The 113,702-nt window shown below is 73.9% G+C and carries 97 protein-coding genes, 4 pseudogenes and 1 riboswitch (2 of these 102 cut by a window edge); of the genes and pseudogenes, 57 read left to right on the plus strand and 44 right to left on the minus strand.

The window, feature by feature from the left end; translation table 11 throughout:
- Positions 1–124, minus strand: the start of a protein-coding gene (locus ACFYOV_RS09095; protein WP_389084760.1) for a S8 family peptidase. Its footprint begins 3,149 nt before the window's first position; the window shows 124 of its 3,273 coding nt (coding positions 1–124); the start codon lies at positions 122–124; its stop codon lies off the left edge, out of view.
- A 667-nt stretch (positions 125–791) separates the two neighbouring features.
- Between ACFYOV_RS09095 and ACFYOV_RS09100 the strand changes: the two genes are divergently transcribed.
- From ACFYOV_RS09100 to ACFYOV_RS09115, 4 genes are all read left to right on the plus strand, one after another.
- Positions 792–1,916 carry an ABC transporter ATP-binding protein gene (locus ACFYOV_RS09100; RefSeq protein WP_389084763.1) on the plus strand — a complete coding sequence of 375 codons (1,125 nt, stop codon included), beginning with the start codon at positions 792–794 and terminating at the stop codon, positions 1,914–1,916.
- A complete protein-coding gene (locus ACFYOV_RS09105; protein ID WP_389084765.1) occupies positions 1,913–2,620 on the plus strand; it encodes an ABC transporter permease in 708 nt (235 codons plus the stop codon). The genes ACFYOV_RS09100 and ACFYOV_RS09105 overlap by 4 nt, the downstream gene beginning before the upstream one ends.
- On the plus strand, positions 2,617–3,282 hold the full coding sequence (locus ACFYOV_RS09110) for an ABC transporter permease (RefSeq protein ID WP_389084768.1): 666 nt from the start codon (positions 2,617–2,619) through the stop codon (positions 3,280–3,282). The genes ACFYOV_RS09105 and ACFYOV_RS09110 overlap by 4 nt, the downstream gene beginning before the upstream one ends.
- A gap of 86 nt (positions 3,283–3,368) precedes the next feature.
- On the plus strand, positions 3,369–4,325 hold the full coding sequence (locus ACFYOV_RS09115) for an ABC transporter substrate-binding protein (protein ID WP_389084770.1): 957 nt from the start codon (positions 3,369–3,371) through the stop codon (positions 4,323–4,325).
- A 34-nt stretch (positions 4,326–4,359) separates the two neighbouring features.
- On the opposite strand, the gene ACFYOV_RS09120 is transcribed toward ACFYOV_RS09115, so the two are convergent.
- From ACFYOV_RS09120 to ACFYOV_RS09145, 6 genes are all read right to left on the minus strand, one after another.
- A complete protein-coding gene (locus tag ACFYOV_RS09120) occupies positions 4,360–4,956 on the minus strand; it encodes an ATP/GTP-binding protein (RefSeq protein ID WP_389084773.1) in 597 nt (198 codons plus the stop codon).
- On the minus strand, positions 4,943–5,302 hold the full coding sequence (locus ACFYOV_RS09125; RefSeq protein WP_389084776.1) for a DUF742 domain-containing protein: 360 nt from the start codon (positions 5,300–5,302) through the stop codon (positions 4,943–4,945). The genes ACFYOV_RS09120 and ACFYOV_RS09125 overlap by 14 nt, the downstream gene beginning before the upstream one ends.
- 1 nt (position 5,303) lies before the next feature.
- A complete protein-coding gene (locus ACFYOV_RS09130; protein ID WP_389084778.1) occupies positions 5,304–5,732 on the minus strand; it encodes a roadblock/LC7 domain-containing protein in 429 nt (142 codons plus the stop codon).
- Positions 5,733–5,805: 73 nt separating this feature from the next.
- A complete protein-coding gene (locus ACFYOV_RS09135) occupies positions 5,806–8,313 on the minus strand; it encodes a nitrate- and nitrite sensing domain-containing protein (protein ID WP_389084781.1) in 2,508 nt (835 codons plus the stop codon).
- A 184-nt stretch (positions 8,314–8,497) separates the two neighbouring features.
- Positions 8,498–9,499 (minus strand): substrate-binding domain-containing protein, encoded by a 1,002-nt coding sequence (locus tag ACFYOV_RS09140; RefSeq protein WP_389084783.1) that lies wholly within the window; start codon positions 9,497–9,499, stop codon positions 8,498–8,500.
- A 203-nt stretch (positions 9,500–9,702) separates the two neighbouring features.
- Complete coding sequence (locus ACFYOV_RS09145; protein ID WP_389084786.1) at positions 9,703–10,563, minus strand: lytic polysaccharide monooxygenase; 861 nt, start codon at positions 10,561–10,563, stop codon at positions 9,703–9,705.
- A gap of 358 nt (positions 10,564–10,921) precedes the next feature.
- On the opposite strand from ACFYOV_RS09145, the gene ACFYOV_RS09150 reads away from it, so the two are divergent.
- The 7 genes from ACFYOV_RS09150 to ACFYOV_RS09180 all read left to right on the plus strand — a co-directional run bounded on the left by ACFYOV_RS09150 (position 10,922) and on the right by ACFYOV_RS09180 (position 20,655).
- Positions 10,922–12,739 (plus strand): S8 family serine peptidase, encoded by a 1,818-nt coding sequence (locus ACFYOV_RS09150; protein ID WP_389084788.1) that lies wholly within the window; start codon positions 10,922–10,924, stop codon positions 12,737–12,739.
- Between the two features lie 285 nt (positions 12,740–13,024).
- Positions 13,025–13,672 (plus strand): ScbR family autoregulator-binding transcription factor, encoded by a 648-nt coding sequence (locus ACFYOV_RS09155; RefSeq protein ID WP_389084791.1) that lies wholly within the window; start codon positions 13,025–13,027, stop codon positions 13,670–13,672.
- Positions 13,673–13,735: 63 nt separating this feature from the next.
- Positions 13,736–14,914 (plus strand): damage-control phosphatase ARMT1 family protein, encoded by a 1,179-nt coding sequence (locus ACFYOV_RS09160; RefSeq protein ID WP_389084793.1) that lies wholly within the window; start codon positions 13,736–13,738, stop codon positions 14,912–14,914.
- A 95-nt stretch (positions 14,915–15,009) separates the two neighbouring features.
- Positions 15,010–17,199: a germacradienol/geosmin synthase Cyc2 gene (gene cyc2, locus ACFYOV_RS09165; protein ID WP_389084796.1), complete on the plus strand. Its 2,190-nt coding sequence runs from the start codon at positions 15,010–15,012 to the stop codon at positions 17,197–17,199.
- Between the two features lie 695 nt (positions 17,200–17,894).
- Positions 17,895–18,368 (plus strand): PDZ domain-containing protein, encoded by a 474-nt coding sequence (locus ACFYOV_RS09170; protein WP_389084798.1) that lies wholly within the window; start codon positions 17,895–17,897, stop codon positions 18,366–18,368.
- Positions 18,369–18,492: 124 nt separating this feature from the next.
- Positions 18,493–19,620, plus strand: coding sequence for an aminopeptidase P family protein (locus ACFYOV_RS09175; RefSeq protein WP_389084801.1), 1,128 nt, complete (start codon positions 18,493–18,495; stop codon positions 19,618–19,620).
- A gap of 48 nt (positions 19,621–19,668) precedes the next feature.
- Complete coding sequence (locus ACFYOV_RS09180; protein WP_389084804.1) at positions 19,669–20,655, plus strand: aminoglycoside phosphotransferase family protein; 987 nt, start codon at positions 19,669–19,671, stop codon at positions 20,653–20,655.
- A 50-nt stretch (positions 20,656–20,705) separates the two neighbouring features.
- On the opposite strand, the gene treZ is transcribed toward ACFYOV_RS09180, so the two are convergent.
- Positions 20,706–22,451, minus strand: coding sequence for a malto-oligosyltrehalose trehalohydrolase (treZ, locus tag ACFYOV_RS09185; RefSeq protein WP_389084806.1), 1,746 nt, complete (start codon positions 22,449–22,451; stop codon positions 20,706–20,708).
- Between the two features lie 173 nt (positions 22,452–22,624).
- Between treZ and ACFYOV_RS09190 the strand changes: the two genes are divergently transcribed.
- Genes ACFYOV_RS09190 through ACFYOV_RS09200 form a run of 3 tightly spaced genes read left to right on the plus strand, consistent with a single transcriptional unit; the run spans position 22,625 to position 23,995 of the window.
- Positions 22,625–23,176, plus strand: coding sequence for an FHA domain-containing protein (locus tag ACFYOV_RS09190; RefSeq protein ID WP_389084809.1), 552 nt, complete (start codon positions 22,625–22,627; stop codon positions 23,174–23,176).
- A gap of 25 nt (positions 23,177–23,201) precedes the next feature.
- On the plus strand, positions 23,202–23,573 hold the full coding sequence (locus ACFYOV_RS09195) for a hypothetical protein (RefSeq protein ID WP_389084812.1): 372 nt from the start codon (positions 23,202–23,204) through the stop codon (positions 23,571–23,573).
- Positions 23,570–23,995, plus strand: a complete 426-nt coding sequence (locus ACFYOV_RS09200; RefSeq protein ID WP_389084814.1) for an SSI family serine proteinase inhibitor — start codon at positions 23,570–23,572, stop codon at positions 23,993–23,995. The genes ACFYOV_RS09195 and ACFYOV_RS09200 overlap by 4 nt, the downstream gene beginning before the upstream one ends.
- 27 nt (positions 23,996–24,022) lie before the next feature.
- Here ACFYOV_RS09200 and ACFYOV_RS09205 read toward each other — a convergent pair whose 3' ends face one another.
- From ACFYOV_RS09205 to glgX, 3 genes are all read right to left on the minus strand, one after another.
- The gene (locus ACFYOV_RS09205; RefSeq protein ID WP_389084816.1) at positions 24,023–25,273 is read right to left on the minus strand and encodes a M14 family zinc carboxypeptidase; all 1,251 of its coding nucleotides are present in this window, start codon (positions 25,271–25,273) and stop codon (positions 24,023–24,025) included.
- A 634-nt stretch (positions 25,274–25,907) separates the two neighbouring features.
- On the minus strand, positions 25,908–28,307 hold the full coding sequence (treY, locus tag ACFYOV_RS09210; protein WP_389084818.1) for a malto-oligosyltrehalose synthase: 2,400 nt from the start codon (positions 28,305–28,307) through the stop codon (positions 25,908–25,910).
- A gap of 91 nt (positions 28,308–28,398) precedes the next feature.
- Complete coding sequence (gene glgX, locus ACFYOV_RS09215) at positions 28,399–30,543, minus strand: glycogen debranching protein GlgX (protein ID WP_389084820.1); 2,145 nt, start codon at positions 30,541–30,543, stop codon at positions 28,399–28,401.
- Positions 30,544–30,890: 347 nt separating this feature from the next.
- Between glgX and ACFYOV_RS09220 the strand changes: the two genes are divergently transcribed.
- A complete protein-coding gene (locus ACFYOV_RS09220) occupies positions 30,891–32,159 on the plus strand; it encodes an SAV2148 family HEPN domain-containing protein (RefSeq protein ID WP_389085603.1) in 1,269 nt (422 codons plus the stop codon).
- A gap of 130 nt (positions 32,160–32,289) precedes the next feature.
- On the plus strand, positions 32,290–33,012 hold the full coding sequence (locus tag ACFYOV_RS09225; RefSeq protein ID WP_389084823.1) for a 3'-5' exonuclease: 723 nt from the start codon (positions 32,290–32,292) through the stop codon (positions 33,010–33,012).
- Between the two features lie 199 nt (positions 33,013–33,211).
- Here the strand turns inward: ACFYOV_RS09225 and ACFYOV_RS09230 are convergent, their stop codons facing one another.
- The gene (locus tag ACFYOV_RS09230; RefSeq protein ID WP_389084825.1) at positions 33,212–34,078 is read right to left on the minus strand and encodes a phosphotransferase enzyme family protein; all 867 of its coding nucleotides are present in this window, start codon (positions 34,076–34,078) and stop codon (positions 33,212–33,214) included.
- 475 nt (positions 34,079–34,553) lie between these two features.
- The gene (locus ACFYOV_RS09235) at positions 34,554–36,803 is read right to left on the minus strand and encodes an MMPL family transporter (protein WP_389084827.1); all 2,250 of its coding nucleotides are present in this window, start codon (positions 36,801–36,803) and stop codon (positions 34,554–34,556) included.
- Between the two features lie 361 nt (positions 36,804–37,164).
- Between ACFYOV_RS09235 and ACFYOV_RS09240 the strand changes: the two genes are divergently transcribed.
- The 3 genes from ACFYOV_RS09240 to ACFYOV_RS09250 are packed head-to-tail and all read left to right on the plus strand — an operon-like array spanning position 37,165 to position 38,672.
- Positions 37,165–37,713 (plus strand): DUF1697 domain-containing protein, encoded by a 549-nt coding sequence (locus ACFYOV_RS09240; protein WP_389084830.1) that lies wholly within the window; start codon positions 37,165–37,167, stop codon positions 37,711–37,713.
- A complete protein-coding gene (locus ACFYOV_RS09245; RefSeq protein ID WP_389084832.1) occupies positions 37,706–37,999 on the plus strand; it encodes a hypothetical protein in 294 nt (97 codons plus the stop codon). Before ACFYOV_RS09240 ends, ACFYOV_RS09245 begins: the two co-directional genes overlap by 8 nt.
- Before the next feature lie 55 nt (positions 38,000–38,054).
- Positions 38,055–38,672, plus strand: a complete 618-nt coding sequence (locus tag ACFYOV_RS09250; RefSeq protein ID WP_389084835.1) for a DsbA family protein — start codon at positions 38,055–38,057, stop codon at positions 38,670–38,672.
- Positions 38,673–38,692: 20 nt separating this feature from the next.
- Here the strand turns inward: ACFYOV_RS09250 and ACFYOV_RS09255 are convergent, their stop codons facing one another.
- From ACFYOV_RS09255 to ACFYOV_RS09325, 15 genes are all read right to left on the minus strand, one after another.
- Positions 38,693–39,430, minus strand: a complete 738-nt coding sequence (locus ACFYOV_RS09255) for a sirohydrochlorin chelatase (protein ID WP_389084837.1) — start codon at positions 39,428–39,430, stop codon at positions 38,693–38,695.
- Positions 39,431–39,438: 8 nt separating this feature from the next.
- On the minus strand, positions 39,439–40,329 hold the full coding sequence (locus ACFYOV_RS09260; RefSeq protein ID WP_389084840.1) for an ABC transporter permease: 891 nt from the start codon (positions 40,327–40,329) through the stop codon (positions 39,439–39,441).
- On the minus strand, positions 40,316–41,104 hold the full coding sequence (locus ACFYOV_RS09265; RefSeq protein WP_389084842.1) for an ABC transporter ATP-binding protein: 789 nt from the start codon (positions 41,102–41,104) through the stop codon (positions 40,316–40,318). Before ACFYOV_RS09265 ends, ACFYOV_RS09260 begins: the two co-directional genes overlap by 14 nt.
- A gap of 34 nt (positions 41,105–41,138) precedes the next feature.
- Positions 41,139–42,242 (minus strand): aliphatic sulfonate ABC transporter substrate-binding protein, encoded by a 1,104-nt coding sequence (locus ACFYOV_RS09270; RefSeq protein ID WP_389084844.1) that lies wholly within the window; start codon positions 42,240–42,242, stop codon positions 41,139–41,141.
- 224 nt (positions 42,243–42,466) lie between these two features.
- On the minus strand, positions 42,467–43,798 hold the full coding sequence (locus tag ACFYOV_RS09275) for a sulfate adenylyltransferase subunit 1 (RefSeq protein WP_389084846.1): 1,332 nt from the start codon (positions 43,796–43,798) through the stop codon (positions 42,467–42,469).
- Between the two features lie 2 nt (positions 43,799–43,800).
- The gene (gene cysD / locus ACFYOV_RS09280; RefSeq protein WP_389084848.1) at positions 43,801–44,739 is read right to left on the minus strand and encodes a sulfate adenylyltransferase subunit CysD; all 939 of its coding nucleotides are present in this window, start codon (positions 44,737–44,739) and stop codon (positions 43,801–43,803) included.
- Between the two features lie 118 nt (positions 44,740–44,857).
- A complete protein-coding gene (gene cysC / locus ACFYOV_RS09285) occupies positions 44,858–45,415 on the minus strand; it encodes an adenylyl-sulfate kinase (RefSeq protein ID WP_389084851.1) in 558 nt (185 codons plus the stop codon).
- 2 nt (positions 45,416–45,417) lie between these two features.
- Positions 45,418–46,128, minus strand: a complete 711-nt coding sequence (locus ACFYOV_RS09290; protein WP_389084853.1) for a phosphoadenylyl-sulfate reductase — start codon at positions 46,126–46,128, stop codon at positions 45,418–45,420.
- Positions 46,125–46,304, minus strand: coding sequence for a hypothetical protein (locus ACFYOV_RS09295; protein WP_389084856.1), 180 nt, complete (start codon positions 46,302–46,304; stop codon positions 46,125–46,127). The genes ACFYOV_RS09290 and ACFYOV_RS09295 overlap by 4 nt, the downstream gene beginning before the upstream one ends.
- On the minus strand, positions 46,301–47,998 hold the full coding sequence (locus tag ACFYOV_RS09300) for a nitrite/sulfite reductase (protein ID WP_389084859.1): 1,698 nt from the start codon (positions 47,996–47,998) through the stop codon (positions 46,301–46,303). Before ACFYOV_RS09300 ends, ACFYOV_RS09295 begins: the two co-directional genes overlap by 4 nt.
- A gap of 192 nt (positions 47,999–48,190) precedes the next feature.
- On the minus strand, positions 48,191–48,274 hold the full coding sequence (locus ACFYOV_RS09305) for a putative leader peptide (RefSeq protein ID WP_310887545.1): 84 nt from the start codon (positions 48,272–48,274) through the stop codon (positions 48,191–48,193).
- A gap of 127 nt (positions 48,275–48,401) precedes the next feature.
- Positions 48,402–48,974 carry a GNAT family N-acetyltransferase gene (locus ACFYOV_RS09310; protein ID WP_389084861.1) on the minus strand — a complete coding sequence of 191 codons (573 nt, stop codon included), beginning with the start codon at positions 48,972–48,974 and terminating at the stop codon, positions 48,402–48,404.
- 71 nt (positions 48,975–49,045) lie between these two features.
- Positions 49,046–50,323 carry a hypothetical protein gene (locus ACFYOV_RS09315; RefSeq protein ID WP_389084863.1) on the minus strand — a complete coding sequence of 426 codons (1,278 nt, stop codon included), beginning with the start codon at positions 50,321–50,323 and terminating at the stop codon, positions 49,046–49,048.
- A gap of 544 nt (positions 50,324–50,867) precedes the next feature.
- Positions 50,868–52,160, minus strand: coding sequence for a GAF domain-containing protein (locus ACFYOV_RS09320; RefSeq protein ID WP_389085605.1), 1,293 nt, complete (start codon positions 52,158–52,160; stop codon positions 50,868–50,870).
- Between the two features lie 402 nt (positions 52,161–52,562).
- Complete coding sequence (locus ACFYOV_RS09325) at positions 52,563–54,197, minus strand: acyl-CoA dehydrogenase family protein (protein ID WP_389084866.1); 1,635 nt, start codon at positions 54,195–54,197, stop codon at positions 52,563–52,565.
- A 129-nt stretch (positions 54,198–54,326) separates the two neighbouring features.
- On the opposite strand from ACFYOV_RS09325, the gene ACFYOV_RS09330 reads away from it, so the two are divergent.
- Positions 54,327–55,466 (plus strand): YihY/virulence factor BrkB family protein, encoded by a 1,140-nt coding sequence (locus ACFYOV_RS09330; RefSeq protein WP_389084868.1) that lies wholly within the window; start codon positions 54,327–54,329, stop codon positions 55,464–55,466.
- A 169-nt stretch (positions 55,467–55,635) separates the two neighbouring features.
- Here ACFYOV_RS09330 and ACFYOV_RS09335 read toward each other — a convergent pair whose 3' ends face one another.
- The gene (locus tag ACFYOV_RS09335) at positions 55,636–56,475 is read right to left on the minus strand and encodes an NmrA family transcriptional regulator (RefSeq protein WP_389084870.1); all 840 of its coding nucleotides are present in this window, start codon (positions 56,473–56,475) and stop codon (positions 55,636–55,638) included.
- A gap of 81 nt (positions 56,476–56,556) precedes the next feature.
- Between ACFYOV_RS09335 and ACFYOV_RS09340 the strand changes: the two genes are divergently transcribed.
- Both ACFYOV_RS09340 and ACFYOV_RS09345 read left to right on the plus strand, forming a co-directional pair.
- Positions 56,557–57,507 carry an AraC family transcriptional regulator gene (locus ACFYOV_RS09340; RefSeq protein WP_389084873.1) on the plus strand — a complete coding sequence of 317 codons (951 nt, stop codon included), beginning with the start codon at positions 56,557–56,559 and terminating at the stop codon, positions 57,505–57,507.
- Positions 57,508–57,553: 46 nt separating this feature from the next.
- Positions 57,554–58,240, plus strand: coding sequence for a helix-turn-helix domain-containing protein (locus ACFYOV_RS09345; RefSeq protein WP_389084875.1), 687 nt, complete (start codon positions 57,554–57,556; stop codon positions 58,238–58,240).
- A 12-nt stretch (positions 58,241–58,252) separates the two neighbouring features.
- Here ACFYOV_RS09345 and ACFYOV_RS09350 read toward each other — a convergent pair whose 3' ends face one another.
- Positions 58,253–58,642 (minus strand): VOC family protein, encoded by a 390-nt coding sequence (locus ACFYOV_RS09350; protein ID WP_389084878.1) that lies wholly within the window; start codon positions 58,640–58,642, stop codon positions 58,253–58,255.
- A gap of 111 nt (positions 58,643–58,753) precedes the next feature.
- Here ACFYOV_RS09350 and ACFYOV_RS09355 point away from each other — a divergent pair, with 111 nt between their 5' ends.
- Positions 58,754–59,341 (plus strand): hypothetical protein, encoded by a 588-nt coding sequence (locus tag ACFYOV_RS09355; protein ID WP_389084879.1) that lies wholly within the window; start codon positions 58,754–58,756, stop codon positions 59,339–59,341.
- 141 nt (positions 59,342–59,482) lie between these two features.
- Here ACFYOV_RS09355 and ACFYOV_RS09360 read toward each other — a convergent pair whose 3' ends face one another.
- Both ACFYOV_RS09360 and cobT read right to left on the minus strand, forming a co-directional pair.
- Positions 59,483–59,863, minus strand: coding sequence for a winged helix-turn-helix transcriptional regulator (locus ACFYOV_RS09360; protein WP_389084881.1), 381 nt, complete (start codon positions 59,861–59,863; stop codon positions 59,483–59,485).
- Positions 59,864–60,176: 313 nt separating this feature from the next.
- Positions 60,177–61,325 (minus strand): nicotinate-nucleotide--dimethylbenzimidazole phosphoribosyltransferase, encoded by a 1,149-nt coding sequence (gene cobT, locus ACFYOV_RS09365; RefSeq protein WP_389084884.1) that lies wholly within the window; start codon positions 61,323–61,325, stop codon positions 60,177–60,179.
- Positions 61,326–61,418: 93 nt separating this feature from the next.
- A riboswitch (cobalamin riboswitch) is annotated at positions 61,419–61,605 on the minus strand.
- 244 nt (positions 61,606–61,849) lie between these two features.
- Here cobT and ACFYOV_RS09370 point away from each other — a divergent pair.
- Entirely contained in the window at positions 61,850–62,257 is a 408-nt protein-coding gene (locus ACFYOV_RS09370) for a RidA family protein (protein ID WP_389084886.1), read from the plus strand.
- 145 nt (positions 62,258–62,402) lie between these two features.
- Positions 62,403–63,959 carry a carboxylesterase/lipase family protein gene (locus ACFYOV_RS09375; RefSeq protein WP_389084888.1) on the plus strand — a complete coding sequence of 519 codons (1,557 nt, stop codon included), beginning with the start codon at positions 62,403–62,405 and terminating at the stop codon, positions 63,957–63,959.
- A gap of 324 nt (positions 63,960–64,283) precedes the next feature.
- Here the strand turns inward: ACFYOV_RS09375 and mmuM are convergent, their stop codons facing one another.
- Positions 64,284–65,195, minus strand: coding sequence for a homocysteine S-methyltransferase (mmuM, locus tag ACFYOV_RS09380; RefSeq protein WP_389084891.1), 912 nt, complete (start codon positions 65,193–65,195; stop codon positions 64,284–64,286).
- Between the two features lie 102 nt (positions 65,196–65,297).
- Between mmuM and ACFYOV_RS09385 the strand changes: the two genes are divergently transcribed.
- The 4 genes and pseudogenes from ACFYOV_RS09385 to ACFYOV_RS09400 form a co-directional block, all read left to right on the plus strand.
- Positions 65,298–66,131 carry a class II glutamine amidotransferase gene (locus tag ACFYOV_RS09385; RefSeq protein WP_389084893.1) on the plus strand — a complete coding sequence of 278 codons (834 nt, stop codon included), beginning with the start codon at positions 65,298–65,300 and terminating at the stop codon, positions 66,129–66,131.
- Between the two features lie 505 nt (positions 66,132–66,636).
- A pseudogene (locus tag ACFYOV_RS09390) lies at positions 66,637–67,206 on the plus strand (carbohydrate esterase); the annotation flags it as partial.
- Positions 67,207–67,317: 111 nt separating this feature from the next.
- The gene (locus ACFYOV_RS09395) at positions 67,318–67,779 is read left to right on the plus strand and encodes a hypothetical protein (RefSeq protein ID WP_389084896.1); all 462 of its coding nucleotides are present in this window, start codon (positions 67,318–67,320) and stop codon (positions 67,777–67,779) included.
- Positions 67,776–67,856, plus strand: a pseudogene (locus tag ACFYOV_RS09400) (hypothetical protein); the annotation flags it as partial. The gene ACFYOV_RS09395 and the pseudogene ACFYOV_RS09400, both read left to right, overlap by 4 nt.
- Before the next feature lie 434 nt (positions 67,857–68,290).
- Here ACFYOV_RS09400 and ACFYOV_RS09405 read toward each other — a convergent pair.
- Both ACFYOV_RS09405 and ACFYOV_RS09410 read right to left on the minus strand, forming a co-directional pair.
- Entirely contained in the window at positions 68,291–68,875 is a 585-nt protein-coding gene (locus ACFYOV_RS09405) for a TetR/AcrR family transcriptional regulator (protein WP_389085608.1), read from the minus strand.
- 153 nt (positions 68,876–69,028) lie between these two features.
- Positions 69,029–69,546 (minus strand): annotated as a pseudogene (locus ACFYOV_RS09410) (D-arabinono-1,4-lactone oxidase); the annotation flags it as partial.
- A gap of 132 nt (positions 69,547–69,678) precedes the next feature.
- On the opposite strand from ACFYOV_RS09410, the gene ACFYOV_RS09415 reads away from it, so the two are divergent.
- The 5 genes from ACFYOV_RS09415 to ACFYOV_RS09435 all read left to right on the plus strand — a co-directional run bounded on the left by ACFYOV_RS09415 (position 69,679) and on the right by ACFYOV_RS09435 (position 76,762).
- Entirely contained in the window at positions 69,679–70,998 is a 1,320-nt protein-coding gene (locus tag ACFYOV_RS09415; RefSeq protein ID WP_389084898.1) for a radical SAM protein, read from the plus strand.
- Positions 70,999–71,258: 260 nt separating this feature from the next.
- Positions 71,259–72,740 carry a cellulose binding domain-containing protein gene (locus ACFYOV_RS09420; protein WP_389084900.1) on the plus strand — a complete coding sequence of 494 codons (1,482 nt, stop codon included), beginning with the start codon at positions 71,259–71,261 and terminating at the stop codon, positions 72,738–72,740.
- 362 nt (positions 72,741–73,102) lie between these two features.
- A complete protein-coding gene (gene rsgA / locus ACFYOV_RS09425; protein ID WP_389084903.1) occupies positions 73,103–74,194 on the plus strand; it encodes a ribosome small subunit-dependent GTPase A in 1,092 nt (363 codons plus the stop codon).
- A 628-nt stretch (positions 74,195–74,822) separates the two neighbouring features.
- Positions 74,823–76,226: a DNA-3-methyladenine glycosylase 2 family protein gene (locus ACFYOV_RS09430; RefSeq protein WP_389085610.1), complete on the plus strand. Its 1,404-nt coding sequence runs from the start codon at positions 74,823–74,825 to the stop codon at positions 76,224–76,226.
- On the plus strand, positions 76,223–76,762 hold the full coding sequence (locus ACFYOV_RS09435; RefSeq protein WP_389084905.1) for a methylated-DNA--[protein]-cysteine S-methyltransferase: 540 nt from the start codon (positions 76,223–76,225) through the stop codon (positions 76,760–76,762). Before ACFYOV_RS09430 ends, ACFYOV_RS09435 begins: the two co-directional genes overlap by 4 nt.
- Positions 76,763–76,768: 6 nt before the next feature.
- Here the strand turns inward: ACFYOV_RS09435 and ACFYOV_RS09440 are convergent, their stop codons facing one another.
- Complete coding sequence (locus ACFYOV_RS09440) at positions 76,769–77,251, minus strand: DUF456 domain-containing protein (protein ID WP_389084908.1); 483 nt, start codon at positions 77,249–77,251, stop codon at positions 76,769–76,771.
- A 190-nt stretch (positions 77,252–77,441) separates the two neighbouring features.
- Between ACFYOV_RS09440 and ACFYOV_RS09445 the strand changes: the two genes are divergently transcribed.
- Together ACFYOV_RS09445 and ACFYOV_RS09450 are read left to right on the plus strand one after the other, a co-directional pair.
- Positions 77,442–78,899, plus strand: coding sequence for a protein phosphatase 2C domain-containing protein (locus tag ACFYOV_RS09445; RefSeq protein WP_389084911.1), 1,458 nt, complete (start codon positions 77,442–77,444; stop codon positions 78,897–78,899).
- 84 nt (positions 78,900–78,983) lie between these two features.
- On the plus strand, positions 78,984–80,726 hold the full coding sequence (locus ACFYOV_RS09450) for a pyruvate dehydrogenase (protein ID WP_389084914.1): 1,743 nt from the start codon (positions 78,984–78,986) through the stop codon (positions 80,724–80,726).
- Positions 80,727–80,732: 6 nt separating this feature from the next.
- Here ACFYOV_RS09450 and ACFYOV_RS09455 read toward each other — a convergent pair whose 3' ends face one another.
- On the minus strand, positions 80,733–82,301 hold the full coding sequence (locus ACFYOV_RS09455; protein ID WP_389084916.1) for a helix-turn-helix domain-containing protein: 1,569 nt from the start codon (positions 82,299–82,301) through the stop codon (positions 80,733–80,735).
- Positions 82,302–82,582: 281 nt separating this feature from the next.
- Here ACFYOV_RS09455 and ACFYOV_RS09460 point away from each other — a divergent pair, with 281 nt between their 5' ends.
- Positions 82,583–83,203 (plus strand): hypothetical protein, encoded by a 621-nt coding sequence (locus ACFYOV_RS09460; protein ID WP_389084919.1) that lies wholly within the window; start codon positions 82,583–82,585, stop codon positions 83,201–83,203.
- 285 nt (positions 83,204–83,488) lie between these two features.
- A complete protein-coding gene (locus tag ACFYOV_RS09465; RefSeq protein WP_389084921.1) occupies positions 83,489–83,974 on the plus strand; it encodes an ATP-binding protein in 486 nt (161 codons plus the stop codon).
- Positions 83,975–84,064: 90 nt separating this feature from the next.
- On the opposite strand, the gene ACFYOV_RS09470 is transcribed toward ACFYOV_RS09465, so the two are convergent.
- Together ACFYOV_RS09470 and ACFYOV_RS09475 are read right to left on the minus strand one after the other, a co-directional pair.
- Positions 84,065–85,111, minus strand: a complete 1,047-nt coding sequence (locus ACFYOV_RS09470) for a DUF2637 domain-containing protein (RefSeq protein ID WP_389084924.1) — start codon at positions 85,109–85,111, stop codon at positions 84,065–84,067.
- 340 nt (positions 85,112–85,451) lie between these two features.
- A complete protein-coding gene (locus tag ACFYOV_RS09475) occupies positions 85,452–86,297 on the minus strand; it encodes a (2Fe-2S)-binding protein (RefSeq protein ID WP_389084926.1) in 846 nt (281 codons plus the stop codon).
- 177 nt (positions 86,298–86,474) lie between these two features.
- Here ACFYOV_RS09475 and ACFYOV_RS09480 point away from each other — a divergent pair, with 177 nt between their 5' ends.
- Positions 86,475–87,332 (plus strand): GntR family transcriptional regulator, encoded by an 858-nt coding sequence (locus ACFYOV_RS09480; protein ID WP_389084929.1) that lies wholly within the window; start codon positions 86,475–86,477, stop codon positions 87,330–87,332.
- Between the two features lie 34 nt (positions 87,333–87,366).
- On the opposite strand, the gene ACFYOV_RS09485 is transcribed toward ACFYOV_RS09480, so the two are convergent.
- Positions 87,367–88,134, minus strand: a complete 768-nt coding sequence (locus tag ACFYOV_RS09485) for a hypothetical protein (RefSeq protein ID WP_389084931.1) — start codon at positions 88,132–88,134, stop codon at positions 87,367–87,369.
- Positions 88,135–88,350: 216 nt separating this feature from the next.
- Complete coding sequence (locus ACFYOV_RS09490; RefSeq protein ID WP_389084934.1) at positions 88,351–90,027, minus strand: PucR family transcriptional regulator; 1,677 nt, start codon at positions 90,025–90,027, stop codon at positions 88,351–88,353.
- A 344-nt stretch (positions 90,028–90,371) separates the two neighbouring features.
- Here ACFYOV_RS09490 and ACFYOV_RS09495 point away from each other — a divergent pair, with 344 nt between their 5' ends.
- The 5 genes from ACFYOV_RS09495 (at position 90,372) to ACFYOV_RS09515 (ending at position 97,204) form a co-directional block, all read left to right on the plus strand.
- Positions 90,372–91,262, plus strand: a complete 891-nt coding sequence (locus ACFYOV_RS09495; protein WP_389084936.1) for an FAD binding domain-containing protein — start codon at positions 90,372–90,374, stop codon at positions 91,260–91,262.
- Positions 91,262–91,858, plus strand: coding sequence for a (2Fe-2S)-binding protein (locus ACFYOV_RS09500; protein WP_389084939.1), 597 nt, complete (start codon positions 91,262–91,264; stop codon positions 91,856–91,858). The genes ACFYOV_RS09495 and ACFYOV_RS09500 overlap by 1 nt, the downstream gene beginning before the upstream one ends.
- Positions 91,858–94,245, plus strand: a complete 2,388-nt coding sequence (pucD, locus tag ACFYOV_RS09505) for a xanthine dehydrogenase subunit D (protein ID WP_389085613.1) — start codon at positions 91,858–91,860, stop codon at positions 94,243–94,245. Before ACFYOV_RS09500 ends, pucD begins: the two co-directional genes overlap by 1 nt.
- A 256-nt stretch (positions 94,246–94,501) precedes the next feature.
- Positions 94,502–95,968 (plus strand): NCS2 family permease, encoded by a 1,467-nt coding sequence (locus ACFYOV_RS09510; protein WP_389084941.1) that lies wholly within the window; start codon positions 94,502–94,504, stop codon positions 95,966–95,968.
- 81 nt (positions 95,969–96,049) lie between these two features.
- A complete protein-coding gene (locus ACFYOV_RS09515; protein WP_389084943.1) occupies positions 96,050–97,204 on the plus strand; it encodes an XdhC family protein in 1,155 nt (384 codons plus the stop codon).
- A 7-nt stretch (positions 97,205–97,211) separates the two neighbouring features.
- Here the strand turns inward: ACFYOV_RS09515 and ACFYOV_RS09520 are convergent, their stop codons facing one another.
- Positions 97,212–97,652: an SRPBCC family protein gene (locus ACFYOV_RS09520; protein WP_389084946.1), complete on the minus strand. Its 441-nt coding sequence runs from the start codon at positions 97,650–97,652 to the stop codon at positions 97,212–97,214.
- Between the two features lie 71 nt (positions 97,653–97,723).
- Here ACFYOV_RS09520 and ACFYOV_RS09525 point away from each other — a divergent pair.
- The 12 genes and pseudogenes from ACFYOV_RS09525 to ACFYOV_RS09580 form a co-directional block, all read left to right on the plus strand.
- A pseudogene (locus ACFYOV_RS09525) lies at positions 97,724–98,498 on the plus strand (NAD-dependent epimerase/dehydratase family protein); the annotation flags it as partial.
- Positions 98,499–98,681: 183 nt separating this feature from the next.
- Positions 98,682–100,319 carry a carbamoyltransferase gene (locus ACFYOV_RS09530; protein ID WP_389084948.1) on the plus strand — a complete coding sequence of 546 codons (1,638 nt, stop codon included), beginning with the start codon at positions 98,682–98,684 and terminating at the stop codon, positions 100,317–100,319.
- Positions 100,316–101,314, plus strand: coding sequence for a glycosyltransferase family 2 protein (locus tag ACFYOV_RS09535; RefSeq protein WP_389084950.1), 999 nt, complete (start codon positions 100,316–100,318; stop codon positions 101,312–101,314). The genes ACFYOV_RS09530 and ACFYOV_RS09535 overlap by 4 nt, the downstream gene beginning before the upstream one ends.
- Complete coding sequence (locus ACFYOV_RS09540; protein ID WP_389084952.1) at positions 101,311–101,949, plus strand: D-glycero-alpha-D-manno-heptose-1,7-bisphosphate 7-phosphatase; 639 nt, start codon at positions 101,311–101,313, stop codon at positions 101,947–101,949. The genes ACFYOV_RS09535 and ACFYOV_RS09540 overlap by 4 nt, the downstream gene beginning before the upstream one ends.
- Positions 101,946–102,944: a glycosyltransferase family 9 protein gene (locus tag ACFYOV_RS09545; RefSeq protein ID WP_389084954.1), complete on the plus strand. Its 999-nt coding sequence runs from the start codon at positions 101,946–101,948 to the stop codon at positions 102,942–102,944. Before ACFYOV_RS09540 ends, ACFYOV_RS09545 begins: the two co-directional genes overlap by 4 nt.
- A complete protein-coding gene (locus tag ACFYOV_RS09550; RefSeq protein WP_389084957.1) occupies positions 102,941–103,891 on the plus strand; it encodes a glycosyltransferase in 951 nt (316 codons plus the stop codon). The genes ACFYOV_RS09545 and ACFYOV_RS09550 overlap by 4 nt, the downstream gene beginning before the upstream one ends.
- The gene (locus ACFYOV_RS09555) at positions 103,888–105,174 is read left to right on the plus strand and encodes a glycosyltransferase (protein ID WP_389084960.1); all 1,287 of its coding nucleotides are present in this window, start codon (positions 103,888–103,890) and stop codon (positions 105,172–105,174) included. The genes ACFYOV_RS09550 and ACFYOV_RS09555 overlap by 4 nt, the downstream gene beginning before the upstream one ends.
- Positions 105,174–105,797 (plus strand): SIS domain-containing protein, encoded by a 624-nt coding sequence (locus ACFYOV_RS09560; RefSeq protein ID WP_389084962.1) that lies wholly within the window; start codon positions 105,174–105,176, stop codon positions 105,795–105,797. Before ACFYOV_RS09555 ends, ACFYOV_RS09560 begins: the two co-directional genes overlap by 1 nt.
- A 1-nt stretch (position 105,798) precedes the next feature.
- A complete protein-coding gene (gene rfaE2 / locus ACFYOV_RS09565) occupies positions 105,799–107,193 on the plus strand; it encodes a D-glycero-beta-D-manno-heptose 1-phosphate adenylyltransferase (RefSeq protein WP_389084965.1) in 1,395 nt (464 codons plus the stop codon).
- 623 nt (positions 107,194–107,816) lie between these two features.
- Positions 107,817–108,830, plus strand: a complete 1,014-nt coding sequence (locus ACFYOV_RS09570) for a glycosyltransferase family 9 protein (RefSeq protein ID WP_389085615.1) — start codon at positions 107,817–107,819, stop codon at positions 108,828–108,830.
- 16 nt (positions 108,831–108,846) lie between these two features.
- Positions 108,847–109,710, plus strand: a complete 864-nt coding sequence (locus ACFYOV_RS09575) for a glycosyltransferase family 2 protein (protein ID WP_389084967.1) — start codon at positions 108,847–108,849, stop codon at positions 109,708–109,710.
- Positions 109,707–110,603, plus strand: a complete 897-nt coding sequence (locus ACFYOV_RS09580; protein WP_389084970.1) for a glycosyltransferase family 2 protein — start codon at positions 109,707–109,709, stop codon at positions 110,601–110,603. The genes ACFYOV_RS09575 and ACFYOV_RS09580 overlap by 4 nt, the downstream gene beginning before the upstream one ends.
- Positions 110,604–110,683: 80 nt before the next feature.
- Here ACFYOV_RS09580 and ACFYOV_RS09585 read toward each other — a convergent pair whose 3' ends face one another.
- Positions 110,684–110,887, minus strand: coding sequence for a hypothetical protein (locus ACFYOV_RS09585; RefSeq protein ID WP_389084972.1), 204 nt, complete (start codon positions 110,885–110,887; stop codon positions 110,684–110,686).
- A 754-nt stretch (positions 110,888–111,641) separates the two neighbouring features.
- Positions 111,642–112,613, minus strand: coding sequence for a polysaccharide pyruvyl transferase family protein (locus tag ACFYOV_RS09590; protein WP_389084975.1), 972 nt, complete (start codon positions 112,611–112,613; stop codon positions 111,642–111,644).
- 153 nt (positions 112,614–112,766) lie between these two features.
- Between ACFYOV_RS09590 and ACFYOV_RS09595 the strand changes: the two genes are divergently transcribed.
- On the plus strand, positions 112,767–113,702 hold the 5' portion of the coding sequence (locus tag ACFYOV_RS09595; RefSeq protein ID WP_389084977.1) for a winged helix DNA-binding domain-containing protein. The gene runs 210 nt beyond the window's last position; only the first 936 of its 1,146 coding nucleotides appear in the window; its start codon is at positions 112,767–112,769; its stop codon lies beyond the right edge, outside the window.

A 113,702-nucleotide genomic window follows, 5' to 3' on the forward strand; every position in this document is an offset into this window, starting at 1 on the left:
CCCCGACCCGGTCACCCGTGACCAGGGTGATGGTGCGCGAGGCCGGGCTCGCCGACGGGGCGTCGGCACGTTCGTCTGCGGTGCCCCCCGGCGCCGTCACCAGAGCGGCGCCGAGCGCGGTCACGCAGAGGGCCGATAAACCCGTGTATCGGGCTGTACGCATTTCTCCCCCCTCAGTTGTTGGGGTGATGCGGAATGCCGCCCGGCACCGGGCGGCACGTGCCGTCCGCAGAAAGGGGGCGGAGCATCGCTTCTCACACAAGCAGGGAGGGACGGAAAACACCACAGTGGTTGCCATGGGACAGGCACTGAACAAGCCGGGCAGGGCCGAACGGCAGGGGGGCCAGGGCCGTTGTGCCCTGCTGGGGCTCCGGCCTGGAAATCCAGCACCGTTCCGCTTCCACATGAACCCGGCCGGGGGTGCGGCTTCCTCGAATTCCGGTGTCCTGAACTGCCTTCGCGAAAGCGGAAGTCGAGCCTTTCGGCCCTGAGGTGCAGGCTCCGGACGGCATGGATACGACGTGCAGCCGCCACCCCCTTGTTTTCCGGTCGGGTAATCCGGACGCGGAGGGCATGGGGCGGGGCGGTTCCGGGCGCGCCCGCCGAGGGACTGTGCGATCTCCGGTGGGCCCGCAGCCGTCCGGCGCGAGGGCGCGCCCCGGCACGGCGTGGAGACCGGTGTGTGTGCGTGTCGCGCTCCGGAGGGCCGGTCGGGGTGGCGTCTACACTCGACCGGCGGCAACGCGCGACCTCGGCCAGGAACCTCCGCCCACCGAAGGGTATTCGGCGTCTTGATACGGATCGACTCAGTCACGAAGCGGTACCCGGACGGCACGGTGGCGGTCGACCGGCTGTCGCTGGAGATCCCCGACCGCTCGATCACCGTCCTCGTCGGCCCCTCGGGCTGCGGCAAGACGACCACGCTCCGCCTGATCAACCGGATGGTCGAACCCACCGAGGGCACCGTCCTCCTCGACGGCGAGGACGTCCGGCGCCGCCCGGTGACCACGCTGCGCCGGTCCATGGGGTACGTCATCCAGAACGCCGGGCTCTTCCAGCACCGCACCGTGATCGACAACATCGCCACCGTGCCCCGCATGCTCGGCTGGGGCAGGCGCCGGGCCCGGGAGCGGGCGGCGGAGCTGATGGAACGAGTGGGTCTGGACAACTCGCTGGCCAAGCGCTACCCCTACCAGCTCTCCGGGGGTCAGCAGCAGCGGGTCGGCGTGGCACGGGCGTTGGCCGCGGACCCGCCGGTACTGCTGATGGACGAGCCCTTCTCGGCCGTCGACCCGGTGGTGCGCAAAGGCCTCCAGGAAGAACTGCTTCGTCTCCAGGACGAGTTGGGCAAGACCATCGTCTTCGTCACGCACGACATCGACGAGGCGATCATCCTGGGCACGATGGTCGCCGTGCTGCGCGAGGGCGGCCGGCTCGCCCAGTACGCGCCGCCCGCCGAACTGCTGGCCGACCCGGCGGACGCCTTCGTCGAGGACTTCCTCGGTACCGACCGCGGCATCCGGCGCCTGTCCTTCTTCCCCTCCGCCGGCCTGGAGTTGACCACCGACGCCGTGGTCCGGGCCGGCGCCGGAGCCGAACGCGTCGCCGCGGCCGACGCCCCGCACCTGCTGGTGACCGACGCGGAGGGCCGCCCGCTCGGCTGGGCCGCCCGGGACGAGCCGGGCGCGGCGGACCTCGGGACCGACCGGCTCCTGCCGTACGGGCGGTCGTTCGTGCCCGGCGTCGACTCCCTGAGGGTCGCCCTCGACTGCGCCGTGCTCTCACCCACCGGCTGGGCCGTCGCCGTCGACACGGGCGGCAGGGTGACCGGAGTCGTCTCCCAGCAGACCATCGCCGAGGCGATCCGCGCCGCGCACGCGCGGGGCCGCGCGGACCGGGCGGGAGTCGCCCCGTGAACGGCCTCTTCGACGTCCCCAGCGACCTCCAGCACAGCTACTTCGGCCTGATCGGCCTGCACGTGCGCGAGGCCCTGCTGCCGGTGGCCGCCGGACTGCTGCTCGCCCTGCCGCTCGCCCAGCTCTGCGTGCGGCTGCGCTGGCTCTACCCGCCGGTCATCGGCGTGACCACCGTCCTCTACGCCATCCCCTCGCTGGCCTTCTTCGTCGTCCTCATCGACTACACCGGCCAGACCGAACTCACCGTGATGATCCCGCTGGCCGTGTACAGCCTGGTGGTGCTGGTCCCGGCGATCGTCGACGCGGTGCGCTCGGTCCCCGAGGAGACCCTCGCCGCCGCCACCGCGATGGGCTTCGGCCCCGTACGGCGCTACCTCCAGGTGCAGTTGCCCATCGCCGCGCCCGCCGTCATCGCCGGCCTCAGGGTGGCCACGGCCTCCAGCATCTCCCTGGTCAGCATCGGGGCCCTGATCGGCAACCAGGGCGCCCTCGGCAATCTGCTCGCCGTCGCCCTGAAGTACGACCGGCCCGAACTCGCGGTCAAGTCCGTGATCGCGACGGCCCTGCTGGCGATCCTGTGCGACGCCCTCCTGGTCCTGCTGCGGGTGCTGCTGACCCCCTGGATGCCGCGCGGCGGGCCCGCCCGACGCACACCCGCCCCGCCCCGGGAACGCCCCGAACCGCGACAGGCGGCGGTCCGGTGAACGTCCTGAACTTCGTCAACGCCTTCTTCGGCGACAGCGCCCACTGGCACGGATACGACGGCATCCCCCGGCGCCTCCTCGAGCACGTGCGGTACTCGCTGCTGGCCCTCGTCCTCGCCGCGGCCGTCGGTCTGCCCGTCGGACTGCTCACCGGGCACACCGGACGCGGCGGGAACGCGCTTGCCCTCATCGCCACCGCCGCCCGCGCGCTGCCGAGTTTCGGCCTGCTGGTGCTGATGTTCGTGCTGCTGGACTTCGGTCTGCTGCCCGTGATGATCCCGCTGGTCGTCCTCGCGGTCCCGCCGATCCTGGTGACCACCTACGAGGCCGTCCGTTCCGTCGACCCGTCGCCGGTGGACGCGGCCCGGGGCATGGGCATGCACGAGCCCCGGATCCTCCTGCGGGTCGAACTGCCGGTGGCGCTCCCGCTGATCCTGAGCGGTCTGCGCTCGGCCGCCGTCCAGATCGTCTCGACGGCCACCATCGCCGCCTACGTCAGCCTCGGCGGGCTCGGCCGGTACATCGTCGACGGTCTCTACCAGCGCGACTACGAGAAGGTGGTCGGCGGCGCCACGCTGGTCGCCGCCCTGGCCCTGGTCACGCTCGCGGTGTTCTGGGCGGCGGGGAGGTTCGCGGTGTCCCCCGGGGTACGCCGGCGCTGACGGCCCGTCATGCACGAGACGACGCGACAACAAACCGTAATGAGGCCGTTCTTGACTCATCCAGGACGGCTGGATTGGATCGGTCAATGACTTCCAGCGTGCAGAGCAGCAGGTCCAGGGCGAAGCACACCGTCGCGGCCGCCGTCGTGTTCGCCGCCGCGGCGGCGCTGCTCGCCGGCTGCTCCTCCGACGACACCCCCGACAACCCGCTGGCGGGCGAGAAGGCGGACGCCGGCACCGTCGTCGTGGGCTCGAACAACTTCGCCGAGAGCACGCTGCTCGCCGACATCTACGGCGAGGCGCTGCGGGCCAAGGGCTTCAAGGTCACCTACAAGCACAACATCGGCAGCCGCGAGACCACCTACGGCCTGATGAAGAACGGCTCCATCACCGTCCTGCCGGAGTACAACGGCTCCCTGCTCGCCTACCTCGACCCCAAGGCCGAGCAGAAGTCCGCCGAGGCCGTGAACACCGCCGTGAAGGCCAGGCTCGACAAGAAGCTCACGATCCTCGACTCGTCCCCGGCCGAGAACAAGGACTCGGTGAGCGTCAACGCCGAGACCGCGAAGCAGTACGGCCTGACCTCCTCGTCCACCCTCGCCGACCTCAAGGACGCGGCACCGGAACTGGTGATCGGCGGATCGCCCGAGTTCCAGACCCGGCAGCAGGGCCTGAAGGGCCTGAAGGACGTCTACGGGCTGGAGTTCAAGTCGTTCAAGGCGCTGGACGCGGGCGGCCCGCTGACCCAGTCGGCGCTGTCGAAGAACACCGTGCAGGCCGCGGACGTCTTCACCACGGACCCGACCATCGTGAAGGAGAGGTTCCTCGTCCTGAAGGACCCGGAGAACCTGTTCGGCTTCGCCAACGTGACCCCGCTGGTTCACAAGGACGGTCTCTCCCAGGAGGGCGTCGACACGCTCGACGAGGTCTCCGCGAAGCTGGACACCAAGACCCTGCTCGACCTGGACGCCCAGGTGATGCTGGAGAAGAAGGACCCGCTGGAGGTCGCCAAGTCCTGGCTGAAGTCGGCCGGTCTGGACTGACCCCACCCACCGCGCCGGTGCGGACGGGCGTTCCTCACCGTGCCGGGGCGGCAGTCGCGATCAGCCGGTCGATCAGGGCGATCAGCACGTCCCGGCACGACTCCCGCTCGCGCGCGTCGCACAGCAGCACCGGCACCCCCGGCGGCAGCGCCAGCGCCTCCTGTATCTCCTCCGGGGGATACGGGTGCCTGCCGTGGAAACCGTTGACGCCCACGACGAACGGAATGCCCCGGCGCTCGAAGAAGTCGATCGCCGCGAAGCTCGACCGCGGCCGGCGCACGTCGACCAGGACCACCGCGCCCAGCGCGCCCAGGGCCAGGTCGTTCCACATGAACCAGAACCGCTGCTGACCCGGCGTACCGAACAGGTACAGCACGAGGTCGTCGGAGACGGTGATCCGCCCGAAGTCCAGGGCCACGGTGGTGGCCCGCTTCTCCGCGATGCCGTTCAGGTCGTCGACGTCCAGGCCCGCCATGGTCAGCGGCTCCTCGGTGCGCAGCGGCACGATCTCGCTCACCGAGCCGACCATGGTCGTCTTGCCCACGCCGAAGCCCCCGGCGATCAGGATCTTGACCGTGTCGGGTGCCGAACGCCCCACGGACGGGCGGACGGTGGGGTCAGAGCCGGCCAAGGCCGTCCCTCACTTTCTTCAGCAGGTCCAGGTCCGGGGTGGCGCGCGTGACGGGGTGCGGCGGGTGGACGATGATCCGGCCCGCCTCCAGGAGATCGCACAACATGATCACGACCACGCTGACCGGCAGGTCCAGTCGGGCGGCGAGCTCCGCCACGGCGACGGGCTCGGCACACATCCGCAGGATCCGCGTGTGCTCCGGCTGCGGGCGGCCGGCGGTCCGGGGCTGCGGATCGGCCGCCGTCACGGTGGTGATCAGGGTGAAGTCGGCGCGGCTGGGCCGGGTGCGCCCACCAATCAGGGCGAACGGTCGTACGAGCCGGCCCGCCGCATCGCCTCCGGTCACCTCACGCGCCGGGGCCGACGGGGCCGGCCGCGCCCCGCGGTGCCGCGCTGAGGTGCTCGCCGATCTTCTTCACCAGCATGTTCATCTGGTACGCCACCACGCCGACGTCCGCACCGGGGCCGGTGAGCACCACGAGATGGGCGCCGGGACCGGCCGAGGTGAGGACCAGGAAGCCGTTGGCCATCTCGATGAGCGCCTGGCGCACCGGGCCGCCGCGGAAATCCATGCTGACGCCCTTGCTGAGGCTCATCAGACCGGAGGCGGTCGCCGCGAGGCGCTCGGCGTCGTCGCGCAGGAAACCGGTGGACTTGCTCACCACCAGCCCGTCCTCGGAGAGCACCACGGCCTGGTTCACGTCGGCGACGCGCTCCACGAGTCCGGTCAGCAGCTGGTCCAGCTGGGTGTGCGTGGCGGGGGCGGGGCGTGTCATGGCGATGGTCCTTCGTCGGCGGTGGTGGTACTGCGGCTCGTGCTGGCTCGGCCAGTGGTGGTTCGGCCGGTGCTCAGGGGCCGGCGGTCTGGTGGGTCACTTCGGCGGGGTCGCAGGCGTCGGCGTCGCGGGCCCGGAGGGTGCCGCGCTGGAAGCCGGCCAGGGAGGAGGCGGCGCGTTCCGCGGTGAAGTCGTCGGGCGTACCGTCCCCGGGATCGGGCGCCGGTTCCTCACGCAGCTCGGCGGCCAGGCTGGTCTGGGGGACGCGGCGGGGGAGCGGGGCGAGGCCGTCACGCGGGCGGGCGGGTACGGCGGCGGACGGCGGGGCGGGGGCCGGGACGCCGGTGCCGTTGGGGGTGGTGGGCGAGGGCGCCGTGCGTGACGGACCGGTCCCTGACGGTTCGGTGTCCGACGGAGGGGTGTCCGAAGGGGCGGTCCCTGACGGTTCGGTGTCCGAAGGATCGGTCACGGCATGATCGGTACTCGCCTTGCCGCTGCCGTTGCAGGCGTTGGTCCCGGTGCTGGTCCCGGTGCCGGTCCCTCCGCCGTCCGCCGCGCCGTCCGCCGCGCCGCCCGCCGGGGCGACGGCCGCGCGCGGCCCGGCGGCCGCCGGCGTCGAAGCCTCCGCCGCGTCCCGGACCACCACGTCGTGCGGGATCAGCACGATCGCCGTCGTCCCGCCGTAGGGCGAGGGGCGCAGGGTGACGGTGATGCCGTGCCGGTGGGCGAGCTGGGAGATCACGAACATGCCGAGCCGGAGGTCGTCGGCCAGCGCCACCACGTCGAACTTCGGCGGCTGCGCCAACTGGGCGTTGAGGGACGCGTAGTCCTCCTCGGACATGCCGAGCCCCCGGTCCTCCACCTCGACGGCGAGGCCCTTGGCCACCATCGAGGCCCGCACCGCGACGGGGCTCGGCGCGGGGGAGTACAGCGTGGCGTTCTCGATCAGCTCGGCCAGCAGATGGATCACGTCGGCCACCGCGGGCGGCGCGAGGGCGACCTCCTCGTCCGTGTGCAGTTCCACCCGCCGGTACTCGGCCACTTCGCCGACGGCGCTGCGCAGGATGTCGACCAGTGCGACCGGCTCGCTCCAGGACCGGCCCGGCCGCTCCCCGCTGACGACGACCAGGTTCTCCTCGTAACGGCGCAACTGACTTGCCACGGAGTCCAGTTCGTACAGGCCCTTCAGCACATCGGGGTCGGTGTGCGTGCGTTCCAGCGTGTCGAGCTTGCTGAGCTGGAGGTTGACGAGGTTCTGGCTCTGCCGCGCGATGCCCAGAATGATCTTCTGGAACCCGCGCCGGGTGTCGGCGAGTTCGATCGCGGTGTGCACGGCGGTGCGCTGCGCATGATTGAACGCCCGGGCGACCTGGCCCAGTTCGTCGTGGCCGTAGTCCAGCAGCGTGGTCGCCGACTCCGCGTCGACCTTCTCGCCCCGCTCCAGCCGGGCCACCACGTCGGGCAGCCGCTCCTGCGCCAGGCCGAGGGTGGCCAGGCGCAGACCGCGCAGCCGACGGGACAACGAGCGGGTGATCCGCCAGGACATGCCCACGCACAGCAGCAGTGCGAGCAGTCCCCCGGTGCTCAGCGCGGCGGCGGTCAGCAGCAGGCCGCGGGCCTCGTCGGCGCTGCGGGTGAGCAGTTGGTCGGTCTGCTGCCGGATCATGGCGCTGTACTGGGCGGCGACCGTGTCCAGGGCGGCGTTCCACCGTTCGCGCGCGTCGGGTACGGGAATGTCGCCGCCCCCGTCCGCCGCGCGGGCCGCGAGCACCCGGTCCTCGATCTCCTGGAGCGTCCGCCACTCGGGGCTGCGCAGGATCCGCTCGGTCTGGGCCTTGGCAGTGCCCCGCAGGGACGGCACGATCTGGTCCTCCACCAGCCAGCGCCGGGTGCCGACCAGCTCCGCGAAGTCGGCCCAGGCCCGCTCGTCGAGGTGCCCCGAGGGCCAGGCGAGGGCGAGGCGCGCGTCCTCCTGGGAGACCAGCTCGGCCGCGTGCTCCAGCGCGACCAACGGGCCGGCCTGCGAGGTCAGGTCGCCGTCGTCGACCTGGGACAGCTCCTGGAAGGCGTGGATCTGGTCGTCGATGATCGAGGTGTACTGGTCGAGTGCCTGTCCGGCGGTGATGTCACCGGGGTCGTCGACCTGGTCCCGGTAGTACTCGAGGCTGCCCACCGAGCCGAGCACCGAGTACAGCCGGTCCGAGACCCGTGCGGGCGCCTCGGCGATCGCGTCCGCCTGCCGGACCAGCTTCGCCACCGCCGCGTCGGTCCGCTCCCGCTGCGCGTCGAGTTCCGCCCGGCGCTCCTCCTGCCGGCCCGCGTCCCCCGGGCCCGGCCGGGAGGCCAGCCACGCCGCCGACAGTCTGCGCTCCCGCTGGAGCGCGAGCGTCGCGTCGGTGCCCATCGCGCCGGTGGACCGGCTCAGCTGGGTCTGCGCACGCAGGTGCAGCCCCTCCGAGAACATCTGGATCGTCGTCACGCCCCACATGGCGGCGAGGGTGACGCCGGGCACCAGAGCCAGGAGCACCAGCGAAAGACGTATGGAGCCGAGACGGCGCCGGGCACCTGTCCGTGGAGACATCGTCGTCCTAGGGGCGGTCGGATCAGCGGGGGAGCGTGCGGGGTGACGGGAGGCGGGGGACGGGCGCGAGGGGTGGGTGCGTCCCGGGTTGCTCAGCAGGGGGTGCGCAGGATGGTATCCGTACGCGTCACCGTAGGGCCCGTGCGTGACCGAAAGTTTCGGACCCTTTCACCGGACCCGGCCGTCAGCGGGTGCCCCGGGCGGCGACCCGGGCGACCCGGGCCACGTTGGCCTTGGTGACGAACGCCGGCCCGGTGAGCACCGGGGCCACCCCGCCGCCGCTGACGTTGCCGTTGGTGCGGTACAGCCACAGCGCGTCCACCGCCAAGTAGCCCTGGAGGTAGGGCTGCTGGTCCACCGCGAACTGCACGTCGCCGTCGCGCACGGCCGCCACCAACTCCTCGTTGAGGTCGAAGGTGGCGACCCGGGCCCCGCTGTCCGCCTTCTCGGCGGCCTCCACCGCGGTGAGGGCGTACTGGGCGCCGTTGGTGACGACCTCGTCGATGGTCGGGTCCTGGCGCAGCCGGGCGGTGACGATGCCGGACACTGCCTCCATGTCGGTGCCGTCCACGTAGAGGTTCTCGGTCTGTCCGCCGAACGTCTTCTTCATCCCGGCGCACCGGGCCTCCAGGGCGACGTTGCCGCGTTCGTGGACGACGCACAGGGCGTGCTTCGCCTCCAGGGCGTTCAGCTTGTCGCCGACGGCCCGGCCCGCGAGGCCGTCGTCCTGGCCGAAGTACGCCGGCAGCCCCGCCGGTTTCCACGCGTCGATACCCGAGTTGAGCCCGACCACGGGGATGCCCGCGGCCCGGGCCTCGCCCACCGGTCCCTTCATCGCCTGGGGCTTGGCCAGGGTGACGGCGAGGCCGTCGACCTCGTCGCGGATCGCGTCCCGCACCAGCTCCGCCTGCCCCGCCTGGTCCGCGTCGCTGGCGTACGTCAGATCGATGCCGTCCTTCGCCGCCGCCGCCTCGGCCCCCTCGCGCACCAGGTCCCAGAACGCGTCGCCCTCACCCCCGTGGGTGACCAGGGCGACCCTCATCCGTCCGGCGCCCGCCCCGTCGGCGCCGGAGTCGTCGTCCGGGCCGAGGGCGGAGCAGCCGGTCAGGAGCAGACCGACGGCGGCCGCCAGGGCCGCGAGGCGGACGGATCTGCCGGAGGGCAAAAGCGCGGGAGGAGCGTTCATGCGGGTGCGGACCTCGCTGTGCGGCCGAGCAAGAGCAGGGGAGAGTGCGGCCCGCGGGGCGTGCGCCGACCGGGTGAACTCTCGCTGGCCCGGAGCCAATCGTGCGCGGCCACCGGTCGTCAAGTGACCGGCCACGGGAAGTGAGCTCTCGCTGCCGCATCGTGATGAAGCGTGAGCACACGGGGCTACGGGACACGGGTGGCTCAGCGCCGCCGTGCCCGCAGGGCCAGGGCGGCGCAGCCGGTCAGCGTCAGCAGCGCGGCGGCCCCGCCGGCGAGGAGTGGGGCGGAGGGACCGGAGGGTTCGGAGGCGGAGGCGACGGCGGTGCCATCCACTGCCGACGGGGCCGAACTTCCGCCAGCGGTACGTTTCTTGGCGTCCGGACGTGGCGAAGACCGTCCGCCGCGTGCGGACGCCTCGCGGGTCTTCTCGGTGGCCTCCCGCTCCGGGAACACCAGGTCCGAGCACGAGTAGTAGGTGTCCGGTGTGCTGCTGTTCCGCCAGACGGTGTAGAGCACGTGACGCCCCGTCCGGTCCTCGGGCAGTGTCACCCGGAAGCGGTACGCGCCGTCCGTGAGGGCCGGGTCCGTCACCTCGGCGAGGGGCCGCTCCGGCAGGTCGGACCAGGTGAGCGGCCGGCCCGGGTCGTAGCCGGGCCCGGTCAGGTAGAGGCGGAACGTGCCGGTGTGCGGGATGGTGGACGCGTACGTCATCGACAGCGTCCCGCCGGGCGCCACCCGGGTCGCCGGCCAGTCGGCGCGGGCGAGGTCGAGGCCACGGTAGCCGGGCAGGCCGCCGCTGCACAGCCGCCCGTCGGGGACCACCTGCCGGTCCCGGCCGTCGACGCCCGCGACCCGCAGGTCGTCCCAGGCCGCCAGCGGCGCGCCGTTGGCGGCGGTCGCCGCGCGGCACGCGTCGGAGTCCGCCCGCCCGCCGCCGGGCGAGCAGGCCACGACCCGGCTGACCGGATCCGTCGGTGCTCCGTGCGCCCACGCCGGTCCGGCCGCGCACAACAGAACGGGACCCACGAGGGCGGCGGCGAGCGCGATGCGGTGTCCGGTCATCCGTGACCTCTCCTGTGCCGTGGCGGGAACGGGATGCTATGAGTGCAGTACGGGAAAACCGCCCGGCCCGTTCACCCGGGTCCTTAACCGGGCACAGTGGTCCGTTCCCGGCCGCGGCCCGGTCATCGAGGGGTGTTTTCCGGCCGGATCGAGGGTTTCCCCGGTATCCCGCCGACCTGGCATTTGCCTATCGTTCGAGCGCAGTTGATCCACAGGCAACCCCGAACGGATCGCTGCCCCGCGCCTGGCCGGCCGATATGCCGCACATCGATTCACCCCGCCGCTTCGATGACGAAGCGAATCGACCCCCACTCCCCACTCCGCACCTTTCCGGAGTCACGGCACGAAAGGCACACCCTTGCGTACCCCCTCCCCGAACCCCCGGAACTCCTCGGCGAGACGGAAGCTGATATCCGCCGCCGCTCTGTCCGCCGCCCTGCTGACGGCCGCCTCCACTCAGGTCGCCGTCGCCGAGGAGTCCCCCACCGACGCGTCCGCCGTCCCCGCGGCCCGCACCGAGGCCGCGCCGGGGAGCCCGGCCGAGCGGCTGATCGTCGGCTACAGGTCGGGCGCCGCCGAGGCCGAGTCCAACAAGGCCGCCGCCGCGGACGCCGAGGCCAAGGGCAAGAGGACCGGCGAGGACGTGGACTTCCAGCGCCGTCTCGGCACCGGTGCAGCGCTCGTCGACCTCGGCGAGAACCTCAGCACGGCGGACGTCGCCGACGTGGTCGCCGAGTACAGCGCCGACCCGCAGGTCGCCTACGTGGTGCCGGACCGGCTGAACAAGCCCAAGCTGACCCCGAACGACACCGAGTACACCAAGCAGTGGGACCTGTTCGAGACCACCGCCGGCATGCGGGTGCCGGGTGCCTGGGACCTCGCCACCGGCGCCGGTGTCACCGTCGCCGTCATCGACACCGGTTATGTCGCCCACACCGACCTCGCCGCCAACGTCGTCGCCGGCTACGACTTCATCTCCGACACCGCGGTCGCCGTAGACGGCAACGGCCGTGACAGCAACCCTGCCGACCCGGGCGACTGGTACGCGGCGGGCGAGTGCGGCCAGTCCACCGGCAGCAACTCCTCCTGGCACGGAACCCACGTGGCGGGCACCATCGCCGCGGCCACCAACAACGGCAAGGGCGTCGCCGGCATCGCGTACAGCGCGAAGATCTCCCCGCTGCGCGTGCTCGGCAAGTGCGGCGGCTACGACTCGGACATCATCGACGCCATCACCTGGGCGTCCGGCGGCACCGTCTCCGGCGTGCCCGCCAACGCCAACGTCGCCAAGGTCATCAACATGAGCCTGGGCGGCAGCGGTTCCTGTTCGACCGCCACCCAGAGCGCCATCAATGCCGCCGTGAACCGCGGCACCACGGTCGTCGTCGCCGCGGGCAACGAGAACCAGAACGCCGCCAACTCCTCCCCGGCGAACTGCAACAACGTCATCACCGTCGCTGCCACCAACCGGGCCGGCGCCCGTGCCTCCTATTCCAACTACGGCACGGTCGTCGACATCGCCGCACCCGGCGGTGAGACCCGGACCAGCACGGCCAACGGCATCCTGTCCACGCTGAACTCCGGCACGCGGACGCCGTCGACCGAGAACTACGCCTACTACCAGGGCACCAGCATGGCCACCCCGCACATCGCGGGTCTCGCCGCGCTGATGGAGTCGGCCAACCCGGCCCTCACCCCGGCCCAGATCGAGTCGGCGATCAAGTCCAACGCCCGTGCGCTGCCCGGCACCTGCACCGGCGGCTGCGGCGCGGGTCTGGCGGACGCCGCCAAGACGGTGCAGGCCGTCAAGGGCGGTACGTCCACGGGCGGTTCCACCTACTCCAGCACCACCGCGGTGTCCATCCCGGACGCCGGATCGGCGGTCGAGTCCCCGATCACCGTCAGCGGCCGCAGCGGCTACGCGCCCTCGATCCTCCAGGTGGGCGTGGACATCACCCACACCTACCGCGGTGACCTGGTCGTCGACCTGGTGGCGCCGGACGGCTCGGTGTACCGCCTGAAGTCCGCCAGCAGCTCGGACTCCGCGGACAACGTCAACGCCACCTACACGGTGAACGCCTCGTCGGAACTCGCCAACGGCACCTGGAAGCTGCGGGTGCAGGACACGGCGGCGCAGGACACCGGCCGGATCAACGGCTGGAGCCTGACCTTCTGACGGCGGGCCCGACGGCCTGACCAGAGACGGCGATCGCCACAGACGGGCGGGTCGGCCGGTGCGGATGGGGCACCGGTCGGCCCGCCGTTCTCTTTTTCCCCCACACCTGCCACACTTAGATACCGGACGTGCTGTTTTCTTTCGAAGCGTGCGCTTGTTTTGCCGGATGTGCACCAACTCACAGGCGGGGCCGGGGAGGTGGGACAGCCGTACGGTGAGCTATCGTGTGCATCGGGTAAAAACAAACGGCATGACCCGTTCCTTTCCGGCTCAGGAGTTCAGTCGATGGCGAGGCAGGTACGCGCCGAACAGACCCGCGCGACGATCATCTCGGCCGCCGCCGACCTGTTCGACCGGCACGGTTACGAATCGACCAGTCTCAGCGACATCGTGGAACACGCACAGGTCACCAAGGGGGCCCTGTACTTCCACTTCGCGGCGAAGGAGGATCTGGCCCACGCCATCCTGGAGCTCCAGTCCGCCACCTGCCGACGGCTGGCCCGGGACACCGAGACGCGCGGCCACACCTCCCTCGAGGCGCTGATGCGGCTCACCTTCGGCATAGCCCGGCTGTCCGCCGAGGACCCCGTGCTGCGAGCCGGGCTGCGGCTCGCGACCGGTGGCATACGCCCGCGCCCACCGCTCAGCCACCCATTCACCGAGTGGCTGGACATCGTCACCGCCCGGCTCCTCGGCGCGGTGAAGGAGGCCGACGTCCACCCCGACGCCGACATCGACGTCGTCGCCCACTCCCTCGTCTGCTTCTTCGTCGGCACCCGCGTCGTGGGCCGCTCCCGCGAACCCGTCGCACGCCAGCCCCGCCGCACCGCCGAGATGTGGCAGATCCTCATCCGCGGTCTGGTCCCGGTCACCCGCCGCGCCCGCTACCTCAGCCTCGCGGCCCGACTCGAGCGGGAGATCGCCCCCGTCTGAGCACCGCCGCGCCGCCGACGCCGGCCGACTGACCGCAGCGCCCCGCGCGTTACGGTGAGCCGCATGCCCGACACCCCCACCGCCCCCCTGATCCTCGGCAACGAACCCGGCACCTTCCCCCACGGCGTGCTCGCCGAACGGCACCCCGCGATCATCCGGCGGGTGCGCGAGGACCTCCCGTTCGGACCGGAGCAGCGGCGCGCCCTCGACGCCCTGCTGGCGAGCTGCACCGGGGGCGTGATCGAACCCCTCCCCGCCGACGCGCACGACCGGGACCGCTGGGAGGGCTGGGGGATGGGCACGTACGCCGGACGGTCCTGGTACGACGTGCCCTGGCTGTGGTCCGAGAGCTGGCTCTACCGTCAACTGCTGCACGCCGTCGGCTACTTCACTCCCGGACCCTGGCAGGGCATCGACCCCTTCCGACCCGCCAAGCTCGCCGAACTCGGCTCCTCCACGACGGACGAGGAACTGGCCGCGCTCGACGACCTGGCCGACCGCCCCGCCGAGGAACAGGCCCGCGCCCTGCTGCACGGATCCCTGTGGGGCAACCGTGCCGACCTCGGCTTCCGCCTGTCCGCCGAGGGCACCACGACGGCCGCCCCCGTCCCGGCCCTCGTCGCCGACGACAGCGAGCGCCTGTGGCGGCTGCTCCGCACCGCGGGCACCGGCACGCTCTGCCTGGTCGCCGACAACGCCGGGCGCGAACTCGTGCCGGATCTGCTGCTCATCGCCCATCTGCTGGCCCACGGGCACATCGCCCGCGCGGTGCTGCACGTCAAGCCGTACCCGTACTACGTCTCCGACGCCACCACCGCCGACGTCCTCGACGCGGTGCGCCGGCTGACGGGAGCGAGGGGAGCGGCCGCGGAACACGGGCGCCGCCTGTGGACCGCCCTGACCGACGGCCGCCTCACGCTGCGCGCCCACCCCTTCTCCTGCTCGCCGCTGCCCTACGACCGGATGCCCGACGACCTGAGGGCCGACTTCGCCGCGGCCTCGCTCACCATGTTCAAGGGCGACCTCAACTACCGCCGCCTGGTGGGCGACCGGAGGTGGCCGCCGACCACGCCGTTCGCGGACGTCACCCGCTCCTTCCCCGGACCGGTCGCCGCCCTGCGCACCCTCAAGTCCGAGGTGATCACCGGGCTCACGCCGGACACCGAGGCGGCGCTCGTCGCGGCGGAGGAGCAGCGCTGGCGGGTCAGCGGGACGCACGCGCTCATCCAGGTCCGGTCGTAGCGGCTCCGAGTTCCCTTTCGCCCCCGGTTCACGCAATGGTGTGATCATGTCCGGGCGGACGGATGCGCCCGGTGGGCCACGGGCAGGACCCGGCCATGACGCAGCCGTTCGAACTCCCGCACTTCTACCTGCCGCATCCCGCGCGGCTCAACCCGCATGTCGACCGGGCCCGCGCCCACTCGACCGCGTGGGCGCGCGAGACGGGCATGCTGGAGGGCTCGGGAGTCTGGGAGCGGTCCGACCTCGACGCCCACGACTACGGCCTGCTCTGCGCCTACACCCACCCCGACTGCGACGGCGAGGCCCTCTGCCTCATCACCGACTGGTACGTGTGGGTCTTCTTCTTCGACGACCACTTCCTGGAGAAGTTCAAGCGCACAGGGGATCGCGCCGGGGGCAAGGCCCACCTGGACCGCCTGCCGCTGTTCATGCCGCTCGACCCGTCCGCGCCGGTACCGGAGCCGCGCAACCCGGTCGAGGCCGGCCTCGCCGACCTGTGGGCGCGCACCGTGCCGGCCATGTCCGCGCACTGGCGCCGCCGGTTCGCCGTCGCCACCGAACACCTCCTCAACGAGTCCCTGTGGGAGCTGTCCAACATCAACGAGGGGCGGATCGCCAACCCCGTCGAGTACATCGAGATGCGCCGCAAGGTGGGCGGTGCCCCCTGGTCGGCGGGCCTCGTGGAGTACGCGACCGCCGAGGTGCCCGCCGCCGTCACCGGGACCAGGCCACTGCGGGTGCTGATGGAGACGTTCTCCGACGCCGTGCACCTGCGCAACGACCTGTTCTCCTACCAGCGGGAGGTCCAGGACGAGGGGGAGAACAGCAACGGCGTGCTCGTCCTGGAGACCTTCTTCGGCTGCACCACCCAGGAGGCCGCCGACGTCGTCAACGACGTCCTCACCTCACGGCTCCACCAGTTCGAACACACCGCTTTCACCGAAGTGCCCGCGATCGCGCTGGAGAAGGGCCTCACCCCGGACGAGGTCGCGGCCGTCACGGCGTACGCGAAGGGACTCCAGGACTGGCAGTCCGGCGGCCACGAGTGGCATCTGCGCTCCAGCCGGTACATGAACGAGGGCGCCCGCCGGACCGTCCCGTGGGCGGGCCCGAGCGGCCCCGGGACCTCCGCCGCCGACGTGCGCGCCCTGCTCGCCGCGGCGGGCCACAGGGGGGCGTCGCCCACGCCGTCCGGGCAGTGGGGGAGGCTGCGCCCCCACACCCACGTGCCGTACCAGAAGGTCGGCCCGTCCCTGATCCCCGACATCCGCATGCCGTTCCCGCTCGAGCTCAGCCCGCACCTCGACACCGCCCGCGCCCGCCTGGTCGACTGGTGCCACCGGATGGGAGTCCTCGCCGAGGGCGTCTGGGACGAGGACAAGCTCGCCGCCTACGACCTCGCGCTGTGCTCGGCCGGACTCGACCCCGACGCCACACCGGAGGCGCTCGACCTCAGCGCCCGGTGGCTGGTCTTCGGCACCTACGGCGACGACTACTACCCGCTGGTGTTCGGCCACCGCCGCGACCTGGCCGCGGCCCGCCTGACCACCGCGCGGCTGTCGGACTGCATGCCGGTCGACGGCGAGGCGGCGCCGGTCCCGGCCAACGCCATGGAGCGCACCCTGACCGACCTGTGGGCGCGCACCACCGCGGCCATGACGCCCGGGCAGCGGACCACGCTGAAGGACGCGGTGAACGTCATGACCGAGAGCTGGCTGTGGGAGCTGTCCAACCAGATCCAGCACCGCGTCCCCGACCCGGTCGACTACCTGGAGATGCGCCGCCGCACCTTCGGCAGCGATCTCACCCTGAGCCTGTGCCGCATGGGGCACGGCCCGGCCGTCCCGCCCGAGGTCTACCGCAGCGGCCCGGTCCGCTCCCTGGAGAACGCGGCCGTCGACTTCGCCTGCCTGCTGAACGATGTCTTCTCGTACCAGAAGGAGATCGAGTACGAGGGCGAGATCCACAACGCGATCCTCGTCGTGCAGAACTTCTTCGGTTGCGACTACCCGAGGGCGCTCGGCGTCGTCCACGACCTGATGAGCCGCCGCCTACAACAGTTCGAGCACGTCGTCGAGCACGAACTGCCCGTGCTCCACGACGACTTCCGGCTCCCGGAGGAGGCACGCGCGATCATGCGGGAGTACGTGCACGATCTGCGGAACTGGATGGCCGGCATCCTCAACTGGCACCGCAGCGTGGACCGCTACAAGGCGGAGTGGCTCGCCCGCCGCGCCCACGGCTTCCTCCCGAACCGTCCGCCGGCCGTGCCTGTGCCCGGCTGACCCACCGTCCCGCGGGGCACGCTCACCGTCGCACCGACTCGCCCGTCGCCGCGCCGCGTGCTCCGCGGCGGCACCGGCGGGGGCCCGCACGGCCGGTGGGCGCGAGCCGTCCCAGCGCTGGCGCGGGTTGCGGCCACAGCTTCCGCCCGGCGCTGCGCCACGAGGGAACCGACCCGCGCGGCGTCCACCGTCCCGGCCGCCCGCCTGCCACGAAGGAGCCGCCCTGCCGCCGCTTCTCGCGGCGTGCCCGGGGCCCCGGGCACGCCGGCGGTCCGCCGCACCGTCGACCTCGCCCACTCCCTCGGCCCGCTCACCGAAGACCGCCCGGCGCACCGCGCGGATCCTGCACGGCTGGCCGCCTGTCCGGCGGGTGCGGCGGGCGCACGGGTGCGGTGCTGACCGGCCGGCCCCGAGAGCCACTCCTCACCCCGGCGACTCCGCGGATTTCCCTGCCGGGCGCCGGTCAGTCTCACTCGTTCGTGGCTCGTCGTCCCCGGGTGCATGGGGTAGCACTCCAGCCGGAGGCGATCATGGAACAGACTGCGCTGCGACCCAGGCCGATGCCGGGCAGGAGCCGGGAGGCCGGGACAAGCGGTGAGGCGAGGGGGAGCCGCGGGGGCGGCAGCGGAACCGGAGCCGCACAGCGCGCCACCCGGTCGCGGCCGCACGCCGCACGGCGGCGGGGCCGGCGGCTGATGTCCGTGCTGTTCGCGGCGCTCGCCGGGAGCCTTCTGGTGCTGTCCGGGGTGGGTCTGGGGGCGATGGGCGCCACGGTCGTCGGCGCCGGCGGCCTCGCCGAGTTGCGCCGGGAGGCGGGATCGTGGGGCGCCGTTCCCTCCGCCGGGCCGCAGCCCGCTCCGTCGCCGTCCGTCGCGGAGCGGTCCGGCGCGGCGTGGGCCCCCGTCGTGGCCAGGCTCGGCGCGGAGGTGGCGGACGACCGGAAACCGGGCGCTCTGGTGGTCGGTGTCCACATGCCCGGCCCGGCGTTCTCCGCGGGCCTGGTACGCGGTGACGTGCTCCTCGCCTTCGGCTCCGCCCGCGTCGGCTCGGCCGCCGACCTCGCCCGTGCCGTCGCCCGCGCCCGCCCCGGCCGGGAGGTGCGGCTGACGGTGCGCCACCGCGGCGGGGAACTCCGGAGGCTGACGGTCGTCCCCGGCGTCGTCGTCTGACCACCCCGCCGGACTCCGCGGCGCTCCGGGGCGGCTCCGGCGAACTCCCGAACCGGCTCGCGCCGCCCCCGTGCGACGGGCAGGATGCTGCCCGTAGCCACTCCGTCCGTCCTGGGAGGCCCGGATGACCGGCGAAACGCCCGAGTCCTTCACCGCCGACGACTACACGGCCCGCATGGAAGGCGCCGCGCGGCAGGCCGCCGACGCCGGGCTGGCCGGGCTGCTGGTGGCGCCCGGCCCGGACCTGACGTGGCTCACCGGGTACACGCCGACCGCGATCACCGAACGGCTCACTCTGCTGGTCCTCGCCCCCGGACGGGACCCCGTGCTCGTCGTCCCCACCCTGGAGGCCCCCGACGCCGAGCGGGCCCCCGGAGCCGCCGCGCTCACCCTGCGGGACTGGACCGACGGCAAGGACCCCTACGCCGCCACCGCCGCGCTCCTGGACACCGACGGCCGGTACGGCGTCAGCGACAACGCCTGGGCCATGCATCTGCTGGGCCTCCAGAGAACCCTCCCCGGCAGCTCCTACACCTCCCTCACCGAGGCCCTGCCGATGCTGCGCGCCGTCAAGGACACGGCCGAGCTGGAGCTCCTGGCCGCCGCCGGGGCCGCCGCGGACGCCGCGTTCGAGGAGATCCGGGGCGTCACCTTCGCGGGCCGCCGGGAGCGCGAGGTCGCCGACGATCTCGCCGCCCTGCTGCGGCGGTTCGGGCACTCCCAGGTCGACTTCACGATCGTCGCCTCCGGCCCGAACGGCGCCAACCCCCACCACGAGGCGGGCGAGCGCGTCATCGAACGCGGCGACATGGTCGTCCTCGACTTCGGCGGCCTGAAGGGCGGGTACGGCTCCGACACCTCCCGCACCGTCCACGTCGGCGAACCCACCGACGAGGAACGCCGGGTGCACGACCTGGTGCGCGAGGCGCAGGAGGCGGGATTCCGGGCGGTGCGCCCGGGGGCCGCCTGCCAGGACGTCGACCGGGCCGCCCGCGCGGTGATCGCGGACGCCGGGTACGGCGAGTACTTCGTCCACCGCACCGGACACGGCATCGGCGTCACCACCCACGAGCCGCCCTACATGATCGAGGGCGAGGAGCAGCCCCTCGTGCCGGGCATGTGCTTCTCCGTGGAACCCGGGGTCTATCTGCCGGGGCGGTTCGGCGTGCGGATCGAGGACATCGTCACCGTGACCGAGGACGGCGGGCGGCGTCTCAACAACACCGCGCGGAACCTGGTCATAGTGGACTGAGCGGCAACCGATGTCCCCGCAGAGCCTCCCGACGACAACGGCGCGACCATGACCCAGGCACCGACACCCACCGCGGACACCGTCCGCCGGCTGGTCCGCACCCTCCTGAAGGAGAAGAGGGGCGGCGCCGCCGGCCGGGACGGCAAGGAAGGCCCCCCGGACCCGGCCGGGCCAGGACCCGACGTCCGGCCGGTCACCGAGGGCCCCGGGCCCGACGCCTGGTGGGTCGGCAACCGCCACGTGCTGCGCCTCGCCCCCGACCGCGAGGCCACCGCCCGCCGACGGCGCGAAGTACGGCTGCGCGAGCTCGTACGCCCGCACGTGCCCGTCGCGCTGCCGGTCAGCGTGGCGCACGGCGAGTGGGCGCCCGGGCTGGCCTACACCCTGGACACCAGGGTGCCCGGCGGCTCGGCGGAGGAGCACGACGTCTCCGCCGTCGGCGAGGCCGACCTGGCCGGGCTGCTCGCGGGGCTGCGCGAGGTGCCGGTGCGGCAGGCCGAGAGCCTCGGCGTGCCCCTGGTCTCCCCACGCTCCCTCGAGGCGCTGCGCCGGGCGGCCGGGCAGGCCGCGGAACGGCTCGCCGCGGCCGACGAGTTCGACCCCCCGCGCCTGAAGCAGCTCACGCCCCCCGCGGCGGCCCAGCTCGCCGCCCAGCCCGGCTCGGCGGTGCTCGTCCACCACGGCCTCACCGGGGCGCACCTCGTGGTCGGCACCGACGGCCGGGTGCGCGGTGTGCTCGGCTGGGCCGACGCGGTGATCGGCGACCCGGCCGAGGACATCGCGGGCCTCGCCCTCGCCGTCGGTTCCCCGGCCGCCGTGCGCGCCGCCACCCTCGCCGGCTACGGCGCCCGCCCCTGTCTGCGCGGCCTCTGGCTGGCCCGCTGCGACGCGCTGGTCCACCTGGCCGACGCCCTCACGGGCCTCCCCGCACCCCGGCTGCCCCTGTTCCGCACCCGACTGCGCCGGGCCTGGGAACCGATCCTCCTGGAGCGCGTGACAGACCTGCGGGCCACGGGCCCGGACGACACGTTCTGACACCGACGCTCCCCGAGGCTTCCCGGAGCGCCCGCGAGCCCTGACCGGATTCAGTCCTGGAGCAGCACCACCGCCGACTCCCCGGGAACGGTCAGCACCCCGTCCTCCCCGGGAGCCTCCACGGGCTCCCACGCGGCCAGTACACGCACCCGGGGCACGCCCAGGGGGACGACGGCCGGTTCCGCGGCGAGGTTCACGGCGACCACGACGTCGCCGCGGCGGAAGGCGAGCCAGCGCCGGTCCTCGTCGTAGGCCACCTTGGTGTCGGCGAGGTCGGGGTCCGTGAGGTCCGGCTGCTCGTGGCGCAGGGCGGTCAGCCGGCGGTACCAGGCCAGCACGCGCGCGTGGGGCTCGCGTTCCGGCTCCGACCAGTCGAGACAGGAACGGTCCCGGGTGGCGGGGTCCTGCGGATCGGGCACGTCCTCCTCCGCCCAGCCGTGCGCCGCGAACTCCCTGCGCCTGCCGTCCCGCACTGCCTTGGCCAGCTCCGGATCGGTGTGGTCGGTGAAGAACTGCCAGGGCGTCCCCGCCGCCCACTCCTCGCCCATGAACAGCATCGGCGTGAAGGGCGCGGTCAGGGTGAGCGCGGCGGCGCAGGCCAGCAGTCCGGGGGACACGAGCGCCGAGAGGCGGTCGCCCTGGGCGCGGTTGCCGACCTGGTCGTGGGTCTGGCCGTAGCCGAGCAGCCGGTGACCGGCCACCCGGTTGCGGTCCAGGGGGCGGCCATGCCGTCGGCCCCGGAAACTGGAGTACGTGCCGTCGTGGAAGAAGCCGCCGGTCAGGGTCTTGGCGAGGGCCGCGAAGGGGGCTCGCGCGAAGTCCGCGTAGTAGCCCTGCGACTCACCGGTCAGCGCGGTGTGCAGCGCGTGGTGGAAGTCGTCGTTCCACTGGGCGTGCAGCCCGAACCCGCCCTCCTCGCGCGGCGTCACGATCCGGGGGTCGTTCAGATCCGACTCGGCGATCAGGAACAGCGGCCGGCCGGTGTCGGCGGCGAGCGAGTCCACCGCCGCCGACAGCTCCTCGAGGAAGTGGTACGCGCGCGTGTCCACCAGCGCGTGCACCGCGTCCAGCCGCAGCCCGTCGATCCGGTAGTCCCGCAGCCAGGCCAGTGCGCTCTCCACCAGGTACGCCCGCACCTCGTCCGAGCCCGGGGCGTCGAGGTTGACCGCCGCGCCCCACGGCGTGTGGTGGGTGTCCGTGAAGTACGGGCCGAACACCGGCAGGTAGTTCCCCGACGGGCCCAGGTGGTTGTGCACCACGTCGAGCACCACGCCCAGGCCGAGCGCGTGCGCGCGGTCGACGAACCGTTTCAGCCCCTCGGGCCCGCCGTACGGCTCGTGCACGGCCCACAGCGAGACGCCCTCGTACCCCCACCCGTGCCGGCCCGGGAAGGGGCACACCGGCATCAGCTCCACGTGCGTGACCCCCAGCTCGGCGAGGTGACCGAGCCGTTCGGCCGCCGCGTCGAAGGTGCCCTCGTGGGTGTACGTGCCCACGTGCAGCTCGTACAGCACCGCGCCGGGCAGGGGCCGGCCCGGCCACTCGGAGCGCCAGGCGTACCGCTCGTGGTCGACGACCGCGCTGAGCCCGTCCGGCCCGTCCGGCTGCCGGCGCGAGCGCGGGTCGGGCAGCATCGGCCCGTCGTCCAGGGCGAAGCCGTACCGGGAGCCGTCGTGCGCCTCGGCCTCCCCCCGCCACCACCCCTCGCGCTGCGGATCGCGCTCCAACGCGCGTGTGACGCCGTCGCACTCGAGCGTCACTCGGCCGGCCTGTGGTGCCCACACCTCGAACTGCACGGACGGTTCCCCTTCGTCTGCTCACCGTGATGTAGCGCGTCCATCGTGCGCCATGAGAGATCAATCCGCTTGTGAATCCTCCCTTTTGCGGCGGGTGTCGCCGGGCACACGCACGGGGCGGGCGTTCTCCCGTTTCCTGGACAGCCCGGCGGCGCTGACCGACAATCACCAGGGTGACGTCGTCCTTCGAGTACCCCACGCACCCCGCGAGGCTGTCCGACGCGGAGCGCGACAAGGCGCTCAAGGCGCTGCGCGACGGCGTGGCGACGGGCCGGCTGTCCCACGACACGTTCCTCCACCGCATGGAGCTCGCGCTGGCCGCCCGCCGCGCGGACGAGCTGGCGGTGCTCACGGCCGACCTGCCCACGGAGGGCCGCCTCTCGCGTCTGGTCCTCGGCACCGTCGAGGCCGTCTCCGGGTTCACCGTCCGGCTGCGCAGGGCCTGGCAGGCCGAGCGGTTGCCCAAGCTGCTGCTGCCCCACCCGGCGACCGGGCATCCCCTGCGCATAGGGCGCGATCCCGCGAGCGGGCTGCGCCTCAACCACGAGACGGTCTCCCGCGTGCACGCGGAGCTGCGCCGCCAGGGCGGCATGTGGATCCTGCGGGACCTCGGCTCCACCAACGGCACGACGGTCAACGGGCGCCGGGTGGTCGGCGCGGCCGTCGTCCGCGAGGGCGACCAGATCGGCTTCGGGCACATGATGTTCCGCCTGGCGGCGCGCTGAGGGCGACGGCTGCCGCGCCGGACCGGTGCGCACCGCTGCCGCCCATGAGCCGACGTGGCAGGGCGGGGCCGAGCACCCCCGCGCCGGACCGCCCGGCCACATCGCCGGGCGGTCGGGTGCGCTGCGCACCGCCGGGCCGTCGCACCAGCCGGCGCGGGCCGCCGACCACGACCCGGCGGGCACGCTGCCCGTGCCGGACCGGCTCCTCGGCGAGCGCTGCGCCGACCACCGCGACGGCTGCGGCGCCTGCCTCGATACCCGGCGTCCGCCGGGCCGGGTACCGGCGCGCGGCGTCCTCGCCGCCCGCGATCCGGCCGGGCGGCTCGGCGGCGCGTGCTCCCGTTCGGGTGAGCCGGGGTGGAGTGCGGGGGCCGCCGTGCCGATGCATCGGGCATGACGTACACCTCAGCGACAGCGGTACGGGGCGCGCTGCTGGCGGCGGTCGCCCTCCTCGCCTGCGCCGCACCCGCCCCGGCGGCCACGGACGGTGCCTCCGTACCGGACAACTGGCTCTTCCTCACGGTCGGTCCCGGTGAGACCCGGACCACCGACGCCCAGGGCATCCTGCTGCTGTGCGACGACCCGCCCCAGGGCCACTCGCGCGCCGCCGAGGCCTGCGCCGAGCTCGCCGCGACGGACGGGCGCATCGACGGCATCCCGACGAAGAACGACGTCTTCTGCCCGATGGTCCACGCCCCGGTGACCGCCCACGCGCGCGGCGAGTGGCGCGGGCGGCCCGTCGAGTACACACAGACCTTCCCGAACCGGTGCGTGATGGCGGCCCGGACCGGCGCGGTCTTCGCGCTGGACGGGGCGTAGCGCCCCCTCCGCCCGCGGGGGGACCGCTCAAGCCGCCCGCTCGCGGGCGTGCAGCGCCACCGCCACCACCGTGCGCGACTGGTGCTCGACCTGGTGCTCCACCGGCACCCAGCGGGCGCGGAAGCGTGCGGCGAAGGCGTCGCTCCACAGCGCGACCAGGCGTTCCAGACGCGCCGCGGCGTGCTCGTCGCTCTCCCGCAGCGCCCGCAGCGACATCGCCGCCGCCCGCAACGGCACCCGGCGCGCGAACGCGTCCACACTGCCGACGTAGGCACGGGTGCCGTCGGCGGGCGGCGTGCCGATCAGGTCGGCGGCCAGTCCCGGCACCAGCTCCAGTCCCCAGGTGGCCGCCCTCAGCAGGGGGCCCTCGGCCTCCCCGGGCCGGGGGCGTGCCTCCTCCAGCACGCGGCGCACCTCGGTCGCGTCCCGCAGCAGCCGGTGCGCGAGCCGCCGCATCTCCCTCGCCGGGGCCGGATGCGGCGCCGGGTCGTCGACCAGGTCGCTGGCCCACATCGGCACCTCGACCACCGCGGTCAGACCGCCGTACCGGTGGGTGCGGTACCAGGTGCTGTGCCGGGCGTCGTCCGGCAGGCTCGGATACGCCGGTCCCGCCTCGGGTGCGGGCATCACGTGCACGCCGGGCCCCGACGCAGGCCAGCCCGCCGCGTCCGAGGCGCCGGTCTCCACCGGGATGTGCAGCTGCGCCGCCGACTTGGCGAAGGGCTCGGCCAGACCCGGCACGTCCCGGGTGAGCTGCACCCAGCTGCCGCCCAGGTCGGTGCCGTGCAGCGACACCTGGAGGTAGGGGCGCAGTTCGTCGATGACGTCGGTCAGGGCCCGCGTCTCGGGCGGCAGCCGGTCGGGCGGCACCACCGACGGAGCCCACTCGGGCTGCTCGGGGGCCGCGGGACGGAAGAAGCCGAGGTGGTAGTCGTACAGGCTGCGCGGTGCGGGCGTCACGTGCAGGCTCGCCCCGTCCGGATCCGCGCAGAGCAGGAAGTGCCAGGACGTCCCGTCCCGCAGCGCCCGCTCCTCCAGCACCCGCCGGGCGAGCGCGAGCAGGGTGCCGCCGCCGGTCGGCTCGTTGGCGTGGGCGCCCGCGACCACCAGGACGGCCCGCCGGGCGCCGCCCACCGACAGCAGGTGCAGGGGCCTGCCCGCGCGGGAGAGCCCCACCTGCCGCAGCACGCACAGGCCGGGCCGGTCGGCGGCCAGCGCACGGGCGGAGCGGACCACTTCGGCCACCGTCGGATAGCGCAGCTCCGGCAGCGGACTCACCCCCCGTCACGCATCCGCCCGACTCCGCATCCGCAGTACCCCACGGCCACGAGGTGCTGTCAAGGGTGCGGCGGGGCAGCCCGGGGAGGCACCCGGGGGCACACACGACCGGGCCGGCGCGCGGCGCGCCCGCCGGAGTGCCGCGCGGGCCGTGCCCGCCGCGGTGCGGCGCCCTACGCGGTACGTCGGCGCCACTGCCGGTGCGGTCCGCGACGAGGCGGGACGGGGAAAACCTTCGTACCGCCGGGACCCGGAACACCTTTGTCGTGCGGGACCCGGAACTCCTTCCTCCCACTACCGGGACCCGGAACTCCTTCGTCCCGCCGCGACCCGGAACACCCCCGCCGGCCACGTTCGGGACCGCGGGACGGGGGTGGGCGTGGAGGGCGGTGTCGGACGGCAGGGCGTCGACGGCCGACGACCCGTCGGCCATCGACCCTCGACGAACCGTCTCCGCGACGTGCGGGCCGACCGGGTGCGCGCCCGGCACCCGTCCGTCACCCGCCTGGGCGACCACCTTCACCGGGCCACCCCGCCCGTGCGCCAGGCCCTTCACGGCCGCTGTCGGTCGCGGCGCGCCGACCTTCCTCGCACACCCCGTCTCACACCCCCGTGCGCGCCACCGCGCCGCGGTTCATGATCCGCCGACCCGCTCCAGCAGGGCCACCGGCAGCCGCTCGAAGAGCTCCGCCGCGTGTGCGCGCCCCGTGAATTGGCGCCCCGGTGTCAGCACGTCGTTCCAGCGGCCCGGTGGCAGCGCGAGCGTCGTCTCCCGCCAGCCGCCCGCCTCCGCCAGCCGCAGCGACAGCCGGGTCACCGCGGTGATCACCTGCCCGGAGCGCGCGAACGCCACGCAGTGCGCCGCCGCGGGCCCCTCGGCGGCCAGCGGGTCGTACGACGCCGTGTCGCCGAACGCGTCCGGCCGCCGCGCCCGCAGCACCAACGCGGCCCGCGTCACCGCCTCCTTGCCGCCTCCGCTCCAATTCCCGTCGTCCTCCCCGCCCTCCGCGCGGGCTGCGGCCGACCCGGCGGGGAAGGGCACCGCGCGCCGGTTGTCCGGGTCCACCAGCGCCCGGTACTCCCTCTCCGTGCCCTGGTAGACGTCGGGCACCCCGGGCATCGTCAGGTGGAGCAGGGCCGTGCCCAGCACGTTGGCCCGGATGTGCGGCTCCAGCTCGCGGCGGAAGGCCGCCACATGCCCGCCCGGCGCCCCGCAGGGCCCCGCCGACACGAACCGGGCCACCGCCTCCTCGTACGGCGGCTCCTGCTCGGTCCAGCTGGTGTAGAGCCCCGCCTCGCGCACGTGCTTCAGCAGGGCCCCCTGCACCCGCTCCTCCTGGGCCGGGCCCAGCCCGAACACCGTCTGCCAGGCCGCCCACGCCAGCTGTGCGTCCGGCACACCGTCGCCGGTGCGCGTGACCTCCGCCAGGACGTCCGCCCAGCGCCGCGGGCACTCGGTCAGCACGTGCAGCGCCGCACGCACGTCGGCGCTGCGCTTGGTGTCGTGGGTCGAGACGACCGTCCCGGTGGCCGGCCAGTCGCGCTGCACCCGGGTGCAGTACGCGTGGAACCGCTCCGGGGACACGGCCGGGCTGCCGGGGTCGCCGCCCACCTCGTTCGCCGACAGCAGCGGCACATAGCGGTAGAACGCCGTGTCCTCCACGGACTTGGCCCGCAGCGCCGACGCCGTCTGCGCAAACCGCGTACGGAACTCCACGTGCCCCGGCCCGTCGCCGTACCGCCCGAGGACCAGGTCCCGTACGACGTCCACCGCCCCGGCCTCCTCGGGCACGGCGAAGGCGAGCCTGGCCTCGTCCGCGGCCCCCTCGGTGACCACACCGGCCGCGTCGACGGAGGCGTAGGGCCGGTACACCTCGAGCCGGACCAGCAGCTCCTGGAGCGCGGTGCGCAGCGCCCAGGGCGCCCGGTCGCGCAGCGCGGGCTCCGGGGAGGTGGCGCACAGGCGGCTCGCCACGCGGGTCAGCCGGTCGACCTCGGTGGCCAGCTCGTGCGTGAGCACCTTGTAGGCGGCGCGCCGCGCGGTGGCCTCCCACTCGCCGCCCCGGTCCGTCTGCGGGGCGGCGAAGCGCCGGTACTGGCCGAGCAGCTCCCCGAAGCCGGCCGGGTCCGTGAACAGGCCGTCCACGTGCCGCAGGGCGTCGTAGCCGGTGGTGCCCGCGACCGGCCAGGAGGCGGGCAGCGGCTCGCCGTCGGAGAGGATCTTCTCCACCACCGTCCACCGCCCGCCGGTCGCCCCCTGCAGCCGCCGCAAGTAACCGTCGGGGTCGGCGAGCCCGTCGGGATGGTCCACGCGCAGCCCGTCGACCACGCCCTCGCGCAGCAGCGCGAGGATCTTGGCGTGGGTGGCGTCGAACACCTCCGGGTCCTCCACCCGCACCCCGATGAGCTCGGAGATGCTGAAGAACCGCCGGTAGTTGAGCTCGGTCCGGGCCAGCCGCCACCAGACGGGGCGGTACCACTGCGCGTCCAGCAGCTGCGGCAGCGGCAGCTCCTCGGTGCCCTCGCGCAGCGGGAAGGCGTGGTCGTAGTAGCGCAGCACGTCGCCGTCGGCCTCGAGCCGGCCGATCTCCGTGCCGAGCGGGCCGCCGAGCACCGGCAGCAGCACCTGGCCGCCCTGTGCCTCCCAGTCGATGTCGAACCACCGCGCGTGGGGCGAGGCGGGGCCCTCCCGCAGCACCTCCCACAGGGCGCGGTTGTGCCGCGGTGACATCGCCATGTGGTTGGGCACGATGTCCACGATCAGTCCGAGGCCGTGCTCCCGCGCGGTGCGGGACAGGGCCCGCAGCCCGTCCTCGCCGCCCAGCTCCTCGCGCACGCGCGTGGGGTCCGTCACGTCGTAGCCGTGCGCGGAGCCGGGCACGGCCTCCAGGACGGGGGACAGGTGCAGGTGGGAGACACCGAGCGAGGCCAGGTACGGCACGGCGGCCGCCGCGGCCCCGAACGGGAAGCCGGGTTGCAGTTGCAGCCGGTACGTGGCCGTGGGCACCACCGGGTCGGGTCGCTCAGGGGTCATGGAGACGTACGTACCCGCCCTGCCGCCTTTCGTGTCATCGCCGGGCCCGGCGGGGCCGCCCGTCGCCCGGACGGGTGGCCCCCGGATGCGGTCACACCGGCCGCTGGAGCACCGTCATGCTCCGGTCGGTCAGGGTCAGGCGGTCGCCGGCCCCGACCTTGGTGCCGGTGCCCGGCGGCACGCCGTCCGCGCGGGTGGTGTCGACCACCACCTGCCACTGGCGGCCGTGGTTGACCGGCACAAGGAACTCCATCGGCTCGGGTGAGGCGTTGAACATCAGCAGGAACGAGTCGTCCGTGATGCGCTCCCCGCGCTGGCCGGGCTCCGAGATCGCGTTGCCGTTGAGGAACACGGTCAGCGCGGAGGCCTGGGCGGAGTCCCAGTCCGCCTGCGTCATCTCGGCGCCCTCGGGGGTGAACCAGGCAATGTCGGACAGCTCGTCGTGGGTGCCCTCGACGGGCCGGCCGTGGAAGAAGCGGCGCCTGCGGAAGACCGGGTGGTCCTTGCGCAGCCACACCATCGCGCGGGTGAAGCGCAGCAACTGCCTCCGGGTGTCCTCCTCGGCGGAGTCCTCGCCGTCCTCGTCCGGCTCGGGCCAGTCCAGCCAGGCCAGCTCGTTGTCCTGGCAGTAGGCGTTGTTGTTGCCGTGCTGGGTGCGGGCGACCTCGTCGCCGTGGCTGATCATCGGCACGCCCTGGGACAGCATCAGCGTCGCGATGAAGTTCCGCATCTGCCGGGCGCGCAGCCGCAGCACCTCCGGGTCGTCGGTATCGCCCTCGACCCCGCAGTTCCAGGACCGGTTGTGGCTCTCGCCGTCGCGGTTGTCCTCGCCGTTGGCCTCGTTGTGCTTGTCGTTGTAGGACACCAGGTCGTGCAGCGTGAAGCCGTCGTGGCAGGTCACGAAGTTGATCGAGGCGAGCGGCCGGCGCCCGTCGTCCTGGTACAGGTCGGAGGAGCCGGTCAGCCGGGAGGCGAATTCCGCGAGAGCGCGCGGCTCGCCCCGCCACAGGTCGCGCACGGTGTCGCGGTACTTCCCGTTCCACTCGGTCCACAGCGGCGGGAAGTTGCCCACCTGGTAGCCGCCCTCGCCGACGTCCCACGGCTCGGCGATCAACTTGACCTGGGAGACCACCGGGTCCTGCTGCACCAGGTCGAAGAACGACGACAGCCGGTCCACCTCGTGGAACTGCCTGGCCAGGGTCGCGGCGAGGTCGAAGCGGAACCCGTCGACGTGCATCTCGGTGACCCAGTAGCGCAACGAGTCCATGATCAGCTGGAGCACGTGCGGGGACCGCATGAGCAGCGAGTTCCCGGTCCCTGTCGTGTCCATGTAGTAGCGGGGGTCGTCCGTCAGCCGGTAGTAGCGCGGGTTGTCCAGGCCCTTGAAGGAGAGCGTGGGGCCCAGGTGGTTGCCCTCGGCGGTGTGGTTGTAGACCACGTCGAGGATCACCTCGATGCCCGCCTCGTGCAGCGCCTTCACCGCCGACTTGAACTCCAGCACCTGCTGGCCGCGGTCGCCCCAGGACGCGTAGGCGTTGTGCGGGGCGAAGAAGCCGATCGTGTTGTAGCCCCAGTAGTTGTTCAGGCCCATGTCCACCAGGCGGTGGTCGTTCACGAACTGGTGCACGGGCATCAGCTCCAGCGCGGTCACCCCGAGCTCGGCCAGGTGCTCGATCACCGCCGGGTGCGCGAGGCCCGCGTAGGTGCCGCGCAGCTCCTCGGGCAGCCCCGGGTGGCGCATGGTGAGGCCCTTGACGTGCGCCTCGTAGATCACCGTGTGGTGGTACTCCGTGCGGGGGCGCCGGTCGTCGCCCCAGTCGAAGTAGGGGTTGACCACGACCGACGTCATCGTGTGCGGCGCCGAGTCCAGGTCGTTGCGCCTGTCGGGCGCGTCGAAGTGGTAGCCGTAGACCTCCTCGCCCCAGTCGATCGACCCGCTGATCGCACGCGCGTACGGGTCGAGCAGGAGTTTCGCGGAGTTGCAGCGCAGCCCGCGCTCGGGGGCGTACGGCCCGTGCACCCGGAAGCCGTAGCGCTGCCCGGGCATCACCCCGGGCACGTACGCGTGGCGCACGAACGCGTCGCTCTCGCGCAGCTCGATCGCCGTCTCGGAGCCGTCGTCGTGCAGCAGACACAGCTCTACTCGGTCCGCGGCCTCCGTGAAGACCGCGAAGTTGGTTCCGGCGCCGTCGTACGTGGCACCGAGCGGATACGCCTCGCCTGGCCAGACCTGCATGGATACGACTCTTTCAGGTGTGCGGCGCCGGTGGGGACGCCTTGGCTCCGAGTCTCCCCGAGTCTCCCCGAAAGTGCGGGAACCACCCCCGGACGCCTGCTCTTCTTCTGTGCACCGCTCGATAGGGAACATGTGTTCGCCTCAGGTGTCGTCCGCCGGGTGTGCCCGCCGTGGGTGGGGGACCGGCACAAGCACTACCCGGTGCGGCCGCTATGAATCCGCTCACTCGCGGGGGACCCTCCGGTGGGAACGGTGGTGAAGAAGGGGGAAGTTGGGGGACGACCCTGCCCATCGGGCTGCGTCGCGCACCGCTTGCGGAGTACTCTTCCTTGATCGTTGGGACGGGGATGCTCGGGGGAGCGGAAGGCGGTGCGCGGGTGGGCTCGGGAGGGCGGGAGCTGCCCCCTGGTGACGAGGGTCACGAGGGAAACTCCACGGATGTCCCGCCCGGCGCGGTGTCCCTGGCACGGCCGATGGACGCGGGCTCGATCGGCCCGGAACTGGACTGGGACGCCGACGCCTGGCGCGAGGTGCGCACCCGCGCCCAGCGGGCCGGCCGGGCCTACATCTGGCTGAACCTGGTCGAGCAGCGGCTGCGCGCCGTCGTGGCCGCCGTGCTGCGGCCGATCTACGAACCCGTGCACGGCGACGACTGGGTGGTCGCCGCCGCGGGTCCCGCCGGACAGGAGTGGGTGCAGCGCGCGGTCGCCGTCCGCGAGGTCAGCCGGCGCAAGGGCTACCTGCTCGACCCGGCCGACGACAACGTGCTGTCCTTCCTCACGCTGCCGCAGTTGCGGGAGCTGATGGTGCAGCACTGGCCGTGCTTCGAGCCGTACTTCGACGACCGCCGCGACGTCGAGCTCGCCCTGGACGAGCTGGAGGTGACCCGCAACGTCGTCTCCCGCAACCGGGCGCTGTCGGAAGCGGTGCTGAACCAGGCCGAGCGGGCCTCCGCGCGGCTGCTGGAGATGCTCGGCGCGGGCGGCGACGTCCCCTCCGCCCGCCGGCTGCCCGTGGACGCGGTCGAGGACCTGGTCGGCGACCGGTACGCCGACGTCGTCGCCGTCCACCCCGACCGGGTGCGACTGCTGCGCCAGTTCCCGGCCGAGGACATCTTCGGCGGTGCCCGGCGCCTGGACGCCCTCGGTATCGGCCTCAATCTGCTGGTGCAGAACTTCTCGGGGCGTCGGCTGGTGCGCCTGGCCGAGTCCGGCTGCCGGGTGCGGCTGCTGTTCCTCAACCCGGCCTCCAGCGCGGTCAAGCGCCGCGAGCGCGAACTCGGCATGAAGCGCGGGGAGCTGGGCCGCTCGGTGGAGATGAACATCCTTCACATGCGCCGCGTCCGCTCCCGGCTGCGCGACCCGGGAGCCTTCGAGATCCAGGTCTACGACGAGACCCCGCGCTGCACGGCCTACCTGGTCGACGGGGACGGGGCGGACGGCGTCGCCGTCGTGCAGAACTACCTGCGTCGCGCCCGGGGGATCGAGGCGCCGGTGCTGGTGTTGCGCAACGGGAACAAAGTGGTCAAACCGGGCGAGATCGAGGAGGGTGGACTGTTCCCCACCTACCGCGAGGAGTTCGAGCAGATGTGGTCGGATTCGCGGTCGGTGTCCTGAAAGCCCCTGATCCGCCAGGGTGTCGGGGCTGTCCCGGTCGGTGAGCGGAACGCGGTCCTCGGATTGTCAGTGGTGCGTGCGAAGGTGGGGACCACTGGGGGAACGCACCACACGGAATGGGGGGCAGCCCATGGGCTGGCATCGGGAGCTGCTGATCGGCTTCGACCTGGAGACGACGGGCACCGACCCGTGCGCGGCGCGCATCGTCACCGGCGCCGTGATCGAGGTCAGGGGCGGGGAGCCGATCGGTCGTCGTGAGTGGCTGGCCGACCCGGGCGTGCCGATCCCGGCGGACGCGGTCGCGGTGCACGGCATCAGCAGCGAGCGCGCCGCCACCGAGGGCAGACCGGCCGACCAGGTGGCCGACGCGATCGCCGGCGTCCTCACCGCCTACTGGAAGACCGGCGTGCCGGTGGTGGCGTACAACGCGGCCTTCGATCTGAGCCTGCTCTCCGCCGAGCTGCGGCGGTACGGCCTGCCGTCCCTGCGCGACCGCCTGGGCGGCACGGACCCGGCCCCGGTCATCGACCCGTACACGATCGACCGCTCCGTCGACCGCTACCGGCGCGGCAAGCGCAACCTCGAGGCGGTCTGCGCGGAGTACGGCGTCGTGCTGGACTCGGCCCACGACGCCACGGCGGACGCCCTGGCCGCGGCCCGGCTGGCCTGCGCGATAGCCGTCCGTCACCCCAAGGTCGCGGCCCTCGGCCCGGCGGAGCTGCACCGCCGGCAGATCCAGTGGCACGCCGCGTGGGCGGCGGACTTCCAGGACTTCCTGCGCCGCAAGGGCGACGCCACCGCCCGGATCGACGGTGCGTGGCCCCTGCGGGAACCGGCGGACGAGCGGGTCTGAGCACGGGCGCCCCCGCCGGGGCGGGCCCGGCCCACCGATCGGCGGCGGGAAGCGGATCCTCACCGGACGACCGGTGACCGACGCTCCGTCAGCAGATGAGCCCGACGCTCACCGGAGGCGGACGCCTCTTCGTCGCCCGGACTCGTACGGCAGGTCGGAGCCGATGGCAGCCGCCGACCGCGCGGGCGCGGGGGTCCGGTCAGAACGGGTACCAGCGGACCGTCTCGTCGCCCTCGCGCAGGGACGCCACCCGGCGTTCGAACTCCGCGCGGGCCTTCGGGTTCGTCGGGGCGTGCTGGGCGACCCAGGCGCAACTGGCGGTCTCCCGGGCGCCGCGCAGCACCGAGCAGCCCTCCCAGGCGCGCACGTCCCAGCCGTAGGTCTCGGTGAAGGAGGCGTACGCCTCGTCCGGCAGCCCGTAGCGGTCGTGGGACAGGGCGAGCACCACCAGGTCGTGCTCGCGCAGATCGGTGGAGAAGGTCTCCAGGTCCACGAGGACCGGGCCGTCGGGCCCGACGTGCACGTTCCGGGGCAGCGCGTCCCCGTGCACCGGCCCGGGCGTCAGATGGGGCGTCAGGGCGGCTGCGGCCGACGCGAGACAGTCGCGCCGCTCGCGCAGATACGCCGCGTCCGCCGGGTCGATCGCGTCGCCGGCGAGCCGCAGCCAGCGTTCCACGCCGCCCAGCAGATCGCGGGGCGGAAGCGCGAACGGGGCAGCGGGCAGCGCGTGGACGATCCTCAGCAGCGCGGCCAGGTCCCGCGGCTCGGCGGCCCGCACCGGATCGGGCAGCCGGTGCCACACCGTCACGGGGTGGCCCTCGACCAGCAGTGCCTCGGGCCCGGCCGCGCGCACCGCCGGTACGCCCTCCTCCGCCAGCCACCGCGCGATGCCCAGCTCGCGGCGGGCCCGGTCCAGCAACCCGGCGTCGCGGCCCACCTTGGCAACCAGGTCACCGGCGGTGAACACCGCGTTCTCCCCCAGGGCGAGCAGCCGCGCGTCCCGTGCCGCCGCACCGGGCAGCACGCCCGCCACGGCCAGCACGTCCCTCGCCCGCGCCTCGTCCATCCGCCCGCCTCCGTGTCCCGTCCGTGTGTGTCCGGGCCTGCCCGCGTCCGGGGCCTGCCCGCGTCCGGGCCGCGTCCCTGTCGGCATCGGCCCGGTCCGGTCCGGCCCGTCCGTCAGTCTCGCACCGCGGCCCGGGACGGCCCACGTCAGCCCCGTGCGCGACCGTCACTGGCCCGCCGGACCAGCCGGAGCGTGCGGCTCCCGGCCGTACGGCGGCCCGGGCCCGGTAAATACTTTGAGCGAGACGTATCGTCTCGCTCGCCTGGGGTCGGGGTCATGACCAGTCCCGCTCACATCGCGATGTTCTCCGACCGCCCGCCGGCTGAAGGAGATCCAGACCGGGACGGCCCGCGAGGGCGGCACCCGCAGGGGCGGCCGACCTGATCGAGGCGGAGCCGCCCGCCCGGCGGTGACCGCCGTGCGAGGGTCCCGGCGGAACACCGCCGGGACCCTCGCAAACGCGTGCCTCACCGGGTCAGACCGGCACCCGGTCATCCTCGTCGTCCCGTGCCTTCGGCGCCGCCACCGCCTCCGGCGACTCGTCGTGGGTCAGGTCGGGCATCCGGTGCAGCCACGTCGGCAGGTACCAGTTGCGCTCGCCCAGCAGCGCCATCACCGCGGGCAGCAGCACACCCCGGATGATCGTCGCGTCGATGAGCACCGCCGCCGCGAGGCCGACGCCCATCTGCTTCATCGACTGCATGGACAGCGTCCCGAAGATCGCGAACACGGCGACCATGATGACCGCGGCGCTGGTGACGACACCGGCCGTGGTGACCACGCCGTGCTGGATCGCGTCCCGCGTCGTGCGTCCCCGCAGGCGCGCCTCGCGGATACGGGACACCACGAACACGTGGTAGTCCATCGACAGGCCGAACAGGATCACGAAGAGGAACAGCGGCAGCCAGGTGATGATCGCGCCGACGCCCTCCGCGCCCACCAGGGACGCGCCCCAGCCGTGCTGGAAGACCGCCACGAGGATGCCGTACGCGGCGCCCACCGACAGCAGGTTCAGCACGATCGAGGTGATCGCGACGGTCAGCGAGCGGAAGGACAGCAGCATCAGCAGGAAGGCGAAGACCACCACGAAGGCGAACACCGGAACGACGGAGCCGACCAGTTGGTCGTTGAAGTCCTGCGAGCCGGCGACCTGCCCGGTGATCGGCGCCTCGACGCCGTCGACCGTGCCGAGCGTGGCCGGCCGCACCTCGTCACGCAGGATGTCCAGGCTCGCGCCCGCCCTGTCCTGGTCGGACCCGCCGACCAGCGGGACGTACACAAAGGCGATGTTCTCCTGGTCGTGCAGCTTGATCTCGACCGGGCCGCGCGAGGCGCCCGAACTGATCGCCCGCTCACGGAAGTCGGCGAGCGCGGACTTGACCTCGGGCGCGTTGATGTCCTCGGCCCTGACGACCACCTCGGCGGGCTCCGAGCCGCCCGGGAACGCCTCGTTGACCCGGTTGTACGTCTGCACGATCGGCAGCGAGTCGCCGAACTCCTGGTCCAGCGTGAGGTTCTGGGTCTTCATGCCGACCGCGGGCGCCGCGACCGCGAGCAGCGCGCCGGTCGCCACCACCACCGACAGCACCGGCCTGGCCAGCACCCGCTTCAGGACGGCCGTCCAGAACCGGCTGTCGTTGCCGCCGCCGGTGCGGCGCCGGCGCAGGAACGGCAGGCGGCCCTTCTCGACCCGCTCGCCCAGCAGCGAGAGCAGTGCGGGCAGCACGGTGACGGAACCGACCATGGCGACCGCCACGACCATCAGCGAGGCGAGACCCATCGCCTCGAACTCGGCGAGACCCGTGAACAGCATGCCCGCCATCGCCACGCACACCGTGACACCGGAGACGACGATCGCGCGGCCACTGGTCGCGGCGGCGATCCGCAGCGCGGTCTGCGCATCCCGGCCCGCCGCCCGCTCCTCCCGCTCACGGCGCAGATAGAAGAGGCAGTAGTCCACGCCGACGGCCAGACCGACCAGCAGCATCACGGAGTTGGCGGTCTCGCTCATCGGCTGGAGGTGGCTGACGAGGCCCATCAGACCCATCGTCGCCATGATCGCGGTGATCGCCAGCGCCACCGGCAGCAGCGCCGCCACCAGCGCGCCGAAAGCGATCAGCAGGATGCCGAGGGCCACCGGCACCGCGGAGTACTCGGCCTTCTTGAAGTCGTCGCCGAACGCGTCGTCGAACGTCTTCATCATGCTGGCGCCGCCGATCTCCTCGATCCGCAGCGACGTGTGGTCCTTCTGGACCTCCTCCACGGCCTTCAGCACCGGCTCGACCCGCTCGCCCGCGGTGTCCGCGTCGCCGCGCATGTCGAACTGGACCAGTGCGCTGCGCCCGTCCTTCGAGATCGTCCGGCTCTCGTACGGCGAGGACACGTCCGTGACCTCGCCGGTCCTCTCCACGGCCGCGACGACCGCGGTGACGGCCGACCGGAACTCGGCGTCGGTGGCCTTCCGGCCGTCGCCCTTCGCCTGGATCAGAACCGTCTCGCCGGCCGGCTCCTCGATCCCGGCGTCCTCGATGATGCGCGCGGCGGTGCGGGTCTCTCCCTTGAGCTGGTCGCTGTCGGCGACATCGACCCGGCCCGCGGCCGAACCCAGTCCCATCGCCAGCACCACGAACAGCACCCAGATGCCGACGGCCGCCCATCGGTGCCGGGCGCTCCAGCCACCGGCGCGGGCGGCGAGGCCCCGTACCCGCGAATCTCCGTTCCCCATGACGGGCTCGCTCCCTCGTGTGCGGCAGCGACCCCTGCCGCCACCTGTCGTTTCGAAGGTATGGGCCGGATAAACGCGTCTCGTCGTGCTGTCCGGTGAAGCTCGCGGGCCCGGACTCATCCCGTCGGCGCGCAGCCCCTCACTACTGGGGAGGACAGCGGGCCCTTACACCTATGGGGGCTCCTCAGGGCCGCTGATCAGGGTGCCCGCCCTGTTGACACACATTGTTGAATAAGTCACAGGTGCGTGTAGCGGTTGATCCGGGGGCAGCGCTTCCGCCAGAGTTTCGCGGAGTCCGTCGCGCGGACCCGGCCGTCGTGCCCACCCCCACGGGGCACGACGGCCGCCCTATGGTGTGCGCATGGTGACGACATACGCGGCGCTGCTGCGCGGCATCAACGTGGGCGGCAGCAAGAAGGTCCCGATGGCGGATCTGCGGGCGCTCATGGAGAGACTCGGCCATGCGCGCGTGCGCACGCACCTCCAGAGCGGCCAGGCGGTGTTCTCCTCGGACCACGGCGACGAGGAGTCCCTGGCGGCCGAACTCGCCGCGGCGATCGAGCGGCGCTTCGGCTTCGGGGTCGGCGTGATCGTGCGCGACCACGCCTATCTCCGGGCGGTCGTCGAGGCGTGCCCGTTCCCCGCCGCCGAGCTGGAGGCGAAGCAGCTGCACGTCACCTACTTCTCGGCGCCCGTCGACGCGGACCGCTTCGCGGAGATCGACCCGGCGACCCACCTGCCCGAGGAGTTCCGGCTGGGCGACCGCGCGCTGTACCTCTACGCGCCGAACGGCCTGGGCCGTTCCAAGCTCGCCGAGCAACTGGCCAGGCCCCGCGTCACCAAGGGCGTCGTCGCCACCACCCGCAACTGGAACACCGTCGTGAAACTCGTGGAGCTCACCGGTGACTGATCACACCCCCGCCGCGGACGCCGGCAACGGTCGTCGCCTGCTCTCCTCCCTCGCCGAGGAGCCCGCGTCGGCACCGGTCGGCAGGGTCGCGCGGACGCGGACCGTCCCGCTCGCGCCCGGTACCGTCCACCTGCGCCCGGTACCGTCCACCTGTCATGGGGAACCGACCACGACCGGCCGCCGCGCCCACCGCAGGTCGCTGTGGCGACGCACCGAGCGGGGCCGGCTCCTGTACTTCCCCCGGCGGACGCCCTTCCCCGGCCCGGCCGTCGAATTGGGCCACTGAAACAGCACGGAAGTGGCCCGGGACAGTGGGCCGCACCGCCTCTACGGTCGAGCGCATGACGAGCGCAACGCCCACCCGTGTCGACTGCTGGTTCGACCCCGCCTGCCCCTTCGCCTGGATCACCTCCCGCTGGCTGCTGGAGGTCGAGCACACCCGCCCGCTCGACCTGCGCTTCCACGTGATGAGCCTGTACCTGCACAACCTGGGCAACGACCTGCCCGACTGGTACCGGGACCTGGTCGACCGCTCCATCGGCCCGGTACGGGTCGCGGTCGCCGCCGCGGAACGCCACGGCGACAAGGTGCTGCGCGACCTGTACACCGCTCTCGGCTCGCGCATCCACGAGCGCGGCAACAAGGACTTCGACGCCGTGATCGCCGAGTCGCTCACCGAACTGGGCCTGCCCGCCGACCTCGCCGCCGCCGCGCACGACCCCGCTCACGACGAGGCGCTGCGCCGCAGCCACGAGGCGGGCGCCGAGAAGGACTCCGGCGCCTACGTGGGCACACCCACCCTCCACGTCGACGGGACGGTGTGGTTCGGGCCCGTCCTGCGGGCGATCCCGCGCGGCGACCGGGCGGCCGAGATCTTCGACAGCTTCCGCGTCCTGGCGGCCCACCCCGACTTCTTCGAGCTGAAGCGGACCCGCACGGGCGGGCTGTCCTACGACTGACTCCCGGGCCGGGGACGCCGTCAGGCCCCCACCGCCGCCAGCGCCGGCCGCAGTGCCTCGTCGTAGCGTTCCAGCAGGACCCGCGCCACCTCCGGGGACGGGCCCAGGACGTCGGCCAGGACGTCCGCCTCCGCCGCGCCGCGGGCGATGCGGTCGGGGAGGAAGCCGGGGGCCAGGACGTAGGGGGCGACGGCGACGCGTTCGCAGCCGAGGGCGCGGAGCTCGCGCACCGCCTGCTCGGTCGTGGGAAGGGATGCGGAGGCGAACGCAGGCCGCACGGCGCACCAACCGGTGTGCCGCCACTCCCGCGCGATGTCTGCGATCACTGCGATCGCCTCCGGGTCGGTGGACCCCGCCGAGGCCAGCACGACCCCGGTCGAGGACTTGTCGGCGGGCGTCAGGCCCGCCTCGTGCAGCCGGCGTTCCAGCGCCGCGAGCAGCAGCGGGGACGGGCCGAGGACGTCCGCCCGGCGGATGCGCAGCCGCGGCGGCGCGTCCGCCAGGACGGCCGGGATGTCGGCCTTGGCGTGGAAGGCACGGGTGAGCAGCAGGGGAAGGGCCACCACGTCGCGGACCCCCTCCGTCGCGAGCGACTCCAGCACCCCCTGCACCGACGGGACGTTGAAGTCCAGGAAGCCGGTCTCCACCCGCAGGTCCGGCCGCAGCGACCGGACCCGCCGCACCAGGGCGTGCACGGTCGCGGCGTGCCGCGGGTCGCGGCTGCCGTGGGCGACGACGAGAAGGACCGGTCGCTTCATGGTGCGCCTCAGCTCTTCACCAGCAGACCGCGGCTGCGCAGCACCCACCGCTCCAGCGGACTGAAGATCAGCAGGTCGATGGCGATGCCGACGATCAGGATGAGCAGGATGGCCTCGAAGACCATGGCCATGTCGCTGGCGTTGCGGCCGTTCTCCAGCAGCTGGCCGAGGCCCACGCCGAGGTCCGGAAAGGACGCGATGATCTCCGCGGCCATCAGCGAACGCCAGGAGAACGCCCAGCCCTGCTTCAGACCGGCGACGTAACCGGGCAGGGCGGCCGGGAGCACGATGTGCCAGGTGCCCTTCAGTCCCGTTGCGCCCAGCGTGCGTCCCGCCCGCAGGAACAGCGGCGGCACCTGGTCGACGCCGGAGACCAGGCCGTTGGCGATCGAGGGGACCGCGCCGAGCAGGATCACCGCGTACATCATCTGGTTGTTCAGGCCCAGCCAGATCACGGCCGGCGGCACCCAGGCGACCGAGGGCAGCGACTGCAGTCCGGACAGGATCGGCCCGATGGCCGCGCGCACGAACTTGACCCGCGCCACCAGCAGCCCCAGTGGGGTGCCGATCAGCAGGGCGAAGAAGAAGCCGAGCAGGCCGCGCGAGACGCTGGTCCAGATGTACCCCAGCAGCTCGCCCTCGAGCCAGGCCTGCCGCACGACGTCCCACACCGCACCCGGCGAGGGGAGCTTGGTCGGATCGTCGACGATCTCGAAAGAGACCAGTGCCTGCCACACGGCCAGCACCAGCGCGATGGCGAGGACGGGCGGCAGGATCTTCTCGGTGAAGGTCTGCCGGAACGGCGTGCGGCTCTGCTGCACCGTCTCCAGTGCGTCCAGGCCCGCCTCCAGGCCGGCGAGGTCGCCCCCGTCCTTGGCGGTCGTCTCAGTGCTGGCCATGACGGCGGATCTCCCCACGGAGTTCTTCGGTGATCTCGACGGACAGTTCCGCGACCGCGGTGTCCTCGATGCGGCGCGGATGCGGGATGCCGACCGTCCACTCCCGGGCGATCCGCCCGGGACGGGACGACAGCAGCACCACCCGCTGGGCGAGCCGCACCGCCTCGCGCACGTTGTGCGTGACGAACAGGACGGACAGCTGCGTCTCGCGCCAGATGCGGGTCAGCTCGTCGTGCAGCACGTCCCGCGTGATGGCGTCCAGCGCCGCGAACGGCTCGTCCATCAGCAGCAGCTTGCTCTCCTGGGCCAGCGCCCGGGCCAGCGCGACGCGCTGGCGCATGCCGCCGGACAGCTCGTGCACCCGCTTGCCGTACGCGCCCTTCAGCCGCACCAGTTCCAGCAGCTCCTCGGCGCGCGGGCGCCGCTCGGCCTTCGGAACGCCCCGCAGCTTCAGGGCCAGTTCGATGTTCTTGCCCGCGGTCAGCCACGGGAACAGCGCGTGCTCCTGGAACATCAGCGCCGGGCGGCCGTCCGTGGTGATCGCGCCGGCGCTCGGGCGGTCCAGGCCCGCCACCAGGTTGAGCAGCGTCGACTTGCCGCAGCCCGAGGCACCCAGGAGGGTGACGAACTCGCCGGGCGCGACGTCGAGGCTGATGTCGTCCAGCACGAGCTGCTGTCCGGCGGGGCCCGCGAACGACTTCGAGACGTGCTCGATCCGGGCGGCGTGCGTGGCCGCCTCGGTGCCGTCGGCGGCCTTGGCGAGGGTCGTGGCCATGGTCGTCACCTCCTGGGTAGGTTCGGGATCCGGCTTACTCGGCGCCGAGGCCGGCGTCGTCGACGGCAGGGGCGCCCTCGGCCTCGAGGACCTTGTTGAGGAGCGTGAGGTCGTAGATGCCCTTCAGGTCGGCCTGCTCGAGCAGACCCGCCTTGACGGCGTGCTGCGCCTGGGCGTCGAGGGTGGCGGCCAGCGGGTCGTCGGTGAACCGGATCGACTTCCACGCCGGGTCCAGCACCTCGGCGGGCAGCGCCTTGCCGGAGTCCGCCTCCAGCCGCTCGTTGGCGACGGCCCTGGCCTCCTCCGGATTGGCGTTGATCCACTTGTTGGTCTCGACGGACGCCCTCAGCACCGCCTCGACGGCCTTCGGGTGCTTCTCGAGGAACGCCTGCCGCACGATGATGTTCGTGATCACGAACTTGCCGTCCGGCCACAGCGATGCCTCGTCCAGCAGCACCTTGCCACCCTCGGCGACCAGCTTCGACGCGGTCGGCTCCGGCACCCAGGCGCCGTCGACCGAACCGGCCCGGTAGGCGTCCGGGGTCACCTTGTTGTCGCTGCGGACGACCGTCACATCGCCCTTGCCGCTCTGCGCGTCGACCTTCCAGCCCTGCCCGGCCGCCCAGTTGAGGAACGCCACGTCCTGCGTGTTGCCGTGCTGCGGCGTGGCGATCCGCTTGCCCTCGACGTCCTCGAGGGACTTCACCCTGTCCGGGTTCACCACGAGCTTCACGCCGCCGGAGGCCGAACCGCCGACGATACGCAGGTTCTTGCCGTCCGACCTGGTGTAGCCGTTGATGGCGGGCGACGGGCCGATGAAGCCGATGTCGATGGACCCGGCGTTGAGCGCCTCGATCTCCGAGGGCCCCGCGTTGAACACCGCGTAGTCGGCCCGGGTGCCGCCGAGCTCCTTCTGGAAGAAGCCCTTCTGGTTGCCCACCAGGGCGGTGCCGTGGGTCAGGTTGCCGAAGTAGCCGATCCTGACGGAGCCGAGTCCGTCGATCTTCTTCGCCCCGGCGGCGATCCTGGCGGTGTCGTCGTCCTTGGCCTGGGACCCGTAGCCGCAGGCGGCCAGGGCGAGCAGCGGAAGGACGGCTATGGCCGCGACGGTACGGCGCAGGGCGTTCGTGGCTGGCACGGGAGGTGTTCCTCTCGCAGGGCCCGGCGGTCACGGACTGTCAGGTCGTGGCCGGGAGATCGGCGGGTTTGCGTCTACGGCGGTGCGGGGTGAGGGCGCGCGAGCGGTGCGCGTACGTCAACGCGCACATCGGGCCACTCCGCCCTGCCCACTGCCCAGAGCCCCGCTGCCGACGCGACCGCCCTCCTTGGCGAACGTGGCGTAGAAGCCGGTGGAGTTCATGTTCAGAAGTCCCACCCGTCGTCCTCGGACTCGTCCTTGACCGGCTCCGGCGAGGCGAAGGACTCGCCGACCATGCCCGCGGTGAGTGTCGTGCCGTCGCTGGGGTCGATGAGGATGAACGAACCGGTGCGCCGCGAGTCCGCGTAGGAGTCGGCGGGCAGCGGTTCGGCGGTACGGATCTTCACCCGGCCGATGTCGTTGGCCACCAGCCGGCCCGGGTGCGGGTGCAGCGAGAGGTCGTCCAGCGTGAGCCGGGAGGGGATGTCCTTGACGATCGCCTTGACCGTGCGGGTGCCGTGCTTGAGCAGCACCCGGTGGCCGACGGTGAGCGGCTGGTCGGCGACATGGCAGACGGTGGCCTCGACGTCCTGCGTGGTCGTCGGGGCGTCCTTGGTCGGGACGATCAGGTCGCCGCGGGAGATGTCGATGTCGTCGGCCAGCAGCAGCGTCACCGACTGCGGCGTCCACGCGACGTCGACCGGCTCGCCCAGCAGGCCGATACCGGTGATGGTGGTCGTCCGGCCGGACGGCAGCACCGTCACCGGGTCGCCCACGCGGAAGGTGCCCGCGGCGATCTGGCCGGCGTAGCCCCGGTAGTCGGGGTGCTCGGCGCTCTGCGGGCGGATCACGTACTGCACCGGCAGGCGGGCGTGGCAGTGCGCCAGGTCGTGGCTGACCGGGACGGTCTCCAGGTGTTCCAGCACCGTCGCGCCGCCGTACCAGTCCATGTGCGCGGAGGGCTCCACCACGTTGTCGCCGGCGAGCGCCGAGATCGGGATCGCGGTGACCTCCGGGACGCCCAGCTCGGTCGCGTACGCGGTGAACTCCTCGGCGATCCGGGCGAAGACCTCCTCCCGGTAGTCGACCAGGTCCATCTTGTTCACGGCCAGCACGACGTGCGGGACACGCAGCAGCGCGGCGATGGCGGCGTGCCGGCGGGTCTGCTCGACGACGCCGTTGCGGGCGTCGACGAGGATCACGGTCAGCTCGGCCGTGGACGCCCCGGTGACCATGTTGCGCGTGTACTGCACGTGGCCGGGGGTGTCGGCCAGGATGAACCGGCGCCGCGGCGTGGCGAAGTAGCGGTAGGCCACGTCGATGGTGATGCCCTGCTCCCGCTCGGCCCGCAGGCCGTCGGTGAGCAGCGCCAGGTCGGGACCCTCCTGTCCGCGGCCGGCCGAGACCCGCTCCACGGCCTCCAGCTGGTCGGCGAGGACCGACTTGGAGTCGTGCAGCAGCCGGCCCACCAGGGTCGACTTGCCGTCGTCGACGGAACCGGCGGTGGCGAACCGCAGCAGGGTGGCCGAGAGCTCCCCGGTCGTGGTCGTGCTCATCTCTAGAAGTACCCCTCGCGCTTGCGGTCTTCCATCGCGGCCTCGGACAGCTTGTCGTCGGCGCGGGTGGCACCGCGCTCGGTGAGCCGGGAGGCGGCGATCTCGGTGATCACCTTCTCGATGGTGTCGGCGTCGGAGTCGACCGCGCCGGTGCAGGACATGTCGCCGACCGTGCGGTAGCGCACGAGCCGCTTCTCGACCGTCTCGCCGTCCTTCGGCCCGCCCCACTCACCGGCCGTGAGCCACATCCCGCCGCGCTTGAACACCTCGCGCTCGTGGGCGTAGTAGATCTCGGGCAGTTCGATGTTCTCGCGGGCGATGTACTGCCACACGTCCAGCTCGGTCCAGTTGGACAGCGGGAACACGCGGACGTGCTCACCGGGGGCGTGCCGGCCGTTGTAGAGGTTCCACAGCTCGGGGCGCTGGCGGCGCGGGTCCCACTGGGAGAACTCGTCCCGCAGCGAGAACACCCGCTCCTTGGCCCGGGCCTTCTCCTCGTCGCGGCGCCCGCCGCCGAACACCGCGTCGAACTTCTCGCTCTGGATCTTCTCCGTGAGCGGCAGCGTCTGGAGCGGGTTGCGGGTGCCGTCGGGGCGCTCCTTGAGGACGCCGCGGTCGATGTAGTCCTGCACGGAGGCCACGTGCAGGCGCAGGCCGTGCTTCGCCACCGTGCGGTCCCGGTACTCGATGACCTCGGGGAAGTTGTGCCCGGTGTCGACGTGGAGCAGCGAGAAGGGCACCGGGGCCGGCGTGAACGCCTTCAGGGCCAGGTGCAGCATGACGATGGAGTCCTTGCCGCCCGAGAAGAGGATCACCGGGTTCTCGAACTCGCCCGCCACCTCACGGAAGATGTGCACGGCCTCGGACTCGAGGGCGTCGAGGTGGGAGAGCGCGTACGGATTGCCGGTCTCCTCCGTGACGCTCGCGACGGTCGTCGTCATGCTGCACCCCTTTCGTTCTCCCCCGGACTCCGTCCGGGGGCACCCCCATCTCCGCCCGCGCGGCGCAGAGCCGCGGCCATCGTGGTCGTCTGTGGCTGAGTGGCCGCGCGCGCGTCGCTCACAGGACTCCCCTTTCGCTGAGCAGGGCGTGCACCGCCGCGGCGGACTCCTGCACGGTCTGGTTCTGGGATTCGATGCGCAGGTCGGGCGACTCGGGCTCCTCGTACGGGTCGTCGACCCCGGTGAGCCCCGTCAGCTCGCCCGCGGCCTGCTTGGCGTACAGGCCCTTCACGTCACGCTCGCTGCACACCTCGACCGGCGTCGCCACGTGCACCTCGAGGTAGGCCGTGCCGTTGGCCTGGTGCCGCTTGCGCACCGCCTCCCGGCTGTCGGTGTACGGCGCGATCACGGGGACGAGGGCCAGCACGCCGTTGCGGGCGAGCAGTTCGGCGACGAAGCCGATGCGCTGCACGTTGGTGTGCCGGTCCTCCCGGGTGAAGCCGAGGCCCGCCGAGATGAACTCGCGGATCTCGTCGCCGTCGAGCACCTCGACGCGGTGGCCCTTCTCCCGCAGCCGGCCGGCCAGCTCGTACGCGATGGTGGTCTTGCCGGCGCTCGGCAGACCCGTGAGCCAGACGGTGGCTCCGGTCACGTCAGTCTCCTGATTGGTCGTCATGGTCAGCCGTGCAGCCCGCACTCGGTCTTGGCGCGGCCCGCCCAGCGGCCGGCCCGGGCGTCCTCGCCCTCGAGGACCCGGCGGGTGCAGGGGGCGCAGCCGACGGAGGCGTAACCGTCCATCAGCAGCGGGTTGGTGAGTACGCCGTGCTCGGCGACGTAGGCGTCGACGTCGTCCTGGGTCCAGCGGGCGATCGGCGAGATCTTGACCTTGCGGCGCTTGTCGTCCCAGCCGACGACCGGGGTGTGGGCCCGGGTCGGGGACTCGTCGCGGCGCAGCCCGGTCGCCCAGGCCACGTAGCCCTTCAGGCCCTCCTGGAGCGGCTGCACCTTGCGCAGCCTGCAGCACAGGTCGGGGTCGCGGTCGTGCAGCTTCGGGCCGTACTCGGCGTCCTGCTCGGCCACGCTCTGCCGCGGGGTGAGGGTGATGACGTTGACGTCCATCACGGCCTCCACGGCGTCGCGGGTGCCGATGGTCTCCGGGAAGTGGTAGCCGGTGTCGAGGAAGACGACGTCGACGCCGGGCATGGCGCGGGAGGCGAGGTGGGCGACCACCGCGTCCTCCATCGAGGACGTCACGCAAAACCCCTTGCCGAAGGTCTCCGCGGCCCACGCGAGGATCTCCAGGGCGGAGGCGTCCTCCAGGTCGCGGCCCGCCCGCTCGGCCAGCGCCTTCAACTCCTCGGTGCTGCGGTCCTGCTGAGTTGCCGTCATATCCGGTCCCCTCCCGTTTCGGATCGCTCGAGCCCGCGGGCGAGCAACCCGAGGAACTTCAGCCGAAAGGCTCGGTTGCACGCGCCGCATTCCCAGGCGCCGTGGCCCTCCTCGCTCGGACGCAGGTCCTCGTCCCCGCAGTAGGGGCAGTAGAAGGGCGCTGCCCGCTCGCTCACGACAGGGCCTCCTCGGGGGCACGCGAGACCCAAGTGGCGAAACGCTCGCCCTCCTCACGCTCCGCCTGGAAGCGCTTGAGGACCCGCTCGATGTAGTCCGGCAGCTCGTCGGCGGTGACCTTCAGGCCGCGCACCTTGCGGCCGAAGCCCGCCTCCAGGCCGAGCGCGCCGCCCAGGTGCACCTGGTAGCCCTCGACCTGCTCGCCCCGGTCGTCGAGGACCAGCTGGCCCTTGAGACCGATGTCCGCCACCTGGATACGGGCGCAGGCGTTGGGGCAGCCGTTGAGGTTGATGGTGATCGGCTCGTCGAAGTCCGGGATGCGGCGCTCGAGTTCGTCGATCAGCGAGGCGCCTCGCGCCTTGGTCTCGACGATGGCGAGCTTGCAGAACTCGATGCCGGTGCAGGCCATGGTGCCGCGCCGGAACGGCGAGGGGCTGGCGGTGAGGTCCAGTGCCTCCAGCGCGTCGACCAGGGAGGCGACCTGGCTCTCCTCGACGTCGAGGATGATCATCTTCTGCTCGACGGTGGTGCGCACCCGGCCCGAGCCGTGTGCCTCCGCGAGGTCGGCGATCTTGGTGAGCGTGGTGCCGTCGACGCGGCCGACACGCGGGGCGAACCCGACGTAGTGGCGGCCGTCCTTCTGGCGGTGCACGCCGATGTGGTCGCGCCACTGCTGCACGGGCTGCTCGGGAGCCGGCCCGTCGGTCAGCCTGCGCCCCAGGTACTCGTCCTCCAGCACCTGGCGGAACTTCTCCGCGCCCCAGTCGGCGACCAGGAACTTCAGGCGGGCGCGGTTGCGCAGACGGCGGTAGCCGTAGTCGCGGAAGATCGACAGCACGCCCTCGTAGACGTCCGGGACGTCCTCCAGCGGCACCCAGGTGCCGAGGCGCACACCCAGCTTGGGGTTGGTGGACAGGCCACCGCCCACCCACAGGTCGAATCCCGGCCCGTGCTCGGGGTGGCGGACGCCGACGAACGCGACGTCGTTGATCTCGTGCACCACGTCCAGCGCCGGGGAGCCGGAGATGGCGGTCTTGAACTTGCGGGGCAGGTTCGAGTACGCCTTGTTGCCCAGGACGCGGCGCTTCATCTCCTCCAGCGCCGGGGTGCCGTCGATGATCTCGTCCTCGGCGATGCCCGCGACGGGGGAGCCGATCATCACGCGGGGGGTGTCACCGCAGGCGGTGACCGTGGACAGGCCCACGGCCTCCAGCCGGTCCCAGATCTCGGGCACGTCCTCGATGCGGATCCAGTGGTACTGGACATTCTGCCGGTCGGTGATGTCGGCGGTGCCGCGCGCGAACTCCTGCGAGATCTCGCCGATCACCCGGAGCTGCTGCGTCGTCAGCGCGCCGCCGTCGACGCGGACCCGCAGCATGAAGTACTCGTCGTCCAGCTCCTCGGGCTCCAGGACCGCGGTCTTGCCGCCGTCGATCCCGGGCTTGCGCTGGGTGTACAGGCCCCACCAGCGCATCCGGCCGCGCAGGTCGTTGGGGTCGATCGAGTCGAAACCGCGCTTGGAGTAGATCGTCTCAATGCGTGTCCGCACATTGAGACCGTCGTCGTCCTTCTTGAACTGCTCGTTGCCGTTGAGCGGGGTGAAGTGACCCGCGGCCCACTGACCCTCGCCGCGGTGACGGCTCACCTTGCGGCGGGGAGTCGCGGCAGCAGGGTTCTGCGGGGTGGCGGCCATGGTGAATACGTCCTTCGGGACAGCGATGGATGGTGTCGGCGCGCAGCGCCGTCGGTGCGGGGTGGTGGTCGGGTGGTGGGAGGGAGGCTCTCCACCTGCGCATATGGGCGCATGAACCTGCCTGCGCGTCGTTGCGCGGCATGGAAGCGGGGCGAGGCTCAGGAGGGGACGTCGGGCGCTGCTGGTGTGTTCTCAGCGCGCCGGACAGATGGCGCTGGACATGCGGCCGAGGTCGACGTGCCGCCGACTCACCAAGGCGATTCCAGTTCCAGGCATGGCGGAAGCGTGTCACGGCGATCTGGACACAGTCCAGCTTCATCCAGAATGTGGACACCCTTGTCTCGAAATGAGAGACAGGAGTGTCCTTGGTCACAAGGGGCGCGGACGGGGTTGTCCGTACTGGTCAGGCGAGGTAAGCACCCGGCCAGGGGCCCGGCGTGGCCACCTCGGGCTCTTCCTCGACCTTGGTGTCGAACAGCTTGAAGCCCCGGCGCCCGTAGTTGTCCATGGCGTGCTCGCCGTCCTTGCTGCACGTGTGCAGCCACACCCGCGTGGTCGGCTTCAGCCCGGGCCAGCGCTCCGCCAGGTCCCAGGCGCGGGCCGTGCCGTACGACAGCAGATGACCACCGATGCGCCGCCCCCGGAAGGCGGGCAGCAGCCCGAAGTAGACGATCTCGACGACCCCGTCGTCCTGCGGCTCCAGCTCCACGTACCCGGCCGGTGTCCCGCGGTCGTACGCGACCCAGGTCTCCACGCCGGGCCGGCCCAGGTACTGGAGCCACTGCGCGTACGTCCAGCCCAGACGGTCGGTCCAGCGGATGTCGCCGCCGACCGACGCGTACAGGAACCGGCTGAACTCGGGGGAGGGCACCTCGGAGCGGACGACCCGGACGTCCCCCTCGGGCGCGGCGGCCGGCAGGAGGTCGGTGGGCGCGGTCTGCTCCAGGGACCAGGTGGTCACGGGGATGGTGGTCATGCCGGACAGGGAACCATCCGGCACGGACATCTGTCGAACGCCTGATGGGGGTGGGGGAGCCTGTCGGGCGGCTAGCCGAGGGCGCGGTCGATCGAGGTCAGGGGCAGGACGAACAGCATCCGGCCGGACTGCGACCAGACCTCGCCGGTCTCCGGTACGTGGGACATTGATGCCGTCTGCCCGCTCCAGCAGCGGTGCGTGCCGTCCGCGCCGCAGCGGACGGGGAGGGACCCGTCGGTGTCCTGCCGCCACAGGGTGCCGTGCTGGTCCGGCGCCCCGACGGTGCGTCCGAGGTACCAGGCCGGGCCGTGGGCCAGCACACCGTGGACGTCGGTCAGTTTCGTCTCGTACACCGCGAGCGGTTCGGCCAGCCCCGAGGGGTCGGTGGCGAGCAGTCCTGAGCGGGCCGGATCGATGCTGAACGCGTACCGCCACAACCGGGTGGGCCGGTCGTCGTCGCCGGTCACCGAGTCGTGCGCGACGAGGCCGGCGGGGGTGGTGCCGCGGTCCAGGGAGAGGCCGGCCGGGTGCGGGAAGTCCGCGCCGGCCGGGCGGTAGGAGGCGACGGCGGGCAGCACGAACCGGGCTCCGGCCGCCGACCAGCCACCGGGCACCCTGCCCACCTCGGGGCGGGACACGGTGGCCCGCTGGACGCGGTCCAGGTCGTACACGTACAGCGCGCTGCCGTCCCCGCGGCCCGCGGTCACCAGCAGCTTGTCCTGGTACCGGACCATGCCGGACACGTCCGAGGCGAGCCCCCGGTAGTCGCGCCCGCCGTCGACGGGCACGGCCAGCAGGGCCCAGGCGTAGCGCAGGTCGCCGGGATCGTCGGCGTCCACGAAGGCGACGCGGGCGGGGCCGTCCGTCGTGCCGGGGCTCCAGCCGGACAGGATCACCCGGTGCGTGCCCCGGCGACCGGCGTCGTGCGCGTCCCCCGAGGCGGTGACCGCGCCCGGCCGCAGCCCGCCGGTGTCGGCGGCGTCCCAGCAGTACGCGCGGGTGGCCGCCGGCTCGACGGGCAGGCGGCGCCTGTCCTCGGCCGGGCAGGCCCGGGCGGCCCGCAGGGCGCCGTCGGTGTCGGCGAGCACGGACTCGACGCCCACGGGCCGGCCCATCCCCTCGGACAGCCGGTCGAGGGAGGCACGCGGTACGGGGTGCTCGGTGAGGCGCAGGGGCGCGGTCTCGGTGGACCGGGTGAGCGGCTTCAGCGCCCCGGGGTTGTCGGCGACGTCGGCCTGCGACGCGCTGATCATCGTGGCCGCTGCGGTGAGCGCGAGGGCGGTTCCGGCCAGCGCGGCGCGCAGCGCTCTGCCCCGCCTGCGCCGACGGTGTCTGCCCCGATGCTTCATGACGTCCTCCCGAGACGAGCCAACTGCGCCCAGTGATCCGTAGGTTGACCGTGGAGCAGGTGGGGTGGCCCGTATCGGGATGCTACGGCAGCGAACCCGGCCGGGGGACGAAGACCCCGCAAATATGCGGAATCCGCAGCCCCGAGTGGGTGTCGACGGGCACATGCGTATGAACCGGGGGCTGCGGACCCCCGTCCCCGCGGGCCCCGGCTGCCCACGGCGAAACCGCGGAGGGCCGGATCACGCCGCCACCCCGGCTGCCGCTGCCCCCGCGGGCGGTTCGGTCCGGTCTCTGCGGGCGACCCACCTCCTGCGGGCACCGCACCTGCCGCCTGGGTGCCGCACCTCCTGGGGGTGTCACACGCTTTGCCTGGGTGTCGCGATTCCTGCGGGCGTTGCACCTTTTGCGGGTGTCGCACGCTTTGCCTGGGTGTTGCACCTTCTGCGGGATTCGTACCCCCTGCCTGGGTGCTGCGCATCCTGCGGCGCCGCACCCGTGCCTGCGGCGCCGCACCCCCATCGGGCGTCCCACCCCTGCGGCGGCTCAGCCGTGCGGGACGGCTCGGTGTTTCCGGGCCGCGGCGCGTTGCCGGCGCAGCGCCGGGGCCGTGGAGTGGGGGAGGAGGTCCTCGGGGTTGTCGGGGAGGAGGACGTCGACCTCGGTGTTCTCGGGGAAGCGGTAGGGGCGGTGCTCCAGGTGGGGGCCGAGGTAGCGGCGGACGCGGGACATCTCCGCCCGGACCGTCACCGTGCGGGCCGGGTCGCCGAACATGTCCTCCGCCAGGCCCGCCGCGGTGCGGCCGCAACGGTGGACGGCCAGCAGGTACAGCAACTCCGCGTGCCGTGGGCTCAGTTCCCGGCTCCAGGAGCTCGATCCGTCCGCCACCTCCACCGACCAGCGGCGCGGCCCCCTCACATCCAGCACGATCCGCGTGGCGCCGGGCGGAACCGGCTCGTCCGCCGCCCGCACCAGCCAGCCCCCGGCCAGCGGCTCCAGTGAGCAGCGCCCCAGCCCCGGCAGCCGGCGCATCCCCGCCGACACCGACCCGGGCAGGGCCAGCCGGTTCGTGTACGGCATCCCGGTCACCGCGGCCGTCCACCCCTGCCGGTCCACCACCATGGCCCGCCCGTCGATCCGCGCCAGCACCGGCGCCGCCACCGCCCGCAACCGCTCCAGCGACTCCAGGTGCATCTCCCGCAGCCGGGCCTCCGCCAGCTTCGCCACCGAGTCGACCCACGCGAGCGTGGCCGGGTGCATCGTCTCCAGGGGCCCGCTCACGTCCACCACGCCGAGCAGTCGGCCGTCCCGGGGATCCGTGATGGGCGCGCCGGCACAGGTCCAGGTGGCGTGCGAGCGCACGAAGTGCTCCGAGGCGAAGACCTGCACCGGGCGGCGGGTCACCGCCGGCGTGCCCACCCCGTTCGTGCCGACGACGTCCTCGCGCCAGTCGGCGCCGATCTCGAAGCCCAGCCCGTCGGCCTTGCGCAGCACCGGCGTGCTGCCCTCCCGCCACAACACCCGGCCCTCTTCGTCGGCGACCACCATGATGTGGTGGGCGACGTCCGCGACCGACAGCAGCCCCTCCCGCAGCACCGGCAGCACATGCCGCAGCGCCGACGTCTCCCGCCGCCGCCGGACCTCCTCCGGGGACAGCAGTCCGCTGCGCAGCCCGCGATCCGGGTCGACGCCGTGACGCCGCATCCGCTGCCAGGATTCCTCGATCACCGGGCGCGGAGCCACCGGCGCCCGCTGCCCGGCGAGGGTGGCGGAGCGCACCTCGTCCAGCACCCGGGCCGCGCGCGACGTGTCGACGGCGGCCAGGTGCGCCACGTCCATCGGCGAGAGCGCCACTGGTCCTCCCCGAGACCGAAATCCGTTCTTGACTGCTGGTCTCATAGTGCCCGTTCGCCGCTGCCGGTGGCGCACAGTACGCACACAGTCAGCAGCAAGTTGCAACCCCCTGCAACCCTGGCGGAGCGTCCCGGAGTGTTTGAAACTTGTCCCACGCCGTCCCGAGCGGCGTTCAGTGGCTCGAACGGGCCAGTGCGGCGGGGGTGGTGCCGTGTCGGCGCAGCACCACCCCCGCGTCGCACCACCGGAGCCGGAGAACCGGGCCCCGCCCGGGGGAACCCGGCCCACCCCAGCACATCGAACGCTGCCCCGCGGGACCTGACCCGCCTCGGGACGCCGGACCCCGCCTCGGGACGTCGGACCCCGCCTCAGGGGCCGGGCCGCCTCTCAGGACACCGGCCGCGCCCGCTCCACGATCGACGCCAGGTCCAGCGTGTGCGGCAGCGTCCCGAAGGCCGCGCCCCCGTCCCCGCCCAGCCGCGCCGCGCAGAACGCGTCGGCCACCTCGGGCGGCGCGTGGCGCACCAGCAGGGAGCCCTGGAGCACCAGCGCGAGCCGTTCGACCAACCGCCGTGCCCGCCCCTCGGCACCCTCCAGGTCGGCCAGTTCGGTCAGCAGGTTCTTGATCGCCCCGTCCAGCCGGTGATCCGCCCCGCGGGCCTGCCCGACCTCCCTGAGGTACGCGTCCAGCGCGCCGGGCTCGCGGCGCAGGGCCCGCAGCACGTCCAGCGCCTGCACGTTGCCCGCTCCCTCCCAGATGGAGTTCAGCGGGGACTCGCGGACCAGCCGGGGCAGTCCCGACTCCTCCACGTACCCGTTGCCGCCCAGGCACTCCGCCGCCTCCACCGCGACCGGCGAGCACCGCTTGGTCACCCAGTACTTCGCCGCCGGCACCGCGATCCGCAGCAGCGCCCGCTCCTGCTCGCCCCCGTCGTCGTACGCCGCCGCGAGCCGCAGTGCCAGCGTGGTGGCCGCCTCCGACTCCAGCGCGAGGTCGGCCAGCACGTTGCGCATCAGCGGCTTGTCGACGAGCCTCCCGCCGAACGCCTCGCGGTAGCCGCAGTGGTGCACCGCCTGCGCCACCGCCTGGCGCATCAGCCCCGCGGAGCCCAGGACGCAGTCCAGCCGCGTGGCCGCCACCATCCCGATGATGCTGCGCACCCCGCGTCCCTCGTCCCCGACCCGGCGGGCCCAGGTGCCGGCGAACTCGACCTCCGCGGAGGCGTTGGACCGGTTGCCCAGCTTGTCCTTGAGCCGCTGCAGACGGAACACGTTCCGGGTGCCGTCCTCCAGCACGCGCGGCACCAGGAAACAGGTGAGCCCTCCCGGCGCCTGCGCCAGCACGAGGAACACGTCCGACATCGGCGCCGAGCAGAACCACTTGTGCCCGGTCAGCTCGTACGTCCCGTCCTCGGCCAGCGGCCGCGCGGACGTGGTGTTCGCCCGGACGTCGCTGCCCCCCTGCTTCTCGGTCATACCCATCCCGGCCAGCGCGCCGGCCTTCTCCCGGACGGGCCGCAGCCCCCGGTCGTAGATCTCCGACGTCAGCCGCGGCTCCCACTCGGCGGCGAGCGCCGGGTCCGTGCGCAGCGCCGGCACCGCCGCGTGCGTCATCGACAGCGGGCAGCAGTTGCCGGCGTCGACCTGTGTCCACACCTGGAACGCCGCCGCCCGCCGCACGTGCCCGCCCGGCCGCGTCCAGGCCCCCGTCAGCCCCGCGGCGACGCCCTTGCCGAGCAGCCGGTGCCAGGCGGGGTGGAAGTCGACCTCGTCGGCGCGGTTGCCGTAGCGGTCGTGGGTGCGCAGCCGCGGCGGGTTCTCGTTGGCCTGCGCCCCCCACTCCTGCACCTGGGCGGAGCCGGAGGTGCGCCCCAGCGCCGACAGCTCGGACAGACCTTCGTCCAGCACGTCGGGGGCCAGGTGCCGTTCGACCGCCTCCACCAGGGCCCGGTCGGCGCGGAACACGTCGTACTGCACGAGCGGGGGAGCCTGGTTGGTCACGGTGTGCGTGGTGCCTGCCATGTCTGCGAACCTACCCCGCGTACCGCCCCGCTCACTCGGAGGACCCGGCCGCCCCGCCCGGTCGGGGTCCCTCCCGGCGGAGTCGGCCTGTGGATGAGTGCCACCAGGCGCGACGGATACCTTTAGGGCGTGCAGCCAGCAAGTGAAACCCCCGATGCGCCCTCCGGCCGCCTCCACCGGGCCAGGGCCCTCTACCGGAACGTCTCCAAGCGCAGGACCGCCTGGCTGCTGCTCAAGGACACCGTGAACTCCTGCATGGAGTACCGCATCCTCGGTCTGGCCGCCGAGGCGGCGTTCTTCACACTGCTGTCGGTACCGCCGCTGCTGCTCAGCATGATCGGGCTGCTCGGCTACGTCGACGCCTGGACCGGCGCCGACACCATCCAGAGCCTCCAGCGCAACCTCCTCGAGGCGTCCCGCACGGTGCTGTCCGACCGGGGCGTGAAGGAGATCGCGGAGCCGATCCTGCACGACGTGATGAAAGGCGGCCGGCCCGACGTCATCTCCATCGGCTTCCTGTTCGCCCTGTGGTCGGGCTCCCGCGCGGTGAACGTCTTCATCGACACCATCACCGTGATGTACGGCCTCGACGGCGTCCGCGGCATCGTCAAGACCCGGCTGCTGGCCTTCCTGCTGTTCATAGTGGCCCTGCTGATCGGCTCGGTCGCGCTGCCGCTGATGGTGGCGGGGCCGGACGCGGTCGTCCGGATCGTCCCCTGGTCCACGACGGTCGTCCAGATCCTGTACTGGCCGGTCGTGATCCTACTGTCCATCGCCTTCCTGACCACGCTCTACCACGTCTCCGTACCCGTCCGCTCCCCGTGGATCGAGGACGTGCCGGGCGCGCTGGTGGCCCTCGCCATGTGGGTGCTCGGCAGCTTCCTGCTCCGCCTCTACCTGACCAACACGGTCGAGGGACCCACCATCTACGGTTCCCTGGCCGCGCCGGTCGCCGTGCTCCTGTGGATCGGTGTGTCCGCGTTCGCCGTGCTGGTGGGCGCCGCGGTCAACGCCGCCATCGACCGCGTCTGGCCGGCCGCGGCCACGGCGGCGGCCCGCGAGGCCAACGAACGGCTCCGCCAGGCCCAGGTCGCCGAGTACGTGGCCCGCGCCGCCGCGGCCGGGGAGGCCGACCCCGACATGCCCTCCGAGTTCCCCGAGCGCTGGTCCCGCTTCCTTCCCCCGGAGGACGTCACGGCCCGGCTGCGCACCCACGTGAGGACCACCCACCCGAGACACGGCGAGAGACCGCCGGAGGAGGAGAAGTAGCCCGCGGCTCCCGCCCGCGGCCCCGGCGTGCCGCGCGGCGGGCCCGCGTCCCGTGCGCTGTGGTGGCGCCTGCCGCGCCTGCCGCGCCTGCCGCGCCTGCCGCGCCTGCCGCGCCTGCCGCGCCTGCCGTGCCCGCCGTGCCCGCCCGCCCGCGGCCCGCTCCCGGTGCTCACGGCTTCCAGGTGCCCGCCGCGGCCTCCTCCCGTACGAAGTCCGTGAAGTCCCGCGGCTCGCGGCCCAGTACCTCCCGCACGCCGGGTTCCACGTGGGCGTTGCGGCCGTCGAGGAGGGTGGCGAACAGGTCGGTGAGGAACGCGGCCTCCTCCGGCGGTACGCCGAAGCCGGTCAGTGCCTCGCGGTAGTCGGCCGCCGGCACCGACCGGTACGTCAGCCCCAGCCCCGTCGCCGAGGCGATCTCCGCGACCGCATCCCCGAAGGTCAGCAGGCGGGGCCCGGTGACGGAGAGGACCTGTTTCGCGTACCGCTCCCCGGACGCCAGCGCCGTGACGACCACGTCGGCGATGTCCCGCACGTCCACGAACGGCTCGGGCACCTCACCGGCCGGGAAGACCAGGCCGCCCCGGCGCAGTTCCTCCACCAGGGGCCCCTCACTGAAGTTCTGCGCGAACCAGGCCGCCCGCACGACCGTCCAGTCGGCGCCGGACGCGCGCAGCGCCTCCTCGGTGGGCAGCGCCTGGTCCTCGCCCCGCGCGGACAGCAGCACCAGCCGCCGCACGCCGAGGCCCACGGCCTCCCGGGCGAGGTCCCCGACCGCCTCCGCGGTGCCCGGGGCTCCGACGTCGGCCGGGTGGACGAGGTAGGCGGCGTCGGCGCCGCGCAGGGTGCCGGCCCAGGTCGACCGGTCGGCCCAGTCGAACCCGGTGGCCCGGGACGCCGCCCGTACGGTCATCCCCGCCGCACCTGCGGCCCGCGCGACCCGGCTCCCGGTGCGCCCGGAGGCGCCGGTCACGACCACGGTCGTCTTCTCGTTGCTGTCCTGTGTCGTCATGCCGACGAGTCAACTCCCGTACGCGGCGGGGAACCATCGTCGAACGACTCACGCGCATAAGCCCGCGTCTACGCTGACCCCATGGACGCACTCACCGGTCTGCTGGAGGGCCCGCGCGCCCGCGGCGCCTTCATGATCCGGGCGTGCTTCGACCCACCGTGGGCCGTGCGCATCGAGGACCGCGCCCCGCTGACGGTGATGCTGCTCGTGCGCGGCGCGGCGTGGGTCGTGCCGGACGAGGGCGAGCGGCTGCGGCTGGGCCCCGGCGACCTGGCGATCGCGCGTGGCCCCGACCCGTACACGTGCGCCGACCACCCGGACACGGCACCGCAGGCGCTGATCCTGCCGGGTGGGGAGTGCAGCTATCCCGACGGGCGGCCGCTGAACGGCGTGATGGACCTGGGCGTCCGCACCTGGGGCGACCGGACGGACGGCGAGACGGTGGCGTTGATCGGCACGTACCAGATGCGCGGCGAGATCGGCGGCCGCCTGCTGCACGCGCTTCCGCCCCTGCTCTCCCTCACCGCGGACGTGTGGGACTGCCCGCTCACGCCGGTGCTCATGGAGGAGGTCGTGCGGGACGAGCCGGGACAGGAGATCGTCCTGGACCGGCTGCTGGACCTGCTGGTCATCGCCGCGCTGCGGGCGTGGTTCGCCCGCCCGGACGCGGAGGCGCCGGACTGGTACCGGGCGCTGGCGGATCCGGTCGTCGGCCGCGTGCTGCGCCTGATCCAGGACGACCCCGCCCACCCGTGGACGGTCGCCGCGCTCGCGGCCAAGGCCGGGGTGTCCCGGGCCGCTCTGGCCCGCCGCTTCACGGGCCTGGTCGGTGAGCCCCCGATGACCTACCTCACCGCCTGGCGCCTCGCCCTGGCCGCGGACCGCCTGCGCGACTCGGACGCCACGATCGCCGCGATCGCCCACCAGGTCGGCTACGGGAGCGCGTTCGCCCTGTCCACCGCCTTCAAACGGTCCTACGGGGTCAGCCCCCAGGACTGGCGTACGGGTGCGGTGCGCGGCGAGGAGACCTGACCGTAGACCTGACCGGCATCCCGTGCCGCGGCGTAGCCTGGCCGGTGTGTACAGGGAGTGGCCGTGCCGGGTGGACGGGGCCGTGGTGTGGGTGAAGTCGCCGGGCGGGGGCGGGCGGGTGCTGCCCGACGGGTGCATGGATCTGCTCTGGCACGAAGGGCGGCTGTTCGTGGCCGGGCCCGACACGCGGGCGTACGTCACCGAGGGGGCGGCGAGCGGGTGGGCGGGGGTCCGCTTCTTCCCCGGGACGGCGCCCGCGCTGCTGGGCGTACCGGCCCACGAGCTGCGGGACCGGCGGGTGGAACTGGCGGATCTCTGGCCGGCGGCGGAGGTGCGACGGCTGACCGGCCGGGTGAACGCGACGGGGGATCCGGCGCGGGGCCTGGAGGAACTGGCACTCCTCAGGGCGGCGGAGGCCGGAGCGGGCGACCCCCTGCCGCGGCGCGTCGTGGCCGCCCTCGACGGGGGACGGTCCGTGGCCGCCACCGCCGATGAACTCGGGCTTGGCGCACGCCAGTTGCATCGGCGGTCGCTCGCCGTCTTCGGGTACGGGCCGAAGACCCTCGCGCGCATCCTCCGGCTGCGCAGGGCCCTGGACCTGGCCCGGTCCGGTACCCCCTACGCGCAGACGGCCGCCCGTGCCGGCTACGCCGACCAGGCCCATCTCGCCCGGGAAGTCCGGGACCTGACCGGCCTGCCGCTGCGGGAACTGCTGGCCGGTGCCCGCCCCTAGGGCCGTCGGTACCTACTGCGGCGCGTACAGATCGATCCCGTTGCCGTCGGGGTCCAGGACCACGGCGTAGCGCTGGCCCCACACCGCGTCCCACGGCTTCAGTTCCCCGTGGGCGCCCGACGCGACCAGGTCCTCGTACAGCGCGTCCACGTCGCCCGGTCCGTCACAGCGCAGGGCCAGTGAGGTCCTGCCGCCGCCCGCCGGAGCCTCCCAGCCCGCGTGGAACGAGCGGACCACCTCCTCCGTGTCCAGCAACAACCGCATTCCGCCCGGCAGTTCTGCCTCCGCGTGCCCCTGCTCCTGCGCTCCCTCGGGGAACGGGAAGCCGAGGCGGCGGTAGAAGGCGACGGAAGCCGCCATGTCGGAGACGACCAGGCCGATGGCATCGAATCGCGCACTCATGCGGCCACCGTAGGGACGGTTCGGGCGTGCCGTCTTGAAGAAATCGGACAGTCGGGCCCGCCGCGTCCAGGATGCCTGGCGTCGGCCGGGTGCATTGGGTTGGATGGACGCATGATCCGTGCCGTGCGTGCCCTCGCCCCGTCCGTGCTGCTGCTCCCCGCCCTGTTGTTCGCCGCAGCCTGCGGGAGCGAGAAGGCGGATGCCGGGACAGCGCCCGCCGACGGGCCGGGCGCGGCCACCGCCGCCGAACTCACCGCCCGCGCACGGGCCCTCGGTGTGGACCCCGAGCTGGTCTATGTCACCACGGCGCCCGGGTTCACCCTGGCCCGGCAGTCCGTCGGTGTGCACGGCGCGGACGGGTTCTCCGCCACGTACGTCTCCGCACAGGGGGGACGGCAGCTGCGGTTGTCCGTCGACCGGGCCGGGCATTCCGGCGCGGGCTGCGGGGAGCCGACGGTCGTGTGCGTCGACAAGGGTGACCACGTCGTACGGGTGGCGGGCGACGGGGTTCCCGAGGACGTGCTGCGGGAGGCGGCGAAGAGCGTCCACCGTCCGTCCGGCGAGGAGATCGCCGAGCTCCTGCCGCCCGCGCATGCCGCACCGGACACTCCCGCCGGACCCTCTACCCCGGCCGAGCGCGGTGATCTCCCGCCCGTGGGCGACGGTGCCCCGAACAACGACGTGGGCGCCGGGGGCTGAGCCACCGGCCCCCGCCTCGCACAGGGTCCTGGTGGGGTCCCGGGGGAGGAGCAGGGATCGCGGGGCACGAGTGGGGATGCCGGGGCACGAGTGGGGATCGCGGCGGTCGGGCTCGTCGGCCGGCCGGCCGGCGGGCGTGCGTCACGCGTCGAAGGCGCGGCGGGCCGTCTCGATGTGGCCGAGGTAGGTGTGGGTCCAGTCGCACAGCGCGTCGACCGTGCGGCGCAGGGCCCGGCCCGGTTCGGTGAGGGTGTACTCGACGCGCGGCGGTACCGTCGGGTGCACCGTGCGCTCCACCAGGCCGTTGCGTTCCATCATCCGCAGGTTCTGGGTGAGCATCTTGTGGCTGATCCCCGCCACCTCCTTGCGCAGCTCGCCGAAGCGCAGGGTGCGCTCACCGAGCGCCTCGATGATCAGCAACGCCCACTTGTTGGCCACGTCGGAGAAGATCTCCCGCGCGAGCGAGTCCGCGCGCCGCAGGTGCTCGTCCGCGGGTGGGCCGTCGAACTGCCTGGTTCCCATCCGTTCCCCTGCCGGTGAAGGTGTCCTCTCGGACACTCTCCTATGGTTCACCAGTAACCACAAGAGAGCGCGGAACGGGGCGGAGGCCACCGGTCCACCGGCTCTCGTGCTCGCCGGACCGACCGGCCCGAAAAGGCTCCCCGTGGCCCCCGGGGACACTGGAGGGGACGCCGTCCGTGCCCGCGTCCGTGCCCCCGTGCACCCCCTGGTTCGGCCACGCCCCGCCCGACCGGCCCGGCCGCCCGACCGGCCGTGACGGCGTCGTGGCCGTCACGGACCTGGCGCGGAGCCGGTGGGGCGGCGGGCGGGCGGGTCAGATCTGCTGGTCGGTGACCCCCGCCGTGTCGAAGGTCGCCATGTCGCGCAGGGTGCGGGCGGCGGCCTGCACCAGGGGGAGGGCCAGCACGGCTCCGGTTCCCTCGCCCAGCCGCAGCTCCAGGTCGACCAGGGGACGCAGGCCCATGTGGTCCAGGGCCACGGTGTGGCCGGGCTCCACCGAGCGGTGTCCGGCCACGCAGGCGGCCAGGGCGTCCGGGGACAGGGCCAAGGCGACCAGGGCCGCCGACGAGGCGATCACGCCGTCCAGGATCACCGGGACGCGGCGGGCGGCGGCGCCCAGCACGAATCCGGCGATCGCGGCGTGCTCCAGGCCACCGACCGCCGCCACCACGCCCAGGGGGTCCCGCCGGTCCGGGCGGTGCAGGCCCAGTGCCCGGCGCACCACGGCCACCTTGTGCCGTCGGCCGGCCTCGTCGGTTCCCGCTCCGTGACCGGTGACGCGCTCAGGGTCCGCACCGGTGAACGCGGCGATCAGGGCCGCCGACGCGGTGGTGTTGCCGATGCCCATGTCGCCGGTGAGCAGGCAGCGGCAGCCGTCGTCGACGAGCGCCCCGGCCACCTCGATCCCGGCCTCGACGGCGCGGACCGCCTCCTCGTGGGTCATCGCCGGGACGCGGGTCATGTCCGCGGTTCCGCTGCGGATCCGTTGGCGGATCAGCCGTCCCGGGGCGGCGTCCAGGTCCGGCACCGGCGTGGCCACGCCGACGTCCACGACCACGACTCGGGCGCCGGTCTGGGCCGCCAGGACGTTCACGGCCGCGCCCGAGGCGAGGAAGTTGGCGACCATCTGGGCCGTCACCTCCTGCGGCCAGACGCTGACACCCTGGGCGTGCACACCGTGGTCGGCGGCGAACACGGCCACGGCGGCCGGTTCGGGCAGCGGCGGGGGACAGGTGCCGGCCAGTCCAGCCAACCGGACCGAGACGTCCTCCAGCAGCCCCAGCGAGCCGGGCGGCTTGGTCAGACGGGTCTGCCGGTGGCGGGCCGCGGCGAGGGCGCCGGGGTCGGCGGGGGCAATGGCGGCCAGGGTGGTTTCCAGCAGCCGGCCTGCATCGGGACCGGCGGTGCCGTCGACGGGGGCGACGGCGGGGGAACGGGTGGGATCGGTGCCGGGTGAGGGCATCACGGGAAAACCTTCCGCTGTCGGCGGTTCTCCACGCCGCCGGGACGGTCCGTGCCCGGGCGGGATCGAAGGTGCCTGGCTGCGGGACGGGCGGAATATCCTGGCTCCCGGATCTCGGCGGCCCGGCCGTCCCCACGGCACGGGCACCGGCGCCGGCTCCCGGCCTTCCCAGCGGCCGGCTCGCACCGGCTGCCAGTGGCCATCAGCGGGAGACAGCTCCCCGGTCACAGTGGCGGGCCCGCCCCGGACTTGGGCCATCGGGCCCGCACCGGAGTTCCTCCGCTTCCGTCGCCGCGATCTTGCCACATCCCGTCGGCGGGGAGCCACCCCGGGAGCCTGGGCGTGCCCGGCGGACCCGGTCGGAGGTGCGGGCCCCGGCTCGCACGACGCCGGCCGACGATCCCCGCGCCGACCTGCTCGGTCACCATCGGGTTACTCGGTCACCGAAAAGTGCGTCCTTCCATGTCAGCGCCCACTCTCCTACGGTTCCCAGGTAACCGGAAGAGAGCGAAGGAGGCCGACCCATGGCCGTCACCCTGATCGACCCGAGCGGGCTGCCGAAGATCGACGCCTACCGTCAGGTCTCGGTCGCGACCGGCTCCAAGCTGATCCACGTCGCCGGGCAGGTCGCCTGGGACGCCGACGGGACCACGGTCGGCGTGGGCGACCTCACCGCCCAGGTCGCGCGGTGCTACCTCAACGTCGGAACCGCCCTGGCCGGTGTGGGCGCGAGCTTCGACGACGTGGTGAAACTGATCGTCCACGTCGTCGACTGGACCCCCGACAAGATGCCCGCCTTCCTCGAGGGCGTCTCCCGGGCGGCCGCCGAGCTGGGCACCACGCCGGCCCCGCCGGGCACGCTGCTGGGCGTGGCGGCCCTCGACGTCCCCGAGCACCTGGTCGAGATCGAGGCCACCGCGGTCGTCGACTGAACGGGCGCGGCGGGCGGCCGTCGCCGGGGCCGTTTCGCGCGCGGTGCGGATCGGAATACCGACTCCATGGCGTGTTGCTCCTGTAGTACCGGCGAGTTCGCACGGGCCCGGCGACGGAGCACGGCGCGGTGAAGGGCTGGTGGCGATGACGACGAACCGGGCGACGAACCCCGTGGTCGGCACGCCGTACGGGGCGGTGCGCGGCCGGTGGGAGCGCGGTGTCGCGGTATTCCGCGGTATCCCCTACGCCGCCGCGCCCTTCGGCCCGGGCCGGTTCCGCCCGCCCGTGCCGCCGGAGCGGTGGGACGGCGTGCGCGACGCCCTCGTCTTCGGGCCGACCGCGCCGAAGCCGCCCTACTCCGACGCCTTCGCACAGTACCTGTCCGACCCGGTCGTACCCGGGGACGACTGCCTCAACCTCAACGTGTGGAGTCCCGACCCGGCCCCAGGCGCCCGCCTGCCCGTCCTGGTGTGGCTGCACGGCGGCGCCCTGACCCGGGGGTCCTCCGCGGTGCCGGTGTACGACGGGGGCACCTTCGCCCGCGACGGTGTGGTGTGCGTGTCGGTCAACTACCGTCTCGGCGTCGAGGGCTATGGGCTCTTCCCGGACGCGCCCGCCAACCCCGGCCTGCGCGACCAGTTCGCCGCCCTGCGCTGGGTCCACGACGCGATCACGGCCTTCGGCGGTGACCCCGGCCGGATCACCGTGGGCGGCCAGTCCGCCGGGGCCATCGGCACCGGCGCGCTCGTCGCCGCGCCGCAGGCCCGCGGGCTGGTCCGGCGGGCCGTCCTGCAGAGCGGGCCGCCGGAGACGACCGACCGGGACCGGGTGCGGCGGGTGGTGCGCCGCATGGCCAGCCGGCTCAAGGTCCCCGCCACCGCCGAGGCGTTCGCCGCCGTGGACCGGGCCCAGCTGCTGCGCGTCCAGGCCGAGGTCGGCCGGCTCGGCAGCCCCCTGCTCGGCGGGCCCGCCTTCGGCATCGTCGTCGACGGCGACCTCGTCCCGCGCGACCCCCTCGACGCCCTCGTCGACGGCGCCGCGCCCGGCGTCGACCTCCTCACCGGCTGGACCCGCGACGAGTACCGGTTGTGGCTGGTCCCGGGCGGGCTGGTGGACCGCGTGGACCGGCTCGGCGCGGTCGCCGTGGCCGGTGCGATGGCCCGCTGCCGCTGCGGCAGCGAGGTCCCGCGCGGCTACCGCGCGCTCAATCCCGAGGCCGGCACCGTCGAGATCGTCGGCCAGATGATCACCGACCACCTGCTGCGCATTCCGTTGCACCGCCTTGCCGACGGCCGCGAAGACGCCTCGTACGTCTACGAGTTCGCCTGGCCGTCCCAGCGGCCCGGGCTCGGTTCCTGCCACGCGCTGGAACTCGGGTTCGTCTTCGACAGCGGTGACACGCCCGAGTCCCGCAAGCTCGCGGGCGACGGCGCGCCGCCCGACCTGGCCGACGCGATGCACGGCGCGTGGGTGCGGTTCGTCTCCGACGGTGCGCCCGGGTGGGAGCGGTGGGGGGCCGACCGTCCCGTGCGCATCTTCGGTGAGGGTGCGCCGCGGGTCGTACACGGGCCGCGTGACCGTGAGCTGGCGTTGTGGGCGACGGCCGGCACGGTCGCGGAGCCGGCCGCGCCCGCGTCGGCGCCGGAACTCCGTTCGGTGATACGCCGGCTGCGCCGCAGTGGGGCTCTGCGCAGGCAGTGACGGAAACGCGGCCACGTCACGGGGGGCGCCGCGCCGGGGGTTTCCCGCCCATACCAACTCCCCTTCTCTCCTCAGCTGTTCCGCGTCGCGGAACGCGCTCCGTACCCGCCGCGCGCGGCGGGCGCGTCCGGCGCTCGTCGTACGCGTCGAGGTGTACGGCAGCGGGGGCGGCGTGCCGGCCGTGCCGCGGGTGGGGTCGGGAGCCAGGCGCGTGCGGGCGGATGCTGCTACCGGGGGCGGAGCCCGCGGGCACGTCGGGCGGAACGGAGCGGAGGCCCGGGCGAGATCGTGCGGTGCGCGTTGCGGGACCGGCGGGTGGCGGCCCTACGCGCCCCCGACCACCGCGGCGATCTCGGTGATCGTCCGCGGCCCCACCCGGCAGCAGCCGCCGATCAACCGGGCCCCGTCCCGCTGCCACCCGGCGACCCGCTCGGCGGAGAACGTGGGGCGGCCGGTCCAGGCGCGGGCCCCGGCGTCCCAGGTCTCGCCGCTGTTGGGGTAGACGACGACGGGTTTGCCGGTAACGCGGGCGGCGAGGGCGACGGCGTGGCCGGCGTCATCGGGGGCGCAGCAGTTGACGCCGACCGCGGTCACCTCGTCGGCGTCGGCGGCGAGCGCGAACGCCTCCTCGAGGGGTTGCCCGGCGCGGGTGCGCCCGCCGGTGACCGAGTAGGACAGCCAGGCCGGCACGCCGAGCCCGCGCAGGGCACCGAGCAGGGCCTTCGCCTCGTCGGTGTCGGGGACCGTCTCCAGGGCGAGCGCGTCGGGAGCGGCGGCGGCCAGCACCTCCATGCGGGGGCGGTGGAAGCGCTCCAGCTCGCCGACCGTCAGCCCGTACCGGCCCCGGTACTCGGAGCCGTCCGCGAGCATCGCCCCGTAGGGACCCACGGAGGCGGCGACCCACAGCGGGCGCGCCGCCCCGGCCCTGCGGGCGGCCTCGCGGGCGCACTCGACGCTGAGCGCGAGCAGCTCGGCGGCCCGAGCACGGCCGGTGCGGCGCCTGGCGAAGCCCTCGAAGGTGGCCTGGTAGCTCGCGGTGATGGCGACGTCCGCGCCCGCCCGGAAGTAGGCGAGGTGGGCCTCGGTGACCGCCTCGGGGTCCTCGGCGAGCAGCCGGGCCGACCACAGCTCGTCGCTCAGGTCGTGCCCGGCCGAGGCGAGCTGGTTGGACAGGCCGCCGTCGAGGACGACCGTGCCGTCCGCGAGCGCGTCGGCGAGGGCGGGGGCGGTGCGCATGACGACGACGGTAGTCGAGGCGCCTCGGCCGCGCGTTCGCCACGGAAGGCTGGCAACCTGAGGGGAGACCACTGCGCCGCGTGGTCGGGAAGGCGGTGGAGCATGTGCCGTTGGCTCGCCTACTCGGGCACTCCGATCCTGCTCGAGAGCATCCTGTACCGGCCGGTGCACTCACTGATCGACCAGAGCCTGCACTCCCGGCTCGGGGTCGAGACGACCAACGGCGACGGGTTCGGCGTCGGCTGGTTCGGGTCGCACAAGGACACCCCCGCGGTGGTCCGGGACATCGGTCCGGCCTGGAGCAACCGCAATCTGCGGGAGATCGCCGGGCACGTCCGCTCGCCGCTGTTCTTCGCCCACATCCGGGCCTCCACGGGCAGTGCCGTGCAGCAGACCAACTGCCATCCCTTCCGCCATGGGAAGTGGATGTGGATGCACAACGGGGCGATTGCCGAGTTCCACCGCCTGCGGCGCCACCTCGTCCTGGCCGTCGACCCGGAGCTCTTCCCCTCCATGGAGGGGTCCACGGATTCGGAGCTGATGTTCTACCTGGCGCTCACCTTCGGTCTGGCGGAGGACCCGCCCGGCGCGGTCGCGCAGATGGCGGGCCTGGTGGAGCGGAGCGGCCGGGAGCACGGGGTGGAGTTCCCGTTGCAGATGACGGTCGCGGTGACCGACGGGCAGCGGCTGTGGGCCTTCCGCTACTCCAGCGAGCGGCACTCGCGCTCGCTCTTCTACAGCACACGCGTGGAGACCCTGCGCTCCCTGCATCCGGACGTGGCGTTCCTGAACGAGATCTCCGACGAGACCCGCCTCATCGTGTCCGAACCCCTGGGTGACCTGCCCGGCGCCTGGAACGAGGTGCCCGAGGGCATGTACGGGGTCGTCCAGCCGGGGACGGACGTCCTGCTGCCCTTCGCCCCCCGCGCGGCCTGACCGTCACGGCGGACCCCGCCGGTTCGTCCTGCCCCGGTGACCTCCCCGGTCTCCTGCCTTGCCTCCTGTTCGTCATCAAATGGCGTTCGCATTATCGAACATGTGAGCCATGTTCACCTCCCACCCGAGAGGCAGTCCGCAAGAGCCGCGCCGCCGACCCGGGCGAGCCTTCCGCCCGCGGACTGCTGCTTCGGGAGATCGACGGCGACCCGCTGCACGACCCCAACCGCCACACCCGCGTCCAGAAGCTCGGCCGGAAGCCCGACGGCACACCCCACTTCGGCGTCCCGTGGTCGGCGGCGCCGCGGCGGAGGGCGCGCGGTGATCCGTCGGCTCCGGGGGAGCGGTGGTGGCCCCGCGCCTCACCCTGTCGGCCGCCCCCGGCGCACGCGGCGGCCCGTCCGGTGCCCACGGGCGCGCCCGGGCCCGCTCACCGCCCCCCACCGCCCCGCCGCTTCGACCTGCGCCGGCGCCTACGACGTCCACGTCCTGCTCGGCGGCGAGCCTCTCCGTCGGCGGCTCCGCGCCCGCCCTGGCCGCGATCCGGGCCACCCCGGCCCGGCAGTCCCGGCGGATCCTCCTCGTCGGCGGCTCCGCCGTCTGCGACCAGCCCGCCGACCCCTACGCGAGCTGGGGCCGACAGGTGCCGCGGTATCCGCGCAAGGGCCTGTGCGTGGCCAACCACGCCGACTCCGGCGAGAGTACGGTCAGTTGTCCGGGGTACCCCCAATTGTGGGGCACCGTCCAGCCGTTGATCCGGCGCGACGTCCTCGTCCTCGTCCAGCTTGCCCACAAGACACAGCACGGCGCTGCTGGTCAACGGCCTCGGCGTCGACCAGCCGGGTGTCGTCCGCTCCGTCGCGGCCCGCCCCGGGGTGCCGTTGGCCGACCTCACGGCGCGGACGAAGGAACTGGTCGAATCGCCCGGGGTCGAGGGCTCCGAGGCGCTGTACGTCTCCCGTGGGAAACGGGACACCACGCACACGTCGCTGCAGGGCGCGACCGTGTACCGGCACTGGTCCGTGAGGAACTGCTCGCCCCGGGGCTGGTGCCGGAGGGCCCGGTCAGGATGTGATGAGCCCCTGGGGCGCTCCGCCCGGAACCGGGGCGCCCCAGGCCCCATCCGCCACCGGGGCCGGCGCACGCTTCGGCCGGCGCCGAAGCGTCCCGCCCGTAGCGTTCCCCCATGACCGGGAACCCGCAGCACACGAGCACCTCCTCGGCCGTCACCGGCATGGTCGACCACGTCCTCGCCCTCGCCGCCACCTGGACGCGCTGGAACGGCGAGCCCGTCCACCTCGACGACCGCGTCCACACCCCGCACAAGGCGATCCGCCGCGTGGCCGACCATCTCGTGGACCACCTCGCCGAGATGGAGGCACGCCTCGTGGGTGAGGAGCCCCTGCCCGACCACTGGCACGCCTCGGCGACCACCACCGCGGCCGACCTCGCCCCCTTCACGCCCGAGGACCTCGACGAGGCCCGCAGTCGCCTCACCCGGCTCGCCCGGACATGGGCCGCCCGCCTCGACGCGCTCACCGACGACCAGCTCGACCACTCGCCCGGCCAGGGCTGGACCTTCCGCCAACTCGACCGCCACCTCGAGGAGTCGGTGTACTACGCCGACGCCCTGGGAGACCTGTCGTGACGCCTGCGCCGCTCTCCACCGCACCGGGGTGCCCTGCCGCCGCCCGCGAGGGCGTTCCGTTCGGCAAGCTCGATCCCGACGAGAGCGCCCGGGACGCGGCCCTGCGGGAGCTGAAGGAGGAGACCGGACTGCTCGGCGAGATCGCCCGCAGGTCGGCGAGTCGTCTTTCGCCGACGGAGTGCCGGGGCCACGGATCAAGAACTGGCAGGAGAACTTCCCGGTCCGCCCGCTCACCCGGCGGATCACCTCCCCCAGGCCCGACCAGGACCACGTCTGGCTCGCCCCTCCGATCCGACCGCCGTCGACGTCGACGCCTGCAATCTGGACGTCGTGCGGCAGGCGCTCACGCACTCCTGAGCAGCGCCGCCGGCCTCTTCAGCGCGGCCGGACGGTGGCCCGCCACGTCCAGCGGCGCCTTACGCACCGTTCCCGGTCGCGGGCCGGCCGCCGCCCCCCGGCCCGGTGAGCAGCGGGTCGGATCGGCCGGCCTCAACGAGCCACGCCCATCGGATCAGGCGCCCCGCCCGGACTCCCGGGGCCAGTTCCCCAGCGTGACGTGCAGCGCCTCGACCGCCTTGTCCCAGGACGCCTGCACGTCACGGGGCGCGCCGAAGCCGCCGGCGGCCTCCAGGGCGCAGTAACCGTGGAACGTGCTGCGCAACAGGCGTACGGCGTCGGTGAGATCGGGTTCCTCGAGACCGTAGGCGCGCAGCATGCCGTAGGTGATCTCGGCGGTGCGGCGCAGCGCGGGGGAGTCGGCGACCAGAGCCCGGTCCAGGCGGATCTGCGTCGCGGCGTAGCGCCCCGGCCGGGTGAGCGCGTACTGCCGGTAGGCACCGGCGAACGCGGTCAGCGCGTCCCTGCCCGCCCGGCCGGCGACCGCGGCGGCGATCCGGTCGATCATCTCGCCGCCCGCGAGCAGCGCCAGACGGGTGCGCAGGTCCGTCATGCCGCGCACGTGCGCGTACAGGCTGGCGTCCTTGACCCCGAAGCGGCGTGCCAGCGCGGACAGCGTCACGTTCTCGAACCCGGCCTCGTCCGCGAGATCGGCGGCGGCCGCCACGACACGGTCGGTGGTGAGTCCGGCACGGGGCAAGGGGGCCTCCCCAGAGGAACCTAGAGGGTCTAGGGACCAAGCTAGCCCAGGCAGGGCGCTTCGGGCGAGGGGACGGCGACGACCCGCGGGCCGGTGCCGGATCCGGCGGGTCCATCGCCGCCCGGGGCGGGGCGGCGCCCCGGGTCGGTCCTCGCCGAGGACGTCCTGGACGAAGGCGTTGGTGAACTTGCCCGTCGGGTCCAGGGTCCGGGCCAGGTCCCGGATGCCGGCGAGGCGGGGGCAGCGGAGCGCACGGTGGACGGTGCCAGGGTGAAGACCTTGCCCCAGTGCGGCCGGGGATCGAACGGCGCCACGGCCTCCTCCACGCGCCGCACCGCGGGCGGCACGGCTGCCGTGTCCGCGATATCCAGGTGAAGTGCACGGCCACGGTGTCCCGCCGTACGAGGGGCCGAGCCACTGGTCGTCGGCGGCCACCGTCCGCACCTCACAGGTCTGGAGGACGGGGGCCACCGTCTCCCGAATGCCGCCCAGCGCGCCCGGTGCCTCGGCGGCGGACCGGCGCGGCAGCAGATAGCCCGACCGGAGCTCCGCACCGCTGCTCGGGGTGAACTCCGGGAGTGCGGCAGCCGCTCGTGCCAGGGGCCCGGCACGCCGGACTGCTCGGTGCAGTCGACCGCGGGTACCCCGGGCACCGGGTGCATTCCCGTCTCACCCTGGTAGAGAGCGGTTTCTCCCGCAGTGGGCGCGCGTGGCCCACGCCACGAGGGGGACCCGGCACGCCGCCCGCCCGAGCGGGGGCATACCGTGAGGAGTCGTACGTCCGAGCCGGGAGGAGACACGGGATGGGCAGCCGTACCGCGCTGGTCGAGGATCTGATGGAGCGGTTCCCGCACGTGCCGCGGGAAGCCGTCTTCAAGGAGGACCTGCTCCGGGGCGGCGTGGCCTTCGACCCGTCCGCCCTGAGCGACAACGAGGGGGGCGAGGTCAAGCCGAAGTCGTACTTCATCTTCTCCTTCGACCACGGCACCCTGCCCGAACTGGGCGAGGCCGCGCTCCGGCGCCCGCCGGAGGAGATCATCCTCACCGGCGGCCCCTACGACCTGCGCCGCACCGTGGTCTCGGTCCGGGTCAACCCCTCCTCGCCGTACCGCGTCGCCGCGAGCGAGGACGGGATGCTCGGCCTCTACCTCGACGGCCGGCGGATCGCCGACGTCGGGGTGCCGCCGATGCCCGAGTACTACCGGCACACGCTCGGCAACGGCAAGTCCGTCATGGAGGTCGCCCCCACCATCCAGTGGGGCTACCTGATCTACCTCACCGTCTTCCGGGTCTGCCAGTACTTCGGCGCCAAGGAGGAGTGCCAGTACTGCGACATCAACCACAACTGGCGCCAGCACAAGGCGGCCGGCCGCCCCTACACGGGTGTGAAGGACGTCGAGGAGGTCCTCGAGGCCCTGGAGATCATCGACCGCTACGACACGGCGAAGGCGTCCACCGCCTACACCCTCACCGGCGGCGCGATCACCAAGACCGTTTCGGGCCGTGACGAGGCCGACTTCTACGGGCACTACGCCAAGGCCATCGAGGAGCGCTTCCCCGGCCGCTGGATCGGCAAGGTCGTCGCCCAGGCGCTGCCCAAGGCGGACGTGCAGCGGTTCAAGGACTACGGCGTGCAGATCTACCACCCCAACTACGAGGTGTGGGACCGGCGCCTGTTCGAGCTGTACTGCCCGGGCAAGGAGCGCTACGTCGGCCGCGACGAGTGGCACCGGCGCATCCTGGACTCCGCCGACGTCTTCGGCGCCCGCAACGTCATCCCCAACTTCGTGGCCGGCGTCGAGATGGCCGAGCCCTTCGGCTTCACCACGGTGGACGAGGCCATCGCCTCCACCACGGAGGGCCTGCGCTTCTTCATGTCGCACGGCATCACACCCCGCTTCACCACGTGGTGCCCGGAGCCCACCACCCCGCTCGGCAAGGCCAACCCCCAGGGCGCGCCGCTGGAGTACCACATCCGGCTGCTCGAGGCCTACCGCGCCACCATGGATGAGTTCGGGCTCTCCTCGCCCCCCGGTTACGGCCCGCCCGGACCCGGCCGCGCGGTGTTCTCCGTCAGCTCGTTCATGGACAGCCTGCCGGCGCAGGAACCCGTTGAGGTCTGACGACCTGTTCGTGAGACGCCCGTGACGCACGGGTCGTGCGAAACGAGTCGTGAAGAAATGAACAAGGAAAGGCCGGAACGGAGACGTTCCGGCCGTTCTTGCGTAGGGTCCGGGCGTGGGCTCGCGGGTGCCGCGGCGGAAGGTGACGACGGCGCTTGTCAGGCGCGACGAGGACGTGAAAAGCTCGGCCGCTGCCGCGAGGTTCCCCAACTCCGTTGTCGGTCTGCCGAGTTGACCTCGCTCGTGGATGCAGGAGACCCATGCCCGACCTGCCGACCCCTCAGGACGCCACCGAGGCGGAGCTGTTCTCCGAGTGCTGGGACGCGGTGCTGTCGTACGCCGACCTGTGCACGGCCGGCTCCAGCGCCGCCGCCGACCTGGCCCGCGAGGCATTCGCCCGGGGCATCCGCGAGGTCCGCGCCGCCGAGGCCGGCACCGTCCGCGGCACCGGCCGCCGCTCCGCCCGGCTGCCGCGGATACCCGTGCTGCTCACCGCCGTGCGCACCACGACGGCCGCCTGGGAGGAGGCGGGCGAGGGCCACAAGCTCGACCCCGACCTGCGGCTGTGGCTCAACTCCGAGCGCGCCGAGCGCTACACCGGTCCGCCCCTGACCCGACCGGTCGCCCTGCGCGGACTGCGGGACCTGCAACAGGCGGACGCCGAACTGCTCTGGCTGGCCGAGGTCGAGGCCCTGGCGCTGCCCCTGATCGCCCGCCGCCTCGGCCTCGACCCCACCACCGTCCCCGGCGAACTCGACCAGGTGCGCCGCCTGTTCCGGGACCGCTGCCACCGCAACCACCTCGACTCCCCGATGGACGCCGAGTGCCGCACTTACGCCCGGCTCATCGGCGCGGTCACCCGCTCGCCCGCCGCCGACGCCCCCGGCGACCTCTCCCGGCACCTGGCCACCTGCGCGCGCTGCGCCGAGGCCGCCGCCTGCCTGCGCCCGGAGGGCGGAGGACTGCCCGCCGCGCTGGCCGGCGGGGTGATCGGCTGGGGCGGCCTCGCCTATCTGGAACGCCGTCGCCGGGCCGCCGAGGTGCGGCTCGGCACCGGGCACCGGCCCGACCCGGAGTCCGACGACCCGGCAGACGGTACGCAGCGGGCCCGCGTCGCCCGCAACGGCCTGCTTATGGCCGCCGTCCTGGTCTCCGCGCTGGCCCTCGCCGTCTCCCTGATGCCGTTCGGCGGCACCGACGAGGAGCACCCCGCGCGGGCCGACGCCGACCGCCAGCCGGTGGCCGACCCCGGCCTGCCGGCGCCGCCGTCCGGGCCCCCGGCCCCCTCCTCCTCCGCCTCCCCGCGCGCCCCGGAACCCATCGCCGGCCGTTCCTCCGAGCGCACCAGGCGCGGCGAGGAACGCGACCCCGGTCCCCAGGGCATCTCCTCGCCCACCACCTCGCCTCCCGCCACCCCCGGTGGGCCTCCCGCGTGCCGCGCCGCATACGACCTGGTCAGCCAGTGGCCCGACGGCTTCCAGGCCACCGTCACCGTCACCAGCGGGGAACCGCTCGACTCCTGGCGCGTCGGCCTCGCCTTCCGCGACGGCCAGCGGATCCGGCAGACGTGGGACGCCGACGCCCACCAGGACGGCCCCCGCGTCACCGCTACCGACGCCGGCTACAACGCGGCCGTCCCGGCCGGCGGCAGCGTCTCCTTCGGCTTCCTCGCCTCCTGGCGCGGCACCAACTCCCCGCCGTACGACATCACGTTGAACGGCCGCCCCTGCGCGCCGAGGTGAGGCGTCGCGCGCGGGACCGGCCGTCGCGCGACCGGCCGGCCCGTGGCCGGCCCCCGCGACGGGGCGAGCGGACGGGTCGGGAAAAACCGATGGTGCGAGGGTCGACGGGCCTCTAGGGTGGGACCCGCAGTGCGCGGCGGCCGTGGGCCGTCGGCCGCTGCCGTTGTCGATCCGATCGAGGACCTGGGAGGTGTGACCGATGGCTGTCTCCGTGATGGGCGCTGCCCGCATCCAGACGTTCGTCCCCTCTCCCTCCGTGGCCACCGGCTGACCTCGACCGACTTCTCCTTTCCTGTTCCGCTCCGCCGTTCCGGCGTTGCGGACACGGCTGCCGGGGCCACCCTTCTCGAAGGGTCACCCCCTTGAGTTCCACCTCCGTCTTCACCGCGCTGGCTCCCTACGGCTGGGACGCCGCATGGGCCGACGCGTTCGCCCCCCACGACGCCCAGGGGCTGCTGCCCGGGCGTGTGGTCCGGGTCGACCGCGGCCAGTGCGACGTGATCACCGCCGACGGCACCCTGCGGGCCGACACCGCCTTCGTCACCCCGCACGACCCCCTGCGGGTCGTGTGCACCGGTGACTGGGTCGCCGTCGAGCCCGCGGGCAACCCGCGCTACGTACGGACGTGTCTGCCGCGCCGTACCGCCTTCGTGCGCTCCACCTCCTCCAAGCGGTCCGAGGGGCAGATCCTCGCCGCCAATGTCGACCACGCGGTCGTGGCCGTCTCGCTCGCCGTCGAACTGGACCTGGGCCGCATCGAACGGTTCCTCGCGCTCGCCTGGGAGTCCGGGGCGCAGCCGGTCGTCGTCCTCACCAAGGCCGACCTCGTGCCCGACCCGGTGACGCGCGCACACCTCGTGCAGGACGTCGAGCTGAGCGCGCCGGGCGTCCCGGTGCTCACGGTCAGCGCGCGGGACGGCGACGGGCTGGACGTGCTCGCGGCGGTGGCCTCCGGCGGTACGACCGTGCTGCTCGGCCAGTCCGGAGCGGGCAAGTCCACGCTGGCCAACGCGCTGCTCGGCGAGGACGTGATGGATGTCCAGGCCACCCGGGACGTCGACGGCAAGGGCCGCCACACCACGACCACCCGCAACCTCCTCGCCCTGCCCGGCGGGGGAGTCCTGATCGACACACCCGGCCTGCGGGGCGTCGGCCTCTGGGACGCGGGCACCGGCGTGGGCCAGGTGTTCTCCGAGATCGAGGAACTCGCCGAGAACTGCCGCTTCCACGACTGCGCCCACGAGAGCGAGCCCGGCTGCGGGGTCCTCGAGGCCATCGCCTCGGGCGCCCTCCCGGAACGCCGCCTGGACAGCTACCGCAAGCTGCTCCGGGAGAACCAGCGCATCGTCGCCAAGACCGACGCGCGGCTCCGCGCGGAGATCCGCAAGGACTGGAAGCGCAAGGGCGCCGAGGGAAGGGCGGCGATGCGGGCGAAACGGGGACCCTGGAGCTGACGGGTCCGCGGACGGCCCCGCCCGGGGGCCGGCGTGTGGTCCGCCCGGCGGAGCCGTGCGCGGTCCGCCGGTGGCCGCACTCCGGCTCCTCACCGGGGTACGGCGGGCGACGGTGGCCCGTGGTGCCGTGGGCACGGCAGGGCGGCCACCGATGCGCGGTGGCCGCCGGGACGAGGGATGCCGGCTGCCGGGACGAGAGGCGGTGCGTGCCCGGGCGGCCGGACGTGGTCCCGGTGGCGTGGTCGGCTCGGAGCGGGGCGGCGGCCGCCCGCTGCCCCGCGCGCCGGGCCGCCACCGCCCGCCGGCCACCGTGGGACCGGTCCGCGCCACGGCGCGATGCCGCGTTCGTGACGCCGGGCGCTCCGGGGTGTACGGGGGCGGCCGGGGCGAGGGCGATGCCTGCGGGCCGCTGCCGTGGAACAGCGCCCGCCCAAGGGTCCGGCCCGTCCATGGGTCCGCCCGGCTCTCGTGTCCGCCTCCTCCATGGAACGTTCGCCCCCACCGCCGCTTCGGCCGCCCCGCCGTTCGCCCGCGCCCGTCGTGTTGTCACCGGCGTGTTCCGTCGCCCGGCGTCGTGTCCGATTTCCGCCAGCCGTCATCCTGGGGGTGGCCGAGACTGGGAAGCGTGATGGACGAGGACAGCAGGTACGAGGCGGTGCGGAGCCGGGACGCCCGGTTCGACGGGGCGTTCTTCTTCGGCGTGGAGACGACCGGGATCTACTGCCGGCCGAGCTGTCCCGCGGTCACCCCCAAGCGGCACAACGTGCGGTTCTTCCCGACCGCCGCCGCCGCGCAGGGCTCCGGCTTCCGTGCCTGCCGCCGCTGCCGCCCCGACGCCGTGCCCGGCTCCGCCGACTGGAACGTACGGGCCGACGTCGTCGGCCGTGCCATGCGGCTCATCGCGGACGGGGTGGTCGACCGCGAGGGCGTGGCCGGCCTCGCCGCCCGCCTCGGCTACAGCGCCCGCCAGGTCCAGCGGCAGCTCACCGGCGAACTCGGCGCCGGACCGGTCGCCCTCGCCCGCGCCCAGCGCGCCCACACCGCCCGCGTCCTGCTGCAGACCACCGAGCTGCCGGTCACCCGGATCGCCTTCGCGTCCGGATTCGCCAGCGTCCGGCAGTTCAACGACACCATCCGCGCCGTGTACGCCGCCACGCCCAGCGCACTGCGCGCCACCGCTCCCCACCGTGACCGCCCGGCCAGGCGCACGGCCACCCCCACCGCCGGCATCCCCCTGCGCCTCTCCCACCGCGGCCCCTACCAGTCCGGCCCCGTCTTCGACCTGCTGGAACGCGAGGCCGTCCCCGGCATCGAGGACGTCACCGGCCCCCCGGGCACCCGTACCTACCGCCGCACCCTGCGCCTCCCGTACGGCACCGGCATCGCCGCCGTCGACGAACGCCCCGGCACGGCCCGCACCGGGTCCGGCGCCCACCCCGGCGGCTGGCTCGACGCCCGCCTCCACCTCACCGACCCGCGCGACCTCACCACCGCCGTCCAGCGGCTGCGCCGGCTCCTCGACCTCGACGCCGACCCGTACGCCGTCGACGAGCGGCTCGGTGCCGACCCGCGGCTCGCCCCGCTCGTCGCCGCCCGCCCCGGCCTGCGCTCGCCGGGCGCCGCCGACCCGGAGGAACTCGCGGTGCGCACCCTGACCGGCCGCGACGAGGCCGCACGGCTCGTCCAGCGGTACGGCAAGGCCCTCGACGCCCCCTGCGGCAGCCTCACCCACCTCTTCCCCGAACCGGCCGTCCTCGCCGACGCCGAACCCCACGGCCCCCTCGGCGCGCTCACCACCGCCCTCGCCGACGGCGCCGTACGCCTCGACCCCGGCGCCGACCGGGACGACGCCCAGGACGCCCTGCGCGCCGTCCCCGGCCTGGACGCCCGCACCGTCGCCGAGATCCGCACGCGGGCCCTCGGCGACCCCGACGTCGCCCCGCCCGGGCCGGACGTCCCCGACAGCTGGCGCCCCTGGCGCTCGTACGCCCTGAACCACCTGCGTGCCGCAGGGGAGTTGGAGCACCCATGACCTCGATCCCGAGCCCCACCAAGACGCCCCCGAACCCGACCCCGACCCCGGTCACGTACTGGACGAGCGTGGACGGCCCCCTCGGGCCCCTGCTGCTCACCGCGGACGCGTCCGGCGGGCTGACCTCGCTGTCCGTGCCCGGGCAGAAGGGCGGGCGCACCGTGCGGGAGGAGTGGCTGCGGGACCCGGGGCCGTTCCGTGCGGCCGAGGAGCAGCTCGCCGCTTACTTCGCCGGTGAGCTGAAGGTTTTCCGGCTGCCGGTACGCACCACCGGCACGCCCTTCCGGGAACGCGTGTGGGCGGCGCTGGACGGCCTTCCCTACGGCGCGACCACGACCTACGGCGAGATCGCCGCGCGGATCGGGGCGCCGCGGGCCGCCGTACGGGCCGTCGGCGGCGCGATCGGGGCCAACCCGCTGCTGATCGTCCGGCCGTGCCACCGGGTGATCGGCGCCGACGGGTCACTGACCGGGTACGCGGGCGGCCTGGAGCGCAAGGTGCGGCTGCTCACGCACGAGGGCGTGCTGCCGGCGTGAGCGCGGTCAGCCCCAGAACACCGCACCCAGCCAGGCCGCGGTGATCAACTGGCAGGTGAACAGCTCCGTCAGCACGCTCCAGCCGCCGGACCGCAGCGCCGTGCGCACCGCCGCGACCGCCTCGCGCCGGCGGCCCAGACGGAGCCGCTCGTGGACGTAGGCACCGGCCAGGAAGCCCGGGATCGCGCCCAGGACGGGCAGCAGCACGAAACCCAGCAACGACCCGGTGCCCGCGTACGCCGTCAGCCTGGCGTCGGTGCCGGTGGGCCGCAGTCTGCGGGGCGGCAGCGCCCAGCGCACCACCTGGGACAGCAGCAGCACGGCCGTCGCCCCGACGAGCACCCACCACGCCACGGGCCGCGGATCCTTCAGCGCCCACCACAGGACCGCGGACCACACCAGCCACGACCCCGGCACCCCGGGGAGCAGCACGCCGCACAGGCCGAACAGGATGACCAGCCCGACCAGCAGGAGGTCCCACGCTCCCATCTGTCCAGAGTGCAGGAACGGACGCAACGGCGCAGTTCAGCCCGGCCCGCCCGGCCCCGCCCCGGCGCGCCGGCCCTCCTCGCACAGCCGTCCCACCGCTCACCCGACACGCCGTCCCGGGTGTGGGGCGGGGCGCGGAATTTCCGGATGCCCCGTTTTCATCCGGGCCGCGCGGTGGACAATTGGGGGCATGAGCCAGCAGGGGGGAAGGCCCACCGGCCACGAGGACGACTGGTGGGGGCAGTTGTACGACGACTCCAACGGCGACACGGGCCCCGCACTCACGTCCGATTCCGTGGACGACCGTTATGCGTCGGCGGCCGGCACGGTGAACTCGCCAGGGGCGACCGGCTCACCGCGCACCCCCTTACCCCCGTCGGTCCCACCGGTCCCGCGGACGCCCGCCGCCCCACCGGTGCCGCGGACACCGGTGCCGGACATGCCGGCGCCTCCACCGGCGGCACCGCGCACCCCGCCGCCCCCGCCCCGGCCGAGCACCGCCCGGCCGCCTTGCGCGCCCTGGGAGCCGCCGCCCGCCACACCCCCCGGCCCGGTGAGCTTCCCACCGGGGGCCACGCGGGCGGCGCCCGTGGCAGCCCCCGCTCCCGACCCGGCCGACCCCGTCCCCACCCCGCCCGACACCGCCGCACCGTCCCGTCCCGCCACACCCCCCGACCCGCTCCCCACCCGGCCCTACGTCGGTACCCGGCCCCCCACCTACGACGCCGAGCCGACCGCCCTGCCGCCCGCCGACCCCGACGCGCTGGACGACCTCGTCGCCGACACCGTGCTGGACGGCGCCCGGTACGGGGCCTGCACCCTGCGGGCCGCGTCCGTGCGCGGGGACTCCGCGCGCTACCGCGGGGAACCGCGGCGGGACGCGCTGCTCACCGCGCGGTTCGGGGCGGGGGAGCGGGCGCTCCTGCTCGTGGCCGTCGCGACCGGGTCCCGGGCAGCACCGGGCGCGCACCGCGCCGCCGCCGAGGCGTGCCGGTGGATCGGGCGGGCGGTGGGCCGCAGCCACGCCCGCCTGGTCGAGGACATCGGGGCCGCCCGGCGCGGCGACCTGAAGTCCGGCCTGCACCGCCTCACCGACCGCACCCTCGGCCGACTCCGCGCCACCGCCGCCGAGCGGGGTCTCGCGCCGGACGAGTACGCGGCCGACCTGCGCTGTCTTCTGCTCCCCGCCGACCCCGAATGCCGCATCCGCGTCTTCTTCGGCGTCGGCCCCGGCGGACTGTTCCGGCTGCGCGACGGCGCCTGGCAGGACATCGAACCGCGGGTCACCGAGGTCAGCGGCGAGCCCGTGGTCGGCTTCGGCTCGCCGCCCGCCGAGACCCCGGAGGGCGACCGGCTCACCATGGACCTCGGGATACCCACACCCCCGAGCCCGTACGAGCCCGCCCCCCTGCCGCCGCGCGAGCCCTTCCGCTTCCGCACCTCCGTCGCCCGCCCGGGTGACACCCTGCTGATGTGCAGCGCCGGCCTCGCCGACCCGCTGCACGGCGAGGCGGAACTCCGCGCCCACCTGGCCGACCGCTGGTCCCGCCCGCAACCGCCCGGTCTCACCGCGTTCCTCGCCGACACCCGGGTGCGGGTCAAGGGGTACGCGGACGACCGTACGGCCGTCGCCGTTTGGGAGGCGTGAGCTTGCCCGGTGTGACTTCATGGAACCCGGAGCGGCCCGACGGAAGGGCCGGGCACCGAGGCATGCCGAAGGGGCGGACGAGCCATGGCCAAGCAGAACATCGCGGAGCAGTTCGTCGACATCCTCACCCGCGCCGGGGTCAAACGCCTCTACGGCGTCGTCGGCGACAGTCTCAACCCCGTCGTGGACGCCGTGCGCCGCAACTCCGCCATCGACTGGATCCACGTCCGGCACGAGGAGACCGCCGCCTTCGCGGCCGGCGCCGAGGCCCAGATCACCGGCCGGCTCGCCGCCTGCGCCGGCTCCTGCGGGCCGGGCAACCTCCACCTCATCAACGGCCTGTACGACGCCCACCGCTCGATGGCCCCGGTCCTCGCCCTCGCCTCCCACATCCCGTCCAGCGAGATCGGCCTCGGCTACTTCCAGGAGACCCACCCCGACCAGCTGTTCCGCGAGTGCAGCCACTACAGCGAGCTCATCTCCAGCCCCCAGCAGATGCCTCGGCTGCTCCAGACGGCCATCCAGCACGCGGTGGGGCGCTCCGGCGTCAGCGTCGTCTCCCTCCCCGGCGACATCGCCGACCAGCCCGCCCCGGAGAAGGCCGCCGAGACCGCGCTCGTCACCTCACGGCCCACGGTCCGCCCCGGCGACACCGAGATCGACCGCCTCGTCGACATGATCGACGAGGCGGAGAGGATCACCCTCTTCTGCGGCAGCGGCACGGCGGGCGCGCACGCGGAGGTCATGGAGTTCGCCCAGAAGATCAAGTCCCCGGTGGGCCACGCCCTGCGCGGCAAGGAGTGGATCCAGTACGACAACCCCTTCGACGTGGGGATGAGCGGTCTGCTCGGCTACGGAGCCGCCTACGAGGCCACCCACGAGTGCGACCTGCTGATCCTGCTCGGCACCGACTTCCCGTACAACGCCTTCCTGCCCGACGACGTGAGGATCGTCCAGGTCGACGTGCGGCCCGAGCATCTCGGCCGGCGTTCCAGGCTGGACCTGGCGGTGTGGGGCGACGTGCGGGAGACGCTGCGCTGTCTGATCCCGCGGATCCGCACCAAGGACGACCGGCGGTTCCTCGACCGGATGCTCAAGAAGCACGCGGACGCCCTGGAAGGGGTGGTGAAGGCGTACACCCGCAAGGTGGACAAGCACGTGCCGATCCATCCCGAGTACGTGGCCGCCGTGCTGGACGAGATCGCGGACGACGACGCGGTGTTCACCGTCGACACCGGCATGTGCAACGTCTGGGCCGCCCGCTACATCTCGCCCAACGGCCGCCGCCGGGTCATCGGTTCCTTCTCCCACGGCTCGATGGCCAACGCGCTGCCGATGGCGATCGGGGCGCAGTTCACCGACCGGGGGCGGCAGGTCGTGTCGATGTCCGGCGACGGTGGATTCACCATGCTGATGGGGGACTTCCTCACCCTCGTGCAGTACGACCTGCCTGTGAAGGTGGTCCTGTTCAACAACTCCTCGCTGAGCATGGTCGAGTTGGAGATGCTGGTCGCCGGTCTGCCCTCGCACGGCACCGTCATGAAGAACCCCGACTTCGCCGCCGTCGCCCGGGCGTGCGGCGCCCACGGGGTGCGGGTGGAGAAACCGAAGGACCTCGCCAGGGCGCTGAAGTCCGCGTTCAGGCACAAGGGCCCGGCCCTGGTCGATGTCGTCACCGACCCCAACGCGCTGTCGATCCCGCCGAAGATCAGCAGGGGGATGGTGACCGGGTTCGCCCTGTCCGCATCCAAGATCGTGCTGGACGGCGGGGTCGGCCGGATGCTGCAGATGGCGCGCTCCAACTTGCGCAACGTGCCTCGGCCGTAAGGGCGTTCACTTCGTGCGCGGCCGCCAGACGCGTGCGGAGGTGTCGTACTCGTAGCGGGGCAGCCCCGCGAGACCGCTGGTGCGGAACGGGCGCCCGTGGTCGTCGACGCGGACCGTGCCGGAGCGGCCCTGCGAGGACCAGTCCAGCTCCAGGTACCAGCGGCAGTCGCAGGCGCCCGTCCGGGCCGTGACCACGAGCACCTCCGGGTCCTGGGCGGAGACCCGGTAGGGCAGGCGCACGGCCGGGATCGGGGTACCGGCGTCGTTGCCGTCCACGGCGCGGGCCACGGGCCGGTCCTTGTCCAGGTCGACGGCGAAGTGGCGTGGGGTGAGGGATCCGCCGCAGCCCTGGTCCATGGCGTAGACGTGCCCCGGGGCGGGGCCGGCGCGGCCGACGACGCGTACGCGCAGCGCCGTCAGCACGACGGCGGTGTCGGACGTCCCCTGCACGGACAGCTCCACGATCGTCTCGCCCCCGTGCACGGCGGCCTGGGCCGAGGCCCAGGTCCGGGCGTCCTGCGGAGCGGGCGGCGGGGGCACCTGCCGAGGGGGTCTTCCGATGACGTAGTCGTGCCCGCAACCGTGCGCCCAGACGTGCGAGTCGACGGTCCAGGTGAGGGGCGGCGGCCCGGCGGGCGCGGGCCGCGTCGGTCCGGGGCCGCGGCCGGGGGTGGCGGAGGCCCCGGGCCGTGGTGCGGACGATCCGGGGGCCGGCTCGGGCTCCGGGGCCGAAGCACCGGACGCCGTCGGCGACGTGTTCCGCCGGTCCGGCGCTCCGGGGGCGGTGGGCGACGCGGGCTCCGTGACCGGGACCGGCCCCCTGCCCCGAGCTCCCTCGGCGGCTCCGCGGTCCTTCTCGGGCAGCGCGGCCAGAGTCCCCACCACCGCGAGCACGACACACGCGCCGGCCAGAACGCCGGTGACGCGCTTGCGCCGGTACCAGGACCGTGCCCGTGCGGGGGCGGTCGGGGGGAGGGCGGGGCGGCTCACGGCGTCCGTGTCGTCGGTGCCCTTGCCGGTGGGTGGTGTGCCAGCCCGGTCCGGGGAACGTGCCGGGGCGCTCCCGCGGTCCGGTGCGGGTGCGGGTTCGGCTGCGGGTGCCGGTGCGGACGTGCCGTTCGGTGCCTCGTCCGCGGGGCGCGCGGGGCGCGCCGAGGCCGACGGCCCGCCCGTCCCGTTCTCCTCCGCGCGACCGACGGCCCCGGTCAGCGGGCCGGCGGGGGCTGACCGACCGTCACCGGCGCCCGGGCCGGACCCGTGCTCGTGTCCCGGGCCCGTCGTCCTCGCCTCCGCCGGCGCCCCCTGCGTCCGCGGGCGTTGACGGGTCGCCACCGCGTGGAGCCAGTGGCGGTGCAGTTCGAGGCGCTCCTCGGCGGACGCTCCGCACAGGGCCGCGAAGCGTTCCACGGGGGCGAAGTCGAGGGGGACCGCGTCGCCGGCGCAGTAGCGGTGGAGCGTGGAGGTGTTCATGTGCAGGCGGCGGGCCAGGGCGCCGTAGCTGCGGTCCGTGCGCTCCTTCAGCTGCCGCAGCAGAGCCGCGAACCGAGCCACCTCGTCGTGTTCCGCCACCGCCACCGCCGCCGTCACCCCGCTCGCCCACGCCCGGCCCGATCCGGCCGGACCCGGAAAGCCGTGTCCCCGTATCCCAGGCACCCCTGTATCTGCACGTCGGACGGCCTGGGATGGTTCCAGGCCGAGGGAATCCGTGACGGTGCTTGCGTCCGCCCGCGACCACCGCCGATGCTCTTGGTGGTCGCCCCGACGGCGGCCGGGCGGACCGGCCCGGCCCGCCGTGTCGACGCCGGGGCCGTCACCGCATCACGTCATCCACCACGCACTCCTGACGGGGGACACCCATGCCCATGCGCACCCGAGCCGGCCTCCTCGCCGCCCTCACCGTCGTCGGCCTCGCCGCCGGCACCACCCTGATCACGCCCGCCGGCGCCGCTCCCGGGAAGGTGCCCGCGCCCAGGTTCCTCGCGGCCTCCGAACTGCCGCCGCACCCCTCGTCCGTCTGGACCGCGGGGAAGGTCACCGACGGCTTCCCGGCGGAACTCGCCCACTGCCTCGGTGAAGGCGTACCCGCGTACGACTACCGGCACCGCGTCTTCCACACCGACCTGGACACCGGTGCCGTTCAGGCCACCGTCGTCACCGGCTCCAGCGCCAAGGCCAAGGCCCTGGCCGCCCTGCTGAACGAGGAGATCCGCTCCTGTGCGGACCGGATCGAGGCGTCCGACCCGGAGGTCGAGGCGGAGGGCCGGTCCTACGGCACGCTGCCGGTGGAGGAGGGCGCGCAGGTGCACGGGCTGCACACCGCGGCCTCCTGGGGCGCCACGGACGTCCACCTGCTGTCCGTGGGCCGCGACGGCAAGACCGTCACCGTCGTGAGCTGGGGAGCGATGGGCGGCTTCGACGACGCTCCCGTGGCCGCCTTCAAGAAGACGACGACCAGGGCCGTGAACAAGCTGTACTGACCGCGCACCGGACGGCCGGCCGACGAGTTGTGCCGACCGCTGGCCGGACGGACGGCCGTCGGGTTGTGCCGACCGCGCACCGAACGACCACCGCGAGGCCGGGGGTCGTCCTCTCGCCACGGGGGTCGGGAGGACGGCCCCCGCACGTGCGTGCGGACCGTCGCTCTTCGGCCAACAACCGGTACGGGCCCTTCGGCATGACTGCCGCCTGAGTGACGGGGCAAGGATTCCCGTGAACGCGTTCGACCAGCAGGGGGAACCGACAGCGGCACGCGGGCGGGGGTCATGGACAGGCAGGCACGAGGAGGCGGTCCCGTCACGATAGGGGCCTGCGCGCCGAGGACCAGGGAGGACACGGCCGACGGGGAGCGGGCGGTGCCGGCGGTGAACCTCAGACGGAGACTGGGGCGGGCGGACCTGCGGGCGGTGCCCGAGTGCCGCCGCGCGCTGCGCGAACTGCTCAGGCACTGGGGCCGGCCGGAGCAGTCCGAGATCGCGGAACTGCTCACCAGCGAGTTGGTCACCAACGCGCTGGTCCACACCGACCACGAGGCGGTCCTGACGGTCACCGTCGGGCCCCGCGGAGTGCGCGTCGAGGTACGGGACTTCGTGTCCCGCAGACCGCGGCTGCGGGCGCCGGGGACCGGTGACGGCACCCACGGCAGGGGCCTGGTGCTGGTCGCGTCCCTCGCCGACGAGTGGGGGATCACGCCGCACGGCGTGGGGAAAGCGGTCTGGTTCGAGCTCGACGCCCGCGCCGGCGCCGCCTGAGCCCCCGACGCACCGGGCCGGAGCGGGAAGACGGGGCGGGGTGCGGCCCGGAGGCCGCACCCCGCCCCGTCGTAGCGCCCGCTCGCACGCTCAGCCGAACTGCTGCTCGAGGTCCTTGAGCTTGCGCTCCAGGGAGTCCAGACGCGGCAGGGCCTGCGTGTCGTCCTCCGCGGTGAGGTCCACGGTGACCGGGTCAGCGGCGCCACGCACCGGCTGAAGGGAGGGACGCGCGCGTACGGGCAAGGGCTCCGACGCCGATATGGCAGGCTCCGCGGAGACCATGTCGGCGCCCCGCTCCACCGTCGGCGCCTCCAGCTCGCGTCCGCCGCCCCGACCGCCGACGAAGCCGCGGTGGCCCCGGCTGATCGCCTTCAGCCGGGCCCGCTCCACGCGCTCCTGGTCCCGCCTGCGCCGACGGGCCTCGTCCTTCTGGCGCTTGTCCTCGCGCACCTCGTCGACCGCCTCGTCGAGGCTGCGCACACCCTCCAGCAGCATCAGCGACCACGCGCGGTACGTCTCCCTGGGTGCGCGCAGCCAGCGGACGATGCGGATCTGCGGCAGCGGACGTGGCACCAGACCCTGCTCGCGGAGCGCGGCCCGGCGGGTCTGCTTCAGCGCGCGGTCGAACAGCACGGCCGCCGACAGGGACATGCCCGCGAAGAAGTGCGGGGCGCCCGCGTGGCCGACGCCCCGGGGGGCGTGCACCCAGTTGAACCAGGCTGCGGCGAACGCGAACGTCCACACGAGTATCCGGGAGCCGAGCGCCGCGTCACCGTGGCTGGCCTCGCGCACGGCGAGCACCGAGCAGAACATCGCCGCGCCGTCCAGGCCGAAGGGGACGAGGTACTGCCAGCCGCCGGACAGGCCGAGGTTCTGCTCGCCGAAGCCCACCAGGCCGTGGAAGGAGAGCGCGGCCGCCACCGCCGCACAGCAGAACAGCAGCACGTAGGAGACCGTGCCGTAGATGGCCTCCTTGCGCCTGCGGCGCTCCTCGTTGCGCTCCCACGAGTCGTCCAGGCTCGTGTCCTTGACCGAGGAGCGCTTGCCGCGCGCGAGCACCGCCACCGCCGCCAGCATGCCCAGGAGCAGCACGGCGCCCGGAAGCAGCCAGTTCAGCGATATGTCGGTCAGTCTCATCTAGAGGGTCCCTTGCATTGGGATAGGGCGTAACGCCCGCCATAGTGGCCCAATCCCACCGGCCCTCAGGGGGTTTCGGGGCAAGAGGCCGCCAAGGAGTCGCAAGGGGTTGCCCAGGGCGGCGTTCTGCTCGAACTGCCGCTTGAGGGGCGGGAGTTGAGTTCGAATAAGACTACCCGGACCGGTGGTTCCTCGGAAAGTTCCCGCGACGGGTGGGGAGATTGTGAAACGCCTGTGACCTTCCGTACTCCGCGCACGCACGATCCTACGGGACGTCAGGCGACCCGAGCCACGCGGAGCCTGGCCGAAAATCTGTGCCCGGCCAGCAGGTGACGCACCGTCAACCTGCCTTCGCCACCGCCCTGGTGGGCCGCGCCGTCTCGCAGGTGCGCGGGCAGGTCTGACAGATCTCCTCGGGGCGCACGGTGTAGAACATGCAGCAGCTCACCCGCTCCCGGCTGCGCACCGGCTCGCCACCGGGCCCGGTCAGCCGACGGAAGGCCGCTGTGCCCACGTACGGCTTGGTCGAGCCCGGCAGCAGCAGCTCCAGCTCGCGCACGGCCCGCTCCTCCTCGCCGAGCAGTTGCCCGACGTACCACAGGCTCTCCACGACCTCGTCGGTCGCCATGCCCCACAGTGCCCGTCCGCGCCGCCGCATCCGCGGGCCGAAGCCGGCCAGGACGGGCTCCAGGTGAGCGGCCACCGCCGCCCGCACCTCCGCCCGCAATGCCTCCTCACCCGGAACCACCCGGGCGCCGGGCAACGCCGCCGCCGGATCGCCGGGCAGGCAGGAGAAACCGGCCGGCCGTACGGCCATGCGACCCACGGCGAGACCGGGAGCGGTGCGGTCGAACGAGACGTGCGTCACCGGGTAGCGCGGCACCCGGCGGTGCAGGAACCACGGCACGGTGATCAGCAGGCAGGCGGGCCAGGCGTAGCGGTGCAGACCGAAGCCGGCGACGACATCCGGGCGGGCGCGCTGTCCGTAGTCGCGCAGGACCTGGCTGTCGTCCCAGGCCAGGAATGCCTCCAGGCCGGCGCCGCCCTCGGCGAGGGCCGCCGCGGTGATCCAGCCGCCGCCCTCGGGGACGTCCTGCCCGTCGGCCAGCTCCGTGACGGCCAGCGCCGGGAACGTCTCGGTGAGGCGGGCGTACGCGTCCGCGACGGCCGAACCGGGCAGAGGCATGGGACCACCCATCCACGTGTTGTCGGGCCTGGCACGGCCGGGGCTGCAAAGGTAAGGCTCACCTTACCGAAAGTCGACGGGATTTGAACTGACGGCCGGTGCGCTTAGGGTGCTTGACGGACAAGTAACAACCAGCCGCAATGACCCCAAGTACCGACACGTCCGGAGGAGGACCCCGTGAGGCAGGGCACGCAGGGCTCCCCGGCGGGGATCCCGCAGCCGGGCGCGGGCAGACTCCGGCTTCCCGCACAGCCGGGGGCGGCGGACGTGAACCGGCAGGACGCCGCCCGGGGTGACGTGCGCCCGGCCGCGACCGCGCCCCCGGAGCGGGGACGGCGGGACGGGGAGGCCGGGGGCGCCCGGGGTGAGCACACGCACGGTGAACCGGCCGCGCCCGGGGCCAGGCCGGCGATTCAGCGGTCCTCCGTACGGGGCCAGGTCCTCGCCGCCCTGCGCACCGCGCTGGTGGCGGGCGAGCTGCGGCCCGGCGAGGTGTACTCCGCCCCCGTCCTGGCCCAGCGCTTCGGGGTCTCCGCGACGCCGGTGCGCGAGGCCATGCAGCAGCTCAGCCTGGAGGGCGCGGTCGAGGTCGTGCCGAACCGCGGCTTCCGGGTCGTCGAGCGGGGCGCCCGCGAGCTGGCGGAGCTGGCGGAGGTCCGCTCGCTGATCGAGATCCCGGTGATGCTGCAGCTGGCCCGTACGGTCCCCGCCGAACGCTGGGCGGAGCTGCGCCCCCTCGCCGAGGCGACGGTCCGCGCGGCCTCCTCCGGCTGCCGGGCGACGTACGCCGAGTCCGACCGCGCCTTCCACCGCGCGGTGCTCGGTCTCGCCGGCAACGAGCAACTGGTCCGCATCGCCGAGGACCTGCACCGCCGCTCCCAGTGGCCACTGGCGGGCGCGGGCCCCCACGCGCGCGCCCGGGCGGAGCTGGTGGCCGACGCCCATGAACACACCGCCCTGCTGGACGCGCTGATCGCGGGCGACCTGGAGGTCGTGCGCTCCCTGGTGGGGGAGCACTTCACCGGGGCGGTCTGAGCCGGCCGCGGGGCGTCCCACCCGGTGGCGCCGCCTACGCCGTCGCCGCCCCCGGAGCCGGCGGGGCCAACTGGCGGGCGAGCCAGGTCGGGACGCCGCCGAGCAGGCGGAACAGACGCCGGGCCTCCTCCCGCAGACGGGACGCCTCCGGTTCCGTCTCCGTGTCGGCGAGGGAGACCAGGGCGGGGGCGGTGCCGACGAGATAGCCCAACTCCTCGCGGATCCGAAGGGATTCGGCGAAGCCGTGCCGGGCCTCCGCCAACTCGCCGTCTCGCAGGGCCAGTCCCGCCAGATGGCGCCAGGTGAACGACAGCAGCAGGGGATCGGCGTGCGCGGTGGCCCCGGCGTGGGCGCGCCGGTAGGCGGCCCGGGCCGCCTGCGGCGAGCGGGCCAGGTTCTCTGCGATCAGCCCGCGCCGGAAGTCCAGCAGAGCGCGCGCCGGGGCCCCCGGAGGGATCAGCGCCGCCGCCCGGCCGAGCGCGGCACGTGCCTCGTCGGCCCGGTCCCGTACGGTGAGGACCGTGGCGGCGTAGGCCAAGTACCCGCGTTCACAAGCGGCCCCGCCGCGTTCGTCGTCGGTGTGGGCCACCGCCTCGGCGGTGCGCAGCGCGTCCTCGGCCTCCTCCCATCCCCCCTCGGTGTACAGGCACCGCTCCACCAGCAGTGACGCCCGTTGCAGGGCGGCGGCCGGGGTGGTCGGCGCGAGCAGGGCGGCCGCGTCGGCCCAGCAGGCACGGGAGCGCAGCCGCCATACCGCGGTCTGGAGGGGATCGTCGCCGGCGGTCGTTCCGTTACCAGACATGGCGGTATGCGCCACGTTGCCTCCCCGAGCACGCCGTCGAGCTGTTGAGTGGTGGCCGCATCTCAGCACGAACAACGGGGCCCGGCCAAGAGGGTGGGTGAAGGATTTCACAAAGTAGTGGGCCGGGGACCCGAACCGGCCGTCCCGGGGGCGCCCCCGCCCGTCACCCGGCGCCCCGGTCGCAGGCGCACGCCCCTCTCACCCCGGGGCCGTGACTCAGCTCATCCGCAGCGCCAGGAAGAAGTCCAGCTTGTCCTCCAGGCGGGACAGGTCACGGCCCGTCAGCTGCTCGATCCGGCCGACCCGGTAGCGCAGCGTGTTGACGTGCAGGTGGAGGCGGGTCGCGCAGCGGGTCCACGAGCCGTCGCAGTCGAGGAACGCCTCCAGCGTGGGGATCAGCTCCGCGCGGTGACGGCGGTCGTAGTCGCGCAGCGGGTCCAGCAGGCGGGCGGTGAAGGCGCGGCGGACGTCGTCCGGTACGAACGGCAGCAGCAGCACGTGCGAGGCCAGCTCCTGGTGGCCGGCCGCGCAGACCCGGCCGGGGCGGGCCGCGGCCACCCGCCGGGCGTGCCGCGCCTCCTCCAGCGCCCCGCGCAACCCCTCCGCCGAGTGCACCGCGGCGGACACCCCGAGGGTGAGCCGGCCGTCGCCGTCCAGCCCGGCGCCGAGCGGTTCCCGCACCGCCTCCAGCAGGGCGTCGGCGAGCACCCCCGGCTCCGCGCCGTCCGCTTCGCCCGTCACCGCCGGCAACGGCACCAGCGCGATCGCCTCGTCCCCGCTGTGCGCCACCGCGATCCGGTCGGACTGCTCCGGACCCGTGGACGCCGGATCGACCAGGATCTCCTCCAGCAGCGCCTGCGCCACCGGCCCGCCGTCGACCTCCCCGCCGTCCCAGTCCACCCGGGCCACCACCACCTGCCAGTGCGGTGCCGCCCCGAGCCCCGGCAGCAGCACCGGCGCCGCCACCCGCAGCCGCGCCGCGATCTCGGCCGGCGCGGCCCCCGTCTGCACCAGCTCCAGCACCTCCTGCGCCAGCCGGCGCCGCACCGTGCGCGCCGCGTCCCGGCGATCCCGCTCGACCGCGATCAGCTGGGTGACCCCGTGCAGCAGGTCCAGCCGTTCCTCGGCCCAGTCGCCGGCGTCCGCCTCGACGGCCAGCAGCCAGTCCGACAGCACCGACTCCCGCACGTCCCGCGCCGCGCCCTGCGGGGCACGCCCGCCGCCGCGCACCGGGAACAGGCTGTACGCCGTCTGGCCCAGCGTGACCCGGTGCGGTCCGCGCCGGCCCGTGCGGGCGGCGGCCAGCTGCTCCGCCGCGAGCCGCGCGCACACGTCGGGGGGCAGCGCCGTGCCCGCCTCCTCGGAACCCGCGATCAGCCGCCCCGTGGGCGACAGCACCCACGCCCGCAGGTCCAGGTCGGAGCCGAGCAGATCGAGCACCACCTCCGGGCCGCCGCCCGCCGGGCCCGAGGTCATCATCCGCCGGTGCCGGTCCACCACCGCCGCGAGGTCCCCGGCGCGCTCCCCGGACACCTGCCGCACCACGTGCTCGGTGATGGTCGCGAAGGCCACCGACTCGTGCACCGCGAACAGCGGAAGCCGGTGCCGCGCGCAGGCCACGACCAGGTCGTCCGGCACATCGCCCAGCTCGGCCTCGCCCGCCGCGAGCGCGGCCACCCCGGCCTGCACCAGGATCCGTACGAACGGCTCGGAGTCGGCGGCGTCCCGGCGCCACGCCAGGCCCGTGAGCACCAGTTCGCCGCCCGAGAGATAGCGGCTGGGGTCCCGCAGGTCGGTGGTCATCACTCCGCGCACGGTGCGGTCCAGCTCGTCCTCGCCGCCGAGCAGCTTGAGGCCCAGCGCGTCGGTGTCCAGCAGTGCGCGCAGCCGCATTCTCGTCGCCGCCGTTCTTTGTCTCGATATCTACGATGGATCGTCAGGGAATCCTCCGGCGAGGGCCCGGTGGGTGGCTGATCAACGGTGCCGGCCGGCTCCTGGACCGTGTCCTCTGTTTCCGGAGGAAGGTGGGGAGGTTACAGACGGCCTCCGTTCATACGAATCTACAAGATGCCCTCGCCGGCCAGCCAAACCCTTCATGGTTTCCGTGACTGACCCGGGCCGCTCACCCGGCGGTGTACTGAGCCCACCCCGAGCGAACAGCACACGCCCGAGCCGCGCCCGCCGCACACGGATTGGCTCGATCCGCACGACCCACGAGACGAAGAAAAGAGCCGGTCATGGACTTCCTTCGCCCCGCCAGCTGGGAGGAGGCGCTCGCCGCGAAGGCCGAGCACCCCACCGCTGTGCCGATTGCGGGTGGCACCGACGTGATGGTCGAGATCAACTTCGACCACCGCCGGCCCGAGTACCTGATGGACCTCAACCGCATCGGCGATCTCTACGAATGGGAGACCGGTGAGGAGAGCGTACGGCTCGGCGCCTCCGTCCCGTACAGCCGGATCATGGAGCAGCTGCGCACCGAGCTGCCGGGCCTCGCCCTCGCCTCGCACACGGTCGCCTCCCCGCAGATCCGCAACCGCGGCGGGGTCGGCGGCAACCTCGGCACCGCCTCCCCGGCCGGCGACGCCCACCCGGCGCTGCTCGCCGCCGGCGCCGAGGTCGAGGCCGAGTCGGTGCGCGGATCCCGCCGCATCCCGATCGACGACTTCTACACCGGCGTGAAGCGCAACGCGCTCGCCCCCGACGAGCTGATCCGCGCCGTCCACATCAAGAAGGCCGACGGCCCCCAGCAGTACTCCAAGGTCGGCACCCGCAACGCCATGGTCATCGCCGTGTGCGCCTTCGGCCTCGCCCTGCACCCCGCGAGCCGCACGGTCCGCACCGGCATCGGCTCCGCCGCCCCGACCCCCGTGCGGGCCGGGGCTGCCGAGGAGTTCCTGAACGCCGCGCTCGACGAGGGCGGCTTCTGGGACAACGGAAAGATCATCACCCCGTCGGTGGCCAAGCAGTTCGCGGACCTGTGCGCCGCCGCCTGCAACCCCATCGACGACGTCCGCGGCACCGCGAGCTACCGCCGGCACGCCGTCGGCGTCATGGCCCGCCGCACCCTGACCTGGACCTGGGAGTCGTACCGCGGCGCCCGCCGCCTCACGGAGGGAGCTGCCTGATGCGACTGAACCTCACCGTCAACGGACGCCCGCAGGAGGCCGACGACGTCTGGGAGGGAGAGTCCCTCCTGTACGTGCTGCGCGAGCGGCTCGGCCTGCCCGGCTCCAAGAACGCCTGCGAGCAGGGCGAGTGCGGCTCCTGCACGGTCCGCCTGGACGGCGTGCCGGTGTGCTCCTGTCTGGTCGCCGCCGGCCAGGCCGAGGGCCGCGAGGTCGTCACCGTGGAGGGCCTCGCCGACTTCGCCAGGCAGCGCGCCGAGGGCGGCGGCACCGGCGCCTGCGGCACGTCCCTCCAGGACGCGCGGCAGTGGGCCGCCCACGGGCAGGACTCCCACACCGGCGAGGGGGCGATCTCCTCGGACGCGGCACTCTCGCCGATCCAGCAGGCGTTCATCGACGCCGGCGCCGTCCAGTGCGGCTTCTGCACGCCCGGCCTGCTCGTCGCCGCCGACGAGATGCTGGAGCGCAACCCCGACCCGACCGACGCGGACATCCGCGAGGCGCTGTCGGGCAACCTGTGCCGCTGCACCGGCTACGAGAAGATCATGGACGCGGTCCGCCTCGCCGCCGCCCGGCAGGGAGGGGCGGTTCGATGATGTCCTCCCCCAACGGCACCCCGACCAGGATCACCCAGGGTTCGCAGACCAGGGGCGGCGTCGGCGAGTCCACGCTCCGCCCCGACGGCACCCTCAAGGTCACCGGCGAGTTCGCCTACTCGTCCGACCTGTGGCACGAGGACATGCTCTGGGGCCAGATCCTGCGCTCCACCGTCGCCCACGCCGAGATCGTCTCCGTCGACACCTCCGAGGCCCTCGCCACGCCCGGCGTGTACGCCGTCCTGACGTACGACGACCTGCCCACCGACGTGAGGAACTACGGCCTGGAGATCCAGGACACCCCGGTCCTCGCGCACGGCAAGGTCCGCCACCACGGCGAGCCCGTCGCCGTCGTCGCCGCCGACCACCCGGAGACCGCCCGCCGCGCCGCCGCCAGGATCAAGGTGGAGTACCGGGAGCTGCCCGTCGTCACCGACGAGGCCTCCGCGCTCGCCCCCGACGCGGTCCTCGTCCACGAGAACCGCATCGACCACCACATCGGCCATGTCCCGCACCCCAACATCGTCCACCGCCAGCCCATCGTGCGCGGCGACGTCGCGGCCGCCCGGGAGCGGGCCGACGTGATCGTCGAGGGCGAGTACACCTTCGGCATGCAGGACCAGGCCTTCCTCGGACCGGAGTCCGGGCTCGCGGTGCCCGAGGAGGACGGCGGCGTCCACCTCTACATCGCCACCCAGTGGCTCCACTCCGACCTGCGCCAGATCGCGCCCGTGCTCGGCCTGCCCGAGGACAAGGTACGGATGACGCTGGCCGGCGTCGGCGGCGCCTTCGGCGGGCGCGAGGACCTGTCCATGCAGATCCACGCCTGCCTGCTGGCCCTGCGCACCGGCAAGCCCGTCAAGATCGTCTACAACCGCTTCGAGTCCTTCTTCGGCCACGTCCACCGCCACCCCGCCAAGCTGTACTACGAGCACGGGGCCACCCGTGACGGCCGGCTGACCCACGTCAGGTGCCGGATCGTCCTCGACGGCGGCGCGTACGCCTCCGCCTCCCCGGCCGTGGTCGGCAACGCCTCCTCGCTCGGCGTCGGCCCGTACAAGGTCGACGACGTCGAGATCGAGGCCATCGCCCTCTACACCAACAACCCGCCCTGCGGCGCCATGCGCGGCTTCGGCGCGGTCCAGGCGTGCTTCGCCTACGAGGCCCAGATGGACCGGCTGGCGGCGCGCCTGGGGATGGACCCGGTCGAGCTGCGGCAGCTCAACGCCATGGAGCAGGGCACGCTGATGCCCACCGGGCAGCCGGTCGACTCCCCGGCGCCGGTCGCAGAACTCCTGCGCCGCGTCAAGGCGATGCCGATGCCTCCGGAGCGCCAGTGGGAGTCCAGCGAGGGTGCCGACGTGCGCCAGCTGCCCGGCGGTCTGTCCAACACCACCCACGGCGAGGGCGTCGTCCGCGGTGTCGGCTACGCGGTCGGCATCAAGAACGTCGGCTTCTCCGAGGGCTTCGACGACTACTCGACGGCCCGGGTGCGCCTGGAGGTCGCCGGCGGTGAGCCCGTCGCCACCGTGCACACCGCGATGGCGGAGGTCGGCCAGGGCGGTGTCACCGTCCACGCGCAGATCGCCCGCACCGAACTCGGCGTCGCCCGGGTGACCATCCACCCCGCCGACACCGGGGTCGGATCGGCCGGTTCGACGTCCGCGTCGCGGCAGACCTACGTCACCGGCGGTGCCGTGAAGAACGCCTGCGAACTGGTCCGCGAAAGGGTGCTGGAGCTCGGTCGGCGCAGGTTCGGGTCGTACCACCCGGCCTGGGCGACCGCCGAACTCCTGCTGGAGGGCGGCAAGGTGGTCACCGACGGCGGCGAGGTGCTGGCCGACCTGGTGGACGTCCTCGGCGACGAGGCCGTCGAGGTCGAGCGGGAGTGGCGGCACCGGCCGACCGAGCCCTTCGACCTGCGCACCGGACAGGGCAACGGCCACGTCCAGTACTCCTTCGCCGCGCACCGTGCCGTGGTCGAGGTCGACACCGAGCTCGGTCTGGTCAAGGTGGTCGAACTGGCCTGCGCGCAGGACGTCGGCAGGGCGCTCAACCCGCTGTCCGTCGTCGGCCAGATCCAGGGTGGCACCACCCAGGGACTGGGCGTGGCGGTCATGGAGGAGATCGTCGTCGACCCGACGACCGCGAAGGTGAAGAACCCCTCCTTCACGGACTACCTCATCCCCACGATCCTCGACACGCCGACCATCCCCGTCGACGTGCTCGAACTCGCCGACGACCACGCGCCGTACGGGCTGCGCGGCGTCGGCGAGGCCCCCACCCTGTCGTCCACCCCGGCGGTCCTCGCGGCCATCCGGAACGCGACGGGGCTGGAGCTGAACAGGACGCCCGTCCGCCCGGAACACCTCACCGGAACCGGGTGAGGGAGACCACACCGCTCGCCGCTGCGGGCACGCGTGCCGCCCCCCGGTGCCCGAACGGCCCGGGGAGACCCCCAGGACGGCACGGGTGGCGACAGCGGCGCCCCGACGCCGGGCAGCCGTCGCGGAGACGACCGCCCCGGCGCCGGTCCCCACCCAGGTGCAGTACCGGGCCGTCCCCCGGGTCTGGCACTTCCAAATCCCGCGACAGGCGGAAAGCAGCCGCGGGTGCCCCTGTGAACCTTGGGAGTAGGCCCTTATGACCCACCAGTCCCTGGAGCCGAGGACCACCGCCGACGACGCGGGCGCGGGACCCCGCGTCCCCGCCGGACGGTCCTGGCTCGACCGGTACTTCCACATCTCCCGCAGAGGGTCGACGGTCGCGCGCGAAGTGCGCGGCGGCGTCACCACCTTCATGGCGATGGCGTACATCCTCCTGCTCAACCCCCTGATCCTGTCCGGCGAGGATGCGGCGGGCCACACACTCGGCCGCACCGCCCTGATCACCGCCACCGCGCTCGCCGCCGCCCTCACCACGCTGCTGATGGGCTTCGTCGGCAAGGTGCCGCTCGCGCTCGCCGCCGGCCTGTCCGTCTCCGGGGTCCTCGCCTCCCAGGTTGCGCCCGAGATGACCTGGCCGCAGGCGATGGGCATGTGCGTGATGTACGGCGTGGTCATCATGCTGCTGGTCGTCACCGGCCTGCGCGAGATGATCATGAACGCGATCCCGCTGCCGCTCAAGCACGCGATCACCATGGGCATCGGCCTGTTCGTCGCGCTGATCGGCCTGGTGAAGGCCGGGTTCGTGCACGAGAACGCGGCGCCCGGCGGCGGCCCGGTGATCCTGGGACCGGGAGGCGAACTCGCGGGCTGGCCGGTGCTGCTGTTCGCCGTAACGCTGCTGGCCGTCTTCATGCTCCAGGCCCGCGGCGTCCCCGGCGCCATCCTGATCGGCATCGTCGGCGGCACCGTCCTGGCCGTCCTCCTCAACGCCATCGGGGTGGTCGACCCCGAGCAGTGGGCGAGCGGTGCCCCCGAACTGCACGGCAGCGCGGTCTCCATGCCCGACTTCTCGGTCTTCGGCGCCGTCGAGTTCGGCGGCTGGGGCGAGGTCGGCGCGATGACCGTCGGCCTGATCGTGTTCACCCTGGTGCTGGCCGGCTTCTTCGACGCGATGGCGACGATCATCGGCGTGGGCACCGAGGCGGGGCTCGCCGACGACAAGGGCCGGATGCCGGGCCTGTCCAGGGCGCTGTTCGTCGACGGCGCGGGCGGCGTGATCGGCGGCGTCTCCGGCGCCTCGGGCCAGACGGTGTTCGTCGAGTCGGCGACGGGTGCGGGGGAGGGCGCCCGGACGGGCCTCTCCTCCGTCGTCACCGGACTGTTCTTCGCCGCCTGCCTGTTCTTCACGCCGCTGACCGCGATCGTGCCGGGTGAGGTGGCCGCCGCGGCGCTGGTGGTGATCGGCGCCATGATGATGACCAACGCCCGCCACGTCGACTGGTCCGACCGCGCCACCGCCGTCCCGGTCTTCCTGACCGTGGTGATCATGCCGTTCACCTACTCCATCACCGCGGGTGTTGCCGCCGGCGTCATCTCCTACGTCGCCGTCAAGACCGCCCAGGGCCGGGCCCGGGAGATCGGTGCCTTCATGTGGGGGCTGACGGTGGTCTTCCTGGTGTTCTTCGCCCTCGCCCCGATCGAGGGCTGGCTCGGCGTCCACTAGCCGCAGCCGCCGGAGCCCGATCCCCTGCCACGCATCCGCATCCCAATACGCATCCGCACCCGCATCCGAGGAGACCGACAGATGCTCGACATCGCCGAGGAACTGCACCGGTGGGCCGAGGAGGGCCGTGACTTCGCGGTCGCCACCGTGGTGGCGGTCGGCGGCAGCGCGCCCCGCCAACCGGGCGCCGCGCTCGCGGTGGACGCCGACGGCACGGCCGTCGGCTCGGTCTCCGGCGGGTGCGTGGAAGGGGCGGTCTACGACCTGTGCGCCCAGGCGCTCCGGGACGGCGGGACCGTCGTGGAACGCTTCGGCTACAGCGACGACGACGCCTTCGCCGTCGGCCTGACCTGCGGCGGCGTCGTCGACGTCGTCGTCACCCCGGTGCGGGCGGCGGACCCCGCCCGCCCGGTACTGGCGTCCGCGCTGGCCGCCGCCGCGCGAGGGGAGGCTGCGGCGCTGGCCCGCATCGTGACCGGCCCGGCGGAGCTGACCGGACGCGCGCTCCTGGTCCGCCCCGACGGTACGTACGAGGGCGGATTCGGCGCCCACCCGGAACTGGACCGCACGGTCGTGGCTCAGGCCGGCGCGCTGCTCGACGCGGGCCGTACGGGCACCGTGGAGATCGGAGAGCAGGGCTCACGCTGCGGAGCACCGCTCACGCTCCTGGTCGAGTCCTCCGTCCCCGCGCCCCGCATGATCGTCTTCGGTGCGATCGACTTCGCCTCGGCACTGGTGCGGGTCGGCAAGTTCCTCGGCCACCACGTGACCGTGTGCGACGCGCGCCCGGTGTTCGCGACGCACACGCGCTTCCCGGAGGCCGACGAGATCGTCGTCGCATGGCCCCACCGGTACCTCGAGCGCACGTCGGTCGACGCCCGCACCGTCCTGTGCGTCCTGACCCACGACCCGAAGTTCGACGTCCCCCTGCTGAAACTGGCGCTGCGCCTGCCGGTGGCCTACGTCGGCGCGATGGGCTCGCGCCGGACCCACCTGGACCGCGAGGCACGGCTGCGCGAGGTCGGCGTAACCGACCTGGAACTGGCCCGCCTGCGTTCCCCCATCGGCCTCGACCTGGGGGCCCGCACCCCGGAGGAGACGGCGCTGTCCATCGCCGCGGAGATCGTCGCCTGCCGGCGCGGCGGCAGCGGGGTCCCCCTCACCGGGGCGCACACTCCGATCCACCACGACACGGTGCCGGGCGGGACCTCGGGGGGTATCGCGTCGGTGGCCTGACGGCACGTCAGGACTGTCGGAGCAGCCGGTTCACCGCCCGTCCGAACACATGGCGCCCGGCGCGGCCGACCATGCCGTCGAACAGGGCGGACACGGCGAGGACGCGGATCTCCTCCCGCCACACGACCCGGGCCCGACCGCCCGGCCCCCGCCGTACCTCGATCTCCGCCCAGCCGGTGACCACACGGCCCCGCTTCTCCAGGCGGCAGCGGCCGGGGGTGTCGCCGTTGGGGGGCTGCCAGACCGTCACTACCATCGGGTCGTCGAAGGAGAGCGGGCCGAGGCCCGAGCGGGCCACGATCGTCGTGCCCTCACCGGTCGGCGGGGGAGTGGTCACGGTGACCCGGGTCAGCGGCACCACGTCGCCGTGCCGGGACCACCGCGTGAGCCGACGCCACGCCTCGTCCGGGGACAGGGGTGCCGTGCGCTGGAGCTGGAAGGTGGCCACGCAGGGATCCTAAGGAATTCCCGTTGCCCCTCGGCCCGTTCGACGGCGTGTCACCCGGTCGGCCCAGCCACGCCGGCGACCCGGCCGCCCTCGCCGCCCTCCCCGGCCGCTTCGACCTCGTGCTGCACTCGCCTGCCCCGCATCCCCCGCCGACTACCTGCGGCTCCCCCTGGACCCTCGACGTCGGCAGCGCCGGGACCCGCAACGCCCTCGAGCGCGCCCGCGCCGACGGCGCCCGCCCGGTCCTCGCCTCCACCTCCGAGGTGTACGGCGATCCGCTCGAGCACCCGCAGCGGGAGAGCTACTGGGGCAAACGTCAACCCGGTCGGCCCGCGCAGCGTCTACGACGAGTCCAAGCGATTCGCCGAGGCCCTGGTCACCGCCCACCGCAAGGTGCACGGCACCGACGCCGCCGTCGTCCGCATCTTCAACACCTACGGCCCCCGCATGCGCACCGGCGACGGCCGCGCCGTGCCGACCTTCGTGGCGCAGGCCCTGGACGGCACGCCCCTCACCGTCGCCGGCGACGGCAGTCAGACCCGCTCCCTGTGCTACGTCGACGACACCGTCGACGGCGTCCTCGCCCTCGCCGCCTCCCGCGAGGCCGGGCCCGTGAACATCGGCGGCGGCGAGGAGATCACCATGCTGGAGCCGGCCCGCCGCGTCGTCGCCCTCACCGGTTCCGCCTCCCGCATCCGGTTCGTGGACCGCCCCGCCGACGATCCGGCCCGGCGCCGCCCCGACACCTGCCTGGCCCGTGAGCGCCTGGGCCGGCGGCCCCGCGTCGGCTGGGCCGAGGGGCTCGCACAAACCGTCGGCTGGTTCTCACGCTCCGTAGCCGCCTGAATGGCCCATTCCCCTCGCCTGAGGGGGGCCGCAGGCTGACCTGCACCTTTATCCGTAGGGGCAAATCTGTACAGAACGCGACACACCCATGCGAGTTGTCTCCAAGTGTTTGAGACAGCTGTGCCGCGGCACTCGCGTCACCGGCAGTACCACCTGTATCGCAAGGGACGGAGTCCACCCCCCATGCGCATCCTCGGTATCAACGCCCTGTTCCACGATCCCGCCGCCGCCCTCGTGGTCGACGGCCGGACGGTGGCCGCCGCGGAGGAGGAGCGCTTCAGCCGGCGCAAGCACGGGAAGCGGCCGGTGCCCTTCTCCGCATGGGAGCTGCCGGAGCAGTCCGCCCGATGGTGCCTGGCCCACGCCGGACTGCGCCCCGAGGACCTCGACGCGGTCACGTACTCCTTCGACCCCGCCCTCGCCCGGCCGGCCCGCGCCATGGGGCTGGACGATCCCTGGGACCCGCTGCGCCTGGAGTACGCCCGCCGCGCGCCCGAATTCCTCGCCGAGGCCCTGCCCGGGCTCGACCCCGCCCGGGTCGTCTTCGTCCCCCACCACGTCGCCCACGCCGCCTCCGCCGGGCCCGCCTCACCGCACCCGGACAGCGCCGTCCTCGTCCTCGACGGCCGCGGCGAGGCCGCCTCCCACCTGGCCGGCCGCTACCGCGACGGCAAGCTCGACACCCTCGCCGCCCAGGCGCTGCCCGACTCCCTCGGCCTGGTCCACGAGGAGCTCACCGCCCACCTCGGCTTCCTGCGCAGCAGCGACGAGTACAAGGTGATGGCCCTCGCCTCCTACGGCACCCCGCGCCACCTGCCCCGGCTGCGCGAGTACGTCCACGCCACCGGCCACGGCGGCTTCCGCGCCCACGGCGTCGACTGGGCCGCCTTCGCCCCGCCGCGCGCCGAGGACGAACCCTGGAACCGGGACCACGCCGACCTGGCCGCCACGGCCCAGGCAGCCCTGGAGGAGGTGCTGCTGGACCTCGTGCACTGGCTGCACCGGGAGGCCGGCGGCGACGCGCTCACCATGGCGGGCGGCGTCGCCCTCAACTGCGTCGCCAACACCACGATCGCCGCCCGCGGCCCCTACCGGCACGTGTGGGTACAGCCCGCCGCCGGAGACGCCGGCACCGCGCTCGGCGGCGCCCTGCACCTCGCCGCACAGGAGGGCGTCCCGCGGCCCGTGCCCGGCGCCGACCTGGGACGCGGCTGGAGCGACGACGAACTGCGCGACCGGCTCGACCGGGCCGCGATCCCCTACGACAAGCCCGACGACATCGCCGGGACGGTCGCCGAGGAACTGGCCCGGGACGGCATCGTCGCCTGGTTCCAGGGCCGTAGCGAGTACGGGCCGCGCGCCCTCGGGCACCGCTCCCTGCTCGCCCACCCCGGGCGCGCCGAGAACCTGGAACGCCTCAACCACGTCAAGGGCCGCGAGGAGTTCCGGCCCGTCGCCCCCATGGTCCTCGCCGACCGGGCCGCCGAACTGTTCTCCCGCGGCCCGCTGCCCAGCCCGTACATGCTCTTCGTGCACGACGTCGCCCAGGAGTGGCGCGACCGGATCCCGGCCGTCGTGCACGTGGACGGCACCGCCCGCATCCAGACCGTCGACGAACGCAGCGAGCCCCTCGTGGCCAGGATGCTGCGCGGCTTCGAACGGCGCACCGGGCTGCCCGTCGTCGTCAACACCAGCCTCAACACCGCTGGGCGGCCCATGGTCGACGACCCGCGCGACGCGCTGGAGTGCTTCGGCTCCGCCCCCGTGGACCTGCTGGCCCTCGGACCCTACGCGGTGCGCCGGCGGAAGGCGTTCACATGACGCCGTACACCGTCGTGATCCCCACCCTGGTGCGGGACACCCTCGCCGACTGCCTCGCCGCGCTTGCCGCCGCGACCGGGCCGCGACCCGAGCGGATCGTGCTCGTCGACGACCGGCCCGACCCCACGCCCGGCCCGCTGGAACACCCGCTGGGCGTCCTCGGCGACCTGCGCGTGCGCACCACCGTCGTCACCTCCGGGGGCCGCGGGCCCGCCGCCGCCCGCAACGCCGGGCTGCGCGAGGTCACCACCGGCTGGGCCGCCTTCCTCGACGACGACGTCCAGGTCGGCCCGCACTGGTGCGCACAGCTCGTCCGGGACCTCGACGAGGCGTCCCCCGACACCGCCGGCGTCCAGGGCGTCGTCACCGTGCCCCTGCCCGGTGAGCGCCGCCCCACCGACTGGGAGCGCGGCACCGCCTCCCTGGCGAGCGCCCGCTGGATCACCGCCGACATGGCCTACCGCACCGACGCCCTCGAACAGGTCGGCGGCTTCGACGAACGGTTCCCGCGCGCCTTCCGCGAGGACGCCGACCTGGCCCTGCGCGTCCTCGACGCCGGATGGCGGATCCGCCGCGGCACCCGCACCACCCGTCACCCCGTGCGGCCCGCCTCCCGCTGGGTGTCCCTGAAGCAGCAGCGCGGCAACGCCGACGACGCGCTGATGCGGCGACTGCACGGCCCCGGCTGGTGGGACCGCGCGGTCGCCCCGCGCGGCCGGATCCGCCGGCACGCCGCGATCACCGCCGCGGGCGCCGCCGCACTCCTCCTCGCCGCCGCCCGCCGGCCCCGGGCCGCCGCGCTCGCCGGGCTCGGCTGGGCGGCCGGCACCGCGGAGTTCGCCCGGGTCCGCATCGTCCCCGGGCCGCGCACCCGGCACGAGGTGACGACCATGCTCGTCACCAGCGTGCTGATCCCGCCGGCCGCGACCTGGCACCGGCTGAGCGGCACCTGGCGGCACCGGGCCGCCCCCGTCCGGCAGGAGGTGGCGCCATGAGCCCCGTCCCGAGCCGTGTCACGGGCCCCGTCGAGGCCGTCCTCTTCGACCGCGACGGCACCCTCGTCGAGGACGTCCCCTACAACGGCGACCCCCGGCTGGTACGGCCCGTCCGCGGCGCCCGCGAGGCGCTCGCCCTGCTGCGCGGGCTCGGCATCCGCACCGGCGTCGTCACCAACCAGTCCGGCATCGCCCGCGGACTGCTCACCGAGGCCGACGCACACCGCGTCAACCTGCGCGTCGACGAACTCCTCGGCCCCTTCGACGTCTGGGAGATGTGCCCCCACGGCCCCGACGACGGGTGCCCCTGCCGCAAACCCCGGCCCGGCATGATCCTCGCGGCGGCCGGCCGCCTCGGCGTGCGACCCGCCGACTGCGTCGTGGTCGGCGACATCGGCGCGGACACCGAGGCCGCGCGCCGGGCGGGCGCCCACGGCATCCTCGTCCCGACCCCGGTGACCCGCCCGCAGGAGACGGCCGCCGCCGGCCACGTGGCGCCGGACCTGACGACGGCCGTGCAGTGGGTGCTGGACGCGCCCGCGGCGGACCCCCGACGCCCCCTGTACGAGCCCTCGTACGCCGAACGCACCCGCACGGCCCGCGCGGGTGCCGCAGCCCCCGGGAGGCGCGTGTGAAAGCGCTCATCGCCCGGCTCGACAGCTTCGGTGACGTCCTGCTCGCCGGGCCCGCCGTACGCGCCGTCGCCGCCCGGGCCGGCCGCGTCACCCTGCTGTGCGGCCCGCACGGAGCGCCCGCCGCGCGGCTGCTGCCCGGCGTGGCGGAGGTGCTGGTGTGGGACGCGCCCTGGGTCGGGTTCCAGCCGCCCGACGTCCGGCGCGAGGACGTCGACGCACTCGTCGACGCCGTCGCCGCCACCGGCGCCGACACCGCGCTGGTCCTCACGTCCTTCCACCAGTCCCCCCTGCCCACCGCCCTGCTGCTGCGCCTGGCCGGCGTGCGCTTCGTCGCCGCCGACAGCGAGGACTACCCCGGCTCCCTCCTCGACGTCCGCCACCACCGCGCCCCGCACGCCCACGAGGCCGAGGCCGCGCTCGACCTCGCCGGGGCCGCCGGTTTCCCGCCGGTCGACGACGGACGACTGCGGGTGCTCCCGCCGCCCCCGACCGAGGACCTGACCGGCCCGCCCGGCTACGTCGTCGTCCACCCCGGCGCCAGCGTGCCCGCCCGCGCCTGGAGCCCCGAGCGCTGTGCGCAGGCGGTGCGCGAACTGGCCGCCGCCGGACACCGCGTGGTGGTGACCGGCGGAGCGGGGGAGCGGGACCTGACCGCGTACGTCGCCGGCGGCCGGGCCCTCGACCTCGGCGGACGCACCGGCGCCGGCGAACTCGCCGGGGTGCTCACCGGCGCCGCCTGCGCGGTCACCGGCAACACCGGCCCCGCCCACCTCGCCGCCGCCGTCGGCACCCCCGTCGTCTCCCTGTTCGCGCCGGTCGTCCCGGCCGAGCGTTGGCGGCCGTACGGAGTGCCGTACGTGCTGCTCGGCGACCAGAACGCTCCGTGCGCCGACAGCCGCGCCCGGCAGTGCCCGGTGCCCGGCCACCCCTGCCTGGACACCGTGACCCCGCTCGACGTCGTGGCCGCCGTCGACAAGCTCGTGGAGGTGACATGAGGATCCTGCTCTGGCACGTGCACGGTTCCTGGACCACGGCCTTCGTCCAGGGACCGCACACCTACGTCGTCCCGGTCACCCCCGACCGCGGCCCCGACGGCCTCGGCCGCGCCCGCACCTTCGACTGGCCCGACTCGGTCGTCGAGGTGCCCCCGGAGCGGCTGCGGGACGAGGAGATCGACGTGGTCGTGCTGCAACGCCCGCACGAACTCGCCCTGGTCGACGCGTGGCTGGGCCGCCGCCCGCCGCTGGTGTACCTGGAGCACAACGCCCCGCACGGCGACGTGCCCGACACCCGCCACCCCGCCGCGGACATCCCCGGCGCCACCCTCGTCCACGTCACCCACTTCAACCGCCTGATGTGGGACGCCGGTTCCGCCCCGGCCACCGTCATCGAGCACGGCATCGTCGACCCCGGCCCCCGGTGGACCGGAGAGCTGCCGCACGCCGCCGTCGTCGTCAACGAGCCCGTGCGCCGCGGACGTACGACCGGGACCGACCTGCTCCCGGCCTTCGCCGCCGCCGCCCCGCTCGACGTCTTCGGCATGGGCACCGAGAACCTGGCCGGCCACCTCGGGCTCCCGTCCGGACGTCTTCGCTCCCACGAACTCACCCAGCGGGAATTGCACGCGGCGATGGCCCGCCGGCGCGTCTACGTCCACCCGGTCCGCTGGACCTCCCTCGGCCTGTCCCTGCTGGAGGCGATGCACCTCGCCATGCCCGTGGTCGCGCTCGCCACCACCGAGGTCACCGAGGCCGTCCCCCCGGGAGCCGGGGTGGTCTCCAACCGGATCGACGTACTGACCGACGCCGTACGGGACTTCGTCGCCGACCCGCTGCACGCCCGCCTCGTCGGCGAGGGCGCACGCGCGGCGGCGCTCACCCGCTACGGGCTGCCCCGCTTCCTGGACGACTGGGAGCGGCTGCTGAAGGAGGTGACCCGATGAGGATCGCCATGGTGTCCGAGCACGCGAGCCCGCTCGCCGCGCTCGGCGGCGTCGACGCCGGCGGCCAGAACGTGTACGTGGCCCGGCTCAGCGAGGAGCTGGCCCGGCGCGGCCACGACGTCACGGTGTACACCCGCCGGGACGGCACCGGCCTGCCCGACCGGGTGCCGCTGCCCGGCGGGGCGGTAGTCGAGCACGTGCCCGCCGGCCCGCCCGAGGCCGTCCCCAAGGACGACCTGCTCCCGCACATGCCCGCCTTCGGCGCACATCTCGCGCGGGCCTGGCGCCACGACCGGCCGGACGTCGTGCACGCCCACTTCTGGATGTCCGGGAGGGCCGCCCTGCTCGGCGCCCGCCCGCACGGCATCCCGGTCGTGCAGACCTTCCACGCCCTCGGCACCGTCAAGCGCCGCCACCAGGGCTGGCGGGACACCAGCCCGCCCGAACGCCTCGCCGCGGAGCGGGAGATCGCCCTCGCCTGCGCCCGCGTACTGGCCACCTGCTCCGACGAGGTGAGCGAACTCGCCGCGATGGGAGTGCCCGCCGACCACGTGTCGGTCGTGCCGTGCGGTGTGGACGCCGAACACTTCCGGCCGGGCGCGGCCGCCGCCCCGCGTCCCGGCGCGGCCGTACCGCCGCGCCGGCAGCGCCACCGGCTGCTCACCTGCGGCCGGCTGGTCCGCCGCAAGGGCTACGAGCAGGCCGTCCGCGCGCTCACGCGCATCCCCGACGCCGAACTCGTGGTCGCCGGCGGCCCACCCGCCGACCGGCTGGCCCGTGACCAGGAGGCGCGGCGGCTGTGGCACCTCGCCCACCGTGCCGGGGTCGCCGACCGGGTCCGGCTGATCGGCGCGGTCGACCCGGCGGACATGCCCGCCCTGATGGGCAGCGCCGACCTGGTGTTGTGCACGCCGGTCTACGAACCGTTCGGCATCGTCCCGCTGGAGGCCATGGCCTGCGGAGTCCCGGTCGTTGCCACCGACGTCGGCGGCCACCGAGACAGCGTCGCCGACGGCACCACCGGCCGGCTCGTCCCGCCGGAGGATCCGGAGGCGGTGGCCGCCGCCGTCCGCGACCTGCTCGCCGACGACGCGCGGCGCCGCGACTACGGCAGCGCGGGCCGCGCCCGTGTCCTCGCCCGCTACACCTGGCGGCGCGTCGCCGACGGCGTCGAGGACGTCCACCGGCAGGTGCTCACCCCTCCCACGACGACCGGACATGCGACCACGTACGCGACCGGGCGCATGACGACCGGACACGTGATCCCGAAGGAGGTGGCCTGATGACCGTGCACCCTCCCGTCACCGGGCACTGCGACGAACTCCGGGACGCCCTGCGGGGATTCCGTGCCTCCGCGCCCGTCACCGCACGGTGGGGCGAGCGGCTCGCCGACGTCCTCACCGCCGGGGGCCGGCTGCTGGCCGCGGGCAACGGCGGCAGCGCCGCCCAGGCCCAGCACCTGACCGCGGAACTCGTCGGCCGCTACCGCGACGACCGGCCCGCGTTCTCCGCGATCGCCCTGCACGCCGACACCTCCAGCACCACCGCCATCGCCAACGACTACGGCGTCGACGCGGTGTTCGCCCGCCAGGTGCGCGCCCACGGCCGCCCTGGTGACGTCCTGATGCTGCTGTCCACCAGCGGCGCCAGCGCCAACCTGCTGTCCGCCGCCGACGCGGCCCGCGAGACGGGGCTGCGCGTCTGGGCCCTGACCGGGCCCGCCCCCAACCCCTTGATGGCGGGCAGCGACGAGTCCCTGTGCGTGGAGGCACCCACGGCGGCGACCGTGCAGGAACTCCACCTGGTGGCGGTGCACATGATCTGCGCCGCCTTCGACGCGGCGCTGGAGACCGGGAGGTGGCGCGACGGCCACGGCGGACTCGGGCGAGCGGCGGGCGGGAGGTGACATGAACGGTGCTACCAGGCGCGCGAAGCGCCCGAACGGCAGGGCCCCTCTCCTGGTGGTCGGAGACGCGCTGCTGGACCGGGACGTCACCGGCCGGGCGGAACGGCTCGCGCCCGACGCGCCCGTCCCGGTCCTCGACGGCTGCGACGAGGCCGTACGACCCGGCGGCGCCGCGCTCACCGCGTATCTCGCCGCCCGCGACGGCCGTGAGGTCACGTTGGTCACCGGGATCGGCGACGACCCGGCCGGCCGTGAGCTGCGCCGGCTGCTGGAGCCCTGGGTCACCCTGGTCCCGCTGCCGCTGACCGGGCCCCTGCCCGAGAAGACCCGGGTCCTGGCGGCGGACCGGCCCGTGGTCCGCCTCGATCGCGGGGACGGGCGGGTCCGCGAGGCCACCGTGGAGGCCCGTGAGGCCGTCCGAGAGGCGTCCGCCGTCCTCGTCTCCGACTACGGCCGGGGCAGCGCCGACGCCCTGCGGGACGAGCTCACCGCCCGCCCGCCGCTCGTCTGGGACCCGCACCCGCGCGGCGGCCCCCCGGCGCCCGGCACCCGGCTGGTCACCCCGGCCGAGAAGGAGGCCCACGCCCTGGCCCCCGGGGACGCGACCCCACGCCGGGACCTGGCCGCCGCCGCGCACAGCGCCGCCGCGCTGGTACGCCACTGGCGGGCCGCCGCGGTGGCGGTCACCCTGGGCGCACGCGGCGCCCTCCTCTCGTACGGCGAGCACCCGCTGCTCGTGCCCGCCTGCGCCGCCCACCACGGCGACAGCTGCGGCGCCGGGGACCGCTTCGCGGCCACCGCCGCCGGGATGCTGGCCGACGGGGCGCTGGTGGGGGAGGCGGTCGAGGGGGCGGTCGCCGCGGCGACCGCGTTCGTCGGTGCGGGCGGCGCGGGCGCCCTGCCGGCCGCCGATGCCGCACCGGACCCGCTGCCCGACGGCGGCGACCCGTTCGCCCTCGCGGGCCGGATCCGCGCCGCCCACGGCACGGTGGTCGCGGCGGGCGGCTGCTTCGACCTGCTGCACGCCGGGCACGTCGGACTCCTCCAGGCCGCGCGGCAGCTGGGCGACTGCCTGGTCGTCTGCGTCAACTCGGACGCGTCCGTACGGCGCCGCAAGGGGGCCGGCCGCCCGGTCAACCCGCTCGCCGACCGCGTCCGCGTGCTGCGCGCCCTGGCCTGCGTCGACGCGGTGGCCGTCTTCGACGAGGACACTCCCGAACGCCTCCTCACCGACCTGCGCCCCGACGTCTGGGTCAAGGGCGGCGACTACGCCGCCGCCGACCTCCCCGAGGCGGTCCTGCTCCAGGAGTGGGGCGGTCAGGCCGTCCTCCTGCCGTATCTGGACGGCCGCTCCTCCACCCGCATGCTCGCCCGGGCGACGGAGGGCCTGCGGTGAACGGACGACGCTCCGCGGGCGGCGCGATGCGGCCGCACGGCACGAGGCGGACGCAGGGCACCGGGCGCACGCCCGGAGAACCCGCGGGGACGCCGCCGCGCCCAGTACCACCGCCGGCCACGCCGGTCGCGCCCGCCGGGTCCGCCGAGCCCGGCGGGAGTGGTGGTGCGGGCGGGGCGGGGCTCGTCGCGGGGAGGGCGGGCGTGCCGGGCCGGTCCGTGCGGTGCGCGGGGACCACGGGGTGTCCGGGCGGCGCTCCCGGCGGCCCCGGCGAGAGCGCGCTTGAACAGGTGCCCGGCGAGGGGCTCGACCCACTCCGGCTCCCTCCTCACGTCGACCCGGGCCCGGAGACGACCGGTCTCGGAGCGGGGCTCGCGGTGGGGGCGGCGGGCGGGGCAGGGCTTGTCGTGGGGGCGGTGGCGCGGTCCGCTGGGACCACGGGGGCTTCGGGCGGTCGTTGCGCCGGGTGGGGTGCGGGCGTGACGCGGCTCGACGTGGGGGCGGCGGGCACGCCCGTGCGGCCCGTGCGGCCGTCGGGTGCGGCCCGCCCCGGGAGCGGCGGGGACGGCGGGACGGGTGTCGGGCCGGGGGCGGCGGGTGCGCTCGCCGCTGCTCACCGTGGCGTGGGCACCGAAGGGGCGGGACGCCCGCGGGTGCTCGTGCTGCGGGCGCTCGGACTCGGTGACCTGCTCGCCGGCGTACCCGCCCTGCGGGCGCTGCGGCGGGCGTTCCCCGGGCACGAACTCGTGCTGGCCGCGCCCGCCGAGCTGACACCGGCCGCCGAGGCCACGGGGGCCGTGGACCGGGTGCTGCCCGCCTCTGCGCCCGGCCGGGCCGTGCCCCGGGCCCTCGACTGGACCGGGCCGCCCCCGGACGTCGCCGTCGACCTGCACGGCAACGGGCCACCCAGCCACCGTCTGTTGATGCGGCTGCGGCCTCTGCGGCTGCTGGCCTTCGCCCACCCGGAGACCCCGGAGGTCGACGGCCCCCCGTGGTACGCGGACGAGCACGAACGCGAGCGCTGGTGCCGGATGCTGCGCGCCTACGGCATCGACGCCGACCCCGCCGACCTGAGGCTGCCCCGCCCCCCGACCCCCTCCCCGGCCCCCGGCGCCGTCGTGCTGCACCCCGGCGCCGGTTCGCCGGCCCGCTGCTGGCCCGTCGAGCGGTACACCGCCGTCGCGACCGCCCTGCGGGAACGGGGACACCGTGTCGTCGTCACCGGGGGAGCGGACGAGGGCGACCTCGTGGCGCGGCTGGCCAAGCTCGCGGGGCTGCCCGACACCGACGTCTTCGGCGGCGGGCTGCCCTTCGACCGGCTCTCCGCCCTCGTCGCCGACGCCCACGCCGTGGTCAGCGGCGACACCGGCGTCGCCCACCTGGCGGTCGCCCAGGCCACCCCCACCGTCACCCTCTTCGGCCCGGTGGCGCCCAGCCGGTGGGGCCCGCCCGCGCACCCGCGCCACATCGCCCTCTGGCACGGCCCCGAGGGCGACCCGCACGGCCGCCGCCCCGACCCGGCACTGCTGCGCATCACTCCGCACGAGGTGCTGCACGCCCTCGGCGAACTCGACGAACTCGACGAACTCGGCGAACACGGTGAACTCGGCGACCTCTCCGAGCCCCGACGCCCATGAGGAGAGAGGAGGCACCATGACCCCTCCCATCGGCATCGTCATCGCCACCCGCGACCGCTCCGCCCACCTCGCCGTGACCCTGCGCCACCTCCTCGCCCTGCCCGAACGCCCCGAGATCCTCGTCGCCGACAACGCCTCCACCGACGACACCCGCACCCTGCTCGCCCGCGACTTCCCCCAGGTCCGGGTGCTCGCGCTGCCCGTCAACCGCGGCGCACTCGCCCGCAACCACGGCGCCCGCGCCCTCGACACGCCCTACGTGGCGTTCAGCGACGACGACTCCTGGTGGGCGCCCGGCGCCCTCGCCCGGGCGGTCGAGCTCTTCGACGCCCATCCCCGGCTCGGCCTCATCGCCGCCCGTACCCTCGTCGGCCCCGCCGCCGACCCCGACCCGCTCAACGAGGTCCTCGCGCACTCACCCCTGGGCCGGGTCAACGACCTCCCCGGCACCCAGGTGCTCGGCTTCCTGGCCTGCGCCTCCGTGGTCCGCCGCGAGGCCTACCTCGACGCGGGCGGCTTCCACCGGCTGCTGTTCTTCGGCGGCGAGGAGACCCTGCTCGCCTACGACCTGGCCGCCCGCGGCTGGGGCGTCACCCACTGCCCCGACGTCGTCGCCCACCACCACCCGGCGCCCGCGCCCCGCGGCGGCCGCCCGGCCGTCCAGCGCCGCAACGAACTCCTCACCGCCTGGCTGCGCCGGCCCGTGCCCTACGCCCTGTGCCGCACCCGCGCCCTGGCCGCCGATGCCCGTGCCGACGACCACGCCCGGCGTGCGCTGCGCGAGACCCTCACCCGGCTGCCGGCCGCGCTGCGCGAGCGCCGGCCCCTGCCTCCGCACGTGGAACGGGCCGCCCGGATGCTGGAGGGAGCGAGCGCATGACCGACCCCCGCACGACCGTCGTCGTCATCACCCACAACCGGTGCGGCGAACTCCTGCGCACCCTCGGCCACCTCGCCCGACTCCCCGAGAGCCCCCACGTCGTCGTCACCGACAACGGCTCCACCGACGGCAGCGCCGAGGCCGTGGCCCGGCACCACCCGCAGGTGCGGCTGCTGTGCCCCCGCCGCAATCTCGGCGCCGTGGGCCGCAACCTCGCGGTGCGAGAGGTCCGCACGCCGTACGTCGCCTTCTGCGATGACGACTCGTGGTGGTCGCCCGGCTCCCTGTCCGGCGCCGCCGACCTGCTCGACCGGCACCCGGCGCTCGTCTCGGTCACCGCCCGGATCGTCGTCGAACCCGACGGCACCGACGACCCGATCGTCCGGGAACTGCGGGACTCGCCGGTCCCCGGCCCGCCCTGGCTGCCGGGGCCCGCGCTCGGCTCGTTCCTGGCCGCCGCGACCGTGCTGCGCACCGACGCCTTCCGGGCGGCGGGCGGCTTCAACCCGAGACTGTGGCTCGGCGGCGAGGAGGAACTGCTTGCTGCCGACCTGGCGGCCGGCGGCTGGTGGCTGACCTACGCCGATCACCTGACGGTCCATCACCATCCCTCGCCGGCCCGGGACTCCACGCTGCGCCGCAGGCACGGCATCCGCAACACCCTGTGGTTCACCTGGCTGCGCCGCCCCGCCGGCCCCGCCCTGCGCCGCACGGTGAACCTGGCCCGCACGGTGCCCCGGGACACCGCCTCCCTGCGCGCCTTCGCCGAGGCGGCGGCCGCGTTGCCCTGGATCCTGCGCGAACGCCGCGTGCTCCCCGAGGAGGTCGAGTCCCGCCTCCGGCTCCTGGAACCCGCCCAACGCACGTCGACGGCCCGCCGCTACACGGGCTGACGGCCGCTGCGCGCGCCGAGGGGCCGGTCAGCCACGCGGTGGTGACCACACGCAGTGCTGACCGGCCCCTCAGCCCGTGGTCAGCCGGTGTTCTCCGGACGCTCGCCCTTGGGCCCGCGTCCCCGCTCGGTGCGGGGCCCGCGGCTGCGCCGTTCCTCGCCCTCCTGCAACTCCTCGTCGGCGACGGTGTTGGCGTCCTGGTCGGAGATCCCGGACCGCTCGGCGTCCTTGCGGAGCCTGGCCCGCCGGGTGTCGTAGTTCTTGCTACCGGGTGGCCAGGACATCAGCCGGGGAGAGAAGGCGCGAGTGCGCCACGATCCCCCGGGTCGCGCCGCACAATGTGACAAGGAGTCTCGTCACCGTCGTCAGGAGGTCCATGTCGATCGTCGAGTCATTAGGGGCCCCATTGCTCACCGTGGCTGTCACTCTCGGCGGTGGTTGGCTCGTGACGACCCGGGTCACTGACCGCTGGGAGCAAGTCAAGAAGAGCCGCGGATGGACCTGGCAGCAGCTCAGGACTTCCAACGTCTCTACGGAGAATTCGTAGCCATCTGGAAGACGTGGAACTCCCTGACAGACGGCCACACACCCGTCACTACGCCCGAGCACGTCGGCTGGGGCTGCCTCGAACGGGCGACCGCCGCCGAAGGACAGATCGAGGCGCTCATGGCCAAGCCGGCCGCCGAGCGCCTCCTCACCGAGGACGACATCGACATGCTCGGTGGTGTCCGCCAGGCGTTCAAGGTCGTCCGCCGGAGCATCAAACGAGGAGAACCGATCGGCTGGTGGTCTTCCGGAGCCGAGCCCTATATGGCGATCAAGACGTTGTCGGTGGCCATGTCCCTCATGCTCAGCACGGCGCCGAGGACCAAGGGCAGGCCCAGTGCGGCTGTCGCTGCCCGAAACTTCAAGGGAATCACCGACAACCGGCATGAGGTCTCCTGGATGACACCGCGAGACGCTTGGTTGAGGCGAGTCCCCGGACCACGACCGCAGCGCCCGGAGCGCACCCGCGCGAGCGCCCGGGTGCGCTCCGCCCTACCCGGTGTCCCGGCCCGTGCTCCACGGTCCGCCGCCCCCGCCGACGTGCCCGGCGGTGCTTCGGCCGCCCGCGCGGGTCGTCAGCGCCTCGACGAGCAGGTCCGCGCTGTCCGGGGCCGTGCCCTCGCGGAAGGCGTCGCGGACCTGGCGGGCGGCGACCCGGCCCGAGGTCAGGCACCAGTCCCACCACCGCTCGAGCAGCCGGACGTCCAGCCGCTCCGCCGGTATCAGCGCGGGCCAGCCGCAGGCGCGGGCCTGCGCTGCCACCTTGGCACCGCCCGCCACCGGGTCCACGGCCAGCACCGGAGTCCCGACCCGCAGCCCCAGCACCAGCCCGTGCAGCCGGTCGGTGACGACGAGGTCGAGGCGGGCCAGCACCGACTGGACCTGCGCGGGTGTCGCGCTCAGGTGCCAGTCGTGGGTGTCCAGCCGGGTCTCCAGCTCCAGCCGCGCGCAGTCCTTGCCGGCCAGCCAGTGGGTCACCTCCTCGGTGACCTGCCCGTGCCGCCGCTGCCGCCCGTACTCCTGCTGCCCCTGGGTGAGGATCACCCCGACCACGGGGCGCGCGGGCATGGCCGGGGCGTGGGCGGCCAGGTCCTCCACCGGCCGGCCGTCCGGGGTGTCCCGGGCCAGCACGCGGTGGAACCCGGTCACGGCGGCGTCGGCCGGATCGATCACCGACGTCCCGACGGCGATCCGCACGCAGTGTGCGAAGCGCCGGTGCAGATCCTCGACCTGGGGCCCGTGCAGCGGGCCGCAGACGAACACCAGATGGCTGTAGTCCCGGGGTCGCACGTCGTCCAGATGCCGGGCCTCCGGAAGGAAACCGGGGCTCCATACGACGTCGTAGGGGATACCGGCACCTCGCAGCACGTCCTCCACCCGGTGCAGGGCCAGCACGTCCCCGGCGGTCGCCTCGCCGTCGCGGAAGCTGAACCACCCGGTCAGCAGGACCCTTCGCGGTCGCATGAGGTCTCGTACGTGCACAGTGCGCACCGGGTGCCCCGCTCCGGCCCGTTCCAACCGGAATGCCTTGCTCCGGCACGCGTTCCGGCGGGAGTGACCCGGCCCCGGCCCCGGCCCCGGCGGACGGGGGCCCCGCGGGTGCGGAACAATCGCGGGGTGAAGATCGGCGCACGCGCACTCAACCGGGCCACGCTCGCCCGCCAGTTGCTCCTGGAGCGGCAACCGCTCGCCGTGCCCGACGCGGTGCGCCGCATCGTCGCCCTCCAGGCGCAGCACGCCCCCTCGCCGTACCTCGCCCTGTGGAACAGGATCACCGGCTTCGACCCGGCCGAGGTGGACGACGCCTTCGCCCGGCGGACGGTGGTCAAGGCGACCCTGATGCGGATCACCCTGCACGCGGTCCACGCCGACGACCACCGGGTGTTCCGTGAGGCCGTGCAGCCCACGCTGTACGCCTCGCGTCTCGGCCACCGCTTCGCCGCCGCGGGCCTGACCCCGGCGGACGGCGAGGAACTGGTGCCCGCGCTGCTGGCCTTCGCGGACCGCCCGCGCACCGCCGCCGACCTGCGCGCCTGGCTCACGGAACGGGTCGGTGCCAAGCGAGCGGAGGGCGCGTGGTGGGGGATGAAGGCGTACGCGCCTCTCCTGCACGTCCCGACGGGAGGCCCGTGGTCCTTCGGTGAGCGGGCCTCGTTCGTCGCGGCGCCCGTGGACACCCCGCCCCGCGGCCGGGCGCCCTCTCCGGACGCGCTCCGGACCTTTGTGCTGCGCTACCTGGAGGGCTTCGGGCCCGCGTCGGTGGCCGACGTCGCCCAGTTCACGATGCTCCAGCGGACACCGCTCCGCAAGGCGCTCCTCGACCTCGACGACGTCGTCGAACGCCTCGAGGGCCCCGACGGAACCACCCTGTACGACGTCCCCGGCGCCCCGCGCCCGCCCGCCGACACATCGGCCCCGCCCCGGCTGATGGCCATGTGGGACAGCACGCTGCTGGCGTACGCCGACCGCGGCCGGATGATCCCCGAGGAGTTCCGCCGGCTGGTGATCCGGGTCAACGGCGACGTCCTGCCCACCGTGCTGGCCGACGGCCAC

It is taken from the genome of Streptomyces sp. NPDC005931 (assembly GCF_042871235.1).
GTDB lineage: Bacteria > Actinomycetota > Actinomycetes > Streptomycetales > Streptomycetaceae > Streptomyces.

Excerpts from the sequence above, each read along its gene's own strand:
- ACFYOV_RS09115 (WP_389084770.1), top strand. The coding sequence starts at position 3,369 with ATGACTTCCAGCGTGCAGAGCAGCAGGTCCAGGGCGAAGCACACCGTC.
- ACFYOV_RS09130 (WP_389084778.1), bottom strand. The coding sequence starts at position 5,732 with ATGACACGCCCCGCCCCCGCCACGCACACCCAGCTGGACCAGCTGCTG.
- ACFYOV_RS09135 (WP_389084781.1), bottom strand. The coding sequence starts at position 8,313 with ATGTCTCCACGGACAGGTGCCCGGCGCCGTCTCGGCTCCATACGTCTT.
- ACFYOV_RS09140 (WP_389084783.1), bottom strand. The coding sequence starts at position 9,499 with ATGAACGCTCCTCCCGCGCTTTTGCCCTCCGGCAGATCCGTCCGCCTC.
- ACFYOV_RS09145 (WP_389084786.1), bottom strand. The coding sequence starts at position 10,563 with ATGACCGGACACCGCATCGCGCTCGCCGCCGCCCTCGTGGGTCCCGTT.
- ACFYOV_RS09155 (WP_389084791.1), top strand. The coding sequence starts at position 13,025 with ATGGCGAGGCAGGTACGCGCCGAACAGACCCGCGCGACGATCATCTCG.
- ACFYOV_RS09160 (WP_389084793.1), top strand. The coding sequence starts at position 13,736 with ATGCCCGACACCCCCACCGCCCCCCTGATCCTCGGCAACGAACCCGGC.
- cyc2 (WP_389084796.1), top strand. The coding sequence starts at position 15,010 with ATGACGCAGCCGTTCGAACTCCCGCACTTCTACCTGCCGCATCCCGCG.
- ACFYOV_RS09170 (WP_389084798.1), top strand. The coding sequence starts at position 17,895 with ATGTCCGTGCTGTTCGCGGCGCTCGCCGGGAGCCTTCTGGTGCTGTCC.
- ACFYOV_RS09175 (WP_389084801.1), top strand. The coding sequence starts at position 18,493 with ATGACCGGCGAAACGCCCGAGTCCTTCACCGCCGACGACTACACGGCC.
- ACFYOV_RS09180 (WP_389084804.1), top strand. The coding sequence starts at position 19,669 with ATGACCCAGGCACCGACACCCACCGCGGACACCGTCCGCCGGCTGGTC.
- ACFYOV_RS09200 (WP_389084814.1), top strand. The coding sequence starts at position 23,570 with ATGACGTACACCTCAGCGACAGCGGTACGGGGCGCGCTGCTGGCGGCG.
- treY (WP_389084818.1), bottom strand. The coding sequence starts at position 28,307 with ATGACCCCTGAGCGACCCGACCCGGTGGTGCCCACGGCCACGTACCGG.
- glgX (WP_389084820.1), bottom strand. The coding sequence starts at position 30,543 with ATGCAGGTCTGGCCAGGCGAGGCGTATCCGCTCGGTGCCACGTACGAC.
- ACFYOV_RS09220 (WP_389085603.1), top strand. The coding sequence starts at position 30,891 with ATGCTCGGGGGAGCGGAAGGCGGTGCGCGGGTGGGCTCGGGAGGGCGG.
- ACFYOV_RS09225 (WP_389084823.1), top strand. The coding sequence starts at position 32,290 with ATGGGCTGGCATCGGGAGCTGCTGATCGGCTTCGACCTGGAGACGACG.
- ACFYOV_RS09230 (WP_389084825.1), bottom strand. The coding sequence starts at position 34,078 with ATGGACGAGGCGCGGGCGAGGGACGTGCTGGCCGTGGCGGGCGTGCTG.
- ACFYOV_RS09235 (WP_389084827.1), bottom strand. The coding sequence starts at position 36,803 with ATGGGGAACGGAGATTCGCGGGTACGGGGCCTCGCCGCCCGCGCCGGT.
- ACFYOV_RS09240 (WP_389084830.1), top strand. The coding sequence starts at position 37,165 with ATGGTGACGACATACGCGGCGCTGCTGCGCGGCATCAACGTGGGCGGC.
- ACFYOV_RS09250 (WP_389084835.1), top strand. The coding sequence starts at position 38,055 with ATGACGAGCGCAACGCCCACCCGTGTCGACTGCTGGTTCGACCCCGCC.
- ACFYOV_RS09255 (WP_389084837.1), bottom strand. The coding sequence starts at position 39,430 with ATGAAGCGACCGGTCCTTCTCGTCGTCGCCCACGGCAGCCGCGACCCG.
- ACFYOV_RS09260 (WP_389084840.1), bottom strand. The coding sequence starts at position 40,329 with ATGGCCAGCACTGAGACGACCGCCAAGGACGGGGGCGACCTCGCCGGC.
- ACFYOV_RS09265 (WP_389084842.1), bottom strand. The coding sequence starts at position 41,104 with ATGGCCACGACCCTCGCCAAGGCCGCCGACGGCACCGAGGCGGCCACG.
- ACFYOV_RS09275 (WP_389084846.1), bottom strand. The coding sequence starts at position 43,798 with ATGAGCACGACCACGACCGGGGAGCTCTCGGCCACCCTGCTGCGGTTC.
- cysD (WP_389084848.1), bottom strand. The coding sequence starts at position 44,739 with ATGACGACGACCGTCGCGAGCGTCACGGAGGAGACCGGCAATCCGTAC.
- cysC (WP_389084851.1), bottom strand. The coding sequence starts at position 45,415 with ATGACGACCAATCAGGAGACTGACGTGACCGGAGCCACCGTCTGGCTC.
- ACFYOV_RS09290 (WP_389084853.1), bottom strand. The coding sequence starts at position 46,128 with ATGACGGCAACTCAGCAGGACCGCAGCACCGAGGAGTTGAAGGCGCTG.
- ACFYOV_RS09300 (WP_389084859.1), bottom strand. The coding sequence starts at position 47,998 with ATGGCCGCCACCCCGCAGAACCCTGCTGCCGCGACTCCCCGCCGCAAG.
- ACFYOV_RS09305 (WP_310887545.1), bottom strand. The coding sequence starts at position 48,274 with ATGCCTGGAACTGGAATCGCCTTGGTGAGTCGGCGGCACGTCGACCTC.
- ACFYOV_RS09310 (WP_389084861.1), bottom strand. The coding sequence starts at position 48,974 with ATGACCACCATCCCCGTGACCACCTGGTCCCTGGAGCAGACCGCGCCC.
- ACFYOV_RS09315 (WP_389084863.1), bottom strand. The coding sequence starts at position 50,323 with ATGAAGCATCGGGGCAGACACCGTCGGCGCAGGCGGGGCAGAGCGCTG.
- ACFYOV_RS09320 (WP_389085605.1), bottom strand. The coding sequence starts at position 52,160 with ATGGACGTGGCGCACCTGGCCGCCGTCGACACGTCGCGCGCGGCCCGG.
- ACFYOV_RS09325 (WP_389084866.1), bottom strand. The coding sequence starts at position 54,197 with ATGGCAGGCACCACGCACACCGTGACCAACCAGGCTCCCCCGCTCGTG.
- ACFYOV_RS09335 (WP_389084870.1), bottom strand. The coding sequence starts at position 56,475 with ATGACGACACAGGACAGCAACGAGAAGACGACCGTGGTCGTGACCGGC.
- ACFYOV_RS09340 (WP_389084873.1), top strand. The coding sequence starts at position 56,557 with ATGGACGCACTCACCGGTCTGCTGGAGGGCCCGCGCGCCCGCGGCGCC.
- ACFYOV_RS09350 (WP_389084878.1), bottom strand. The coding sequence starts at position 58,642 with ATGAGTGCGCGATTCGATGCCATCGGCCTGGTCGTCTCCGACATGGCG.
- ACFYOV_RS09355 (WP_389084879.1), top strand. The coding sequence starts at position 58,754 with ATGATCCGTGCCGTGCGTGCCCTCGCCCCGTCCGTGCTGCTGCTCCCC.
- ACFYOV_RS09360 (WP_389084881.1), bottom strand. The coding sequence starts at position 59,863 with ATGGGAACCAGGCAGTTCGACGGCCCACCCGCGGACGAGCACCTGCGG.
- cobT (WP_389084884.1), bottom strand. The coding sequence starts at position 61,325 with ATGCCCTCACCCGGCACCGATCCCACCCGTTCCCCCGCCGTCGCCCCC.
- ACFYOV_RS09370 (WP_389084886.1), top strand. The coding sequence starts at position 61,850 with ATGGCCGTCACCCTGATCGACCCGAGCGGGCTGCCGAAGATCGACGCC.
- ACFYOV_RS09375 (WP_389084888.1), top strand. The coding sequence starts at position 62,403 with ATGACGACGAACCGGGCGACGAACCCCGTGGTCGGCACGCCGTACGGG.
- mmuM (WP_389084891.1), bottom strand. The coding sequence starts at position 65,195 with ATGCGCACCGCCCCCGCCCTCGCCGACGCGCTCGCGGACGGCACGGTC.
- ACFYOV_RS09385 (WP_389084893.1), top strand. The coding sequence starts at position 65,298 with ATGTGCCGTTGGCTCGCCTACTCGGGCACTCCGATCCTGCTCGAGAGC.
- ACFYOV_RS09395 (WP_389084896.1), top strand. The coding sequence starts at position 67,318 with ATGACCGGGAACCCGCAGCACACGAGCACCTCCTCGGCCGTCACCGGC.
- ACFYOV_RS09415 (WP_389084898.1), top strand. The coding sequence starts at position 69,679 with ATGGGCAGCCGTACCGCGCTGGTCGAGGATCTGATGGAGCGGTTCCCG.
- ACFYOV_RS09420 (WP_389084900.1), top strand. The coding sequence starts at position 71,259 with ATGCCCGACCTGCCGACCCCTCAGGACGCCACCGAGGCGGAGCTGTTC.
- ACFYOV_RS09430 (WP_389085610.1), top strand. The coding sequence starts at position 74,823 with ATGGACGAGGACAGCAGGTACGAGGCGGTGCGGAGCCGGGACGCCCGG.
- ACFYOV_RS09435 (WP_389084905.1), top strand. The coding sequence starts at position 76,223 with ATGACCTCGATCCCGAGCCCCACCAAGACGCCCCCGAACCCGACCCCG.
- ACFYOV_RS09440 (WP_389084908.1), bottom strand. The coding sequence starts at position 77,251 with ATGGGAGCGTGGGACCTCCTGCTGGTCGGGCTGGTCATCCTGTTCGGC.
- ACFYOV_RS09445 (WP_389084911.1), top strand. The coding sequence starts at position 77,442 with ATGAGCCAGCAGGGGGGAAGGCCCACCGGCCACGAGGACGACTGGTGG.
- ACFYOV_RS09450 (WP_389084914.1), top strand. The coding sequence starts at position 78,984 with ATGGCCAAGCAGAACATCGCGGAGCAGTTCGTCGACATCCTCACCCGC.
- ACFYOV_RS09460 (WP_389084919.1), top strand. The coding sequence starts at position 82,583 with ATGCCCATGCGCACCCGAGCCGGCCTCCTCGCCGCCCTCACCGTCGTC.
- ACFYOV_RS09465 (WP_389084921.1), top strand. The coding sequence starts at position 83,489 with ATGGACAGGCAGGCACGAGGAGGCGGTCCCGTCACGATAGGGGCCTGC.
- ACFYOV_RS09470 (WP_389084924.1), bottom strand. The coding sequence starts at position 85,111 with ATGAGACTGACCGACATATCGCTGAACTGGCTGCTTCCGGGCGCCGTG.
- ACFYOV_RS09475 (WP_389084926.1), bottom strand. The coding sequence starts at position 86,297 with ATGCCTCTGCCCGGTTCGGCCGTCGCGGACGCGTACGCCCGCCTCACC.
- ACFYOV_RS09485 (WP_389084931.1), bottom strand. The coding sequence starts at position 88,134 with ATGTCTGGTAACGGAACGACCGCCGGCGACGATCCCCTCCAGACCGCG.
- ACFYOV_RS09490 (WP_389084934.1), bottom strand. The coding sequence starts at position 90,027 with ATGCGGCTGCGCGCACTGCTGGACACCGACGCGCTGGGCCTCAAGCTG.
- ACFYOV_RS09495 (WP_389084936.1), top strand. The coding sequence starts at position 90,372 with ATGGACTTCCTTCGCCCCGCCAGCTGGGAGGAGGCGCTCGCCGCGAAG.
- ACFYOV_RS09500 (WP_389084939.1), top strand. The coding sequence starts at position 91,262 with ATGCGACTGAACCTCACCGTCAACGGACGCCCGCAGGAGGCCGACGAC.
- pucD (WP_389085613.1), top strand. The coding sequence starts at position 91,858 with ATGTCCTCCCCCAACGGCACCCCGACCAGGATCACCCAGGGTTCGCAG.
- ACFYOV_RS09510 (WP_389084941.1), top strand. The coding sequence starts at position 94,502 with ATGACCCACCAGTCCCTGGAGCCGAGGACCACCGCCGACGACGCGGGC.
- ACFYOV_RS09515 (WP_389084943.1), top strand. The coding sequence starts at position 96,050 with ATGCTCGACATCGCCGAGGAACTGCACCGGTGGGCCGAGGAGGGCCGT.
- ACFYOV_RS09530 (WP_389084948.1), top strand. The coding sequence starts at position 98,682 with ATGCGCATCCTCGGTATCAACGCCCTGTTCCACGATCCCGCCGCCGCC.
- ACFYOV_RS09535 (WP_389084950.1), top strand. The coding sequence starts at position 100,316 with ATGACGCCGTACACCGTCGTGATCCCCACCCTGGTGCGGGACACCCTC.
- ACFYOV_RS09540 (WP_389084952.1), top strand. The coding sequence starts at position 101,311 with ATGAGCCCCGTCCCGAGCCGTGTCACGGGCCCCGTCGAGGCCGTCCTC.
- ACFYOV_RS09550 (WP_389084957.1), top strand. The coding sequence starts at position 102,941 with ATGAGGATCCTGCTCTGGCACGTGCACGGTTCCTGGACCACGGCCTTC.
- ACFYOV_RS09555 (WP_389084960.1), top strand. The coding sequence starts at position 103,888 with ATGAGGATCGCCATGGTGTCCGAGCACGCGAGCCCGCTCGCCGCGCTC.
- ACFYOV_RS09560 (WP_389084962.1), top strand. The coding sequence starts at position 105,174 with ATGACCGTGCACCCTCCCGTCACCGGGCACTGCGACGAACTCCGGGAC.
- rfaE2 (WP_389084965.1), top strand. The coding sequence starts at position 105,799 with ATGAACGGTGCTACCAGGCGCGCGAAGCGCCCGAACGGCAGGGCCCCT.
- ACFYOV_RS09575 (WP_389084967.1), top strand. The coding sequence starts at position 108,847 with ATGACCCCTCCCATCGGCATCGTCATCGCCACCCGCGACCGCTCCGCC.
- ACFYOV_RS09580 (WP_389084970.1), top strand. The coding sequence starts at position 109,707 with ATGACCGACCCCCGCACGACCGTCGTCGTCATCACCCACAACCGGTGC.
- ACFYOV_RS09585 (WP_389084972.1), bottom strand. The coding sequence starts at position 110,887 with ATGTCCTGGCCACCCGGTAGCAAGAACTACGACACCCGGCGGGCCAGG.
- ACFYOV_RS09590 (WP_389084975.1), bottom strand. The coding sequence starts at position 112,613 with ATGCGACCGCGAAGGGTCCTGCTGACCGGGTGGTTCAGCTTCCGCGAC.